The sequence below is a fragment of the Ochrobactrum sp. C6C9 genome (genome assembly GCF_022627935.1).
In the GTDB taxonomy this organism is placed as follows: Bacteria; Pseudomonadota; Alphaproteobacteria; order Rhizobiales; family Rhizobiaceae; genus Brucella; species Brucella teleogrylli.
In genome coordinates, this window is record NZ_JABXGB010000003.1 from 114,939 (window position 1) to 229,505 (window position 114,567).

Consider the following 114,567-nt stretch of genomic DNA (forward strand, 5'->3'; position numbering starts at 1 on the left):
TTTCTCTGGCAAGAATTGCCGCTGCCTGACGCCATCCGCGCTGCAAAGGCCGCCGGTTTCGATGCTGTGGAATGCCATTGGCCCTATAAATTCGAGCCTGGCGATGTCGCTGCCGCCTTGCGCGATTCCGAATTGACGATGCTTGGCCTCAATACAATTCGCGGCAATGTCGAGGCTGGCGAGAATGGTCTGGCAGCGCTTGCCGGACGGGAAGATGAGGCGCAGGCAGCGATTCGTCAGGCTGTGGATTATGCGGTCGCCATCGGTGCCCTGAATATCCATGTGATGGCCGGAAAAGCAGAAGGCGAAGCGGCGCATCGCACATTCATTGCAAATCTTACATATGCCTGCGAACTGGCCGCCACCCACGGCATAACGATCCTGATCGAGCCGCTCAATCATCGTGATGCGCCGGGATATTTTCTGAAGACATCAGAACAAGCCATTGCAATCATTCAAGAAGTGGCGGCAAGCAATCTGAAGCTGATGTTCGATTGCTACCATCTTCAAATCATGGAAGGCGATATCAGCAAACGGCTGGAAGCGTTGCAGCCGCATATCGGGCATGTCCAGATTGCGGCAGTGCCGGATAGAGCCGAGCCCGACCACGGCGAACTGGATTACCGGCATATTGTACAGTTGCTTGATGCTCTCGGCTATGAAAGGCCGCTCGGTGCCGAATATCGCCCGAAAACGACGACCGATGCCGGGCTGTCATGGCTGGTCGGGATGAAGGCTTCGCGATGAGGGCAACGGCTCGCACAATCTCTTTAGCTAATGTTTCGGAATTGCGGCAAAACGAGATTGACTCGCGGCCTTCGACCGGCCAACAATGGACAAGTGGTCCGTTCACCTTACCAGTTAAGGGTGAAACGGTCCCGGCAGGGAATTGACGGCATACGCAATAAGCGCGCCTGACTATCAGCTGCGCAGCATCGACCCACTATTGAAATTCGATAATGCATTCAGGCCGAAGCATATCCGCCCTCCGGGTTTCGAGGATCGTCAGGATCTTGCTTCAATAGAAAATTCAAATTGAAAACGCGCTCTGAGGCCGGGGCCGCAACACGGAGGATTGCTGGGATGAGTGAGGCAACGGGTGCGAAAAGTGGGGCCATTGCGCTTGTCACCGGCGGCGGTACAGGTGTGGGCCGCGCTATCGCCAAGGCCCTCGGAGCACAAGGTTATAACGTCGTGATTTCCGGTCGTCGCATCGATGTGCTGGAAAAGGCAGCATCCGAACTTGCTTCGCAAACGGGGGGAAGCTTTCACTCAATCGCAGCTGATGTGGGCGACCCGGTCGCCGTTCGCAAACTGTTTGATGCGATTGTTGAAAAGTTCGGACGGCTCGACCTTCTGGTCAACAATGCGGGCGTTCTCGTTCCGGGTGTGCCGCTTGAAGAGGTGACGTTCGAAGACTGGAGCGCGATTGTCGGCGCCAATCTCACAGGCGCTTTTCTGTGTACGCAGCAGGCTTTCCGCGTAATGAAGGCGCAAAGCCCGCGCGGCGGGCGCATCATCAATAATGGGTCCATTTCCGCCACCACGCCGCGCCCCAATTCAGCGCCTTATACGGCGACGAAACATGCCATTGCCGGGCTGACCAAATCGACCGCCCTCGACGGGCGCAATTTCGATATTGCCTGCGGCCAGATCGATATCGGCAATGCCGCCAGCGATATGACGCAGAAGATTTCGACCGGCGTCATTCAGGCGAATGGAACCATGGCGGCAGAGCCGACCATTGATCCTGCACATGTCGCCAATGCGGTTGTCTATATGGCAAGCTTGCCGCTCGACGCCAATGTGCTGACCATGACCGTCATGGCAACCAAGATGCCCTTTGTGGGCCGTGGTTAAATAAAAACGGGAATGCGCACCGAAAGAGGAATTCGGCGCGGAGAGCATGCAAAGCAAGGAGAATATTCGCGAAAGATCTGAGCGTCGGAAGTGAGGAGCCGACATTCACATCTTCTGAAAATACAGAATGCAGTCTGGGAGGAGATGCATGGCCACTGTTCAATTCGCCGAAGTGAAAAAGTCTTTCGGCAATTTCCCCGTCATCAAAGGCGTTAATATCGATATTGAAGATGGCGAGTTCGTCATTCTCGTCGGCCCTTCGGGCTGCGGAAAATCGACCCTGCTGCGCATGCTGGCTGGACTGGAGAATATTTCCGGCGGCGAAATTCGCATCGGCGGCAGGCCGGTCAACAACCTGCCGCCCAAGGAACGCGATATCGCCATGGTGTTCCAGAATTATGCGCTCTATCCGCATATGACGGTCGCCAAGAACATGGCGTTCTCGCTGATGCTGAATTCAGCGCCGCAGGCGGAAATCGACAAGCGTGTGAATTATGCCGCTGGCATTCTGGGCCTAACCAATCTGCTCGACCGCTATCCGCGCCAGCTTTCCGGTGGTCAGCGCCAGCGCGTGGCTATGGGACGCGCCATTGTTCGCGATCCGCAGGTTTTCCTGTTCGATGAGCCTTTGTCCAATCTCGACGCCAAGCTGCGCGTTGCGATGCGCGCCGAGATCAAGGAACTGCATCACCGCCTGAAAACGACGACCGTTTATGTGACGCACGACCAGATCGAAGCCATGACCATGGCCGACAAGATCGTCGTCATGCATGACGGCATTGTTGAGCAGGTGGGTTCGCCGCTGGAACTCTATGACAATCCCAACAATCTGTTTGTGGCGGGCTTTATCGGTTCTCCGGCTATGAACATGATCAAGGGCAAGCTTGATCCGCAAAACCCGCAGGTGTTCGTGGCTACCGATGGCACGAGGCTGCCCCTGTCGCGCAGCTATCCGCAGGCTGTGGGGCGAGACCTCGTTTACGGTCTGCGCCCGGAATATATCCGGCTTGACGGTGCGGGTCTGGCCGCGCCCGTGGTGGTGATCGAACCGACCGGCTATGAAACGCAGATGGTCGTGAATTTCGGCGGCACGGAAGTCACCTGTGTTTTCCGCGAACGCGTCGATGTGCGCCCCGGCGAGGCGATCAATATTTCTATCGACCCCGGCAATGTTCACCTCTTCGACGAAGAGAGCGGCATGCGCCTGATTGGATGAATTTATACAAGGCACGCTGAAGGAGGGGAGAGCCGGAGGCCGTGTCTTTTCTGGGAAAGTGCATTTCACCAGATAGCCGTTTTCGCCTGCAGGGACAGTGAACACGGCGTAACCAAGTCCCATTTTTGGAGGAGGAGCATAATGACTATCAGAAGAAGAACATTCCTGACAGGAACGGCAAGTCTTGTTGGCGCGGCGGGTTTGTCGGGCCTCGGCATCCGTCCGTCTTTTGCAGCCGAACCGGATTATAAGCCGGAAGCGGGCGCCAGCCTGCGCGTGTTGCGCTGGACGCCTTTTGTGAAGGGCGATGAGGAAAGCTGGCTCGCCAACACCAAGAAGTTTACCGAAGCCACCGGCGTGGAAGTGCGCATCGACAAGGAAAGCTGGGAAGATATTCGTCCAAAGGCTGCGGTTGCCGCCAATGTGGGCTCTGGCCCCGATATCGTGATGTGCTGGTTCGACGATGCCCACCAGTATCCTGACAAGTTGGTCGATCTGACGGAGCTTGGCACTTATCTCGACGGGAAATATGGCGGTTTCTATGACGGCCTCAAGGGTTATGCGACCCGCGAAGGCAAGTTCATCGCCATGCCGCTGACAGCAATCGGCAACGCGATTGTCTATCGCGACAGCCATATGAAAGCGGCTGGCTTCAGCGAATTCCCGCAGGACACCAAGGGCTTCCTTGAGCTTTGCAAGGCCATGAAAGCCAAGGGAACACCTGCTGGCTTCCCGCATGGCAAGGCTGTCGGTGACGGCAACAACTATGCGCATTGGCTGCTCTGGAGCCATGGTGCGCAGATGGTTGATGAAAGCGGCAAGGTGACGATCAACTCGCCGGAAACCATTGCCGCCATCAACTATGCCAAGGAGCTTTATGCGACCTTCATTCCGGGCACGGAAAGCTGGCTCGACATCAACAACAACCGTGCGTTCCTCGCCGGTCAGGTGTCGCTGACGGCCAATGGCGTTTCCATCTACTATGCGGCGAAGAATGATCCGAAACTTAGCGAATTCGCCGCTGACATGCGCAGCACGAACTTCCCCATTGGCCCGGTCGGCAAGAGCGTAGAACTGCACCAGACCAGCTCGCTTCTGCTGTTCAAGCATTCGAAATATCCGGAAGCAGCCAAGGCCTACATCAAATTCATGATGGAAGCCGATCAGATGAACGCCTGGCTTGAAGGTTCCAGCGCCTATTGCTGCCAGCCGCTCAAGGCTTTCGCGGATAATCCGGTGTGGAAGGCAAATCCGATCCATACGCCTTATGCCCGCGCTTCGGAAACGCTGCGTCCGAACGGCTATGCCGGTCCGCTCGGCTATGCTTCGGCAGCCGTCATGGCCGACTATGTTCTGGTCGACATGTTCGCCTCCGCCGTTACCGGTGCTTCCACGCCGGAAGAAGCTGTGGCGAGCGCCGAAAAACGCGCCAACCGCTATTATCGCGTCTAGTCGCTGGAGCGGAGGCGCGAAGCCTAACTTCGCGCCTCGTTTCTTTTTGGGTTCTGGAGATTTGTATCCATGACGATGACCAATTCACCCGGAGCCGGAGTATCCGGCGATCCCGGTGCGATAAAACGGCCTTTCATGTCTCGCCTTGCGAATAATCACAACATGCTGGGCTTTCTGTTCATGCTGCCCGCAGCGGTTTTTCTGGTCTGCTTCCTGACCTATCCGCTTGGTCTCGGCGTCTGGCTCGGCTTTACCGACACGAAGATTGGCCGCGATGGCATTTTCATCGGCTTGGAAAATTACGAGTTTCTGTGGGATGACAGTGTCTTCTGGCTGTCGGTGTTCAACACCGTACTCTACACAACCGTGGCGTCGGTGTTGAAATTCGGTCTCGGCCTCTGGCTCGCGCTGCTGTTGAACGAAAACCTGCCGTGCAAATCGTTCTTCCGCGCCATCGTGCTGTTGCCATGGGTGGTGCCGACCGTGCTTTCAGCACTGGCATTCTGGTGGATCTACGATTCCCAGTTCTCGATCATTTCGTGGTCGCTGATCAAAATGGGCCTCATCGATCAACCCATCAATTTCCTTGGCGATCCAACCAATGCGCGTCTTTCGGTGATTGCAGCCAATGTCTGGCGCGGCATTCCTTTCGTGGCGATTTCGCTTCTCGCTGGCTTGCAGACCATTCCCGCCTCATTGCAGGAAGCAGCATCGCTGGATGGTGCCTCAAGCTGGCAGCGGTTCCGGCATGTGACATTGCCGATGCTGACGCCGATCATCGCGGTGGTGATGACGTTCTCCGTGTTGTTCACCTTCACGGATTTCCAGTTGATCTACGTTCTGACCAAGGGCGGCCCGGTCAACGCAACCCACCTGATGGCGACCCTGTCTTTCCAGCGCGCCATTCCCGGCGGCCAATTGGGTGAGGGTGCTGCGATTGCGGTCGCGATGATCCCGTTCCTCCTTGCCGCCATCATGTTTTCTTTCTTTGGCTTGCAGCGTCGCAAATGGCAGCAGGGCGGAAGCGACTGACAATGGAGATGACCATGAATTCCAAGGCACCTTCCAATGAAGCCGCTTTGAAGGACGACAGCCAGGGCATGTCCTATCTCAATCGCCTGCCGCGGCGGGTGGTGACGATCTACATACCCATAGCGCTGTTCGTCTTCGTGCTGCTGTTTCCGTTTTACTGGATGGCGATCACCGCCGTAAAACCGAACTCGCAGCTGACGGATTATGACAATTTCAGCCCCTTCTGGGTGGTGGGGCCGACGCTTGACCATATCAAATATCTGCTGTTCGAGACCTCCTATCCGGGCTGGTTGTGGAACACGATGCTGGTGGCGACGGCTTCGACTTTCCTGTCGCTGATTGCTTCCGTGTTGGGCGCTTATGCGATTGAACGCATCCGCTTCACCGGCTCGCGCTCGGTTGGCCTGTTCATCTTTCTGGCCTATCTGGTGCCACCGTCGATCCTGTTCATTCCGCTGGCGTTCATCGTCTTCAAGCTCGGCATCTATGATTCACGTCTGGCGCTGATCTTCACCTATCCCACCTTCCTCATTCCTTTCTGTACATGGCTGCTGATGGGTTATTTTCGCTCAATACCCTTCGAGCTTGAGGAAAGTGCTCTGGTGGATGGCGCCAACCGGTGGCAGATTCTGCTCAAGATCATCCTGCCGCTGGCCGTGCCGGGGTTGATTTCGGCAGGCATCTTCGCCTTCACGCTTTCCTGGAACGAATTCATCTATGCGCTGACATTCATTCAGTCTTCCGAGAACAAGACTGTTCCCGTGGGCGTGCTGACCGAACTGGTGCGTGGCGATATTTTCGAATGGGGCGCGCTGATGGCGGGGGCGCTGTTCGGTTCGCTGCCGGTGGTGATCCTCTATTCGTTCTTCGTTGACTACTACGTGTCGTCGATGACCGGAGCGGTGAAGGAATAGGCGGATTTTCTGAATGCGCTGAACGCATTGTCAGAGCCAAGAGTTTCTATGGGCCCGCTGCACAATTGGGTTTGTGCAGCGGGTCTTATTTTTTTCAGTGAGGGAATTTTAGCACTTGCCGATGCAATCAGGCAACGTTTCACAATCTATGATTGACCTATGCGTCAAATCTGCTGCGAGCGCCCTTGACAGGCGAATGGTTCGAAATAATTCTCTTAATTAGAAAGAACTGATTTGCGCGTTGAGGGGCGTGTTTCTTTTCAACGGCGGATATCGTTACACCAGAATGACTTGCTGTATTCTGTAGCAATTCATTTTGGGTGATATTTGTTCTCGGGCTTTTCCGCTCTTTCGTACATGCACAGTCCTAGAGATGTTCGTTCTCGTTGGAGTTTCCGGATGGCCAGTTGGAAATATGACCGTACTCTCGCTAACCATATGAAATCCGTGACTGTGCAAGGCGTATTGAGCCGGGCTTTTCCATCGCTGGCGCTTGCGGGATTGATGGCACTCGCCGGAACAGCCTTTCCGGATATTGCCGAAGCAGCGTGCTTCAATGTCACGCGCGCAATAGCGATCACCGGTTCCAGCACGGCGGAAGGCCAGCCGGATGAGGGCGAAACCATTACCTGCGATGCGACTGCGCCCAACCCTTTCACTTATGGCGTTATCGCGACCACGGGACAAGACTACATCACTGTGACGATCGGTGCGGGCACGATCATCGATGCGCTGGGTTCCGGCGTTTTGCTCGACGATTACGCCAATGCCGTCAACAACGGAACCATCACGACGACCTCGCTGAACGGCTTCGGCATGTCGAAGCAGTATATGGGGGAACTGGCCAATAACGGTACGATTGAGACGTCCGGCCAGACGGCGCATGGTATGCGCTCGTTGGGCGGCTTCGGGTTTCTGACCAATACGGGCACAGTCAGCGTCAGCGGCCTGAATGCCTATGGCGTCCTGGCGGGCGTCAATGAAACCGTCGTCAACTCCGGCACGATTTCGGCCACCGGCGATGGCGGTAATGGCGTCTATATGCTAGGCGGCACAGTCCTAACGAACACCGAAACGGGCGTGATCACCAGCACTTTGGCCACCGGTGTTCTCGGCGCCGGCAGCCGCTATACCGTGAGCAACGCCGGTATCATTACCGGCGGCAATGGCACGGCGATCAGTCTGGCGGGTGGTGTCAACACCATCAACGTGACGGGCGGTACCATAACGGGCGACGTGCTGACGGGAGCCGGGGTCGACACGCTGAACTGGACCGGCGCCGGGACGATTGCCGGTGAAATTCATCTCAATGACGGCGATGACGTTGCCAATCTAACGAATCTGACCAAAACGACTGTGCAGCCGACCACGCTCCTTGATGGCGGTCTCGGCACGGACGCGCTCACGCTGACCAATGTGCAGACTGCACAGCCGGAGCGTTTCATCAATTGGGAAAGCATCTCCCTGCTGTCCGGCTCGCAGCTCACCATGGGCGGCGACCTGACATTGGGTGACTCGGCGACGGAAACCGGCACATTGACCATCGACAGCACCAGCTCGGTTGTCGCCAGCGGGGGAAGCTATGCCATCTCGCCGAGTGTGGCGGGGACGGCCGTCGGCGTGACCAATGCAGGCCTGATCGATCTGGACGCCGGTGGCACTTCAGTCGGCGACAGGCTCACCATCAACGGAAACTATATCGGTTCGGATGGCGAACTGCGCCTCAACACGACCTTGGGTAATGACAGTTCCGCAACCGATATGCTGGTTGTGACCGGCGACACCGCAGGCAGCACGCTGGTCGATGTCGTCAATGTCAACGGGACTGGCGCCGTGACGACCGAAGGCATCAGGATCATCAGCGTCGATGGCGCTTCGGATGGTTCGTTTACGCTTCTGGGCGATTACGAGTTCGAGGGCGACCCTGCGGTCGTCGGCGGGGCCTATGCTTATCGGCTTTACAAGGGCGGTGTTTCGACGCCGAACGATGGCGACTGGTATCTCCGCTCGACAGTGAGTGCGGTGGAACCAGAACCCGAACCGGGCAACCCGGAGCCGGAGCCAGAAGAGCCGGGCGAGGAATTGCCACTCTACCAGCCGGGCGTTCCTGTCTATGAAGCCTATCCGCAATTGCTGCTCGGCCTGAACGGTCTTCCAACCTTGCAGCAGCGCGTGGGCAACCGCTACTGGAGCCATGCCGGCAATATCATGGTTGCCGAGGGGGCAGACCCGGTCGGCTCGCCTTATGCGTCGCCGCAGGAGGCAGGTGTCCTGATCGAAAACAACGGGATCTGGGGGCGTGTCGAAGGCGTGCATACCAGCATGGCGCCGCGCTTCTCCACCTCCCGCACGGATTACGATTTCAATACGTTCCGCATGCAGGCAGGGCTTGATGGTCTTTTCGTCGAGAATGAAAACGGCAAGCTGATCGGCGGGCTGACCGTGCATTACGTGCACGGCAAGGCCAGGACGCGCTCGATCTATGGCGACGGTGAAATATCGACCGATGGTTACGGTTTCGGGGGCACGCTGACCTGGTATGGTGAGAACGGCTTCTATCTCGACGGTCAGGCGCAGGCAACGTGGTATGATAGCGATCTGGAGTCCACGCTCGCGGGTTTCGACCTGATCAGCGGTAATAACGGCTTCGGTTATGCCCTGTCGCTCGAAAGCGGCAAGCGCATCATGCTGAACGAGCAATGGTCGGTGACGCCGCAGGCGCAACTGGTTTATTCGAATGTCGATTTCGACAGCTTCAATGATGTCTTCGATGCTGAAGTCAGTCTCAACCGGGGTGACAGCCTGCAAGGCCGTCTCGGCTTGAGCCTCGACCGCCAGAATTCGTGGTACAATGACAGGGGGTTGATCGACCGGACCTATGTGTACGGTATTGCCAATCTTTACTACGAGTTTCTGGATGGGACGAAAGTTGACGTTTCGGGCGCCAGCTTTACCAGTCGCAATGATCGCTTCTGGGGCGGTATCGGTCTCGGTGGCAGCTATAACTGGAACAACGATAAATATTCGCTCTATGGCGAAGGTTCGATCAACACCAGTCTGGCCAATTTCGGCGACAGCTACGCCTATAAGGGAACGGTCGGCTTCCGCGTGAAATGGTAGGTCACGATATTGAAGGACTGCCGGTGATGTAATCGCCGGCAGTCCTGTTTTATGAGGTAATTGGTTTAGATTATTGATTTTAAATAATTATCGCGGCTCTGTGGCCTGCGCCGCAGTATTCCCTCAGTCGTATTTTCCATGATTTGCAAGCGCCGAATCCAACCAGGCCCGTGATGAAATTCGGCATTTTTGCAATTTCTTATTGCAAATAATTTGCAATTGCAGAATATAAGCAGTCAACAGGGCTATACCCAAAATTGCAGGCCGGTTCGAACTGCGGTGGACAGTCCAATTATCAGTTGCAAATAAGTCTTAATAGCAGAAGGATGCGAAATGCTGAACAAGGTGAGACGAACTTTCCTGAAGGCAGCGACCGGAGCAGCATTGGCGGCAATATTGACCGCGATGTTTGCAATAGCTCCGGCTGGCGCACAGGAGAAATTCAAGGCGGTCACGACCTTCACCGTCATTGCCGACATTGCGCGCAACGTGGCGGGCGATGCGGCAATCGTTGAATCGATCACCAAGCCGGGCGCGGAAATCCATAATTATCAGCCGACACCCGGTGACATAAAGCGGGCGCAAGGTGCGCAGCTTGTTCTATGGAACGGGCTTAACCTCGAACTCTGGTTCGAAAAGTTCTTTCGCCACCTGAAGGACGTGCCGAGCGTTGTGGTGTCTGACGGCGTCGCTCCGATGGGCATTACGGAGGGACCGTATAGCGGCAAGCCTAACCCTCATGCCTGGATGTCGCCAACCGCCGCGCTGATCTATGTCGATAATATCCGCGATGCTTTCGTCAAATATGATCCGGCGAATGCCGCCACCTACACGGCAAATGCAGACGCCTATAAGCAGAAGATCCGCGCTGCAATCGAGCCGATCAAGGCGAAACTCGCCGCTGTTCCCGAGGACAAGCGTTGGCTCGTTTCGAGCGAAGGGGCGTTTTCCTATCTCGCGCGCGATTTCGGTCTGAAAGAGCTTTATCTGTGGCCGATCAATGCGGACCAGCAAGGCACGCCGCAGCAGGTGCGCAAGGTCATCGATGCCGTGCGCAAGAACGGCATTACCGTTGTCTTTTCCGAAAGCACGATTTCGCCAGCGCCAGCCGAGCAGGTGGCCCGCGAAACCGGGGCCCGCTATGGCGGCGTGCTTTACGTGGATTCCCTGACCGACAAGGACGGCCCGGTGCCGACCTATATCGACCTCTTGCGCGTCACCTCCGACACAATCGTCAAGGGACTGGCTGATCCGTCCTGATCCCTACAAATCTGGTGCCCGCCATCGTGGCGGGCACGCATTCGATCCTGATGAAAGAGATATCCGATGAATGCTCAACCCGACTGGCAGAGCCATTTCGGTTCCGGTTCTGAAGATGGCGGCATTTCCGTCGATGGCGCTACCGTCACTTATCGCAACGGTCTGACTGCCTTGCGCGACGCGAGTTTTCGCATCCCGACCGGCACAATTGCCGCTCTTGTCGGCGTCAATGGGTCAGGCAAATCCACCTTGTTCAAGGCGATCATGGGGTTTGTGCGTCTTGCGCGCGGCTCGATCCGGGTGCTGGGCATGACGGTTGACGAAGCCTTGCGCAAGAACCTCGTCGCCTATGTGCCGCAATCGGAAGAGGTGGACTGGAATTTTCCGGTTCTGGTTGAGGACGTGGTGATGATGGGCCGCTATGGCCATATGGGCATGATGCGGAGACCAAAGGCTGCTGATCATGAAGCGGTGGCCAATGCGCTTGCCCGCGTCAATATGAGCGAGTTTCGCAAGCGGCAGATCGGCGAGCTTTCGGGCGGGCAGAAGAAGCGCGTTTTCCTTGCCCGTGCGCTGGCGCAGGACGGTCGCGTGATCCTGCTGGACGAGCCGTTTACGGGGGTCGACGTCAAGACGGAAGAGCAGATCATCTCGCTGTTGCGCGAGTTGCGCGATGAAGGCCGCGTGATGCTGGTCTCAACGCATAATTTGGGTTCCGTGCCGGAGTTCTGCGACCGCACCATCCTGATAAAAGGCACGGTGCTGGCCTATGGGATGACGGCTGAGACATTCACCCAAAAAAATCTGGAAAAGACCTTTGGTGGCGTTCTGCGGCATTTCGTATTGAACGGACCGCAAGGCGAGGCTTCCGCCTCGATAGGCGTTATCAGCGACGATGAACGCCCGCTGATCTTGCAGGGCGGCAAGACTGCCATTCGCAACAGTGGCGATGGAGAAGGAGGGCAGGAATGATGGAAACACTCCTGCAGCCATTCACCTATAGCTATATGCTGGATGCGATGTGGGTGTCGGCGCTGGTCGGCGGCGTCTGCGCTTTCCTGTCCTGTTATCTGATGCTGAAGGGCTGGTCGCTGATCGGCGATGCCCTGTCCCATTCCATCGTTCCCGGCGTCGCTGGAGCCTATATGCTGGGGCTGCCGTTTTCCATTGGCGCCTTCTTTTCCGGCGGGCTGGCGGCAGGCGCCATGCTGTTTTTGAACCAGCGAACCAAGTTGAAGGAAGACGCCATTATCGGCCTTATCTTCTCAGGCTTTTTCGGTCTCGGCTTGTTCATGGTGTCGATCTCGCCGACCTCGGTAAACATCCAGACCATCGTGCTCGGCAATATTCTGGCGATTACGCCTGGCGACAAGCTGCAGCTCGGGATTATCGGCTTCGTGTCGCTCGCCCTTCTGCTCGTCAAATGGAAAGACCTCATGGTCACATTCTTCGACGAGACCCACGCACGTTCAATTGGCCTTAATCCGACCGCGCTGAAGATCATGTTCTTCACGCTTCTCTCGGCATCGACGGTGGCGGCGCTCCAGACGGTAGGCGCGTTCCTCGTCATCTGCATGGTGGTGACACCGGGAGCCACGGCCTATCTGCTGACGGATCGGTTTCCGCGACTGCTGGTCATCGCCGTGATAATCGGCGCTGCCACCAGTTTCGTCGGCGCCTATGCGAGTTATTTTCTCGATGGCGCGACGGGTGGCATCATTGTCGTGTTGCAGACGGCGATTTTCCTGAGCGCATTTTTCTTCGCACCCAAGCATGGCATGATTGCCAGCCGACGCCGCGCCGCCAGAACACAGGCCATGGAGGCGTCGCAGTGAACATTATCGACACGCTTCTTTCGCCATTCGAATTTCCATTCATGGTCAATGCGCTGGTGATTTCCGCCACTGTCGCTGTTCCCATGGCGCTGTTATCCTGCTTTCTCGTTCTAAAAGGTTGGTCGCTGATGGGCGATGCAATCAGCCACGCAGTGTTTCCCGGCGTGGTGATCGCCTATGTCGTGGGCTTTCCCTATGCGGTCGGCGCTTTCGTTGCGGGCATGTTTTGCGCCATCGCGACCGGCTTTTTGAAGGATAACAGCCGCATAAAGCAGGATACAGTCATGGGCGTGGTGTTTTCCGGCATGTTCGGGCTGGGACTGGTGCTCTATGTCAAGGTCAGGCCGGATGTGCATCTCGACCATATTTTGTTCGGCGATATGCTGGGCGTTTCGTGGTTCGATATTGGACAGGCAGGGCTGATTGCGCTGTTCACCTCCGCGATCATCGGCGTAAAATGGAAAGACTTCCTTTTGCATGCCTTCGATCCCGCGCAGGCGAGGGCGGTGGGCCTTCGGGTCAATCTCCTGCATTACGGCCTGCTGAGCCTCATCTCGCTGACGATTGTGGGTGCGTTGCAGGCTGTCGGTATCATCCTTGCCATCGCGATGCTGATCGCGCCGGGGGCCATTGCATTTCTCCTGACGCGTAAGTTCAGCACCATGCTGGTTCTGGCTGCGGTCATCGCGGCGGCGGGTTCGTTCATCGGCGTTTATCTGTCGTTCTTCATCGACAGCGCTCCGGCACCCACAATTGTGCTTTTGCTTTCAATGACTTTCGCCGCAGCTTTCATCTATGCGACCCGCAAGGCGGCACGAAACGAGGCATCGGAGATCGCTTGATAACAAGGCTTCTTCGAATCTCCCAATTTCCTGCATAGTGGCGAGATGAAGAAAGAAGCAACGGCATTGGCGATCTATCTGAAGCGCGGATTATCCACTGTGGCCATGATGCTCGTGGCGGCGATGTCCTGTCCTGCTCAGGCACAGGAACCGGGCAAGCCCGGCATTTGCGAGGCGGATAGTTTCGAGAATACGAAATATATCATCTGCAAGCCGGAAAACGGTGTCGCCGGGCTGCGGCTGTTCTGGAAAGGGGCCGACGACAAGCCCTATCGGACATTCTCCAGCGCTGCCAAGGCCGTCAGCGACGATGGCCGCAGACTGGTTTTCGCGTTGAATGCCGGAATGTACGGGCAGGATTTTGCGCCGATAGGCCTTTATATTGAGAACGGACAGCAACTGCGCCCCGCCAACAGGCAGAAAGGCGAAAGTGCAGGTGGTCCTGTGCCAAATTTCTACAAGAGGCCGAATGGTGTTTTCTTCTGGGACGACAAGGCGGCGGGAATTCTTCCGACCGACACGTTTTTGAAACGCCGGCCAAAGGTCAGTTTTGCCACCCAGTCAGGCCCCATGCTGGTCATCCGCAACAAATTGCACCGGGCCTTTATTGCCGGCTCGACGGACCGCACACGCCGCAGCGGCGTCGGTGTTTGCGAAAATGGCGCTGTGCGCTTAGCCATCAGCGAAGACCCGGTGAATTTTCATGATTTCGCGCGCATGTTTCGCGACCATTTGAAATGCCCGAATGCGCTGTTTCTCGATGGTGGAAACGGGACAGGCATTTATGATCCCGCTATGGGCCGCAACGACATATCCTGGCATGGCGGTTTTGGCCCGATTGTCGGCTTGGTGGAATAGCGCTTGCCGCCGCATCAGCCGTTGTCGGGTGTCTCGATCAGTTCCATGGCAAGCGCCCGCGCCGTGTCGGAAATATCGGGATTGAAAACCAGCCAATAGCCGTTTTCGCTCGTTAGCGATCGGTCGCAGGCGTGGACGAGTTGCCCGCGTTGCACTGCGCCATCAATCAGCCCGGCCCAGCCAAGCGCGACGCCCTGATCGGCAATCGCCGCCTCAATCACCAGATTATAGGTATTGAAGACGAGGCCGTAATTGCCGTCATCGATCTCCTCGCCGATGGCATTCAGCCACGATTGCCAGGTGAACCAGCGATCGCCCTGCAAGGTGTCGAGATGCAGAAGCGAGGCAGCACCAAGCCCCTTACCGGAGGGAAAGCCGCCGGATTTTTCGAGAAAAGCGGGCGAGCAGACCGGCACCACCTTTTCGCCGATGAAGGGGACGGAGCCTTCGGGAAAATCATTGCGCGCGCCAAAAAGGATTGCGATGTCTGCCTCGCGATAGTCGAGCGGCTGCAGCATGGAGGATGCCGTGATCCGCACATCCACCTCGGGATGTTTCGGCCTGAATTGCGCCACCCGCGGCATCAGCCAGAAAGTGGCAAAGCCGTAATCGGTTGCGATCCGCAAACCGGGCGAGCGCTGCCTGCGCCTGATCTGCTGCACGGCGTCTTCTATCCCATCCAGACCGGCGCGCACCGCTTCATAAAGGATTCGCCCATCGGGCAAAATTTCAACGCCACGCGCCCGCCTTGCAAACAGCGCAACACCCAAACGGTCTTCCATGCGTTTTATTTGATAGCTGACGGCAGGTTGCGTCATGCCGAGTTCACGCGCCGCAAGGGTCAGATTTTCCAAACGTCCGACCGCTTCGAAAACGCCAAGGCTGCCAAGATCCCAGGATGGAGAAACCATAAAGAACCTTTATATCTCCAATAAAAAATGAATGGGTTTTTCCTTAGCGTAAATGGTGTTTTCCTGAAAGTCGAAATGCAAGCCATAACGGTTTTTGATTGTACGAGATGCGGAATGCATCCATCAAGGAGGGGTCACCGATGCGCTATTTGAAGACGACTGCGCTGGCGTTTGCGGCGTTCACCGGGCTGGCGGGAACGGCTTATGCTGCCGATCCGGCTGCATGCGAAACCATCCGCCTGTCCGATCCGGGCTGGACAGATATCACCTCGACCAATTCCATCGCGAGCGTGCTGCTGACGGGGCTTGGCTATAAGCCCGATGTGAAGACGATGTCTGTGCCGATTGGCTATGAGGCCCTGAAGACTGGCAATCTCGACGTCTTCCTCGGCAACTGGATGCCCGCTCAGCAGAAATTCCGCGACGATCTCGACAAGGCCAAAGCAGCCGAAGTGATCGTCAAGAATCTTGAAGGTGCGAAGTTCACGCTCGCAGTGCCGGATTATGTCGCAAGCGAAGGCATCAAGGATTTTGCCGATCTTGCCGCGCAGGGCGATAAATTCGGCAAGGAGATTTACGGTATTGAGCCCGGCGCTCCCGCCAACCAGAATATCCAGAAGATCATTGAAGACCCGAAATTCAAGCTCGACGGCTGGAAGATCGTGGAATCCAGCGAGCAGGCCATGCTGGCGCAGGTGGACCGCAAGAACAAGGACAAGGGCTGGGTGGTGTTTCTCGCCTGGGCGCCGCATCCGATGAACACCAAACTGAAGATTGTATATTTGTCGGGCGGCGATGATTATTTCGGTCCGAACTATGGTGGCGCCGAAGTCTACACGCTGGCCCGCACCGGCTGGTCGGCGAACTGCCCGAACGCTGCAACCTTTTTCAAGAACCTCACCTTCACCGTCGATATTGAAAACGAACTGATGGGCAAGATTCTGGACGATGGTGCGGAAGGCCCTGCGGCTGCGAAGGAATGGCTGAAAGCTAATCCTGAGCAGATCGACAAGTGGCTGGCAGGCGTAACGACGCTGAAGGGCGAACCCGGTGCTGCTGCCGTCAAGGCAAGCATCGGCCTCTGATCGTCAGACGCAAAAGACTATAAGGCGGGCATTTCGATGCCCGCCATTTCGCGTTTCACTTCTGCCAAATGGTTCTGCACAAATGAAAAAGCCGAATATTCTCATTCTCATGGTCGACCAGTTGAACGGAACGTTCTTTCCGGATGGCCCCGCCGATTTTCTGCATGTTCCGCATTTGCGCAAGCTTGCCAAACGCTCGACCCGTTTTGCCAATTGCTACACGGCGAGCCCGCTTTGCGCTCCGGCTCGTGCCTCGTTGATGTCGGGCCAATTGCCGTTCCGCACCGGCGTTTATGATAATGCAGCCGAATTCTCGTCCGAAATTCCAACCTATGCGCATCATTTGCGCAATGCCGGTTATCAGACAGCGCTTTCCGGCAAGATGCATTTTGTCGGCCCGGATCAGCTGCACGGCTTCGAGCAGCGCCTGACGACGGATATTTACCCCGCCGATTTTGGCTGGACGCCCGATTATCGCAAGCCCGGAGAGCGCATCGACTGGTGGTATCACAATCTGGGTTCCATCACCGGGGCCGGTTCTGCGGAAATCACCAACCAGCTCGAATATGATGACGAAGTTGCCTATCAGGCCGAAGCAAAGCTTTACGATCTGGCACGCGGTCATGATAAGCGTCCGTGGTGCCTGACGGTCAGCTTCACTCACCCGCACGATCCCTATGTTGCGCGCAAGCGCTTCTTCGACCTCTATGCGGATATACCGGAACTCGATCCGAAGATCGGACCTCTGCCGGAGGGCGAAATCGATCCCCATAGCGAGCGGCTGCTTCGTGCCTGCAAGGCTGAGGATTATGAGCTGACGCGCGAGCAGATCAGGGCGGCGCGACAGGCTTATTTCGCCAATATTTGCTACGTCGATGAGAAGATCGGCGGCCTCCTGGACGTGATCGAGCGCTGTAACATGGCGGATGATACGATCGTCATCTTCACCTCGGATCATGGCGATATGCTTGGTGAACGCGGCATGTGGTTCAAGATGAGCTTCTTCGAAGGTTCAGCACGGGTGCCGTTGATGATCGCCGCTCCGCAGATGCCTGCGGGCCTTATCAATACGCCTGCGTCAACGCTTGATGTGCTGCCCACCCTTGCCGATCTGGCCGGCATCGACCTCAATGGTATCATGCCGTGGACGGATGGCGTTTCACTGCTGGAAGTCGCTTCGGGTGCAAAGGAACGCGGCGCGGTGCCGTGTGAATATGCGGCTGAAGGTACGGTCGCGCCGATGGTTTCACTGCGTGACGGGCCATGGAAGCTCAATCTCTGTCATGTCGATCCACCGCAATTGTACAATCTCGATGACGACCCGGATGAACTGCAAAATCTGGCGGAGTGCCTGGAGCATCGCGCGATGCTCGAACAACTGATGGACAAGGCACTTGGGCGCTGGAACCTCGAACTCTACGATGCGAATGTTCGCGCAAGCCAGGCCCGCCGCCATGTGGTCTATCCGGCCCTGCGCAACGGCGCTTATTACCCGTGGGATTACCAGCCGCTGCAAAAGGCATCCGAACGCTATATGCGAAACCACATGGACCTGAACGTGCTGGAGGATAACCAGCGTTTTCCACGCGGCTAGCATCAGGTCGAAGCCGGGCATCTCGTCCGGCTTCTCCTGTTATCGCGTTTACAGATCGACCGGGCGGCCTGAGGCTTCTTCCTCAAGCGTGACAGCGACATCGGCATTTGCCGAAAGCCTGACCTTGTCGCTTTCGATATCGGCTACGAAGCCCAACTCGATATAGTGATGATGGTCGGCGTGTTGTCCGGAATTATCGGACTTCTTCAGCTTGATCCGGTTTCCTTCCAGCCGATCCACTGTTCCGACATGCACACCGTCTGCGCCTATCACTTCCATATTCTCGTGAATTCTGTGCTGCATAGCGATTTCCTCTGCTTTAGCTTCAGATGAATTCAGCAAATTGCCAATGGGATTGCTGTTCCTAAACTAGTGCACCTTTGCCGTTTGACCATGGCAGAGAGTAATGGACAACCGGTCGGTCATCAGAATGAGCATTAATCGTTCGGTAAACCTAGCTGTCTTTGTGCTCTGCCTGATCTCTGAGTATCTGCGCAGCTCTTGCTCTGTAGTTGTCTTTCACTTCGTCGGAGACCCCGCCGCTCACACTGGCACCGCTGACGATTTTGCCAACGGTTGAATCCCAGTCCAGATCAGGATCCGGGTTTTCGCGGTCAAATAATTGCTTCGCGAGTTCTTCAATCTCGAGCTGCTTTTCAAGTTCGCCACTCATGTCTCTCTCCTGCTGCAAAATGACGCTCAGGGTAGTCGCCCGCTGCCATCTTCGTGATGGCGAACCATATATTTGCGAATGAGCAGATCGAGCGCATCTCTGGCCTCCGTCTCAGTCAACCGCGCCTGAACGTGCCCCTCAATTGAAACAACTTCACCGCTGAACTTATCAAAAACGGACCAAGTGCCGTCGTGCTCCCGCCGAACATCAAATCCGTTTTCAATCATAGGGGCCTCCATTCGTTACATCTGCCGCCCGTCCTGTGCCTGTAGCTCTCTTTCTTGTTGAACACGCTCAAGGATCGTAAAGGCAGCTTGGGCGGCATCCTCTGTCAACGCGATTTGCAGCCGACCTTTGAATGTGATGGGGCGCTGGGTTGCCCCATCCACCACTGACCAGGTGCCGTTTCCGCATCTCAATGTTTTATAGGTGGTCGCCATTCTTCCCTCCGGATCCCTGCTGTTTTGAGCCACTGTCCGCTCCCGCATGTTCCACCACGCTTATACGCGGTTGGTGTTACAACACCGCTGGCGCCAAATTGTTTCTCTCGAACGGACATTATATGAACGCCCTCATGGAACCCTGCGCGGTGAAAATCTGAGGTAAAATGACGGGAAGACGGCCTTGTTGTTATTGCTCATCCCCGGTGTCGCCCTGTGGGGCGGTCGATTTTCCATTCGAGAAAAGAACGAGCGTAAGCAGCGCAAAGGCCATCACAATAACTGCAACGTCAAAGGCATTTACAGCGCACGCAATGCCAATGGCACCTGTCGCCCAAAGGCTGGCGGCGGTGGCGGTACCTTTCACCGACGAGCTTAAACGAAGGATGGCGCCTCCGCCGATAAAGCCCATTCCTGTGATGACGCCCTCAATAATGCGGGCGAGCGCTTCGGGATTGTCGGTCGTAATCCCTTCTGTTGCCTGGATAAAGCCGCAGCTGGCCACTGCCACGAGCGGAAATGTTCGAAGGCCAGCGCTTCGTTCTTCTCGTTCTCGATGCCAGCCTATCGGCAGCGCCAGAATGTATGCGGCTGCCAAGGCGATGACGTGTGGCCAAACGTTGAAATTGTCGGACTTTAGCGCCTCTTGAAGCGCGGTTTGAAGCTGATCCATGTTTCTCGTCGCTTTGAGGTGAAGGCCTCAGTAAACGAACGTGTTTCGATTACGTTCCGAAGCCATTCAAATGGCGCGGCGGCTGAAAGAGGCGACAAGAGCGCTTTCAGCTATGGAGTGAGCGTTTTTTGTAGAGAAGGCGACGCCGTTCTGGAAGAGCAGAATATTTGTTGATAATATTAGTGGAAGCTAATTTATTGAATAGCTGGTGCCGCTTAGGTGACTCGAACACCTGACCCCATCATTACGAATGATGTGCTCTACCGACTGAGCTAAAGCGGCCCGGGAACCTTCGTTCCAACTCCGTTAAGAGATTCCATTCGTTTCCGTCTGGACGGTGCGCTGATAACCAAAAGCAGAACGGAAAGCAAGGCCGAAATCGAAAAACGGTCAGATTGTTTCAAACCTTGTGAAAACAGGGCCTTCCATCGGAGAGGCCCTGTTCGAAACGCGCTGGCAATGTGCCTTATGCGCCAGCGCAGAGTTGACTGCGCGCTTCCTTATATTCCCGCTCCAGACGGTCGATCAGCGTGGCCGCCGGTGCAACCTCATGAATGGCGCCGATGCCCTGTCCGCAGCCCCAGATATCCTTCCACGCTTTCGCGCCTTCTTTGTGCGCCTGATCAAAATCCATCTTCGATGCATCGGCTTCCGGCAGATTGTCTGGGTCAAGGCCGGACTGGGTGATGGAGGGCTTCAGATAATTGCCTGCGATGCCGGTAAAATAGTTCGAATAGACGATATCGGCCGCCGTCGAATCGACAATCATCTGCTTGTAGGCATCAACCGCGCGGGCTTCCGTCGTCGCGATGAAGGGTGAGCCGATATAGGCGAGGTCTGCGCCCATGGCCTGCGCAGCCAGAATCGAACGGCCATTGGCGATGGCACCGGAAAGAAGCAGTGGGCCATCAAACCAGGCGCGGATTTCCTGCACCAATGCGAAAGGAGATAGGGGGCCAGCATGGCCGCCCGCACCGGCTGCGACAGCGATCAGGCCATCTGCACCCTTGCGGATGGCCGAATTGGCGTGGCGATTATTGATGACGTCGTGCAGCACAATGCCGCCGTAGGAATGGATCGCTGCGTTCACCTCGGGCACTGCGCCGAGTGAAGAAATGACAATCGGCACTTTGTATTTCACACAGAGGCCGAGATCATGTTCCAGCCGCTTGTTGGAACGGTGAACGATCTGGTTGACCGCGAATGGTGCTGCCGGACGGTCCGGATTGGCCTTGTCGTGAGCGGCGAGGCCTTCGGTGATCTCAGCCAGCCACTCATCCAACTGCGCTTCAGGGCGCGCGTTAAGGGCAGGGAACGAACCAACGACGCCAGCCTTGCATTGCGCCATCACAAGCGCCGGATGCGAAATGATGAATAGGGGCGCGCCGACAACAGGAATGCGCAATCTGTTCTTCAAACTATCCGGCAAGGCCATATTATTCTCCTCAAAAATTGACGTTTGCGTAAACGTAATATCTCTACCACGCCTGTACAGAACGGCAATACGAAAGATTAAATTAGATTCGGTTTTGGAACCAAGCGTAAGCATCTCTGGTGCCAGCACAAAACGCGCGGGCGAAGAATGGTCAGGCCTTCGGTTTAGCTTCGGCTTCTATGCTCGGATGATGATTCTGTCGCAACAGCCATGGTTTTGCGGTTCGATTTAGGCCGGTGGGTTACAAAGCTGAGATAAAACATGAAGATGGCTAGGCTAGGAATTTGCCGCGAAGTTTAGGAAACTGACCGATAAATCATGCTCTTGAACGGTCGCTGAATCACATGTCGGATGAGGTTTCTGCATCAGATTCAATCTGCTAGGGTGAGGCGACGGCACCAAAGGTTCGGGGAAAAGCACGGTGAAAGTCGATATTTGGCAACGAGGCGGGTCTTATCAGGTAGCCAAATCAGTTATTGAACGGCTAAATGCCTTGATTCAGACGTTAAATTCGCTGAGGCTTGGAAAAAGCCGCTTTCTGAAAGTCGGTTTGGAACTTTAGGAATAAGCACAGGCGGGAAACGCGAACACGGGGACGAGTGGCCTTTGGATAGTATAGAACGCGCTATCAGAAACGCATTTGCCAAAGCGGATGCTTATAACCCTGCGACCCGTCAGCGTATATACGAATCCGCATGGGGTGCCCATGAGCGCGCGCTCGCGGCCAACACTGCTTTGAGCGACGCCCAAAAAGAACAGCGCCGCCAGAAGCTGAAGGATGCCATTTCCAGCATCGAGCAGGAATTCTCCGCCCCGCGCCAGAATGAAGACAAGGCAGAGCCATCGCTGGATGCGCCGCATCGCGATGATCCTGTCCTGGGTGCTGCTGTGGGCAGTGCTCCGGCGCTCGATACCGGCGATATACGTTCCCGATCCACGAAGAAAAAGGGCGGAAGCGCCGATCTCGGCTATGAAGGCGGTGTCTCGCGCAAGGAAAAGCGCGGCAAGAAGAAGCGGCATTCGCCCTTCTACAGCTATGGCATTCCGGCGCTGGTGCTGTTTGTCGCCGTCATGATCGGCTATTCGCTTTATAGCAGCTTCATCGATTTGAGCCGTGGTCCATCCAGCAGTCCGCTGCACAGCGATGGAAGCGGCGCGCCGCTGAAGGATGGTGAAGAGCCGGGCGGGGCGAAGTGGATTACCATTTTCCAGCCGTCTGAAGCGACACGCATGTCGGTGCAAGGGCGCGCCACCGCAGAAATCCTGCGTGATGGCCCGAGCAGCTTTGCACGCGTGAAATCTTCCGGTGAAGGCGATACGGTTACCTTCGATGTTGGCGAAGGCATTCTGGACCAGCTCGCTGGCAAGACAGCCACATTCGATATCATCGCCAAGGCCGATGGCGGCAAGATAACCCAAATGTCTGTCAGTTGCGATTTCGCAGGCTTTGGCGATTGCGGGCGCAGACGGTATGACGTGGGTGAATCGCGCAACGATTTTCTGTTCGATCTGGATTTCGCAGGTGACAAGAAGGCAGGCCGCGCCGGTGTCATCACGATCAATTCCGATCTGACCGGAACCGGAAAGCCGGTCGATATCTACGAAATTCGCGTTTCGGCGAATGCACAGTAGTCATTGAAAAACAGAGAGTTGCTGGCTTTTCTTCTCCGGGTTTGGAGGAGATTTAGCTGAGCAGCTTTTCCAGCGTTTCAAGCCGATCCGCTTCGCGGGGCGGTTTATCCCAGCGCAGGCGCGAGAAGCGCGGAAAACGCATGGCGACACCGGATTTATGTCGTGTTGAGCGGTTCAATCCCTCAAAGGCCACTTCCACGACCAGACCGTGATCGGGTTCTGCGCGGACCGAACGCACCGGGCCGAAACGCTCGATGGTGTTTTCGCGAACAAATTTGTCCAGCAGTTTCAGTTCCTCATCGGTGAAGCCGAAATAGGCCTTGCCGACCGGCACCAGAACCGGCTCGTCTTCCGGTCCTGTCCAGACCGCGAAGGTGAAGTCGGAATAGTAGCTGGAGCGTTTGCCGTGGCCGCGCTGCGCGTAGACAACCACCGCATCGACAGTGAACGGATCGCGCTTCCATTTGAACCACGGTCCCTTGGGGCGACCGGGAAGATAGGCACTATCATGCCGTTTCAACATCACGCCCTCGATGACCGGGTGCGGAGGGTTGACGCGCAAGGCGGCCAGTTCGCCGAAATCGGCGAAGGACAGCACGGGCGACAGATCGAACCGGCGCGGGTCGAGTGTGCTGACGAAGGTTTGAAGGCGTTTGCGGCGCTCGGCAAAGGGCAGGGCGCGCAAATCCTCACCGGATTGCTGGTTGCCGTCTTGCAATAGATCATAAGCGCGGATGAAAGCCGGATAGTCGCGCAATTGTTTGGCGCTGACGGTCTTGCGGTTCAATCGCTGCTGCAGGTCGGAGAAAGTGGCGGTTTCAATGCCGGTTTCACCGTGATGCCCGACGAGAAGTTCGCCATCAATGGCGCCTTCAAAGTCCATTGCCTCCAGCACATCCGGAAATGCGCCGGAAATATCATCGCCGGTGCGTGAATAAAGCTTGCGCACCCCGTTTTCCGAGACGGCTTGCACACGAATCCCGTCCCATTTCCATTCCGCGCTGAATGCGGCTGGATCGAGCGAGGAAATCTCTGCTTCATCCAGTGCGGTGGCCAGCATGACAGGGCGAAAGGGCGCATCGGCAGTTGCGGCTGGTTTGGGAGCAAGGCCTTCCAGCCAGGCAAACAGCGCCGTATAGGGCGGTGACTGGCCATGCCAGAGTTCTTCGATCTCCGTCACGTCCACGCCGCCGAAATCGGCGAGCGCCTGTTTGGCAAGACGCGCTGAAACGCCGATGCGCAAGCCGCCGGTTACAAGTTTCAGCAGGGCATAACGCTCCGATATGCCGAGAAGATCAAGCCAGCCTGCAACCAGTATCGGGCCTTCACGGCGCGAGGCATGTTGCAGTTCGTGCACCACAACGCCGAGCGAAAGATTGGTGCCCGGCGAGGTCTCGCTGGGGCCGGGCCAGATCAGCGAAATGGTTTCGGCCAGATCGCCGACATAATCATAGGAATAAGCGAAAAGCGTCGGGTCCGTCCGTTCCGCGATCAGGGCGCGCAGCATGGCGGGTTTCACGCTTTGCAATTCCAGATCGCGCGTGATGGCGGCCAGCGCCAGCCCACGGTCGGGATCGGGTGTGGTGCGGAAATAATCGGCAAGCAGGCGTAGCTTGCCATTACGCTGCGGGGTGAGAACCAGACGGTCGAGAAGTTCGGCGAAAGCGCGCATCAATCGCCCTCATCTTCGTAGCCGATAAGATGCAGCGGCTTCGCCGGAATGTTCTGCAATTCGCACCACCGAACCAGAGCCTCCTCCCGCCCATGCGTGACCCAGACTTCGGCGGGCGCAATTTCCGATATCGTTTCCGTCAGCTCATCCCAGTCGCAATGGTCGGAGATGATCAGCGGCAGTTCGATGCCCTGTTGCTTGGCGCGCTGGCGGATGCGCATCCAGCCGGAGGCGAAGGCCGGAACGGGATCGGGAAAACGTCGCGCCCAGCGGTCGGAAAAGGCGGTCGGCGGGCCGACGATGATCTTACCCGCAAAATCAGGCAGCTTCTCGCCACGCTCCAGCGTTGCGGGTTCAAGGGGGCCGAGGTCGATACCGCGCATCTGGTAATAGTCGCACAATGTTTCCAAAGCGCCGTGAATATAGATCGGATCACTATAGCCCGCATTGCGAATGAGCTTGATCACGCGCTGCGCCTTGCCGAGCGAATAAGCGCCGACCAGATACGCGCGCTCGGGAAAGAGCGTGAGTGATTTCAAAAGCTTTGCGATTTCATGCGATGCATCCGGGTGACGGAAGACCGGCAGCGCGAATGTCGCTTCGGTGATGAAGACATCGCATTTGATCGGCTCGAATGGCGCGCAGGTCGGGTCGGCGGCGCGCTTATAGTCGCCCGATGCAACGATGCGGGTCCCATCTTTCTCGACGGCGATTTGCGCCGAACCGAGCACATGGCCAGCGCCGTGAAAACTGACGCGAACGCCGTTGATCGTCAGCGTTTCACCTAAAGCCACTGGCTGCACGGTTTCGGCAAAACCCTCGCCATAGCGAAGCCGCATGATGTCGAGTGTTTCCTGCGTGGCCAGAACATGGGTGTGTCCTGCGCGGGCATGATCGGAATGACCATGGGTGATCAGTGCGCGCTCCACCGGGCGTACCGGATCGATGTAAAAATCGCCGGGCGGGCAATAAAGACCTTTCGGAGAGGAACATAAGAGCTGATTGAAGCGCATAAGCCAAAGATAGGTCAGCACCTTTCCGCTGAAAAGAGAAGGGTGGCGTCATTGCTGACAAAATGAGAACAAAAGTGAACAAACATCTTGGCGTGATGCGGCGTGGCTATTAGATTGGGCGTGTGACACTGAATTTGAAACCCGCTGCCGCATCAGCCGCTTTTGCCCTGCCGGACCGTTTTGTTGAATGGTTCGGTTCCAAGGGCTGGTCTCCGCGCGCCCATCAGCTTGAATTGCTGGCGCGGGCAGAAGACGGGCAATCGACCTTGTTGATTGCGCCGACTGGCGCTGGCAAGACGCTGGCCGGGTTTTTACCCGCGCTGGTGGATCTTGAGCGGAAAGGCCGTAAAAAGCCGGGTATGGCGAAGCGCGGCGTTCATACGTTGTATATTTCGCCGCTGAAGGCGCTGGCGGTCGATATCCATCGCAACCTCACAGTGCCGGTCGAGGAAATGGGGCTTGATATCACCATCGAGACCCGCACCGGCGATACGCCTGCGCATAAGCGCCAGCGGCAGAAACTGGCACCGCCGGATATTCTGCTAACCACACCGGAACAGCTGGCCTTGCTGATCGCGTCCAAGGGGGCGGACCAGTTCTTCAAGGGATTGCGCTATGTGGTGCTGGACGAGTTGCATTCGCTGGTGATTTCCAAGCGCGGCCACTTGCTGGCGCTGGGGCTGGCGCGGCTGCGCCGTCTGCAACCGCAATTGCAGACCATCGGGCTGTCAGCGACCGTGGCCGAGCCGGACCAATTGCGCCAGTGGCTTGTGGAGCAGGACGGCACCGATCCCAAAGCCGGACTGGTGACGGTGGATGGTGGCGCGAAACCGGAAATATCCATCCTCGATTCCGAGGAACGGGTGCCGTGGGCCGGGCATTCCGCACGCTATGCCACTGCCGATGTCTATGAGGCGATCCGGGCGCATCGCACCACGCTGCTTTTCGTCAATACGCGCAGTCAGGCGGAAATGCTGTTTCAGGAGCTGTGGCGCATCAATGAAGATACGCTGCCGATTGCCTTGCATCACGGTTCGCTCGATGCCAGCCAGCGCCGCAAGGTCGAACAGGCCATGGCCGCCAATACGTTGCGGGCGGTTGTCGCCACTTCCACGCTTGATCTCGGTATTGATTGGGGCGATGTCGATCTGGTCATCCATGTCGGCGCGCCAAAGGGGGCGAGCCGTCTGGCACAGCGTATCGGTCGCGCCAATCACCGCATGGACGAGCCGAGCCGCGCCATTCTCGTGCCTGCCAATCGTTTTGAGGTGATGGAATGTCGCGCCGCACTCGACGCCAATTATCTCGGCGCGCAGGATACGCCGCCGCTGATCGACGGCGCGCTCGATGTGCTGGCGCAGCATGTGCTCGGCATGGCCTGCGCCGAACCGTTTAATGCCGATCAGCTTTTTGCCGAAGTGCGCAGTGCTGCACCCTACATGAACCTTTCCCGCCAAAGCTTTGATCGCATTCTGGATTTTGTCGCAACGGGCGGTTATGCGCTCAAAACCTATGAGCGCTTTGCCAAAATCCGCAAGACGGTGGATGGCAGGTGGCGGGTGTCCAATCCGCGGATCGCGCAGCAATATCGCCTGAACATCGGCACGATTGTCGAAGCGCCGGAGCTGAACGTGCGGCTCACACGTGGCGGCAAGAAAGCCAGCGCCTATGGCGGGCGTGTTCTGGGCCGGATCGAAGAATATTTTCTGGAAACGCTGACATCCGGCGACACTTTCCTGTTTGCGGGCAAGGTGTTACGCTTCGAAGGTATTCGCGAAAACGAATGCATCGCCACGAGTGCTGCCGGTCAGGATGCGAAAATACCGGTCTATGCGGGCGGGAAGTTCCCGCTTTCGACTTATCTTGCCTCTCAGGTGCGCGCCATGCTGGCTGATCGCACACGCTGGCAGTTTCTGCCCGAACAGGTGCGCGAGTGGCTGGAGGTGCAGGAATTCAAATCCGTGCTGCCGCGCACCGATGAATTGCTGATCGAAACTTTTCCGCGGGGTGGTCGGTTCTACATGGTGGCCTATCCGTTTGAGGGCAGGCTGGCCCATCAGACGCTCGGCATGTTGCTGACGCGCCGGCTGGAACGGATGGGCGCCCATCCGTTGGGCTTCGTCGCCACCGATTATTCACTGGGCCTGTGGGGGCTGAAGGACATGGGCGCGATGATCCGCTCCGGTTCGCTAAACCTCACCCGCCTGTTCGATGAGGACATGCTGGGCGACGATCTCGAAGCATGGCTTGACGAAAGCTATCTTTTGAAGCGGACTTTCCGCAATTGTGCCGTGATTTCCGGTTTGATCGAGCGCCGTCATCCGGGGTTGGAAAAGACCGGGCGGCAGGTGACTGTTTCTACCGATCTGATCTATGACGTGCTACGCGGCCATGAACCCGACCATATCCTCTTGCGGGCAACGCGGGCGGATGCCGCGACAGGGCTTCTCGATATCAAGCGCCTCGGCGACATGCTGGCGCGCGTGAAAGGTCATATCTTGCACAAGCCGCTTGAGCATATTTCGCCGCTGGCCCTGCCGGTGATGCTGGAAATCGGGCGCGAGCGTGTGGCAGGCGAGGGCGATGAAATGCTGCTTGAGGAAACAGCTGACGATCTCATCCGCGAGGCGATGGAATAAGAAATGAGAATGAGGGTTTCGGAATGAGAGCGGCTGTCTGGAGCAATGGCGAGGCCTATAGTCTCGCGCACACGCAAGTGCGCGGCATTGCCGCCGTTTGCGATCCTTCCGGCGCACTGTTTCTGCCCGATCTCGCCATGCTGGTCGTGTCTGATCTGCATCTGGAAAAAGGCTCATCCTTCGCCCGGCGTGGGCAACTGATCCCACCTTATGATACGGCGGCAACGCTCGATATGCTTGCTGTGGCAGTCGCCCGTTACCAGCCGAAGGTGATCATCAGCCTTGGCGACAGTTTTCATGATCCGAAAGCCAGCGAACGCCTGCCGTCGCTTTACGCCATCCGACTGAAATCGCTGATGGAAAATCGCGACTGGTTCTGGATCACCGGCAATCACGATCCCGAACGCCCGGTCGATCTACCGGGCGATTGTGTGGAGGAACTGGCGGTGGGACCGCTTGTGTTCCGGCACGAACCCTCGCGCATGCTTGGGCAGGGCGAGATTGCGGGCCATCTGCATCCGGCGGCGCGCATCGTGCGGCGTGGGCGCTCCGTGCGTCGTCCCTGTTTCGTCAGCGATGGCGAAAGGCTGATCATGCCCGCTTTCGGTGCATATACCGGCGCGCTCAACGTGCTGGACCGCGCCTTTCGCGGCCTTTTTGTCGATGAAACGTTACGCGCCTATATGCTGGGGCAAGGCAAGGTCTATCCGATTGCCCGCGGCGCGCTGCATGGCGGTTGAACCTTTGCATTTACGCATTATCCGACGCATCGAAGCGGGATTAGAAATCAGTCCAGTGAACTGATTTCCCCGCGTAGGCGCTTCGCACTTTTGCTGGAAATGCTCTAGTCTTTCCTGAACAGAATACGTCCGAACCAGCCGGTGAAGACCGCCAGAAAAACCGCGAACAGACCATAGAGCAGGCTATATTGGTGGGCGGCGTTATAAACGCTTTGCTCCAGACCGGCCTTGACGATTTCCAGACCGGCATTGGCTTCGCGCAGAAAGACGCCGTTGCGAAACAAAAGTGCACGCGCCTTGTGTCGTCCAACCGGCACATTGGCTGGCAGGTTGAGCGTCGCGCGAAACAAGGTGCGTGACACGAATTCCACGCCACCAATGCGCTGATTGTAGAGGCCCTGCCGGATTTTCATCTCGCGAAGCTCGGTTCCGAATTTCGGAATGTTGCCCGACAGGCTCGAAGGGTCTTCCGGGTTCAGATAGAAATTGCGCACGCCGACCGAAAGCTGACGGTAGACTTTTTCATCCGCAATATCCTGAAGATTGCGCGTCGAGGCGAGCGAATAGGATAGCGGAACGCCGAGAAAAGTCTCTGAATCGGCGTTGATCCAGACGCCCAGATAACGCTCCTTCTTGCGCACCACCAGGTTGCGTTCCGGCCCCTGCAAAACCACGATAATATCGTAACGCCCCTGCCGTTGGATCATCGGATCGGCATTGTCCAGCGCGCCGAAAATCGTCAGATCCGTGCCCCCGAAGTTGGAGGTGATGGCGATGGTTTCGGTCGAAAGGCCGATATCGATCGTTTCTTCCGCAGGCGTCTGCAACTGTGGGACTGTATTGCCGTCGCCACTGGCATTAATTTGCGCGAATGCGGCGCTCGCGAGAAGCGAAAGAGTGAGTGCTGAGACGAGGGCAGCGCTCCGCATCTCAAAAATCCGCTATCGTGATCGAGAACAGATTATCAGGCCGCACGAAGAGGCCAAAGGCAAGACGCAATGCAACGGCCAGCACAAGCAGGGCCAGCAAAAGGCGCAATTGTTCGCCGCGCAGTTTTTGGCCAGCGCGCGCACCATATTGCGCGCCGATCACGCCGCCAATCATCAGCAGGAAAGCCAGTACGATATCGATAGACTGGTTGGTGGTCGCCTGCATGACCGTGGTGAAAGCGGTCACGAATGTAATCTGGAAGAGCGAAGTGCCCACAACCACATTGGTCGGCACATGCAAAAGATAGATCAGCGCGGGCACCATGATGAAGCCGCCGCCGACGCCCATGATCGACGACAACAGACCGATAAAGAAGCCGATGCCGAGAACCGGGATGATGCTGACATAGATGGTCGAGGCGCGAAACCGCATTTTGAACGGCAGCCTGTGGATCCAAGTGTGCTGGCCGGGGCGGCGTATGGCGCCGCCTTTCTTGACCCGCCGCAAAGCGCGCAGGCTTTCCACCAGCATTAGCCCGCCAACACTGCCGAGGAAAAATACGTAGAGGATCGATACGATCAGATCGAGCTGGCCCAGTTCGCGCAGCCATGAGAAGACAAAAATACCGAGCAGCGAGCCGACGATACCGCCAGCAACGAGAAACAGGCCGAGCTTGATATCCAGCGTTCGCCGTTTGAAATGAACGAGCGCACCGGAAACAGACGAAGCGATAACCTGATTGGCGCCGGTCGCAACCGCAATGGCAGGCGGAATATTGTAGAAGATCAGCAGTGGCGTGATCAGAAATCCACCGCCCACACCGAACAGGCCGGAAAGAAAGCCGACCGCAGCGCCCATGCTGAGCAGAACCAGCATGTTGACCGATAATTCTGCAATGGGAAGATAAATACCCAATTCCGAACCCGGCTCTCACGGACGCATACGCTTCTCGGGCCCGCTGCGGTCGCGCAATCCCGCGAGGCCTGTTCACCTAACCGTCTTGCGCTGCCCGATCCGCGAAGTCAAACGCCGATTGGTATTACGGTTACCTTGCGCGGGACGTGTTACTTTCCTGCAATGGTTAGCCGCTTTTTCTATGTATTTTTCTGCAGCAGCAGCTGAACCAGCTTCTGATCGACATTGCCGGTTGGCTGCAGCCCGTTGGCCTTCTGGAACGAGGCAATGGCCGTGCGGGTCTTGCCGCCCATCACGCCGTCTGCCGTGCCGACATCATAGCCGTTCTTCTTGAGAATAAGCTGGATGTTGCGAACTGCCTTCTTCATATCCACCGAGCCGGTGGTGGTCGGCTTGGCTTCCGTCCAGGCATCCGGCACGTCAATGGAATTGGTGGCCTCGTTAAGCGGCTTTGCCTTCCATGACTGGACGGTGGCCTTCGCCTGTTCCAGCTGTTCCGGCTTCAGCGCTTCGGCGATCTGGTCGCGCTTCTGGGCGGCGTCCTTGTCACCGGAATTGGCGGCAAGCGCGAACCATTTGTAGCTTTCTTCCAGATTAACCGGGACACCGAGGCCCTTGGCGGCAAGAATGCCGAGATTGAACTGGCTGTCCTTCACGCCGAGGTCGGCAGCTTCGGTAAACCAGCGGGCGGCCGACGCATTGTCCGGAGCGCCGTTTGCGCCGGTTGCGAACAGAACGGCGAGGTTGTGCATCGCGCTTGCATTGCCCTGTTGCGCCGAAAGCTGATACCAGGTCTTGGCCTTGTCCAGATCGCGGGGCATGCCGAGGCCTTTTTCATTGAAATTGCCAAGGCGATACTGTGCCGGTGCAAAACCCTGACCGGCGGAAATGTCATACCATTGTGCGGCTTTGGTAAAGTCGGCGGTGACGCCGCGACCTTCCATGTAGCGATTGCCGATTTCGAACAAGGCGCGGGCATCGCCCTTGGCGGCGGCTTCGCGCAAGGCAGCCGGACCCGCTTCTTCCGGGATGGCCGGAAGAGCGACTTGAGCGGGTGCGGAAGGTGACGTGGTCTCTGCAGGCGCAGAGGCTTCGACCGGAGTGGTCGGCGCGCTGGCGATGACCGTTTCAATGGTGGACGATGGTTCCGATGCAGCGGGCGCTTCGGCCTTTTCCTGACGCGGCTCGATAATTTGTGGTGCCTCAGCTTGAACCGGAGCCTGCGGTGCTGCTGCTGGTGTCTCAGCGACGGGCGCTTCCGGCTGCGGAGCAACATCGACAGTCGCGTCGGTCGGTTCATCGCGGGTGAGGAAGGCGCTGCCGACTTGCAGACCCGCCATGGCGATCATGACGGCACCGATTGCCATCAGGATCGGCTTGCGCTGACGCTGCATGACATCGCCAACGGACTTTTTCTTCTTGCCTGCGCCCTTGACCGAACCCTTCTGGAGTTGTTCGGATTCGGCGGCTGCAAGCTGTGCGGCGCGGCGGGCGGCAGTGATAAAATCAACCTTGCCATTGGCTGCCAGAGCGGCGTCGGCTGCATCTTCGCGCTGGCGGCGTTCTTCGCGCACGCGCTTCATGATGGAGTTGAGGTCGGGCATATGATCGCCGCCGAACCGGGCATCCGGTTCGCTCTCGACGATGGGTTCGACAGTGGCCATTTCACTTTCGAAAGCCGGGGCGTCGTTTTTGTCGAAGCTTTCGGCCTTGAGATCGCCATCGGTATTCGCGCCGTTCTTGTCAGCGCGACGTCCGCGCATTGCCTTGGCAAGCCCCCCGAACAGCGACGACTTGCCGGAAGCTTCGCCAACGGGCGCAGCAACGACAGCGGTTTCGCCCTGAATGGTGGCAAAGGCAGCTTCGGCGGCAGCGGCTGCAGGCGAACGAGGCGTGTTCAGGCGCGGGGCACCGGTTTCCGGAGCGGAAAAGCGCGGTGCCGGGTCGCCCGCCAAAGCCATGGCCGGGCGCGCATCGTCTTCACGCTTGTCCGGATTGCGATTGGCAAGGCTTTCACTGCCCTGACCGCCCATATCCTGTTCAAGCCGGGACAGGCGATCCACGATCTTGACCAGCGTGTCGTGCACGGCTTCAAAGGTCTTGCTGTTGCGCTCGTCCGTATTGCGGGCCAGCATTTCCAGCGACTTCATATCGTCCGCGAGCTGACGGGCAATGGCTGTGTCGCCCTGGCTACCGTGCTGGAGAACACGCGCAACGGCGCTTTCCGCCGCTTCACGCGCCGCGTCGAGAACGGTCTCTCGGTTCGTTTCGAGCGAACGTTCGATGGAATCGAGGCGCGGCTTGATCTGGGCGAGTTCGGCAACCGGCTGGGCCAGATGGTGGGCGATATTGGCAATCTGATCTTCCAGATTGCGGATGGCTTCGCTGTCGGCCAGATTTGGCATTTCATAATGCGGCGCTTGCAGCAAGCCGAGCGAGATCTGCTGCGAAATGTCGTCAAGACGACCTTCGAGCGTATGGATCGCGTCGCTGTCGATGGAGCGGCCGCCATATTGCGCATCCAGCCGTTCGGTCAGTTCCGCGAAACGGCGGTCGATGGTGTCGAGAACCGCAGGGTCCGGCTCATGGCTGCGCCGTTCGGCGTTTTCCAGCTTCTGGCCAATGGCTTCGAGGCGGGCTTCAACGCTGCGATAATCGGACTGGCTCAGATTTTCCGTGACCTTGGCGACCTGATTGGCCAGAAGGCTGATCTGGTGTGCGAGCTGTTCGGCGATGCGATCGGGCAGAGCCTGTCCGCTGGACAGCACATCGATGCGCTGCGATAGCTCGCTCAGCTTCTGGAACAAGACATCTGAGTTCTGTCGGGAAGCCGAACCGTCGATCTGGTCTGCAAGCTCGGCAAGGCGCTTCTCGATGCGCTCCAGACGACGCGCATCTTCCTGATCGGGACGTTGCGCGCGGCTGGTCGCGATGATCGCACGGCTGATTTCGTCAAGCCGGGTGTCGATCTGGTTCAGCATATCCTGTTCGAAAGGCGCTGCGTTCTGCGGGTTCAGCGCGTCTTCGATGGAGTGGGTCAGCCTACCGATCCGCTCTTCAATGGCGCTGAAAGCATGGGACTGCGGCAGGGTGCCGATGGCTTCGCGCATCTGCTCAAGGCGCGAGCCAATGGCGTTGAGCGCCGGATTAACGGCGTCATGACGCTTTTCGAAAGCCTGCATCTGCGCGTCGAAGCGGTCCCAGCGATTGTCGATACGGCGCAGGGTTTCCTCGCGGGCAAGCGTATGGACGGTGCGGTTCAATTCATCGAACTGGCGGCGCAGCGCCTGCGCATTGGCCTCGCTGCTGCGCTCGGCAAGCAGGTGCACGCTTTCGCTGAGGCGATCGAAATCGTCACTCATGCGCTGCGAAAAACCTTCTTCGCTGGCAGCGCGCTGCATGCGCGACATTTCACGGCTGGCATCGCTGATCTCAGTGCTCGATGCAAAGCGCGCCTTCGCCTGTTCCTGGCTGTCCCGACGGCGGCGCAGATTGTCGGCGATTTCTGCGAGACCGGCTGCGGTCTCATCCGCATAGCGCGGGGCGGTAGGCTGGTGAGCGGCAAAGGAGGGGGCGTTCGGATGCGGTGCTGCGGGAGCGTCCTGTTCCAGCTCCATCAGGCGGCGCTCAAGACCGGCAAGCGTGCGGTCGAGCTCCTGCATGGCTGCGGATGCGGGGCGACGCTCGCGATGCGCGTTCAAATCATCAATCCTGGAACGCGAACCGGAAGCTAGCTCTGGATTTGCCATGAGAAATTCACTTTTCCAAATGATAAGGGTCGCCGGACGCAAATTCGGGAACGCAGAACCTTAGAAACTTGCTGCACCTACATTTGTACAAACGTAGTAAACAAGTCGTTAATATGCGGGTTTTCAGCTTGTTTTTGAACGAAAATTGTCCGGTCTGACGGCTCGCGCAGGTGTGGTAGGCACCAAATTGCGGGTTCGGAACTGGCCGGGTTCATCATGGCAGTACGAACAACCAGAATCGACGGGCAGGCCGGTCATTGTGTGGCCGAAGCTTTTACCTTGAGTCGTTTTCTCAATGAGGTTCCATCGCGCCTTGGTGCGGTGGACGGGCGTTTCCGGGGGCGGAAACAGGGATTAATATGAGTGAAAAGGCCATAGAGCCTGTAACGATAGCGGAGCTCCTGACCGGGAGCAGCTTGAAGGTCAGAGAAGATTACCAGCAACGCAGCCAATTGTTCCGGATTGGCGACCTGGCGCATGAGTTTGGTCTGTCGCTGCGCGCATTGCGTTTCTACGAGGATAAAGGATTGTTAAACCCGCGGCGGGCCGGGGTCACGCGGCTTTATGACCGTGAGGACCATACCCGTCTGCGTCTCATTCTGTTTGGTCGCCAGATCGGCTTTACGCTGGCGGAGACGAAACAGCTCATCGATCTCTGGAAAGAGGGCGCAAGCGATCTCGGTCAGGTCGATGATTTGCGCGCAACGCTTTCCGGAAAGCTTGCTGAACTTGAGAAGAAGAAGGGCGAAATCGACCGCTCGATTGAAGAGCTGAAAGCGCTTCTGAAAAGACTGGTGACGCCATCGGCGTGAGCGCTGAAGGACAGACCGCCTTTTCGCGGGGGCGAAAAGGCGGTCTTTGTCGTTTATGCGATGTCTTCGACCTGATCGAGATAGTCGCCATAGCCTTCGGCTTCCATCTCGGCCTTCGGCACAAAGCGCAGGGAGGCGGAGTTAATGCAATAACGCAGGCCGCCGCGATCAACCGGGCCGTCCGGGAAGACATGGCCAAGATGGCTGTCGCCATGGGCGGACCGTACTTCGGTGCGAACCATACCATGTGAGATGTCATTCAACTCGCTGACATTGGCCGGTTCAATCGGCTTGGTGAAGCTTGGCCAGCCGCAATGGGAATCGTATTTGTCGCTGGATGCAAAGAGCGGCTCGCCGGAAACGATATCGACGTAAATACCGGCTTCCTTATTATAGAGATATTCGCCGGTTCCCGGGCGCTCGGTGCCGCTTTCCTGCGTAACGCGATATTGCTCCGGGGACAGTTTGGCGATGGCCTCTGGATTCTTGCTGTAGCTCATGGGTAAAACTCCCTGTCATTCCACTTGAATCTAGGCCGTCTGTCGCAACAATTCCAGAGGACGGCACGGGAATTTGATGGGTTTCAACTGTCTTGCGTGACCAGTGCGGTTTCAGCTGTGCGCGTCACTTCCTGCAGTACGAAAAGCGCATTTTCCAGCGATTGACGGTCGATCTTTTCGAGAAGCTCGGCGCGGATATGATGCGTCACTTCCTGAAGTTCGCGAACCTGTTCCTGTCCTTCAGGCGTCAGCTCGATGCGCTTGGCGCGACGGTCGCCTTCCACCGGAACACGGCGGATAAGCTCCTGTTTTTCCAGCCCATCCAGCAGGCGGACAACCGATGGATGCTCGATTTCCAATGCATCGGCCAGTTCGCGCTGGTTCCAGTCGCGATCCTGCGCAAGCAACAGCATCACGCGGGCGCGTGATAGCGTCAGGCCAAGCGCCCGAACGCGAGAGTCAAATAGGTTGCGCATTTTTCGGGCCGCAGTGGATAGGCCCATCGTGAACGCGGCGTGCAGTTCCTGTTTCGGGTCATACATTACTTAGCAATCTAAAATATGGGTGTGCTATACATATAGCGATCTCCGATTTGATCGCAAGGGTTGCGGCTGGTTCATTGCAGCTTTCGGTAACCCTGAAATGACAACGTTTGCACAATTTTGCTTTACGTACCTCAAAACGAAAGTTAAGCTCGCAATTGTGAGGCTTTGGGAGGAGTTCACGTGCGATTTGATTATCAGGATCAATGGCGGGGAAGTTACGGCTGCAAGCGTAGCGCATCGAACGGTGCACGCTTATGACTTCGGCTGCAAATCCCGACAAAACTGCGCTTCTTGAAGCCCGATCCCTGTCGAAATCTTTCGGCCCTGTGCAGGTGCTGAAAAATATCAATCTGCAAATTTACGGTGGTGAGGTTCACGCGATCATCGGCGAGAACGGCGCCGGTAAATCGACGCTGATGAAGCTTCTTGCAGGCAATGAACGCCCGACAGCCGGTGAAATCCTTATTGACGGCAAGCCAATCGCCTTTGCAAATCCGGTTGAGGCCGAAGCACAGGGCATCGTCCTTGTGCATCAGGAAATATTGCTCGCACCCGATCTGACAGTTGCGCAAAATATTTATCTCGGTCGGGAGCTGTTAAACGGCATTACGGTCAACGACCGCTCCATGCGCGAGGGCGCACGCAAGGCGATACGGGACCTCGGTGCCGATATTAATCCCGATGCGGTGGTCGGCAGCCTGTCGATAGCGCAACGCCAGCTGGTGCAGATTGCGCGGGTTCTGCTGGTGCCGCACCGCGTGGTGATTTTCGACGAACCGACAGCTTCGCTGACGCCGGTTGAGACCGAAGCTCTGTTGAAGGTCATTCGCGATATCCGTGCCAAGGGCGTGGCGGTCCTCTACATTTCGCATCGCCTGCCGGAAGTGAAGGAAATCTCCGACCGGGTAACCGTGCTGCGGGACGGAACGCTTGTTGCTGCGCATATGGCGTCGCAGCTTCAGCCAGCCGACATGGCGCGTCTGATGGTCGGGCGCGATGTGGCGAAGCTTTATCCAGACCGCGCAACGCAGCATGGCGGTGAAGCTGTTCTGGAGGTCAGCGGCTTTTCCGTGCCCGGCTATGTGAAGGAAGCGAGTTTCCGCCTGAACAGAGGCGAGATACTGGGTTTCGCGGGACTGGTCGGCGCTGGCCGCACGGAACTGATGGAAGGCGTCGTGGGCCTGCGGCCCGGTAAGGGCGATGTGCGCCACAACGGCAAGCCCGCGCATTTCCGCGATGCCCATGACAGTCTGACGGCGGGCATCGCTTATCTGAGCGAAGATCGCAAAGGCAAGGGACTGTTGCTGACCAAGGATCTTGGCATCAATCTGACGCTCGCTTCACTCAAGAAATTCGTCAGCCGCTTCCAGATCGACCGCAACAAGGAGCGCGTGGCGCTGGATGATGCAATCCGCGATTTCGACATTCGCACGGGGAACAAGGACATTCTGGCCGGGCAATTGTCCGGGGGTAACCAGCAGAAACTGCTTCTGGCCAAGATGATGATGCTCGATCCATCTATTGTCATCATCGACGAGCCGACCCGCGGCATCGATGTCGGGACCAAGGAGCAGATTTATCAGTTTATCGCCAGTCTGGCCGACGAGGGGCGTTCGATCATTGTCGTGTCATCGGAAATGCCGGAGCTGATCGGTATTTGCGACCGTATCATCGTGATGCGCGAAGGACGCATCGCGGGCGAGGTTACGGGCGAGCGAATGACGGAACATGACATCGTCGTTCTGGCGACCGGTGTTAATGCAGAAGCGGCCTGAACGGCAATAAACAGAAAAAGACAATGAGTGGGAATTCAATGACACAGGTTGCGACTGATAAAAGCCGGGTACCGAAGACGTCCAACGACTGGGACCTGAGAGCCATCGCGCCATTCATCGCGCTTGCTCTTCTGCTGGTTCTTGGGGCAATCGCCAATCCCAACTTCATCAGCATTGACAATCTGCTGAATGTCGCAACGCGCAGCGCCTTCATTGCCATCATCGCGCTCGGCGCGACCTATGTGATCTCGTCGGGCGGTCTCGATCTTTCCGTCGGGGCAATGGTGGCCTTTGTCGCCAGTATCATGATCCTGTTCATGAACAGCGGCATCATCGCCGATCCGGTGATGATGCTGATTGCCGCCGTCATGCTGGCGGTCGTGGTGGGTGCGGCCTGCGGCCTCCTGAACGGACTGATCACGACGGTTGGAGGGATCGAGCCTTTCATCGCGACGCTCGGCACGATGGGCATCTATCGCGGTCTTACGACATGGCTGTCGCAGGGCGGCGCGATTACGCTCCGCAATCCAGACATACAGTCGCTTTATCGCCCGGCCTATTTTGGCACGGTTTTCGGCGTGCCTGTGCCGGTGATCGCCATCTTCGTCACGGCGGCAATTGCTGCCTTCGTCCTCTATCGAACGCGCTATGGGCGGCATGTGATTGCGGTTGGCTCCAGCGAGGATGTGGCGCGCTATTCCGGCATTTCTGTCAAGCGCGTGCGGACCATTGCCTATGTGGTGCAGGGGCTTTGTGTGGCCGTTGCCGTGCTGCTTTACGTGCCGCGCCTTGGCTCCACCTCGGCCACGACCGGTATTCTTTGGGAATTGCAGGCCATCACGGCGGTTGTGGTTGGCGGAACTGCGTTGCGCGGCGGTGTTGCCCGCGTCTGGGGCACCATCTGCGGCGCATTCATTTTGGAGATCGTCGGCAACATCATGCTGCTGTCGAACTTCATCAGCGAATATCTGATCGGGGCCATTCAGGGCGCGATCATCATCATCGCCATGCTGGTGCAGCGGTCACTGTCGCGACGATGACATGCAGGAATTGGCGGGATTGCAGGGGCGATCCCGGCAAAAAGGGGTATGTCTCCCGAAACCGGATACGGTGCTGGGAATAGGCATGCGTCCACTGAAAGAGACAAGCCCCGTTTTTTTGGGAGGAAAACATGCGAAGGAAATTTTTGGGCGTTGCTTTCGCCGCTTTGGCTGCAAGTGCCATGGCATTTACCGGTGTCGCCAGTGCACAGGACAAGAAAGTCACCATCGGCGTTTCAATTCCGGCTGCCGACCATGGCTGGACGGCAGGTGTCGTCTATCACGCCGAGCGCGTGGCCAAGCTTTTGATGCAGGAGCATCCGGGCCTGAACGTCATCGTTAAGACCTCGCCGGATGCGGCCAATCAGGCCAATGCGTTGCAGGATCTGGCGGTGCAGGGGCTTGACGCGCTGGTCGTGCTGCCATCCGATCCTGACCCGCTGGTCAACGCAATCAAGGAAATCAAGGACAAGGGCACATTCGTCGCGCTGGTCGACCGTGCGCCGAGCAACAATGACAATTCGATCCGCGATCTCTATGTCGCCGGTAACAATCCGGCGCTCGGTCAGGTTGCAGGCGAATATATCAAAAAGACCACGCCGGATGCGCAGGTCGTGGTTATTCGCGGCATGCCGATCCCGATCGACCAGCAGCGTCAGGACGGCTTTGACAAGGGCATTGAAGGCTCCAACGTCAAGGTTCTCGACCGCCAGTACGGCAACTGGAACCGCGACGATGCTTTCCGCGTCATGCAGGACTTCCTGACCAAATATCCGAAGATCGACGTGGTCTGGTGTCAGGATGACGACATGGCCGTTGGCGTTCTCGAAGCCATCAAGCAGGCCAACCGCAGTGATATCCAGTATATCGTTGCCGGTGCCGGTTCCAAGGACATGATCAAGAAGGTCATGGACGGCGACAAGCTTGTGCCGGTCGATGTGCTCTATCCGCCAGCGATGGTGGGCACGGCCATGCAGCTCACGGCTGGTCATTTCTATGACCAGACCCCGGTCAGCGGCAACTACATCCTCGATGCAACGCTCGTCACGAAAGACAATGCCGAGCAGTTCTACTTCCCGGATTCGCCATTCTAATCCGTTTGTATGCGCCCGCCGGTTTGGCGGGCGCATTTTCATTTTATTCTGGAGGAGTTTCGATGAAGACGATCAAGGGGCCGGGGATTTTCCTCGGGCAGTTTGCGGGCGATGCAGCGCCGTTCAACACATGGGACGGCATCACCAAATGGGCCGCCGAAAAAGGTTATGTCGGCGTTCAGGTGCCCACCTGGGCAAGCCAGCTGATCGATCTTAAAAAAGCCTCCGAATCCAAGGATTATTGCGACGAGTTCGCCGGGGTGGCGAAGGAAAACGGGGTGGTTGTCACCGAGCTTTCCACCCATCTGCAAGGCCAGCTTGTCGCTGTTCATCCGGCCTATGATGAAGCCTTTGACGGCTTTGCCGTGCCGGAAGTGCGTGGCAATCCCAAAGCCCGGCAGGCCTGGGCCGTCGAACAGGTGAAGATGGCGATCAAGGCGTCGCGCAATCTCGGTATTGGCGCGCATGCGACCTTTTCCGGCGCGCTCGCCTGGCCGTTTATCTATCCATGGCCGCAGCGGCCAGCCGGTCTGGTCGAAACGGCATTTGATGAACTCGCGCGCCGCTGGACGCCGATCCTCGACCATGCCGAGGAGCATGGCGTCGATATCTGCTACGAAATTCACCCTGGCGAAGACCTGCATGACGGTGTGACCTTCGAGATGTTTCTGGAGCGTGTGAAGAACCACCCGCGCGCCAACATGCTCTACGACCCGTCGCATTATGTGCTCCAATGTCTCGATTATCTCGACAATATCGACATCTACAAAGACCGGATCAGGATGTTCCACGTCAAGGATGCGGAGTTCAACCCGACCGGACGTCAGGGCGTTTATGGCGGCTATCAGGGCTGGGTCAATCGCGCCGGTCGTTTCCGCTCGCTCGGCGACGGGCAGGTTGATTTTGGTGCTGTCTTCTCCAAAATGGCCGCGAATAATTTTGACGGCTGGGCCGTGGTCGAATGGGAATGCGCCTTGAAGCACCCGGAAGACGGGGCGCGCGAAGGTGCGGAATTCGTAAAGGCGCATATTATTCGCGTCACCGACAAGGCGTTCGACGATTTTGCATCCGGCGGCACCGATGACGCTGCCAATCGCCGTATGCTGGGTCTTTGAGACGAAATGAGGAACTCATGACGATTGAAGCCAAAACCAAGGAAACAGCAACGCCGCGCATCCGGCTTGGGATGGTTGGCGGTGGAGCAGGGGCCTTCATTGGCGGCGTGCACCGCATGGCATCACGGCTCGACAACCGCTTCGAACTGGTTGCGGGCGCACTGTCGTCCTCGCCGGAAAAGGCGCAAGCGTCAGGACGTGAACTGGGACTGGCGTCGGACCGCATCTATTCGGATTTCCGCGAAATGGCGATCCGCGAAGCGCGGTTGAAAAACGGCATTGAAGCCGTTTCCATTGTGACGCCAAACCACGTTCACTATGAAGCCGCGAAAGAATTCCTGAAGCGCGGCATCCATGTCATTTGCGACAAGCCGCTGACCTCCACGCTGGCCGATGCCAAAAAGCTGAAGAAAGCGGCTGATGAGAGCGGCGCGCTGTTCGTGCTGACCCACAACTATACCGGTTACCCGATGGTGCGGCAGGCCCGCGCCATGGTGACGAGCGGTGAGTTGGGCGATCTGCGTGTTGTGCAGGTGGAATATGCGCAGGACTGGCTGACCGAAGCCGTCGAAGCCACGGGCGCGAAGGGCGCTGTCTGGCGCACCGATCCGGCGCAGTCCGGCCTTGGTGGTGCCACGGGTGATATCGGCACCCATGCCTTCAATCTTGCATCCTTCGTCACCGGGCTGACATTGGACAGTCTGGCTGCCGATCTCGACAGTTTTGTCGAGGGGCGTCGTCTTGATGACAATGCGCATGTGATGCTGCGCTTTGCGGGCGGCGCCAAGGGCATGCTCTGGTGCAGCCAGGTTGCGCCCGGCAACGAAAATGCGCTTCGCCTGCGTGTCTACGGCACCAAAGGCGGCATTGAATGGGCGCAGGAAGACCCGAACCGGCTGTGGTTTACCCCGTTCGGGGGCGAAAAACGGCTTATCACGCGCGGCGGTGCGGGTGCCGGACCTGAAGCTGCACGGGTAACGCGTGTGCCTGCTGGTCATCCAGAAGGCTATCTCGAAGCTTTTGCGACGATCTATACCGAAGCAGCCAATGCTATCGAGGCGCATCGTGAAGGCAAAAAGCCGGACGGTGCGGTGATTTATCCAACCGTTGACGATGGGTTGCTAGGTGTGAGCTTTATCGACGCTTGCGTCCGCTCGTCGAAGAGAAACGGCGCCTGGGTCAATCTCTGATCGGAAGCGAATAATTAAGTTGAGCGGCCACCTTGTGGCCGCTCTGCCGTTAAAAAACCATTTTAATTGCATGTTTCTAAGCAAACGCTTGCGAAGGCGTGTTGGTCATTCTGATCTGCCCGCTTTTAGGGCAGGTCTCGCACAGAGCCGCTTGAGACATACGCCATGCAGAAATTCCGTCCCACAATCGCCAGCGGCCCATTGTGCCTTCTGACGGTGCTCTACGTTTTCATCTTCACCAACGCTTCTTTCTGGCATGCACTCGGCGCTTATTACGCTGATGCGCCGTGGAAACTGGCGGGCATTGCGGCGGCACTCGTGCTACTCCATACCGCGCTGCTTCTGGTGTTTTCGGCGAAATACGTCATCAAGCCGATCCTGATCCTGTTTGTCCTGATCGCGGCTGGCGGCTCCTATTTTACCGATACATTCGGGACGATCATCGACAAATTCGTGGTTGAGGCCGCGCTGACGACCACGCAGGCTGAATCCGGCGCGTTGCTGACGCCAAGCTTCGTTTGGCACATGATGTTGTTCGGTGTTGTGCCGTCCTTGTTGATCGTATGGGTGCGGGTCAAGCATCGGCCCTTGCTCGGCAAGGTGGCCGTCAATACGGGGATAATCTTCGCCTGTCTCGCGGCGTCGATTGCCATATTGGGTGTGAATTACGCGGCCTATTCTTCAATGTTCCGCGAGCACAATGCTGACATTATGCAAAAGCTGATGCCGGGAACGCCGATCACCAGCACGGTGCAATATGTAGCGCATACGATCAAGAATCGCGACATTCCGATGGAGCCGCTCGGGCTTGATGCCAAACAGGCGATGACGAAGCTGCCGGCAGATAAGAAGCTGCTGACGGTTGTTGTCGTGGGTGAGACTGCACGCGCACAGAATTTCAGCCTCAACGGCTATTCGCGGGAAACCAATCCGGAATTGAAGCAGCGCAATGTTGTCGCCTTCACCGACACGACGAGTTGCGGGACGGAAACCTCGGTTTCGGTGCCCTGCATGTTCTCGCCTTTTACACGCGAGGAGTTTTCCAATACCAAGTTTCGTGGATCGGAAAATCTGATGGACGTGCTGCAACACGCAGGTGTCCAAGTGGCCTGGTATGAAAACAATACCGGCAGCAAGGGCGTTGCCGACCGGATCAAGACGATCGAACTGCAAGCCGTCAAGGACGCGCGTTACTGCGAGGGCGGCGAATGTATCGACCAGATTCTGGTCGATAGTCTGGGCAAGGAACTGAACGCGCTTTCGGGCAATGCCACCATCGTGCTGCATATGACGGGCAGCCATGGCCCAGCCTATTTTCGCCGTTACCCGGAAGAGTTTGCGAAGTTCAAGCCTGATTGCCGCTCCAACGATTTCGCCAAATGCTCGCATGACGAGATCGTCAATGCATACGACAATTCAATCCTTTATACGGATCACATCCTGTCTGAAGTCATTGATATGCTGAAAGCGCATGAAGATAAATTCGCTTCGTCGATGATCTACATGTCCGACCACGGCGAGTCTCTCGGCGAAGATGGTCTCTATCTTCATGCCGCGCCGTATTTCATTGCGCCATCGCAGCAGACCCATGTGCCGTTCATCACATGGTTTGCGCCGGACTATGCGGCTGATACGGGACTTGACGTCGATTGCCTGAAGAAGACAGTTGCCGAACCGTCCTCGCATGACAATCTGTTTCATACGGTGCTTGGCATGATGCAAATCAAAACAACGGTTTACGATCAAAAGCTCGACCGTTTTGCCGTGTGCCGCAAGCCGCACACGGTGGCGTTGAACTAAGTTGAAACCCCGCCGAATGGCGGGATTTGATAGCATCTAGAGCGGTTCCGGTTAAAACAGAATCGGGGAACCGCTCTATCTACTTGTTCTTAAGCATTATCCTACGTATCGAAGCGGGAACAGAAATCAGTCCAGTGGACTGATTTCCCTGCGTAGGCGCTTCGCACTTTTGCTGGAAATGCGCTAGGTCAGACGTAGCGATTGACCACGTTCTCCAGATATTCCTGACGGCCTGATTTCGGATGCGGATTGATATCCTGCGTTTCAACGGCAGTGGTGATCTGTTCAAGGGACATATCCCCCAGAAGCTTCTTGCCGAAGTCGCCGCCCCAGCCCGCATAGCGTTCCTCCAGCGGCTTTGAAAGCGCGCCATCCTCCAGCATGCGCGCCGCAGCCTTGAGGCCGCGCGCACAGCAGTCCATGCCGCCGATATGTCCGATCAGCAGATCCTGCGGGTCGAGCGACTGGCGGCGTAGCTTGGCGTCGAAATTCGTGCCGCCCGTTTTGAAACCGCCACCAAGAAGCACCTGATAATAAGCGAGCGCCATTTCCGGCACATTGTTGGGAAACTGGTCCGTGTCCCAGCCGGACTGGTAATCATTGCGGTTCATATCGATGGAACCGAGGATGCCGAGCGTGCGCGCCAGCGCCAGTTCATGCTCGAACGAGTGCCCGGCAAGAATGGCGTGGCCCTGTTCGATGTTCAGCTTCACTTCGTTTTCGAGGCCATAGCGTTTCAGGAAGCCATAAACCGTGGCCACATCGTAATCATATTGGTGCTTGGTCGGTTCCTGGGGCTTCGGTTCGATCAGGATCGTGCCTTTGAAGCCGATCTTGTGCTTGTACTCGACAACCAGATTGAGGAAACGTCCCATATGGTCGAGTTCGCGTGATAGATCGGTGTTGAGTAGCGTTTCATAGCCTTCACGACCGCCCCAAAGCACGTAATTCTGGCCGCCAAGCCGCATCGTGGCGTCAAGACAGGTTTTGACCGTGGCCGCCGCGAAGGCAAAAGCTTCCGGGTCGGGATTGGTTGCCGCGCCCGCCATATAGCGGCGATGAGAGAAGAGATTGGCGGTCCCCCAGAGCAGGTTTATGCCGGTTTCAGCCTGCTTTTTCTCAAAAATATCAACAATTTCGTTAAGGTTTTTGGTGTTTTCCGCGAAGTTCGCGCCTTCCGGACGCACATCGGCATCGTGAAAGCAGTAGTACGGTGCGCCGAGCAGCGAAAAGAACTCGAAGGCGACATCGGCCTTCAGCTTTGCCGCTTCCATATCGTTGGAATACCAAGGCCGCTCAAATGTACGCCCGCCAAACGGGTCGCCACCTTCCCAGGCGAATGTGTGCCAATAGGCAACCGCGAAACGCAGGTGATCTTCCATGCGTTTGCCAAGCACGATCTCGTCAGGATTGTAGTGTCGAAATGCCAGCGGATTATCGCTGTCTGCGCCTTCAAAACGAACTTTCTCGATGTCCCCGAAAAATCCGGTCGCCATTGTTATCCTCCCATTTGTTTTGATCTTCAGCCAGCCAACGAGTGCAGGGCCGGGTAGAGCGCGCGATAGCGCTGATAGGCTTCGTCATAAGCGGAGAGCAGCGCCTGTTCCGGCACGACAGTACGGGCGGTGCGCGGCGGCGTGCAGATCGAAAACGGATCGGCGCCGCTGGCTGCAATCAGCCCCAGACGTGCTGCGCCAAAAGCCGCGCCAAAGTCGCCTTCTTCCGGCAGCGAGATGGGCGTGTTCAGCGCCGTTGCGATCGATTTTAGCCAATAGGCCGAGCGGGAACCGCCGCCAACTGCGATGAGCGAATGAATTTCGGTGCCCGCCGATTGGAGCGCGACGAGACTGTCGCGAATGGCGAAGGCGACGCCTTCCAGAACGGCCTGTGTCATGGCGTTGCGGTCGGTCTCATGTTCGAGACCATTGAAGCTGCCGCGAATTTTGGCGTCATTATAAGGGGTGCGTTCGCCGGAGAGATAAGGCAGGAAAGTTACACTGCCGGGCGTCTGGACGGTGTCACCCAGTTCCTGATCAAGCGTGTGCGGGGTCGTGCCGACGACACGCGCGAACCAGTCAAGCGCGCTTGCCGCCGAAAGGATGACACCCATCTGGTGCCACGTGCCCGGCAGCGCGTGGCAAAAGGCATGGACAGCGCTTTCCGGCTTTGGCTGATAAGCGCCATTGGCGGCAAACAGGACGCCGGATGTGCCAAGCGACACGAACGCATGGCCGGGCTTTACAGTCCCCATGCCGCAGGCCGAAGCGGCGTTGTCTCCCGCACCGCCAGCGACCACAGGGCGACCGTCTATACCCCAGCGCGCGGCGAGTTCGGCACGCAGTTGGCCCGTGGCGTCGCTGCCTTCCGCAAGGCGCGGCATGTGGCTTTCGGTCAGTCCCGTCTTTGCAAGCAATTCGGACGACCAGTGACGCCCGCCCGTGTCGAGCCAGCTTGTCCCGGCGGAATCCGACATGTCTGATACGTGTTCGCCGGTTAGCCAGAGGCGCAGATAATCCTTGGGCAACAGTATCTTATGCGTCTTGGCGAAGGTTTCGGATTCATTGCGGGCGACCCAGACCAGTTTCGGTGCCGTAAAGCCCGGAAAGACGATATTGCCGGTAATAGTGCGGAAGGCCGGATCGGCATCAAGCTCTGCGGCTTCGCGATAGCTCCGCGTGTCGTTCCAGAGAATGCAGGGGCGCAGCACCTGATCCGTATCGTCCAGCAATGTCGCACCATGCATCTGGCCAGAAAGGCCGATGCCCTTGATGGCTGCGAATTCTTTCGGATGAGCTTGCCGCAGGGCGTCGATGGCAGTTTCAGTCGCGCTGATCCATTGGGCGGGGTTCTGCTCGCTCCAGCCTGCATGCGGGCGCGAAACGTCCAACTCGCCATGGGCGGAACCAACAAGTCGCTGATTGTCGTCGATCAGAAGCGCTTTGACGCCGGATGTTCCAAGATCGAGGCCGAGATACATGGTGGCTCCTGTCGGAATTTCACGATGGCCGATGGTTCAGCAGAACTGCGGCAAGTTATCTTTGAGAAAGATTTCGATGCGGATATGTTCCTGCCCCGCAATGATCGGCAGACGATCTGCGGACGCTTTCAGGATGCGAATGGCGCTGCGGATTTCATGCCCGGCATCCTGTGACAGAACGCCATGCACCAGCCCCTGTTCCAGCGCCTGCGAGGTGGCTTCGTCGCGTTCATGGGCAATCACCAGAGGGCGTTTTCCCTCATGGGTGGCGAGCGCGCGAAGCAGGCCGCCATTGCCAGCGCCGAGGCTGTAGATGCCTGCAATATCGCTGCGCTCGCGAAGGAGGGTGCGCACCAGATTTTCCACGCGCACATCTTCGTCGAGGCCTTCAAGGGCGGGGAGGATGGAGCGTTCCGGAAAATCGCTTCGCATGGCGGAGGTGAAGCCGTCGAAACGTTCGCGATGATCGCGCACTTTCAACGAGCCGGTGAGAATGGCGATGACACCGTCTGTCCCATTCGCGAACAGGCCGAGAAGACGGGCTGCCGTGCGTCCCGCTGCAACATTGTCCACGCCGACATAATGTTCACGGGCGGAATGGCCGAGGTCAGAAACCAGCGTCACGGCATGCACGCCGCTTGCGCGCAGCCGGTCACAGGCCGCGCGAACCGGATCGGTATCGAGCGCGACAAAAGCCACCCCATCCGGCTTGCCAAGGGCGCTGGCGTCAAGTGCTGCGACCAGCGCAAGCTCGTCAAACGCCGGAACCAGAACGAGATTGATCGAGACACGCTCGGTCAGCGCGTGTTCGCTCGCAACAGCGATCTCTTCGCGAAGGCTGAGCATGAAGGTGTTGTCATTGTCGGGCACAATGAAATCGAAATGATAGAGCCGGCTGCGGGCCAGATTGGCGGCCCCCACATCGCGGACATAGCCAAGCGTATTCATCGCCTCCGTCACCCGTTCACGGGTTTTGGACCGGACGCCGGGACGGTCGTTCAAAACGCGATCAACCGTGGCAAGGCTGACGCCTGCAGTGCGCGCTATATCATGAACGGTAGGTTTCATTCCTGCTCCTCCGCACAAACCATAGGAGCAAAAATGAGGTACGTAAATCAAAAAATTTTAATTTCGATTTTTGTTGAGATATCAACAGGGTCTGGCGGTAAATTCGCGTTGGGCGAAGCAGATATGACGTAACGTGATGACGCAGATGCCAAAGGAAAGGGCGGCTTCAGCCGCCCGATCCTGTTTCTTGGAATCAATCCCAATAGGGGCGTGGTCTGCGGCGTGGTGGCCCGTCGCGATATTCGTCGCGCCAATGATGACGGCGCCAGTCTCTTGGCGGCGGACCCCAGCCCCAGCGTGGTGGCGGCGGGCCCCATCCCCAACCGGGAGGCGGGGGTGGCGGACGGCGATATCGGGGAACACATACGCCGCGACGTGACATGCGCCAGCCGGGGCCGCACCAGTAATCCGCTTTCTGCACCAGTCCCGATTGCGCGGGCGCTTGCAGATTGCCGACCGGGTTGGCTTCGGCATTAAAGGCGAACACCGCCAGTGCCGCAGCTAAAGAAAGTACCGACACTCTCATGTCGTTTCTCCATCTCGTTTAACGGCACCAGTCTGGTCTCCCAATTGGGACTATTCGCGGCAGCTGAAATCAATTTGCCTGTACGGCGGATATAATCACGCTACCAGTGAGGCACGCCATTATTGCCCGCCCAACCGTTTCATCGTTTTCTTCAAGGTCGAAATGCTTTGATATCCCGCTTCGACACTGGCAATGGCAAGCGGTATGCCCTCCGCACGTTTACGCATGACATGCGATACCCGCAGGCGCTGCCGCCATTCGACAAAACTCATGCCGGTCTGGAGACGGAACTTGCGCGTCATGGTGCGGCGGCTCATGCCGACTTCATCCGCCCAGTCGTCAATCGTGAGATCGAGACCGGGATTATCCAGAAGGCTGCGACAAAGCTTGCGCAACGGTTTATCGGTCGGCAGCGAAACGACATAGGGCTGTTCTTTCGCCGAGCGAACTTCGTCCAGAATAAGCGCTGTCAGATGCTGGCCGCGCCCGCGCTCATCATAGAGCACCGGTTCTTCGGCCAGAGCCTGCACGCTGGCGTCCAACAGGGGGGAAACTTTCAAAACGCGCGTCGGCTCCCAATGATCGCGCAGGACCGATTCTTCAATAAAGACCGCATGCATTTCGACCGAGCCATAAATATCGACGCTGTGCGGCACATCGGGCGGGAGAAGCACGGCATAACCGCTCGGCAGCATGAAAGCGCCATCTTCGGTTTGCGCCGTCATATAGCCACTATTGCTATAGAGAAGCTCGCCGCGCCGGTGACTATGCCAGCCGGACGAGGCACTTTTCTCATAGTCGCGCCGCATCACCGCCAGAGGGCGTGCGATGTCCTGATAGTCGATGGCGTGTTTCGGTCGCGTGCGAATTTCCATTTTGGCCCAATTTGACTGAAATTGTCATATTTAAATGGAATTGCAAAATTTTGACCCGAATGCAACCAAGATTGGCCTGACTCACCAAACTGTCCCGAATATATTCGCTCGCGCAACGCATTGATATGTGTGAGTAAATTAGAATTATTCTGAATTCTGAACTTGCGCAACAATAAAAAATAATCGCTATAGCCGCTGCTTTGATGGGCTGCGGACAGTAGCCGTTTTGCAGGAACGGCAGGAGAACAGAGTTGAAGACCAGCAGGGACACCGTGCGCAATACAGATCGCATTCACAACAGCAGACGCGCCGGATCGCTACTCAAAACCGTGCTTCTCGCTAGCGTGGCGCTTGGCGCTGTGGCCGTTCCGGCATTGGCCCAGGACACGGGCGTCATTCAGCTCAACACAATCGAGGTGCAGACCTCCGGTGACAAAGGGCCACGCGTTCCCGTCGAGGGCTATATTGCTGAATATAGCCGCGCCGCCACCAAGAGCGACACGCCGATCCGCGAAACGCCGCAGTCGATTTCCGTTGTCACGCGCGACAATATGAATGATCGCGCCGTCTCGTCGGTTAGTGAAGCACTGCTTTACAGCGCCAATGTGAACGGTCAGCGTTATGGCGCGGATGTGCGCTCGGATTATTACACCATTCGTGGTTTCCCGGCTGATCTCTATCTTGATGGCATCCGTATTCCGCAGATAGCCAACCAGACCGGCGGTTATTCGGGCTTCGTGGTCGAACCCTATTCGCTCGAAAGCGTGGAAGTTCTGCGCGGTCCAAGTTCCGCGCTGTTTGGCCAGAGCAATGTCGGCGGTATCGTCAACATGGTCAGCAAGCAGCCGCAGGCCGAGGCATCCAATGAGGTCTATCTGCGTGGCGGCAGTTTCCAGCGCAAGGAATTCGGCTTCGATCTGACGGGGCCGATCAACAACGACCCTCGTTTCACCTATCGCCTGAACGGCATGATCCGCGATGCCGACACGTCCTACGATCTGGGCAAGAACAACCGTATTGCCATCAATCCGAGCTTCGCCTGGCGTCCGGATGCGGATACCAGCCTGATTGTTTCGGGCGGTTATCTCAAGGATGATCTGGGACAGGCGGGCGTGATCGTTCCGGCCTATGGCAGCGTGCTGCCGAACCCGACCGGCCAGAGTATTCCGCGTGATTTCACCGATGGCGATCCGCGCATCGCGACTTATAAGAAGGAAATCAGTTACGTTGGCTATCAGTTCGAGCATCGCTTCAACGACACGTTCACGCTGCGCCAGAACTTTCGCTATTCGCATCTGAAGACCGATTATCGCAACCTGTTTGCGGGCGTGCTGCCGACCAGTGGCTGGAATGGCAGAACGCTGCCGCGCACCAATTATCTGGCACAGCCCGAACTCGATTCAATTGCCTTCGACACGCAGCTTGAATCGCGCTTCGATACCGGCTCTCTGGAGCACACTTTGCTGGTCGGCGTTGATCAGCAATGGCAGCGCCTCGACAATTATACTGGCTCGGCGGCTGGTCCGTCGCAGGACCTGTTCAACCCGACCTTCAATCAGCCGCTGACGCCGGTGAAGGCGACGACGCGTCTTCTGCAAAACCAGTATCAGACCGGCATTTATGTGCAGGATCAGATCGAAGCAGGCAATCTGCGCGTGACGCTCGGCGGTCGCAAGGACTTCGTCCGGGTTGATTCCGAACAGACGACGCTCTCAACAGGCCGTAGCGTCGACTATGAGCAGGACCCTGAAAAGTTCACGGGCCGTGCGGGCGTAGCCTATGTCTTCGACAGTGGCTTTGTGCCTTATGCGCTCTATTCGACGTCCTTCCTGCCGACGCTGACGCTGGCGGATACGCCGCTCAAGCCGACCACGGGCACGTTGAAGGAAGTGGGCATTAAATACGCCCCGGAAGGCGCGAATTACAGCGTTACGCTTTCGGCCTTCGAAGCTGAACAGCAGAATGTCGTCAATCGTATTTCCGGCGTCTACTATCAGACGGACGAAGTGCGCGTACGCGGCGTCGAGTTGGAAGGCACGGCCCAATTGTGGGATCGCCTGAACCTGACGGCTGCCATGAGCTTCCAGGACCCGGAAGTCAGCGAAAGCCAGACGCTTGCCCAGATTGGCAAGCTGCCTTATACCGTGCCGAAGGATCAGCAGTCGTTGTTCGTCAGCTATAATGTGCCGCTGCCGGATAACCTCAAGGGCGATCTCGTTCTTGGCGGCGGTGTACGACGCATCGGCAAGACCGCTGGCGATACGCTGAACACCTTCTTCGTGCCATCCTATACGCTGGTGGATGCTTTCCTGCGCTATGATCTTGGCAACTATCGCCTTCAGGTGAATGCCTATAATCTCGGCGACAAGAAATATGTGGCGGGCTGCAATTCGACCAGCCAGTGCTATTACGGTCAGGGCCGCTCCATCGTGGCGACAACGAGTGTGAAATGGTAGTGAGTTTCTCACGACGTGAATTTTTTGTGGGGGCGGCTTTGGCCGCCCTTACGTCTTCTGTTCGGGCCGAGACGCCGCGTAAGGTTGTCACGCTCGAATGGGCGGAAACGGAAATTGCTTTGTCGCTCGGCATTCGCCCTCTGGGCGTTGCCGATCTGGCGGGCTATCGCCAGTGGGTCAATATCGAGAATGACGGGCTCACCGATGCGGCCGATGTGGGCGGACGGCAGCAGCCGAGCCTTGAAGCGCTGACACGGCTGAAACCGGACCTGATCCTTACATCGGCGTTGCGCCATAAGGCGATTGCCGAGCGCCTCAAGGCGATTGCACCGACGGTGCTGCTCGACGGCGCATCCGATAGCGCCGATCTCTTTCAGGATATGAAATCAAATCTCGCCGTTGCCGCAAGTGCGCTGCAACGCGAGGCGGAACGCAGGGCCGCGTGGCAATCTTTCGAAGATGGCCTGTCGGCAGCGCGGGCGAAACTATCCGGCCCATTGCCTGTCGTGATTGCGCAGCCTTTGCCCGGTGTGGCGCGATTGAGAATATTCACGACCAATTCTGCCGTGATGAAAACGATGGTGCAAGCTGGCTTCTCGGAAGCAGTCGACCGCGGCGTGCAGCCCTTTGGTTTTACGACATTCGGGTTGGAAGAGCTTGCCACGCTAGCGCCGGAGACACGGCTTTGCCTGTTGGATGACGCGACGCCGAAGGAACTGACGGAAAGCGCGATCTGGCCGGTCCTGCCTGCGGTCAGCGCCGGTCATATTTATCATCTCGGCGGCGATATTTGGCCTTTTGGCTCGACACGCTCCATGACGCGGCTGGTTGAGCGGACGTTAGCGGCGTTAACTGCCTGATATATGAGAAAAGCCCCGGTTCAACCGGGGCTTTGTTGTTTCAGGCAACGGCGCGGGCGCATTCGCCAAGAATACGCAGTACTTCGGCGCGTTCCTCGATTTGCGGCATATGTCCGCAACGCTGGAAGATATGCACGCCGACTTTTCCGGGCAGCCCATGGGCGTGGCTGACGGGAATGACCCGATCTTCCGCACCGAAGATCAGCCGCACAGGGATCGGCAATCCGGCTATGGTTGACCGCAGATCGAAGGTCTGCGTGCCATCGGTGAAGAACCGTTCCGCAATCGCGCTTTGCGCGGCGCGCAATTCGGTATCAGCGGCCTGAGCGACTGTGGCATTGATGAAAGGCCGCGTGAGCAGGCTTTCGTCGCTGACCAACAGTTTCAGCCAAGGGATGATGCTCGCTTCGCTTTTGGCGGCGATCAGGCCCTTGGTGAAGGCGCCGTTGATTTCAGGGCCGAGACCGGCGGACGAAATCAGCACCAGCGAGCGCACATCCACGATGCCGCGTGCGGCAACGGTCGCCGCAACGCCACCACCAAGGGAATGACCGCCAAGCAGGCAGGCGTTCACGCCAAAGGCGGCAAGTGTGGCTTCAACGGCCTCCGCGATCGCATCGATGCTGTCCGGCACTGTGCGCGTGGAAGCACCGTGTCCGGGAAGGTCAAGCGCCAGAACCGGATGGCCGAGTGTTGCCCCTGCGAACAGGCCGCGCCATGAATTGAGGTCGGCGGCGAAACCGTGGATTAGGACAACAGGCAGTTTTCCGGCTTCACCCTCACGCAGCCAGACTGCATTGAGCGGTGCAGCGGAACCGGCGGTAGGTCTTCGTGCGGGGGGTGCAACCGGTTGGCTTACAGCGCCAGCCGCAACCGCAGCTTGGGCAGAGCCAATCTTCGCCTCGACATCCTTTTTCTGGACGCGTCCCTTGGGGCCGGAACCTGCAATCGCCTCAAGATCGATGCCAGCCTCCCGGGCCAGCCGGCGTGCAAGCGGCGTTGCACGCACGGCTGTGTCCTGAGCGGTAGCAGCTTGGGAGGTAGAAACGACCGGTTCGACAGGTGGGGGGCCATCCTCCCGAACCGGTACTGGCGCGCTCTGCGAGGGAGCAGGCTGCGCATCGGCGGGGCGCTCAACGGATGGTGGTGCTTTGCGCTCTTCGCCTTCTTCGTAAATCCACGCGACAGCCTGTCCGACCGGCACAACAGTGCCTTCGGCAACACTCACATCTGCAAGAATGCCGCTGGCCGGTGCGTCCACTTCCATGGCCGCCTTGTCAGTTTCGATTTCGAACAGGAGCTGACCCTTCGTGACGGTATCGCCATCCTTGGCATACCAGCGCGAAATCTGGCCGGTCTCCATATCCATGTCGACTTTCGGCAGGATGACTTCCACTGCCATGGTCAGCGCACTCCCCTGGCAAGATCGCGGGCGCTTTTGAGAATGTCCGGCACCTGCGGCACGGTCGCGCGTTCAAGATCGGGATTGTAAGGGATCGGCGTCTCGGCGCCGCCAAGGCGGACAATCGGGGCGTCGAGATAATCGAAAGCATCGCTTTCGGCGACGATTGCAGAGATTTCCGCGCCGATGCCGAGTGTTTTCACAGCTTCATAGACGCAAAGCAGCTTCGAAGTTTTCTTGACGCTTCTGATGATCGTGTCGCGATCAATTGGGCGCACGGTGCGCAGATCGATGACTTCGACGTCGATGCCTTCCTTGGCCAGTTCTACCGCCGCATCCAGCGCCTTGTGCACCATGATTGCGGTCGCGACGATGGTGAGATCACGGCCTTCGCGCACCACATCGGCCTTGCCGATGGGAACGGTATAATAGCCTTCCGGCACCGGCCCCTTCATCTTGTAGAGCAGCTTGTGCTCAAAAATCATCACCGGGTCGGGGTCTTCGACAGCTGCAAGCAACATGCCCTTGGCGTCATGCGGGGTGGAAGGCTGCAGAACCTTCAGGCCGGGCACGTGGCCGAGCCAGGCTTCGAGGCTCTGGCTGTGCTGTGCGGCGGCGCCCGTGCCTGAACCGGCGGGAAAACGCATGACCAGCGGCACCGAAACCGCGCCACCCAGCATATAGCGGATTTTTGCGGCCTGATTGACGATCTGCTCCATGGCGAGCGCAGCAAAATCGGAAAACTGGAATTCGAAAATCGGGCGCATGCCGGTCAGCGCTGCACCTACGGCGACGCCCGCACCGCCCAGTTCAGAAATCGGCGTGTCCATGACGCGGTCTTCGCCGAAGCGATGCACGAGATCGCCGGTTACCTGAAACGCGCCGCCATAGACGCCGATGTCCTCGCCCATCAGGAAAACACGGTCGTCGCGCTCCATGGCAATCGCCATGGCTTCCTGAATGGCTTGCGAATAGCTCAACTCGCGGATGGTGGTGTCCATGATCAGATTTCGTCCGTATATACGTCGCGGGTCAGGTTGGTGAGGTCGGGAGAAGGGCTGTTGCGGGCATATTCAATCGCGTCAGCGATTTCCTTCTCGACATTGGCCCGAATGGCTTCGATCTCCTTGTCGTCGATCACGCCATAAGCCTTCAGATCGGCTTCGAAATGCGCGATTGGATCGCGATTATTGGCCCAATCCTCGATCTCTTCCTTGGTGCGATAGCGGTTGCGGTCGCTCTTCGAATGACCACGCAGACGGTACGTCTTGTTCTCGATCAGCGACGGGCCTTCCCCGCGCCGCGCACGCTCCACGGCCTCGTTGATGGCTTCGGCAACGTCGGAAAGGTTGTTGCCGTCCACGACCTTGCCCGGCATGGCATAGGCCGATGCGCGGTCCGCGACATTCACCACCGCCGTTGAACGCTTGGTTGAAGTAGACATGCCATAGCCATTGTTTTCGCAAACGAAAACGACCGGCAACTTCCAGACGGAAGCCATGTTGAGCGCTTCATGGAAAGCGCCTTCATTGTTGGCGCCATCGCCGAAGAACGACACGACCACCTTGTTGTTCTTCTGCTTTTTTGCGGAAAGGGCAGCGCCGACAGCAATCGGAATACCGCCACCGACAATGCCATTTGCGCCGAGATTGCCTTTGGATACATCAGCAATGTGCATGGAGCCGCCGCGGCCCTTGCAATAGCCGGTTTCCTTGCCGAAAAATTCCGCGAACATGCGTTTCACATCCGCGCCCTTGGCGATGCAATGACCGTGGCCGCGATGGGTCGAGGTGATCATGTCATCTTCGGTCAAAGGCAGGCATGAACCCATGGCGCTTGCTTCCTGTCCGATGGACAGGTGCATCGTGCCGTGAATAAAACCCCGCGTGTAACTTTCTTCCGCGCCTTCTTCGAAGCGGCGGATGAGATACATCTTGTGCAGCGCTTCCTTCAGCTGTTCGGGAGAATAGGTGCGGAAAGCGAAGGGCAGGTTGTGGCGATCTGCGACCTGCGCATCAATCTTTCTGGCCTGAACCATGGTGCGGCTCCTTATGCTCCGTAAACGAGCTTGTCCTGGCGAGCGCGCAGTTCGGCGATCTTCGATCCCGGCGCGACGGCAGCATTGTCATAGGTGATGAGTTCGCCCTTCCTGATCGGCTTTGTCACACTGCCACCCTGAAGAAGACCGCAGGGAATGGCGCGCGCGGTACGCGCTTCGCCAGACGTCATGATCCAGGCGCGGTAGCAATATTCGCCAATGGCATCGAGCTTTTCGCCCGGCTGCATATCCTTCTTGGCCACAGCGCAGACTTCGGCCACCGGCTTTGCCAGGGGCACCATGTCCGGCTTGCCGTAAAGCACGACACGGGCGCAGGTGAGGGGAACTTCGAGCGAGGTCAGGTGATAAGGGCGGTGGAAGGTGAAGTAAGGGCCTTTGCCCATTTTCAAATCTTCCATGCGTTCCGAAACACGCGGATGCGACATGTCGGCGACGACGAAGACACCCGGAGCCACGCCCTTGCCGATGGAGTAATCCACGACCCCGACCTTCGAAAGCACACCGCCATCCTTTTCAGGAATCAGCGTCTTGTTGAGCTGGTCGAGCGTTGCGGCAGGGCCGTGCATGCCCGGCTTGTCCGGCTCCAGACCCGTGGCATTGGCGATGGCTGCCATTTCCACCATGGTCTTGGAGCCATCGACGAACTCCACCAGCATACGCACATTCATGTTGCGGCGTTTGGCTTCTTCCAGATAATCGTCGGGAATGGCGTCGATATTGAGCGGGTTGTTCTTGCCCTTGCCAGCGGCAACGATGGGATGCCCCATGGCTGAAACGAACTCGATCAACTCCATGCAGGACGATGGTTCGTCGCCGGCACCCAGCGAATAGGTGACGCCCAGACGGTCGGCTTCTGCCTTGAGGTAAGCGCCGATGGTGACATCGGCTTCGACATTCATCATGACGAGATGCTTGCCATGTTCCATGGCGCGCAGGCCGATTTCCGCGCCGACAGCAGGAACGCCGGTGGCGTCGATGACCACATCGATCAAATCATTTTCGAGGATCAGACTGGCATTGTCCGTAACGGCGACCTTGCCGCCTTCCATGGCCGAGGTCAGGTCGGAAGCGTTTGAAACTTGCCTGCCGTGGCCTTCTTCCTGATAGGCGATATCAACCGCTTTCAAAGCGTTCGGAACACGCAGTTCGGAAATGGCGCCGATTTCGATGCCGGGCATATGCGCCACGCGGGTCACGATGTCGGTGCCCATTTCGCCGGAGCCGATCAGCCCGATACGGATCGGCCGTCCGCTGTCCGCACGCGCTTGCATATCACGTGCCAAGCCCGTCAACGCCACATTCGTCGCCATCTTTTCCTCCTGATGTTCCTCCAGACGCCTTCGCGCCTCTCTTCCTTTACCCGATAATGAACATTTGTTTCCAAGTCAATACGAGTGTACATTTATCACGCGCCACAGACCTGTTATTCCTTACCGTGCTTTATCGCTTGTGAACAAACATTGGTCTGCTATAAAAAACAAATGTTCTGCCCGGTGTTTCAAAATGCAACACAACAAAATCTTGTGGGGGCATGCGGCGCGGAACTTGATACAAGCGTTCGAACGGCCTGGCATTCGTTGGAGGATGGCCGGGGGGAGGAGAAAACTATGGACGCATTTCTAAGCGGCCTGAAATCGGCCATCGATACGTTGGGGGCGACGGTCCTGCTCCCTATCGTCATTTTCATTATAGCCGTGGTTCTTGGCGCAAAGGTGGGCAAAGCCTTCCGTGCTGCCGTGACCATCGGCGTCGCCTTCATCGGTATCAACCTCGTATTGGGGCTGATGTTCACCTCCATTGGCGAGGTGGCTCAGGCGATTGTTACCAATACGGGCATCAAGCGCGATATCGTCGATGTGGGCTGGCCTTCGGCTGCGGCCATCGCTTTCGGTTCGTCCGTGGGGCTTTGGGTCATTCCGGTCGGCATTCTGGTCAACATCGCGCTGCTTTTGATGCGCTGGACCCGCACGCTCAATGTCGATGTTTGGAACTTCTGGCACTTTGCCTTTGTCGGCTCGCTTGTCGTCGCCGCAACGGACAATCTCGCCTATGGCATTATCGTTGCAGCTCTTGTTGCGGCTCTGTCGCTGCTGTTCGCTGACTGGTCGGCACGCGCCGTACAGCAGTTCTATGGCGTTCCGGGCGTTTCCGTTCCACACCTGGCATCGGCGCAGATTCTGCCGATTGCCATCGTGCTCAACTGGATCATGGATCGCATTCCGGGCATCAACAAGATCCACATCAGCACCGAAACCATCGAACGCCGTTTCGGCGTCTTCGGCGAGCCGGTGGTTCTGGGCCTGATTATCGGTCTCGTGCTTGGTCTCATCGCTTTCTACAATTCAGGCGATTTCGGCCATGTGCTGGCCAAGGTGCTGGGCACCGGCATGACGCTTGCCGCCGTGATGCTGCTTCTGCCGCGCATGGTCAAAATCCTGATGGAAGGCCTGCTGCCGGTTTCTGATGCCGCACAGGAATTCGTGCGCAAGCGCACCGGCGATCGCGAATTGCTGGTCGGTCTCGATTCGGCAATCCTGATCGGCCATCCGGCTGCGATCTCGTCGTCGCTGATCCTCGTGCCGATTGCGATCATCCTGTCGGTGATACTGCCGGGCAACCGCGTCATCCTGTTTGCCGATCTTGCGGTTATTCCGTTCATCGTCGCCATGACTGCGCCGCTGTTGAAGGGCAACGTGTTCCGCATGGTTGTCGTCGGCACGGTGACGCTCGCCATCGGCTTCTATGTGGCCAATGCGCTGGCTCCGCTCTTCACGAGCGCTGCCGTGTCGTCTGGCTTCAAGTTGCCGGAAAACGCGTTGCAGATCACTTCGGTGGTCGACGGCTTCCTGTGGGTGCCTTATGTCATCATCGCCGCAATCCAGTGGTTAGGCGTTGTTGGAATCGCGGTTCTTGCAGTCGTCATCGCCGCAGCGTTCATTCTCTATCGTCGCAACACCGACGGTTGGGAACGCGCTGCCGGTGCGGAAGACGAACCAGCCGAGCAGAACAACTGGTAAGGCGCAAAAGCAATATTGGCCGCATACCGGAGAGGTATGCGGCTATCTGCAATGGAGGATGGAATGGCGAACGGCCTGACGGCTTTTCTCGACCCTGAAGCGATTGAGCTGCAGAGCGAGGCCAAAACCAATGAGGAAATTATCCGTATTCTGGCGGCGAAGCTGGAACGGCTCGGCTATGTAAAGCCAAGCTATGCGGATGCGGTCGTGAAGCGGGAACAGACCATGCCAACCGGTCTGCCGCTGGAGCGCGAAGAAAACGTTGCCGTTCCGCATACCGACCCCGAGCATGTCCTGAAAGCGGGCATCGCTTTTGCGACGCTGAAAACCCCCGTCATCTTCGCCAATATGGAAGATCCGGAAGAGGACGTTCCCGTCGGATTTGTCTTCCTGCTTGCCATCAATGACAAGGACAAACAGATCGAGACCTTGCAACAGGTGATGGCGACCATTCAAAATGAGGACGCGCTCGAGAATCTCAAGAAATCGCGCACATTGAGTGACGTGGAAGCTGCGCTCGGTTAATCGGAGGAAACAAAATGGCCAAAATGAAAACGATTCTCTTTGCCTGCGGCACCGGCGTCGCAACATCCACTGCCGTGAATGCTGCCGTCACCGAAGAGATGAAAAAGCGCGGGCTGACCTTCAACGCCCAGCAGGCCAAGGCGACCGAAGTGCCGTCTCTGGCTGACAATGTGGATTTCATCGTTTCCACGACGCCTATTTCCGCCGCAGTCGAGAAGCGGGTCATCAAGGGCCTCGCATTCCTGACCGGCATCGGCAAGGACAAGGTTCTGGACGAAATCGAAGCCGAATTGCGCAAGTAATTTCGGCCCATTTCAAAGGGCGCTTTCGTGCAGGATCACGAAAGCGCCCTAACTATTTGTATTCTCACTACTAAGCGGTTCAGTTCGGAACGGAATGTCCGATGCGCCGGAGCATTTCGGCGGCACTTTCCTCGTCGGTGATGAACACCGTTGGCCGCAGAAGTTTCATCGCGCCCAGAAGCGCTTCGATCTTTTCCTTGCCGCCGGATGTCAGGATGCGTTGCGGCGTGTTTTGCAAGCTTTCGATGCTGGCCGACATGACGCGCTCATGCACCGGATCATCGACGATACGGCCATCGGCATTGTAGAAATGGAACAGAACGTCGCCGACCGCACCATTGGCGCGCAGCGATTGTTTCTGCTCTTCATCGACGAGCCCCACGCGGTAGGACGTGCTGCTGGCGGTCTCGATGCCGCCAATGCTGAGCAACACCATGTCGAGATCTTCCGCCATGTTCAGCACCGTGTTCAGGCCACAGCGCTCAATCAGGGCTGTGCGAGTCTCCTTGCTGTCCACAAGGGCGGGCGCGGGGATAAGGTAGCCTTCGCCTTGCAGCATCTGCGCGAACTGCCAGGCAAATTCGGGCGGGTTGGAGCGTCGTGGCTGCACAATGCCGCCGAGAAGCGAAATGACCTTGAGATCGTTCACCGGACGCGAGCCGATATGCTGCAAGGTGCTGGACAAGGTGCGGCCCCAGCCGACGCCAATGCGCATGCCGTGCTGGATTTTTTCCGACAGATAAGCGCCTGTCGCCGCGCTGATCGGAGGAATCGGATCGGTCTCAGCAGAGGAGAGGGGCGCCACAATAGCCTGTTCCAGCCTGAACGCCTTTTCAAGCGCCGCTTCCAGCGCGGTCAAAGCCGAAAGCTTGCCTTCGATGGTGATCTTCACCTCGTTGCGGGCGCGGGCATCGGCAAGAAGACGCACAATGGTCACGCGGCCAACACCCAGCGCATCGGCAATATCGCTCTGGGTCATCTGCTCGACATAATACATCCACGCCGCACGGGTTCTGAGGCGGCTGGTGCGGTTTTCCGCTGCAACGCCTTCGGATCCCACCAGAAGGTCGTTGGTTTCAGCTGCGTTCCGTTTCCCCTTGGCGGTCTTTCTCAAATCGATTCCCCAAAATTCTTACAGTTTGCGTCTTTGTGATATGGACCCTATTGCTTTTCCGGGACGAGGAAAACAATACTTCTTTTGTATCGGTTAAGATACGATTGTTGGCCTCGCAGGGAGGGACGACCGGCATGCTGCGCACACTTTCCGATGAAATCGCCGTCAATCTGAAAGACCGTCTGCGTGACGTGCGCTATGTGATCAGGCGCGCCCGGCAAAGTTCGCGTGCGCCCGAAACCAGCCTGCCTGCGCCGGAAGCGCTTCTGGGCCATGCCGCAGGCGTGATGGATACGGCGCTGACCGCCGCCGAAGCGATCTCAATCTCGATTATTTCGTCTGAACCGGCCAAACATCATGGCGCGCCACAGATGCGCAGCCTATCCTTTTATTTCGGCACCGGCGCGGAAGGTGCGCGCGGTTTCCGCAGCGATATGTATTATTTCCTCAAGGGAACGATGCGGCGCTACGGACTTGAAAACGCACTTATCCACGAAGCGGCTTTTTCGGTCATCCACGGGCGTCTGTTGCGCAAGCATGCGGAACTTCTGCGCGATCCTCTAAAGGTTGCACAGGCGCTGGCCGCGCTTTATCTGGAAGCGCTGGCTGAAAAGCCCGTCCGCCTGATGCCGTCAGAAGCCTCGTGCGACCCGGAAAATCTGCGCAAGGCGGAAGTGGTCGGGCTTGCGGCAGCTTGCCTCGCTTGCGGGCTGGCGACCGTAAAACCTGCTGATCTCGCCGATATCGATCCGCTGGAAAGTGTATTCATGGTGCTGGAGGCACGCTATGAGCGGCTGGTGGATGCGGCAGAAACCCACGACGCGAAGAAGCTCGAAACCCTCTTCGCGACGCTGATTGCCCACCTACCTTAAGTCGCCGAACAGATCGGCGATGATTTTCTTGGCGCGGGGAATGGAAGCCGGGCTCATGCTGAGCTCGGTCAGTCCCATGCGGATAAATTCCGGTATCAAATCCGGCTTGCCTGCCGCTTCCCCGCACATGCCAACCATGATGCCCGCTGTCGTGGCTGCTTTCGCGGTCATTTCAATGGCCGCTATTACAGCTGGATGATGCACGTCGTTGAGCCTCGCGACCGTCGGGTTGAGACGGTCTGCCGCCATGACATATTGCGTTAGATCATTGGTGCCGATGGAGAAGAAGGCGGATTCCTTGGCCAGCTGATCGGCTGCGAAAACCGCTGCCGGTGTTTCGATCATAACACCCAGTTCAAACGTGCCGTAAGGCTTGCCTTCTGCTGCCAGCTCGCGCTCGCATTCGGCAATCAGGCTTTTTGTCGCCCGAATCTCCTCGATATCGGAAACCATCGGTAGCATGACCTTCAGATTGCCGTGCACGGCGGCGCGAAGCAGGGCGCGCAATTGCGGCTTAAACACCTCCGGGCGGTCAAGGCACATGCGGATGCCGCGCCAGCCGAGGAACGGGTTTTCCTCCTCGGGAAACTCGATGCCGGCGACGGGCTTGTCACCGCCGATATCGAGTGTGCGGACAATGACAGACTGGGGTGCGAAAGCGCGCAGAAGTGATGCATAGGTTTCCATTTGCATGTCTTCGGACGGCAAATGGATATGCTTCATGAACAGAAGCTCGGTGCGGAACAGGCCGACGCCCATCGCGCCTGCGGTCTGGGCAGCTTCGATTTCCTCCAAAGCGCCGAGATTGGCCGCAACCTCAATCACCACGCCATCGGCGCGATGCGGCGTGTAGTCACGATACTTGTCCAGCGCACGCTGTTCTTCCGTGGCCTTGGCAATGCGGCTTTCGATTTCGGCCAGAACGGAGGCATCCGGGTCATGATGGACAATGCCCGCACTGCCATCGACGGCAACCTGTCGCGCTGTCTTCAGTCTATGAACAGCGTCGCCAAGTCCAAGCACTGCCGGGATTCCGTGCGTGCGCGCGATGATCGCGACATGCGAGGTCGCGCCGCCATGGCCGCAAACCACGCCGCGAATGCGCTTCAGCGGTGCGCGGGCCAAGTCCCAAGCGCCGATGTCTTCGGCGATCAGAATGGCACCGTCCGGTAGTCCGTCGAGATTGAGGTCTTCCTGACCGAGCAAGGCGAGACAAATCTGGCGGCTGATTGCGTGCACATCGTCGGCGCGGGCATTGAGATAGGGATCGTCGAGGTTGGCGAATTGCTGCGCGACCGTCGAGGCAGCGCCGAGCGTGGCGGAGACCGCATCCATGCCGCCGCGAATAAGGGCGAGTGCTTCGTCCCGCAGGCTGTCGTCGGAGGCAATGTCCTTCAATGCAGCAACGATGCCGCGATCACTTTCGGCGAGATCGCCGCGCACGAGCGAATGTTCCATCCGCTCTTGAACAGTTGCAACAGCGGCCTCGTAACGGCTGATTTCCGGTGCGATTTCGTGAGGTGCCAGCTTGCCGGTGCCGGGCGTGATTTCGGCAGGGAAAAACGGAAACGCCTCGCCAAGCGAAAGACCTTCGCTGGCGGCAACGCCCTTGATCTGGCCTTCCGGCAACGCTGCAATCGCAACACTCGCGACCGGGACGGCGACGGGAGCAGCTTCCGCCACCGCAGCAACGGCTGCGCCGTCATTTTCCTCAAGCCCCGCCCGCGGGTTTTCGAGATAGCCGATCAGCGCTTCCAGTGCTTCAATCGCATCAGCCCCTTCGGCGCTGACGGTGACTTCGTCATTTTCCTTCACGCCAAGCAGCATGAGCTTAACGGAGCTTTTCGCGCTGACGCTTTTGCCGCTCTTTGCGATCTCGATATTGCACTCGAACCCCTTGGCGAGCTTGACGAAACGGGTGGCGGGGCGCGCATGCAGCCCTTCATGCACCCGGACGATGGTGGAGCGTTCCATTTGAGAGCCTTGGATTATGAATGCTTCTTGAGATCAGTCGCTGATGACGATCATATGTCCTTCGCGCAGCACGGCAACCAGAGCGGCGCCGTCAACTTCGCTGGCACAGATTTCGCCCGGACGGTCGGTCGAGTCGGCCCCGGTAAACGATATCACCACATGACCGATGTCACGCACTTTTTGCCAGGCGCTTGTTCCAACCGCCGTAATGTTTGCCGTAATGTCGCCAATGGTGATGAGCGCGCCAACCGGCGGCGCAGCTTCCTGCGGACCGTCTTCGACTACGTGCATCACCGAGACTTCCGCCAGTTCGGGCGGGGAGCCCTCTGCAAACAGGATCAGAACGCCGCCTTCGGCGAGATCAGCCACTTCGGGACCAATTGCGGTGATCCGTGTCTTGAGATGTATCGGCATGGCGGCAGTCCTTTTCAATTTCACTCAACCGACATCCTCCAAAAATTGGGGAGATGAGGATGCCGAAAATTAAGGGCAGAGATTGGGAGGAGCGGCCCGCCGCTTTGATGCGACGAGCCAGTTTGCGTCAAAGCACGGCGAGGCTGACGAGCCAGGCGATGAGCACCGAGACAGGGCCCATAATCTGGCGGCTGATCAGGATCGCAGGCACGCCGATTTCAATCGTCTTCGGTTTGGCTTCGCCGAGCGCCAGACCCACCGGCACGAAGTCGCAACCGACCTGCGTGTTGTAGGCGAAGAGCGCGGGCAGGGCCATTGCCGGAGCGATTGTGCCATTGGCAATCTGCGGGCCGATAATGGCCACACCCACTACCTGCGCGATGACTGCGCCCGGTCCAAGGATCGGAGAAAGAAACGGCAAGCCGCAGATAGCCGACAGCACAAGCAGGCCAATGATATTGTTGGCGAGTGGTCCCATCGGCTGGGCAAGAATATCGCCGATGCCGGTGTAAAGAATGAGACCGATCAGCATCGTCACGAAAGCCATGAATGGCAGAACGTTGCGGATGACCTGATCGATGGTGCGGCGACCGGCGTTGAAGAAAATGCCGACGACACGGCCCATGACGCGGCCGATCCGGCTGATCAGCCCGACGAGACCGCCATCATTCGACGTATCGATCGGCACTGCAGGCTTTTCATCGGCCTTGGCGGCGGCAGCTCCTAAGGAAGCTGCGGCTGCAGGAGCCTCGGAACCATCAGCAGGAACGACATTTTCTGGCTTTACGCCGGAGACATAAATGTCTTCGGTGATGAACTGCGCCAGGGGGCCTGACTGGCCGACTGGCGTCAGGTTGACGGTCGGGATGCGCTTGCGCGGATAGACGCCGCAACGGGCGGTGCCGCCGCAATCGACCACGACGACGGCCATTTCGCTTTCAATGGGGGGAGCGCGGAAACCGTCTACGGCTTCGCCCCCGGTCATTTCCGCGATCTGTCTGGCGAGCGGATGAATGCCGCCGCCGGTCACGGATACGATTTTGCTGCGCTGTTCGGTCGGCTGGATGACGAGCGGTCCGCCCCAGCCACCGGAGCCATGGGAAATTCTAACGGATTTGTAGGTTTTGGCCATGATGTCCTCCCGCGCGCCTTAAAGCTCGATGCCCTGACGGCGCGCCATGATGGCGGTGATGCGTTCGGTGAGCATGCCTTTGAGCAGGATCACGACGAGGCCGACGATGGCGTACCAGATGGCCACATTGATGTGATAGCCATTGGCGACAGCGCCTTTCTTTTCCAGTTCAAGCAGCGCCACGAGTACGCCACCCCACACGAAATATTCGCCGGGATTGATATGCGGGAAGAGGCCAAGTGGCGGATGCACATAGGACACTGCCGCGTCGTAAAAGGCAGGTTTGTGCTTTTCCTCAAGGAACGAACCGAAGGTATAGGCCATCGGATTGGTCAGGAAGAACACCGACAGCACCGGCAGAACCGTATAACGGGTTAGCGCGATGCGGCCCGCACCCTGTGCCAAACCGTGCACGCGCTTTTCGCCGACGAGTTCGGTGATTGCGTAGAAGGCGGTCATCAGAACCACCAGGGTCGGAATGATGCCGGTCACAAAACCGGAAAACACTTCGCCACCCTTTTGGAAGATGCCGATGAAGTGCTTGCCGATCGAGGCCAGCCAGCCCAGCTGTTCTTCTTGAGTGACGTTTTGCAGTCGTTCCTTGAACTGATCGACAGTCAGATTGTCCGTGCCGGTTGCCTGTGCAAGCTGCACAAGGTTATCGCTACCGTGTTCGACGGCTAGCTTGCCGTGAAACACCGCGTCCGTTGCTATGTTGGCGGCCATCTGGCTCGCCACATGCAAGGACTGTAAGGTCGTATCGGCGCCTTGCGCCAGCATTGCAGCTATAGACATTTCTCCTCCTCCACGCCCGTCCTCGTCGGGCGATACCCCTTGAACATTGCCACCCAGTTCACGGTTGGACACACGCTCAGGCGTGCGCCAGCTTCAGTCCTTCGAGAGACGTGCCGTCGGATTGTTCGCGGATGCGGTCGATCTGGTCCATCGCCTGCTTTGCGGCAGCATTGACAGGCGACTTTTCGAGCGCTTCCTGTTCACGCCGCAAGGCATTGAACGGCATGCCCTCATAGGCTTCCTGCCGCTTGAACTTTGCGAACACGGTTCGTCCGCTCATTTCGAGAAAGCGCCGGACCTTCAGGTCGCGGTCAACCACGATCATGACAATGACGCCTTTGCCGAAGCGCCCGCGCACATGGCCTGCACCCACGAATCCGTCAGAGTAGCGGGATGTGACGCCTTTCAGCACGTCGGAGTAATGGCGCATCTGAAACCAGACGCCCAGCGACTGCACTCCCCATAAAAGAGCCAAAGCCAGTAAAGCCCATTGCCAGATAGCCATTTTCTCCTCCTCCACCGGAGGCTTCGTGCGTCTTTGAGCGCCGCCAGTCTCCGCCTCTTCACAGAACATTTGTTTTCTTAAATGTCAATATGTATAATTATGAGGTGAAGATTGCGGGAAGGACAAGCTGACAACGGTAGCGGTTTCGCATATGGTCTGTCGGCATTGGAGGCGTGGAATATGGATTTGCTTTTGAAGAACCAGATGGCATCGATGCCGGACTTGCGGCGTCGCTTGCGGCAGTTGCGCTGGTTCAGGGCGACGTTTCGCAAACACGCCAGTCTTCTCCATGATGTCTATGGTGTCGATTATGAGATCGACGAGCAGAAACTGACGGAAGCTTTTCTGAACTGGGTAGAACTGGTCGAGCAGAACAAGCGTTATGCCAAGGTGGACCGCAAGGATTTCATCACCTTTGCCGCCGGGCTGGTTCTGCGTGAACTGATCCGCCTGTCGCCTGCCCGGGCGTTATCGATCCCGAAGGCGAACGAGGGCGAGAATACGCCGCAACACGACATTATCGCCTTCTGGCCGGAGGGGTTCCTCTATACCAATTACTGCATTTGCGCGATTGCCGCCGTGCAGGAGCAGGAATTCGGCGTGGCACAGGATATCGACGCCTGTGCGGACGATTTGCGAACCTGGTGGTCTTACCGGGAAAACGTGGCCGACATGCCGGGCTATGCGATAGCCTTCCTCGACAAGTTTCTGGGTGGCGAGCCGAACTGGGTCATGCCCGATCTCGCGTCGGCCCGCGTGGCGGTGCAGCGCGCGCTTGGCGCGCAAAATCCGTCAGGCGCGATAAAGGGTTAGCGCCTTTACCGGAAGTCGCCCGTCAGCTTGACGGGCGCGGCGGCAGACCGGCGCGTGCGCGCATTTTGTCGAGCAGGGCGGCTGCAATCGGCTCGTAGTTTTCGTCGAAGTGGTGGCCACCCGCCAGTTTCATGACGTCCATGCCCTTCAACTCGCTTGCCGTGCAGGCGGTGTCGTCTTCCTCCTCGCCATAGACGCAGACGACACGGTCGAGCGGAATGCTGGAAATCGCCGGAACGACATCCTTGTCGCCATCCATACCAAGCCAGCCTTCAATGGAGACCTGAAAGGTTGTCGTGGTTTCGACACCAAGCAGCCCGATCATTTTTGTGCGGTCCTGAATGGCTGGATCGAGATATTTCCACGCGAAGGGGAAAGTATCGGCCCCGAAGGAATAGCCAAGCACCGCAACAGGCAATTTCCCTGTCGGATCGGCCTTCCTGATCATTGCCGTGGTGTCTTTGGCGATTTCTTCCGGTGTGCGCTCCGACCAGAAATAGCGCAGAGAATCGACGCCGATGACATGTACGCCATGCGCTTGCAGCCATTCGCCGATGGATTTGTCGAGATCGCGCCAGCCGCCGTCACCGGAATAGAAGACCGCGACCATCTCCGCATTGCCGCCCTTGGCGGGAAGATTGACAATCGGCAGGGCTTCATTCTTGGCGTCCTGATCAGCCATGGCGACAATGTTATCAACCGCCATTTTCATGCGCGCCGGGAAATCCTTGGCGCTCTGGAGAATGGCGATATTTTGTTGCCGTGCTTCGACCGGGTTGTTGGTCTCCGTTCCGGGAGGGGCGACCACCAGAGCAGGTGCTGGTATCTGGGCGCCAAAAGCATAGGTAAATGCACCATCCGGTGTTTTCGTCGCAGCCGCCTTTTCTGTACAGGAGGGCAGGCGGGTTTTCGCCGGGGCAGGGTCGAGCGAGACAGCGCCCGCAATGGTCGCATCGGGCGAATCCGACGCCGCGGCATAGGCAATCGTCGCACCCTGGCCGATGCCGGTCAGCACCGGATGGAAATAGACATCGAGATCAAGCCCGCGCAGCGCTTCCTTGGCGATGGCCTCAAAATCGGAGTCGAGGTAGTTGCATTCGCCATCTTCCTTATCGAGCGAAGCCCGCCATGGGCCGAGTTCCACCGGCAGGACGATCATGTTTTTCGCAAGCAGCGCGTCCATATAGGCGCGCTCCTTCTCGCCGATGCCCGCCTCGTCGCTGAGAAGGATCGTAAGTCCGACCGGGTCACCGTTCGGCATATAGACCGGGATGCTCGACAGCCGTTCGGCGCTTGCATGAATGACCGGCTCTTCAGAGCCTGTAAGTTTGGTCCACATGCGGGCGATCTTGCCAGTATGCAGCGACGCGTAAACGCCCGCCGCTCCAAGCAGCACAAGCCCGACCACGGTAAAGAGGACGCGTTCTTTCTTCATTTACGGATGAACTCCAGTGGGCTGCCGTTGATCAGGGTTGTGGCGTCGAGAAGGGCGCGCGGTGTTTCCAGTCCGCCGGGGCAGACCATGTAATGCGGGGTCCAGACAGGATCGAATTTTTCCTTGAAGGCTTTCAATCCGTCGAAATGATAGAGGTCCGCACCGCGCTTGTAGATGAAGGAGCCGAGCCGGTTCCAGCGCGAGGCGAGCCTGCTGCCGCTCAGTCCGGCAAGCGGGGCCGCGCCGAGATTGAACCACTGGTAGCCTTCGTTTTTGCTATACATGAGCAGCTTGGCGAAAAGCGCATCCATCAGCAGCTTGTGCACATTGGGCATATAGCGCATCAGGTCCACGGTGATCTCGTATTTGTTTGCGCCGCGCCACAGATTGGCAAAGGCCACGATCTCGCCTTCGCTTTTCAGCACGGCGACATCGAAGCGCTGCATATAGTCGTCATCGAAATAGCCGAGCGAGAATCCCTTTTCGCTGCCGGATTTGAAATCGAGCCAGGCGTTGGAAATTTCACGCAGGCGCGGGAGGATCGGTGGAATGTCAGCCGCCCGAATAATTTCGAAGGTGAGGCCGTCCTTGTCGATCTTGCGGTCGGCATAGCGGAATGGCTGGCGACGCGGCCCTTCCAGTGAAAAGTCCGTCAGGTTCACGCGGGCCACTTCGCCTAGTTTCAGTGCGACAAGCCCCATGTCGAGAAACAGCGGCAGGCTTTGCGGGCCAACGCCGTAGAAAACCGTGCGCAGCGCTAATCTGTCCGCAAGCGCGTGAAACGACCATGCCGTTTCCTTGCCGGTTTCGGGGTTGCCGATCGGCTCGCCGAGCGCGATCAGGCTGCCACCGGATTGGGCATACATGATGAAGGCGCTGTTATCCGGTGCGAGCAGAAACTGCTTGTCCCCCAACATGGCCAGCGCCGCGTCCGTATGCGGACATTCCGCCACCAGAGTAGGCACTACTTCGGGGATCGAATAATCGACCTTTCGCCTGCGATGGCTGTTGCGGTTGATGATCGAATGCAGGCCGACAGCGGCGACCACTGCAAAAACCAGCACGGTCGCCCGCAGGAAGCGTGGCGCATTCCCGCTCCATGCGAAATCCCACCAAAGATCGCTCGAATATTCGACGTGCCGGTAAACGAAGAAGCCAAGCCATGTGGAAACAAGCACCGTGGTGCCGACTGTGGTGATCCAGTTCCAGCTCAGTTCGAAAGGTCCGGATATCGGGCGGCGATAGAAGGAATCGCGAAAATTCCAGAGCGTTGAAGCGAAGATGCAGAGAATGACGGCTTCTTCCCAGTCGAGGCCCTTGGCGAGTGAAAACACCGCTCCGCTGAGAAGCAGCGTCATCGCCGCAACCCAAGCCCGTTCCAGACGCTTGGAAAGGCCACGCGCAACGATGAGCAGCGCGACGCCCACGAGGCTTGCCGCCAGATGCGACATTTCCATCAGGAATTCAGGCACGATGTCGGACAAAAGCTCAACGCGATAGCGCAAATTGGGTGTCGCGCCCGAAATGAGCAGGATGATGCCGCCCAGAAAGATGATGCCAGCGGAAAGGCTTGGCACCAGAGGCTCGAAAAGGCGTTTGGCGAAGGCGGCCTGTTTGCCCAGCATCTGACGCCGCCGCATCGCTTCCCAGACGAGAATGCCAGCCGTTGCCACGACGAGCGGCATGACCGTGTAGATGATGCGATAGGCGAGAAGTGCTGCGATCGCGTCCGGTTTTCCGCCGAGGCCCAACCCGGCGATGATCGTTGCTTCGAAGGCGCCGAGGCCGCCGGGCGCGTGGCTGGCGATGCCGAGAACAATGGCGATCACATAGACGAGTGCGAAGACGGCGAAACTTGGCACTGCATCAGCGGGCATCAGGACGTAGAGTGTGGCCGCGGCAGCGCCGACATCGACCAATCCGGCGCAAATCTGGATCAGTGCGCCTTTGGAATTGGGAAGGCGCAGGCTGAACGAACCGATCCTGACGCTGCGCTCGCCATGCGACAGCCAGTAGATAAGCCAGCCGATGCCGCCGAGGATAACCACGCCCGCCACGATATCGATGCGCGAATCGATGGCGGATAGCCAAGGCACATCCTGGGGATCGATGAGGAGTGCAGCCCCGACCATGATGATCAGCGCAAACCAGATTGCGAACCACGATGTGCCGACGATCTTGCCGATATCGGCGAGGCTGACGCCTTCGGCGGCATAGATGCGATAGCGCAGCGCGCCGCCGGTCAAAAGCGAAAAGCCGAGCGCATTGGAAATCGCATAGCCCGCAGCGCCTGCAACCGCCGCGATACGGCGCGGAATCTGGTTTGGCGCGATGGTGTCTACGGCCACGACATCGTAAAGAGCGACAGCGGCATAGCTCAACACCGTAAAGAAGACGGCGAGCGCCAGCGTCGTCCAGGAAATGCTATGCAGTGCTGCAAGCGTTTCCGAACGCGACGTGTGCTGGAGCATTGTTTCCAGAACATAGATCGCCAGCAGCGCGATGGCGATGCCCGCAACCGGAAACAGAAAATGCTGATATCGCCTCAGCCAGCCTAAAGGCCCGGAAGACGCAGCGTTATGTTGAGAAGGCACTTCATCATCAATCAAGCTCATCGGAGCGTCGTCCAGTTGGAGCAATCAACAAATTATAGTAAAGGCGGGGAGTGATCCCGATTTTGGGCAAACTTGTGTTCTAATGTCCTATTGTATCAAAAATATTCAGAGTTGCACAAAACTTGGTCTATATAAGCCTGCGGTTCGCCCGGGCAGCAAGCAATTTCATGAACGAATGAGGTAATCGTGCTCGATGTTTCCTACATGACGGCGGCTGGTGCGGGAGCGCTGTCCTTTTTATCGCCCTGCGTTCTTCCGCTGGTGCCCCCTTATCTTTGCTATATGGCTGGCGTGAGCGTTGAAGATTTCCGCGCTGATAAAGCCGCCCGCGTTGCGGCTGAACCGTCCGCGCGTCGCTCGCTTGCCTTTGCCGCTATCTGCTTCGTCCTCGGCTTCACCACAGTTTTCGTGGCGCTGGGTGCTGGCGCATCGTCTATCGGTGCATTTTTGCGCGCATGGCAGCAGGAGATCGCCATTGTCGCCGGTGTGGTCATCATACTTATGGGCCTCAATTTTCTGGGCCTGCTGCGCTTGTCCTTCCTGTCGCGCGAGGCGCGCTTTCAGGCACGCAATGCGCCTGCTTCGCCGCTCGGCGCTTATGTCATGGGGCTGGCCTTCGCATTCGGCTGGACGCCCTGCATCGGCCCTGTGTTGGGGCCGATCCTGACACTGGCCGGTGGCAGCAGCACCGTCGGCGAGGGGGCGCTTCTGCTCGCAATCTATTCGCTGGGGCTTGGTATTCCTTTTCTGGTCGCTGCGCTTTTCTCCGGCGCCTTCATGCGCTTCCTGTCCCGCTTCCGTGTGCATCTCGGCAAGGTGGAAAAGGCAATGGGCGCACTGCTCGTCGTGGCCGGGGTCCTGTTCCTGACCGGCGGCATGCAATCCTTCTCGTTCTGGCTACTGGAGACTTTTCCAGCGTTGGGGCGTCTGGGCTAGGCAACAACCGTAAGCTTCCATATACGCTTTGATGTTAAAGCGGATGAACATCACGATTTTCTGGATAATGTCATGACAGACCGTACTTGCCTTTCCATCGTGCTTGCTGCCGGCGAAGGCACACGCATGAAATCAAGCCTGCCGAAAGTGCTGCATGCAGTCGCGGGCCTGCCGCTGGTCTGCCATGTGGTCAAGGCCGTGCAGGGGACAGGCAAAAGCGATGTCGCGCTGGTCGTCGGACGCGGAGCGGAAGACGTGCGCGGCGCGGTTGAGAAAATCGCGGGTCCAGTGTCCTCTTTCGAACAGACGGAACGCCTCGGTACGGCCCATGCCGTGCTTGCCGCGCGTGAGGCGATTGCAAATGGCTATGATGATCTGCTGATCGTCTTCGGTGATACGCCACTGATCGAAGCGCAGTCTCTGCAGGCCGCGCGTTCGCGTCTGGCCGATGGCGCCGATATCGTTGTAATCGGTTTCCGTCCGACCAGCCCGCACGGCTATGGCCGCCTGATCGAAGACGGTGACCGACTGGTCGCCATTGTCGAAGAAAAGGAAGCGACGGACGCCCAGAAGAAGATCGGCTTCTGTAATGGCGGCTTGATGGCCGTGCGCGGCAGTCATGCTCTTGCACTGCTGGATGCAGTCGGCAACGACAATGCCAAGGGCGAATATTATCTTACCGACATTGTGGCCATCGCGCATGACAAGGGCCTCAACGTAACCGCCATCGAAGTGCCGGTTGATAATGTCATCGGCATCAACAACCGTGCAGAACTCGCGGAAGCCGAGGCCATCTGGCAGAACCGCAAGCGCCGCGAGATGATGCTGGCCGGTGTGACGCTGATCGCGCCGGAAACGGTGTTCTTCAGCCATGACACGCTGGTTGAAGCTGACGTCATCATCGAGCCGAACGTATTCTTCGGTCCGGGCGTACATGTTGCAACGGGTGCGCTCATTCATTCCTTCTCGCATATGGAAGGCGCGAATGTCGGTCCGAGCGCGGAAATCGGGCCTTTTGCACGACTGCGTCCCGGTGCAAAGCTCGGCGAGAAAACCAAGGTCGGCAATTTCTGCGAAGTGAAGAACGCCGATGTGCGCAAGGGTGCCAAGATCAATCACCTGACCTATATCGGCGATGCGACCGTCGGCGCATCCAGCAATATCGGGGCAGGGACGATCACCTGCAATTACGACGGTTACAACAAGTATAAGACGATTATCGGCGAAAATGCCTTTATCGGCTCCAATTCCTCTTTGGTGGCGCCGGTGGAAATCGGCGACAACGCCTATGTCGCATCCGGCAGCACGATCACCGACAATGTGCCTGCCGACGCGCTGGCTTTCGGTCGTGCCCGACAGGAAACCAAAGAAGGCCGGGGCAAGATCCTGCGGGAGAAGTATGCCGCCATCAAAGCGGCTAAAACCTCATCGAAATAAATCGACTATCAGACGACCCCAGGGCGGATGGCTTGGCTTGCCGTTCCGCTTTAGAGTCTTTAAACCGGCTGGCAAAAGCAAGCGACCCAGATCTGGAGCAGATGCATGTGTGGAATTATCGGTATTATCGGCAAGGATGAAGTCGCGCCGCTTCTGGTCGATGCTCTGAAACGACTGGAATATCGCGGTTATGACTCCGCCGGTATCGCCACCTTGCAGGGCGGCAAGCTTGACCGCCGTCGTGCGGAAGGCAAGCTCGTCAATCTGGAAAAGCGCCTTGCCGGTGAGCCGCTTCCGGGCGTGATAGGCATCGGTCATACGCGATGGGCTACCCATGGCAAGCCGGTGGAGCGTAATGCGCATCCGCACATCACCGAGCGCCTTGCGGTGGTTCATAACGGCATTATCGAGAACTTTGCCGAACTGCGCACCATGCTGGAAGCCGAAGGCCGCAAGTTCCAGACCGAAACCGACACCGAAGCCGTTGCGCATCTGGTGACGCGTGAGCTGGAAAAGGGCAAGTCGCCGGTTGAGGCCGTGCGCGATTGCCTGCCGCAGCTTCATGGCGCATTCGCGCTCGCATTCCTGTTTGAAGGCGACGAAGAACTGCTCATCGGCGCCCGTCAGGGACCGCCGCTGGCTGTCGGCTATGGCGACGGCGAAATGTTCCTGGGCTCCGACGCGATTGCGCTGTCGCCCTTCACCGACACCATTGCCTATCTGGAAGATGGTGACTGGGCTGTGCTGACCCGCAAGGGCGTCACCATTTATGACGAGAACAACAATCAGGTCGAGCGCACGATCCAGAAGACGCAGACGGCCAATATGCTCATTTCCAAGGGCAATCATCGTCACTTCATGCAGAAGGAGATGTTTGAGCAGCCGGAAGTGATTTCGCATACGCTTGCCAATTATCTCGATTTCACCACCGGCAAGGTGCGTCAGGAAGCGATCGGCGTCGATTTCAGCAAGATTGATCGTCTGACGATTTCAGCCTGCGGCACGGCTTACTATGCCGCATCGGTGGGTAAATACTGGTTCGAACAGATTGCCCGTCTGCCGGTCGATAGCGATATCGCATCGGAATTCCGCTATCGCGAAATGCCGTTGTCGAAAGATTCGCTGGCGATGTTCGTTTCCCAGTCCGGCGAAACGGCGGATACGCTGGCATCGCTGCGTTATTGCAAGTCGCAAGGCTTGAAGATTGCCGCCGTCGTTAACGTCACAGGCTCGACCATCGCGCGTGAATCCGATGCCGTGTTCCCGACGCTTGCCGGTCCGGAAATTGGCGTTGCCTCCACCAAGGCCTTCACCTGCCAGCTTTCGGCCATGGCGTCGCTCGCCATCGCCGCCGCCAAGGCGCGCGGCGCGATTGACGATGCGCGCGAACAGGAACTGGTGCGCCAGCTTTCCGAAGCCCCGCGTTTCCTCAATCAAGTGCTGAAGCTGGAAGATCAAATCGCGGCAGTTTGTACCGATCTCGCCAAGGTCAATCACGTTCTTTATCTCGGTCGTGGCACGTCCTTTCCGCTTGCCATGGAAGGCGCGCTGAAGCTCAAGGAAATCTCGTATATCCACGCCGAAGGCTATGCCGCCGGCGAGTTGAAGCACGGCCCAATCGCGCTGATCGATGAAACCATGCCGGTCATCGTCATTGCACCGTCTGACCGTCTTTATGAAAAGACCGTTTCCAACATGCAGGAAGTGGCGGCCCGTGGCGGTCGCATCATCCTGATCACCGACAGACGAGGTGCGGAAAGCGCCAGCGTCGATACGATGGCAACGATCGTCCTGCCGGACGTGCCGGAATTCATCACGCCGCTCGTCTATGCGCTGCCGATCCAGATGCTGGCCTATCACACCGCTGTCCTGATGGGCACGGACGTCGATCAGCCGCGCAATCTGGCAAAATCGGTTACGGTTGAATAAAATTAGCTCGTTATAGAGTTATCTTAATGAAGTGATAGAAGACGTCGATCTATGCCTCGACGTCTCATAACGCCTCATCCTGAGGAAGTGCGAAGCACTGTCTCGAAGGACAAGGCGTTACTGCCCACCCTTCGACAAGCTCAGGGTGAGGGGAGCGGTAGTGCGTCCTTTATTCGTTCTGTTATCCGGCCCTAAGCAGCCTTATCGCTTCATCGCGTCCGAAGAGATAGAGCAGCACACGCAGTGCCTGCCCGCGTTCGGATTCCAGATCGGGATCGCTGGTCAGGATATAACGTGCATCCTTGCGGGCGATTTCCAGAAGATCGCCATGCGCCTCGATGGAAGCCAGACGAAAACCCGGCGTGCCAGACTGGCGGGTGCCGAGCAGCTCGCCTTCGCCGCGCAGTTTCAGGTCTTCCTCGGCAATGCGGAAACCGTCTTCCGTCTCGCGCATCACCTTCAGCCGCGCCTGTCCGATTTCACCCAGTGGTCCCTTGTAGAGCAGAAGGCAGGTCGATGGCTTGTCGCCACGCCCCACACGCCCGCGCAACTGATGCAATTGCGACAGGCCGAACCGTTCGGCGTGCTCAATGACGATGATGGTTGCGTCGGGCACGTCCACGCCGACTTCAATAACGGTGGTGGCAACCAGAAGCCGCGTCTCGCCTTGCTTGAAGGCGCGCATCGCTTCGTCTTTTTCGGCCCCATTCATACGGCCATGGATAAGGCCGATCCGGTCACCAAACACGGATTTGAGGCTTTCGAAACGCTCTTCCGCTGAGGTCAGTTCAACGACTTCGGATTCCTCCACCAACGGGCAGATCCAGTAGATTTTTTGCCCTTCCTGAACCGCTTTGCGGATGCGCTCCACCAGTTCACCCATACGTTCCATCGGCAGGATCGCGGTTGTGATGGGCTGTCGTCCGGCGGGTTTTTCGGTGAGCTTAGAAACGTCCATATCGCCGAATGCGGTCAGGACCAGCGTGCGCGGGATCGGTGTTGCTGTCATCACCAGCATATCGGGGGCGGTGCCCTTTGCCGTCAGCATCAGGCGCTGATGCACGCCAAAGCGGTGCTGCTCGTCGATGATGACCAGAACGAGGTCGTGATACTCGACCTTTTCCTGAAACAGCGCATGGGTGCCGATGACGATATCGATTTCGCCACTTTTCAAGCCTTCCAGCACGGCGTTGCGGTCTCGGCCTTTTTCGCGGCCCGTCAGCAGGGCAGCTTTCAGCCCGGCTTTTTCGGCAAGCGGCGCGATGGTTGCGAAATGCTGGCGGGCGAGCACTTCGGTTGGAGCCATCAGCGCCGATTGACCGCCGGATTCGGCGGCATGCGCCATGGAAAGCAGGCCCACCACGGTTTTGCCGGAACCGACATCGCCTTGCAGAAGCCGCAACATGCGCTCCGGCGACTTGAGGTCTGTGATGATCTCACGCACGGCCTGATCCTGCCCCTTGGTCAGGCGATAGGGCAGGTGCCGCATGATTTCGGTCACAATGCGTCCGGTGCCTTCCAGCGGTCGACCGGAAAGCCTGCGTGTCTTGGCACGGACGAGGGCCAGCGCCAATTGCCCGGCTAAAAACTCGTCATAAGCCAGCCTGCGCCGCGTGATGCCTTCAAGCGCAATGTCGGACGGGTCTTCCGGCTGGTGCAGGGTATTAAGCGCGTCCTGAAAGCTTGGAAAACGCTCGCGCGCCAGCAAGGGGCCGTCGATCCATTCCGGCAGTGGCGGAACACGCGTCAGCGCTTCCTTGACGGCACGTCCGAGGGTTTTGGGCGACAGGCCTGCTGTCAGCGGATAGACCGGCTCTACCATTGGCAGATTGGCGGCGTCTTCGAGGCTCGCAATGTAATCCGGGTGTACCATGGAAGCACGCCCGTTGAACCATTCCACCTTGCCGGACACGATGACGGTTTCGCCTTCGGGCAGCATTTTTTGCAGCCATGGCAGTTGCGCATGGAAGAAAGTCAGCGCAATTTCGCCGGTTTCGTCATGGGCAAAGACGCGATGCGGAACATTGCCCCTTCCAGGCGGTGCAGGCTGGTGCTGATCAACGACCACTTCCAACGTGACGATGGCGCCTTCCTGCGCCAGCGCAATGCCGGGGCGGTTGCGCCGGTCGATCACGCTGTTCGGCGGCAGAAACAGAAGCTGGCCGACTTTCGGTTCCGCACCGGGCACATCGGTGCCGAGAAGTTTGCCAAGTAAAACCGCTACCTTCGGGCCAATGCCGGAAAGCGAGCGGACGGAAGCGAAAAACGGATCGAGCATGGATGGGCGCATGGCTCAGACCATTAACTGCTTCGCGGTCAGGTGCAAGTGTGCGCCATCATCTTTTCGTGCTCTTTTTGTTCTTGTCTGATAAACAGGTTCCCTGTTCGGTCGCAGATGCTATATACCGGCAGCGATTTTGATAAATGGAGCAGTTCCGACATGACTGGCAGCACACTTGCGGCGGAAAATCTGGATGTACGGCGTCGCAAGCTTTTGTTTCGCGCCTGGCATCGCGGCATGCGTGAGATGGATTTGATTCTTGGCCAATATGCTGATGCGTATATTGTCAGTTTCACCGATGCCCAGCTGGATGAATTCGAGCAGATTCTGGAAGTGCTGGATCGTGATCTTCTCAAATGGGTGACGGGCGAAAGCCCTATCCCCGCAGAACATGATACGCCGCTGTTCCGCGATATTGTCGCCTTCCGTGACCGCATAGAGTTTTAAGAAATCCATGCCCGTTTTCAGCAAATTTGGTCTCAAGCCCAATACGGATACGCAAGCCGGACGCCACATCGTCATTGACGGTGTTGCCGATGGCTTCGAGGCGTTCTGCCTCGCGCGTCTGGTGGACGAGATCGGCGAACGCGGGCCAATTATGTATATCGTGCGCGACGGGCAGCGCATTGCCGATCTGGAGCAGGTGTTGGGCTTCGTCGCGCCGGATCTACCGGTGCTGCATCTGCCCGCCTGGGACTGCCTGCCTTATGACCGCGTATCGCCCGGTGCCGATGCATCGGCGCGCAGGCTGACCGCACTGGGTGCTCTGGCAGCGCTCAAGAAGACGCCGCATCCGGCAATTATTCTCACCACGGCCAATGCGGTACTGCAAAAACTGCCGCCGCAGGCGGCCATTGCCGAACAGGTGATTTCGGCGCGTCCCGGCAATCAGCTCGACATGAACGATCTGGCTTCGCGGCTGGAACGCAACGGTTTCGAGCGTGTGTCGACCGTGCGCGATATTGGCGAATTTGCCGTGCGTGGCGGCATCCTTGATCTTTACGCGCCGGGCGCGGAAGAACCTTTGCGGCTGGATTTTTTCGGCGATACGCTGGAAACGATCCGCGCTTTCGATCCCGCATCGCAGCGCACGACGGGAACGCGCAAGGAATTCGTGCTGCAGCCGATGAGCGAAATCACGCTCTCGCCCGATATGATCAGCCGGTTCCGCAAGAATTACGTGGCGATGTTTGGCGCGCCGCAACGTGACGATGCGCTTTATCAGGCAGTCAGCGAGGGACGTCGCTTTGCCGGTATGGAACACTGGCTGCCGCTGTTCTACGATCATCTGGAAACGGTTTTCGACCATGCGGGCGGCATGCCTGTAGTGTTCGACCATCTGGTGCATGAAGCGCTGACCGAGCGTCACACCATGGTGGTGGACCATTATGAAGCGCGGCTGCGTCAGGCTGAAGGCAATGAAGCAGGCAGCGACGCCGTACCCTATAAACCGGTCAAGCCGGAAACCCTCTATCTCACGCCGCAAGCGGTCGAAGATGCGGTGCAGGCGAGCGGACTTCGCATCGACCTTACGCCCTTCGGCACACCGGACGTATCGAACCGCACCATTGTACACGCCGACGCCCATAAGGGCCGCAACTTCGCCGAGGAACGGGCCGCCACCGACGTGAACCTGTTCGAGGCCGCGGTGAAGTACATTGCCGAACTGCGCGCCTCCGGCAAGAAAGTTCTGGTTGCCGCCTGGACGGAAGGTTCGCTTGACCGTCTGTTGCAGGTTCTCGATGAGCACGGGCTGGAAAAGATCGAGACGGTTGATCGGCTTTCAACCGTCAAGGCGCTGTCTCGCGATAAGGTGACGGCGGCAGTTCTTGCCGTGGAAAGCGGCTTTGATGCCGGTGACCTAGTCGTCGTTGCCGAACAGGATATTCTCGGCGACCGTCTTATCCGCCGTTCCAAGCGCCGCAAGCGTGATCAGGATTTCATCTCGGAAGTGGCGTCGCTGACGGCAGGCGATATTGTCGTCCATGTCGATCACGGCATCGGACGTTTCATCGGCCTCAAGACGATTACCGCAGCGGGCGCACCGCATGATTGTCTTGAACTTCACTATGCAGGCGATGACCGGCTGTTCCTGCCGGTCGAAAATATCGAGCTTCTCTCGCGCTACGGCTCGGAAGGCTCCGACGCGGTTCTCGACAAGCTTGGCGGCGGCGCATGGCAGATGCGCAAGGCCAAGCTCAAGAAGCGACTGCTTGAGATTGCGGGCCATCTGATCCAGATCGCCGCCGAACGCCAGATGCGCGGTGCGCCGGTGATGACGCCGCCCGATGGGCTTTATGCGGAATTCTCCGCTCGCTTCCCTTATGATGAGACCGAAGACCAGATGACGGCCATCGAAGCGGTGGCGGATGATCTGGCCGCAGGCAAGCCGATGGATCGCCTGATCTGCGGCGATGTCGGTTTCGGCAAGACGGAAGTGGCGTTGCGCGCCGCCTTTATCGCAGCGCTGAACGGAGTTCAGGTGGCTGTCGTGGTGCCGACCACGCTTTTGTCGCGCCAGCATTTCAAGACTTTCTCCAAGCGTTTCCACGGCCTGCCGATCACCGTTGCCCATGCCTCGCGGCTGGTTGGCACCAAGGAACTGGCCGCCACCAAGAAAGGTCTGGAAGAAGGCACGGTCGATATTGTCGTCGGCACGCATGCGCTGCTCGGCAACTCGATCAAGTTCAAGAATCTCGGCCTGCTCATCATCGATGAGGAGCAGCATTTTGGCGTCAAGCATAAGGAACGGCTCAAGGAGCTGAAATCCGATGTGCATGTGCTGACGCTTTCGGCAACGCCGATCCCGCGCACCTTGCAGCTTGCGCTGACCGGTGTGCGCGAACTCTCGCTCATCACCACACCGCCGGTGGATCGCATGGCGGTCCGCACCTTTGTTTCGCCATTCGATCCACTCGTTATTCGCGAAACGTTGCTGCGCGAGCGTTATCGCGGCGGTCAGAGTTTCTATGTCTGTCCGCGTATTTCCGACCTGGGCGATATCGAAGAATTCCTGAAAGAGCATGTGCCGGAACTAAAAGTCGCCGTGGCGCATGGCCAGATGGCGCCGGGCGTGCTCGACGATATCATGAACGCCTTTTATGACGGTCAGTACGACGTGCTTCTTTCGACGACCATCGTGGAATCCGGCCTCGATATCCCGACCGCGAACACGATGATCGTGCATCGCGCCGATATGTTTGGCCTGGCGCAGCTTTATCAGCTACGCGGGCGCGTGGGTCGTTCCAAGCATCGCGCCTTCGCGCTCTTCACGCTTCCGGCGGGCAAGATGCTGACGCAGATGGCGGAACGTCGCCTGAAAGTGTTGCAATCGCTGGATACGCTTGGCGCGGGCTTCCAGCTTGCCAGCCACGACATGGATATTCGCGGTGCCGGCAATCTCTTGGGCGAGGAACAGTCGGGCCATATCAAGGAAGTCGGTTTCGAGTTGTACCAGCAGATGCTGGAAGAGGCCGTCGCGACCCTCAAGGGTTCGGGCGAAGTGGAAGACAGCCAGTGGTCGCCGCAGATTGCCATCGGCACGGCGGTCATGATCCCCGAAAACTACGTGCCGGATCTGCAATTGCGCCTCGGCCTTTATCGCCGCCTTGCCGATCTGGAAGAGCCACAGGATATCGACGCCTTCGGTGCGGAACTTATCGACCGTTTCGGTCCGATGCCGGAAGAAGTGCAGCATCTGCTCAAGATCGTCTATATCAAGGCGCTCTGCCGTCGCGCTAATGTTGAAAAGCTGGATGCCGGTCCGAAGGGCGTCGTCATCCAGTTCCGTCATGCAACGTTTAACAATCCGGTCGGTCTGGTGAAGATGATCGGCGAGCAGGGCTCCATGGCAAAGATCAGGCCGGATCAGAGCATTGTGTTCATCCGCGACTGGCCGACGCCGGAAAAACGTCTCAACGGCTCGGCTGTCATCATGACGCAGCTGGCGAAAATCGCGGCGGGTTAACCCGCCGCCATAATTGGTCTACCGATCTTCCGAAATCCCCGGCTCAAAGCCTTCCGCCGTCTGGCGAATGGCATCGGCCAGAACATCGGCGTTTTGTGCGCCCATGACGGCATATTTCTGATCGATGATGAAGCAGGGCACGCCGCGCACGCCGATACGGTTGGCGGTGTCGATTTCCTCGCGGATCGTGGCCTTGTCGGCGTCGCTTTCCAGAAGACGGGCGACAACGGCTGCATCCATGCCGACGCTAGCTGCCGCATCGACCAGCACTTCATGGTCGCCAATATCCTGTCCCTGCTCAAAATAGAGCGAGAACAGAGTGCCGACGAGCTTGTTCTGCGTGTCGGGTGCGGCCTGTGCCGCCCAGTGGATCAAACGATGCGCATCGAGCGTGTTGGGCGCGCGAGTGATGGCTTCAAAATCGAAGACAATGCCGTTTTCTTCGCCAAGCTCCGTCAGTTGCTTATGAATGTCATCGATCTTAGAGCTGTTGCCGAATTTCTCGCGCATATAGGCCTGCCGGTCCTTGCCTTGCGGCGGCAGTGTCGGATCGAGCTGAAACGGACGCCAGCGAATTTCAGCTTCCACATCGGGTAGCATGGCGAGCGCATTTTCAAGCCGCTTGCGTCCGAGGAAACACCACGGACAGACGACATCCGATACAACATCGATGGTGATTTTCTTTTCGCTCATGCGGGATGCTCCGTGTGGTTGCGGGAGGCACGCCTCCCGCATCGATATGCATATTATAGGAAATGGATTTAGGGCGAATTACGACCTTATCAAACAGAACTCAAGGCTGAGCGCGCCACCATGTCGGTAGCTGAAAGCCATAGAGCGCTGTTTTTGCAGGATGTTCGATCCGGTCCCAGCGTGCCACCCACTGATAAGGGAGGTGATACAGAGGAATATAATAATCGCCCGATAGCAATATCCGGTCGAGCGCACGCACCGCACTGACGAAATCAGCACGCGTGCGCGCGGCGAGCAGCGCATCAATCATCGCATCGACGGCGGGATCGGCCACGCCTGGATAATTGAAGCTGCCTTGCGCATCACGCGACGCCGCGCCCCAGCGCATCCACTGCTCATTGCCGGGCGACAGCGAACTGGACAGAGCGCCGAGGATCATGTCGTAATCGAAGGTCTGGAGCCGTTGCTGATATTGTGCGTCATCAGCAGTGCGGATATCCACCGTAATGCCGAGCCGGGCCAGATTGCGCTTATAGGCAAGCCCGATCTTCTCTTCTTCCGCCGAGCGCGTCATGATTTCAAATTGCAGCGGCTTGCCGGTGGAATCGACGGCCAGCCCATTGTGGAACTGGAAACCGGCTTCCATCAGAAGATCATAGGCCTGTTTGGCGGGCGTCCGGTCATGGCCGGTGCCGTCGGTGACGGGCACATGCCATGTACCATTCATCACATCTTCACGCACCGCATCGGGATAGGGTGCCAGAAGTTCCCTTTCACGGGCATCGGCGGGTTTGCCGACGGAAGAAAGCTCGGAGCCTTCCCAAAAACTCTGGGTGCGCTTGTACTGGCCTGCAAACAAATTGCGGTTCGCCCATTCAAAGTCGAACAGCAATCCAAGCGCCTGCCGCACGCGACGGTCTGCGAAGATCGGACGACGCGTGTTGAACACGAAGCCCAGCATGTTCGCGGGCGTACCCTTTTCGAAGCTCTCCTTGATGACTTTGCCTTGCTGCACAGCCGGAAAATCATAGGATTTTTCCCACCGCGTCGGATTGCCCTCGATGAAAACATCGAGCAGTCCTTTTTTGAAGGATTCAAACAGGGAGGTTTCGTTGCGATAATATTCGATCGTCAGCGTGTCGAAATTGTCCGTGCCACGCTTGGACGGAATGTCCTTGGCCCAATAATCCGGGTTGCGCTTATAGATGATGCGCTGGCCGGGCTGCACGCCGGACACCAGATAGGGACCGCTGCCGAGCGGCGGCTTCAGTGTGGAATTACCGAAGGTCGCCGGATCGGTTGCGTGTTTCGGAAGAACCGGCATCACCGACGCGATCAGCATCGGAAACTCGCGGTCCGACTTGTCGTTGAAGTTGAAACGCACCGAGCGCTCGCCAGTCTTCTCGATCTTGTCGATCCGGCTCATTCGGTTGTTGAAAGGGGGACGGCCCTTTTCGGTGAGAATTTGATAGGTGAAGATAATATCATCCACCGTCACTGGCTGCCCGTCCGACCATTTGGCCTTCGGGTTCAGCGTGAATTCCACCCATTTCCGTTCGGGGTCTATGGCGACTTTTTCCGCAAGCAGCGGGTAGAGCGTGAAAGGTTCATCGCGTGAGCGCTGCATCAATGTCTCAAAGACGAGATTGCCGAACTCACCATCGCTGAACAGGCCGCGCGCAGTCGTGCGCATGCTTTTGAGCACGAACGGATTGAGGCTGTCGAACGTGCCGACAACACCGACGGTCAGTTTGCCGCCCTTGGGTGCATCAGGATTGGCATAGCGAAAATGCGTAAAGTCGGCAGGAAGCGCCACGTCTCCATGCATGGAGAGAGCATAATCGGGCGCAGCTGCTGTTTCGGCCTGCGCCATACGCGCACCGATTCCCGTCATCGAGACGACCATAGCCGCCGGAAGCCCTAATCTGAGCCCCCGCGTGATTGCCAGCAGGAATTTTCTGCGCAAATGAGCGATCGATCCGTTCAACTTCATTCGTCCATTGTAAGTAAGCGTGAGGCGCTTGTTTTTCAGGAAATACGAAATAGCATTGATTCGTTAGGCGAAATTATCATGATCCTATAATATATAGGTATTTTGGGCGTGTTCCGCGCGTTACAGTACAAATGAAAATGGTGATTTTACGGGATTCCGAGCCTTCCAGATGGAAACTGGTCTGGATTCGCGCCCGCAGTCGTTGTAACACCGCCCCGGAATAGGATTGAAGAGTCCTAAAGGTCACGCTGTTGCCGCATTTTCAAACCAGTGACGGTCTATCGCTGACTAACCAGAATACGGGAACTACAGATCAGAGCGTTGAAAGGAACCTGTTGATCATGTCCAGCACGAAGACAATCGCTGCCACATCGGCCATCGCTGGCGCGTTCGCCTTGCTTGCCTCCGCAACGATGCCTGCATCGGCGCAGCAGCCGCCGCAGGGTTGGTTCAAGGTCTGCTCGAAGCAGGAAGATAACGACATCTGCAACACGCAGAACATCATCACTGCCGATTCCGGCCAGTTGCTGACCGCCGTTAACCTCATCGAGATCAAGGGCAAGATCAATCGCAAGATTTTCCAGGTCACCGTGCCGATTGGCCGCCTGATTCCGGCTGGCGTTGGCATGCAGATCGACAACAACAAAGCGGTAAAGCTTGAATACGGCATCTGCTTCCCTGATCGCTGCATCGCAGAGGCACCGCTGAACGACGATCTGATCAAGGCTCTCCAGAAGGGCGGCAAGCTGACGCTGACCTCGGTCAATTATCAGAACAAGCCGAACCCGATCCCGGTTGCCCTGACCGGCTTCTCGCAGGCTCTCACCGGCCCGGCTCTGAAGCAGTCGGAACTGGAAGACCGCCAGAAGGAACTTCAGGACGCCGTCCAGAAGAAGCAGAAAGATTTCGAAGCCAAGATGAAGGCTGAACAGGAAAAAGCCAAGGGCGCTGCCAACTAATCGGCAAAACCATGGTCATAATAAAAGGGCGCTTTTCAGCGCCCTTTTTCTTTGAACTATCGCTTTTAAAGGTGAGGACAACTTAGTTCGCGTGCTGCGATTTCACCCGATAGGTGCCGTTGTCGAGTCGGTCGAAAATCTCGTCGATCTGCGGATGGCGCAAAGGCTCGTTGCTGACGTCGGGCAGCAGATTTTGCTCGGACACATAGGCCACATATTCGGATTCCGCATTTTCCGCGAAGAGATGATAGAAGGGTTGGTCACGCTGAGGACGTGCGTCCTCCGGTATGGACTCATACCATTCTTCCGTATTTGCGAATTCGGGGTCCACGTCGAAGATAACGCCTCTGAACGGGAACAGCCGGTGTTTCACCACCTGGCCGATTTGGAATTTCGCGTGTTTTATCTGTGTCATACCCATGAGATGTTATGTAGTTCACCGTCCGCCAAATTAAAGCGGGCGTGAAACATGAAGTTTTTGAGGGAAGCCTTTATTTGCTGGCGTTGTCGCGTCGACGGTCTGCCAGCTTGGGAAGTTTGGGGAGAAAATGCGTAAAGCCGCTGCCGGGGCGCAGGCCTTCCCGCATGAAGAATGACCGCAACGGCGCGAAGGATCGCAGCATTTCCAACCCGACGCCGCGCGCGATCTGCGCAGGTAGCATGGGCGACAGAAGCGAGCGGTTGAGCGCATCGACCGAGCCGGTTCGGGCCAGAATATCTGGACGGCGTGCGCGGTCATAAGCGCGGATCACACGATCAGAACCTGGATCGACAGAATCGCTTTCGATGGCCTTTACCAGCGTTTCCACGTCGCGTGTGCCGAGATTAAGCCCTTGTGCACCGATGGGTGGGAAAACATGGGCTGCTTCGCCAATCAGGATGGTTCGCTTGGCTGCAAATGCGTTTGGCACCAGCCCGGACAGAGGCCAGCCCTGCGGGCGCACGTCGATTTCGATCCGGCCGAGCATCGACTGCATCATCTCCTCGACCTGTGCGGCCAGAGCCTGATCGTCCAGCGTGAGCAAGGTTTCTGCGCGTTCCGGGTTCACCACCCACACAAGGCTCGAACGCTTGCCTTTCAGTGGAACCTGCGTGAACGGGCCGTGTTCGGTATGAAATTCTGTCGAGATGTTTTCGTGGCTGATGCTGTGGGCGAAGGACAAGACAACAGCGGTTTGTGGATAGTTCCAGCGGCGCGCGCGGATGCCTGCGGCTTCGCGTGCGCCGGAATTGCGCCCATCAGCGGCGACTAAAAGGCGGGCATGGAGCGTATCGCCACCCGCCAATGTCACCGTTACATGGTCGCCATTGGGGCGATATTCGATAGCCGACGCCGTGTTGCGCTCGATATTGGCGCTCTCGGCCACAGCTTCGGCAAGCTTCGCGTTGAGAACGGCATTGGGGATATTATAGCCAAATGCCTCTTCGCCGATTTCACCGGCGCGGAAGGTGACTGTCGGGCTGCGGACAAGGCGCTGCGTCGCATCGACAATGCGCATGGAGGCGAGCGGTGCGGCTTCCGGCTGGATGGACGACCAGACGCCGATCTGTTCGAGAAAACGGATGGCGGGCATCATCAGCGCCGTCGTGCGGCGGTCGCCCTTGTCCGTTTCGGGTCCCAGAAGGATGGTGCGATAGCCCTTCGCGCCAAGCGCAAGCGCGGCCATCATGCCAGCAGGGCCGCCACCGCTGATCACGATGTCAGTCATTGGCTTGTTCGCAACCAGATCGTTCATTCGCTTCATCCTTCGTCGGGACGTGTCGGCCAGAAGTGCAGCTATGAAGATGATTCTTCCGTGCCGTTCTCAAGCAGCACTTAGACCGAAATGCCGGCAAAGGCCATTCTTCCGTGGAATTAAGGCTGATTTGCCTCATGCCTTACTTGCTCTTTTGAGCTTATTCGGGGAAAGCTTCCACTAAGAACACGGCTTTTCTGGGATAGATCACGTCAGGATCCAACAGAACAGTTGGGGCGTCAGTTTGTTTGGTGTAAACGCCCACGATGAGCCTAAGGTAAGCCCAAGGTGAGCCAAGGCGAGATTTGAAATAAAATCGCTGTATCTTCTGCGGAAACTGCGCGGCGACAAAACGGAATGGCGAACAGCGTGAAAACCAAACTGACCGGAAAACTCAAAGCCAAGAAAGTCACCGCGCCGCAAGCCAAGGCGTTTTCTGTCCATTTGCTGACGGCATCGGGGTCGTTTCTGGCTTTTCTGTCCATCGTCGCGGCCAGCGACGGGCGATATACGGCGATGTGGTGGTGGCTTGGCCTCGCGCTGTTCGTAGATGGCATCGACGGGCCAATCGCGCGCAAGCTCGAAGTCAAATATGTGTTGCCCAACTGGTCGGGTGAACTGCTCGACAACATCATCGACTATGTCACCTACGTCCTGATCCCTGCTTTTGCCTTGTATCAGAGCGGCTTTATGGGGACGAACCTCTCCTTCATATCCGGCGCGATCATCGTCGTGTCGAGCGCGATCTATTATGCCGATACCGGCATGAAGACGAAGGAGAACTTCTTCAAGGGCTTCCCGGTGGTGTGGAACATGGTGGTCTTCACCCTGTTCATCGTCAGGCCGGGAGAATGGGTGGCGTTCGGCACCGTGGTTGCATCGGCGATCCTGTCCTTCCTGCCGATCAACTTCCTGCATCCGGTGCGCGTTGTGCGCCTGCGCCCGATCAATCTCACGGTGTTTCTGCTCTGGTGCGCCTTTGGTGCGATCGCGCTTTATTATACGCTGGATGCGCCGCTCTGGGTGCGCGTGGGCATTTCCGTGACCGGGCTCTATATCTATTTCATTGGCGCAGTGATGCAGTTCTTCCCCGGCCTTGGGCGCACCGCCGCCGTTATTGAGGCCGAGAAAGTTGCAGCTGCAAAAAAGAGCGGAGACGTATGATGATCAATGCCATTCGCGTTCATCAGACCGGCGGGCCTGAAGTTCTGAACTATGAGCAGATCGAAATCGGTGAGCCGGGGCCGGGTGAAGCGAAGGTTCGCCATGAAGCCGTCGGCCTCAATTTCATCGACGTTTATTTCCGCACGGGTCTCTACAAGGCAGCGCAAATGCCGTTCACGCCCGGCAATGAAGGTGCTGGCACGGTTATTGCCGTTGGTGCCGGTGTTGACAATGTGAAGGTGGGTGACCGCGTCGCTTATGTGGCAACGCCGGGTTCCTATGCCGACGAGCGCATTTTGCCTGCCGACCGTCTGGTGATCGTGCCGGAAAGCATTGATCTCAAAACTGCCGCTTCCATGATGCTGAAGGGCATGACGGCGCAATATCTGTTGCGGCGCACCTTCCGGGTTGAAGCCGGACAGACGATCCTTTTTCATGCGGCGGCTGGCGGTGTCGGCCTGATCGCAGGGCAGTGGGCCAAGCATCTTGGAGCAACGGTTATCGGCACAGCCGGATCGCCAGACAAGATCGCGCTTGCCAAGCAGCATGGCTATGACCATGTCATTAATTACCGCACGGAAAATTTCGCCGAAAGAGTGCGTGAACTGACCAATGGCGCAGGCGTGGACGTGGTTTACGACTCTGTCGGTCGCGATACCTATATGGGATCGCTGGACGTCCTGAAGCCGCTCGGCATGTTCGCCTGTTTCGGCCAGTCATCGGGTGTCATTCCGCCGTTTGATCTTGGGCTTCTGGCGCAGAAAGGGTCGCTCTTCGCAACCCGTCCGACATTGTTCAACTATGTCGCCAAGCGTTCCGACCTCGAAAAGACCGCAGCCGAGCTTTTCGACGTGGTGGGCAGCGGTGCGGTGAAGATAGAAATCAACCAGACCTATGCGCTCAAAGACGCCCGCAAGGCGCATGAGGAACTGGAAGCGCGCAAGACCACCGGAACCAGTATTTTACTCCCGTAATGTCGTCTGATTGACCTTGTTTTCGTGGCGCGGGTGAGGGGCGACCTATCGCCGATGTGCATATGTTAGGCAGAGCCTGCTTTTGCTCTTTTCAAGTGCAAAATTGCTGCTAAGGTCTTTCAAAAATACATTTGGGGAATAATGTCAGCCAATTTATCCGACCGGCCTCTTCTGGATGTCCGCCGGCTCACGAAACTATTTGGGCAGCTCAGAGCTTGCGATGGGGTTGATCTCACCATTGCCAAGGGCGAAATTCACGCGCTTCTGGGCGAGAACGGCGCTGGAAAATCCACTTTCGTTAAGATGCTGTTCGGTGCGCTGCAACCGCTTGAAGGCGAAATCGTCTGGAAGGGCCAGAGCGTCGTCATTGGCGAACCTGCCGCTGCAAGAACGCTCGGCATCGGCATGGTTTTTCAGCATTTTTCGCTTTTCGACTCGCTGACTGCCGCTGAAAATATCGCTCTCTCGCTGGATAGCGCTCTGTCGCTGTCCGATGTGGCAAAACGGGCCAGCGAAGTGGGCAAGACCTATGGCTTGCCGGTCGATCCGCAGGCCCATGTCGGCGACCTTTCGGTCGGCGAGCGCCAGCGCATCGAAATCGTGCGTTGTCTGTTGCAGGAACCGGACCTGATCATTCTGGACGAACCGACCTCGGTTCTGACGCCGCAGGAAGCCGACCGCCTGTTTGAAACACTGGAACGGCTGAAGGCTGAAGGCAAATCCATTCTCTATATCAGTCATCGTCTGGAAGAGGTGAAGCGGCTTTGCGACCGCGCAACGGTGTTGCGCCACGGTAAGGTGGTTGGGCATTGCGATCCACGCAAGGAAACGGCGGCGTCGCTCGCCCGCATGATGGTTGGCAACGACATCAAGGTGGTGGCGCGCAGCCCGATGGATGCTCCGGCGACGCGCGCCGAAGCGCTGTTTGAAATCAAGTCTTTGTCACAACCGCCACGGGGGCCGTTTTCCACAGCGCTTAAAGATATCTCGCTTTCGGTGGCCGCTGGCGAAGTCGTGGGGCTTGCGGGCGTTGCTGGCAATGGGCAGGGCGAATTCTTTGAAGCCATTTCCGGCGAGGTGCTGCAATCGGCTGCATCGACTGTACGTATTCGAGGCAAGGATGCAGGCAGGCTCGGCATCAGCGAACGGCGCATGATGGGGGCGGCCTTTGTGCCGGAAGAGCGGCTTGGCCACGGTGCGGTGCCGTCATTGTCACTGACCGACAATCTGTTTCTGTCGCGCTACAAGACCGATGCGAAAGCGTTCCTACGCGGCGGCGCGTTAAAGTTGATCGCCGAAAGCGCACTGCATTCCGCTGCGCGACGCATTATTGAGCGGATGGATGTGCGCAAAAGCGCAGAAAACCCGCCAGCTTCGGCACTGTCCGGCGGCAATCTGCAAAAGTTCATCATTGGTCGTGAACTTGATCGTTCGCCATCGGTCATGGTCATCAACCAGCCGACATGGGGCGTCGATGCGGGTGCTGCGGCTCATATCCGGCAGGCCCTTGTGGACCTTGCGCGATCGGGCTCTGCCGTTCTTGTCATTAGCCAGGATCTCGATGAACTCTTCGAAATCAGTGACCGGATAGCGGTCATGAATCACGGTCAGCTTTCCGAGCCTATGCCTGTTGCCGAATTGACTCTTGAAAAGATCGGCCTGCTGATGGGCGGCATTTCCGGTGAAGCAGAGATGGGTGCGGCCTGATGCGGATCGAACTCGTCAAACGCCCCCAGCCGTCGAAGCTTTTCAGCGCCTTGTCGCCCTTGCTGGCTCTGGCGCTGACCTTCATTTTCGGCGGTCTCGCCTTCGCATTGATGGGCAAAGACCCGCTCAATGCGCTTTATGTGTTCTTTGTCGAACCTTTGTTCGATATCTGGTCGTGGCATGAATTGCTGGTCAAGGCCGCGCCGCTGATCCTGATCGCGGTGGGTCTGTGCGTCTGCTTCCTGTCGAACAACTGGAATATCGGTGCTGAAGGGCAATTCATCATGGGGGCCGTCACCGGTTCTATTCTGCCGGTGATGTTTCCCGACTTTCAGTCGTGGCTCGTGCTGCCGCTGATGATGCTGATGGGCATGGCGGGCGGTGCTGCCTATGCGTCGGTTCCGGCCTTTCTCAAGGTCCGCTTCAATACGAACGAGATTCTCACCAGCCTGATGCTGGTCTATGTGGCGCAACTCTTCCTCGACTGGCTGGTGCGCGGACCGTGGCGTAACCCGGAAGGCTATAACTTCCCGGAAACGCGCCAGTTTAATGACAGCGCTATTCTGCCGGAAATATGGAGTGAATCGGGACGCGCCCATTGGGGCTTCATTCTGGCGCTGATTGCCGCGCTATTGGTCTGGTTCCTGCTCAAGCACACGCTGAAGGGCTTCGAGGTCAAGGTCATCGGCCAAAGCCCGAGGGCAGGGCGCTTCGCGGGCTTCAGTTCCGGCAAACTAGTGTTTTTCGTCTTTGCCGTTTCAGGCGCGCTGGCCGGCCTTGCCGGTATTGCGGAAACATCTGGCGCTATCGGGCAGCTTCGTCCGGTCATTTCACCCGGCTACGGATTCACCGCAATCATCGTCGCGTTTCTCGGGCGTCTGAACCCGCTCGGCGCTATCGCTGCAGGCCTTGTGTTGGCGCTGTCCTATCTCGGCGGCGAGGCGGCGCAGGTTGCCATCGGCATTTCAGAAAAATCGGCGCGCGTGTTTCAGGGCATGATCCTGTTCTTTGTGCTGGCCTGTGATACGCTCATTCTCTACCGCATTCGTTTTGTCAGCGCACACAAAACGGGAAAGGCCTGATCCGATGGAACTGACACAGGCCATTCTTCTCACTATCGCCACCGCCGCAACACCGCTGCTGATCGCAGCCATTGGAGAATTGGTGGTTGAACGTTCGGGCGTTCTCAATCTGGGCGTCGAAGGCATGATGCTGATGGGCGCTGTTTCCGGCTTCGCAGCAGCGCAGCTCACCGGCTCGGCATGGCTCGGCCTATTGGCGGGCATAGCCGTTGGAACCCTGTTCTCGGCCATTTTCGGCTTCCTGACGCTTACTCTGGTCACCAATCAGGTGGCAACTGGTCTTGCTCTCACCATTCTGGGTATCGGCGCTTCAGCACTCTTGGGCGAAAGCTTTGTTGGTGTTCCGGGTGTCCGGCTCGATGCTATCTATATTCCCTATTTCACGGATATTCCTCTGGTTGGGCGGTTCCTGTTCGGGCAAGACCCGATCTTTTACTTCTCGCTCATGCTGGTTGCAGCAGTGACGTGGTTCCTGTTTCGCACGCGCGCGGGGCTCACCTTGCGCGCCATTGGCGACAGCCACGGTTCCGCCCATGCGCTTGGCGTGCATGTGGTGCGCACACGCTATCTGGCGGTGCTGTTCGGCGGTGCCTGCGCAGGCCTTGCGGGCGCGCAACTCTCGCTCGTCTATGTGCCGCAATGGGTGGAAAACATGACCGCCGGTCGCGGCTGGATCGCTTTGGCGCTCGTCGTTTTTGCGTCGTGGCGACCATGGCGGGTGCTGATCGGGGCTTATCTTTTTGGCGCTGTGACCATCGGCCAGCTGCATGCGCAGGCGCTTGGTTTCGGCCTGCCGTCGCAATTGCTTTCGGCGTTGCCCTATATCGCGACCATCGTGGTGCTGGTCATCATCTCGCGCAACAAGCGCCTGACGATGATGAACACGCCTGCGTCGCTCGGTAAGCCGTTCGTTCCGGACAGATAGGGGTTAAACGCGAACCGGTTCCCACGACAGGACGGTTTCGTTTTTATAGGGTGCAAACAAGGAGTGCAGGGACCATGAAAAAGACGCTTATGGCCATCGCCACCGCTGCCAGCTTTATGCTCGGCGGCGCGGCGCATGCAGAAGACAAACTCAAAGTGGGCTTCATCTATATCGGACCTCCGGGCGACTTCGGCTGGACCTATCAGCATGATCAGGCGCGCAAGGAACTGGTCGAAGCGCTGGGCGACAAGATCGAGACCACCTTTCTTGAAAACGTGCCGGAAGGTGCTGACGCCGAGCGTTCCATCGAACGTCTGGCGCGCGCTGGCAATCAGCTGATTTTCACGACCTCGTTCGGCTATATGGACCCGACCGTCAAGGTCGCCAAGAAGTTCCCGAAGGTGAAGTTCGAGCATGCGACCGGCTATAAGACCGCCGACAACATGTCAGCCTATAATGCGCGCTTCTATGAAGGCCGTTATGTGCAGGGCGTGATCGCCGCCAAGATGTCGACCAAGGGCGTTGCCGGTTACATCGCCTCAGTGCCGGTTCCGGAAGTCGTGCAGGGCATCAATGCCTTTATGCTCGGCGCACAGTCGATCAATCCTGAATTCAAGGTCAAGGTAATCTGGGTCAATTCCTGGTTCGATCCGGGCAAGGAAGCTGATGCCGCCAAGGCTCTGATCGATCAGGGCGTGGACATCATCACCCAGCACACCGATTCCACCGCTGCCATTCAGGTGGCGCATGATCGCGGCATCAAGGCTTTTGGTCAGGCTTCGGACATGATCAAGTTCGCCCCCGACACGCAGCTTACGGCAGTCGTGGACGAATGGGGTCCATACTATATCGACCGCACCAAGGCTGTTCTCGACGGCAGCTGGAAGAGCCAGAATGTCTGGTGGGGCATGAAGGAAGGCCTCGTCAAGATGGCGCCTTACACCAACATGCCGGATGACGTGAAGAAACTGGCCGAGGAAACCGAAGCCAAGATCAAGTCTGGCGAACTGAAGCCTTTCACCGGCCCGATCAAGAAGCAGGACGGTTCGGAATGGCTGAAGGCTGGCGAACAGGCCGACGACAAGACCCTGCTTGGCCTGAATTTCTATGTCGCTGGCGTGGACGACAAGCTCCCGCAGTAAGCATAGTTCACAGGCAAAAAAAGAAGGGCGCCTCAAGCGCCCTTTTTCTTTTTTATAAGCTTTTTTACAGAGCTTTCTTAAAGCGACAGTTTAAGGCCTTCATGACTGTCGGTGAAACCAAGCGACTGATAAAAACGCAGCGCATCGGAACGGGATTTGTCCGTGGTGAGCTGCACCAGCCCGCAGCCCCGTTCGCGGCATTTCTCGATAGCCCATTCGATCATCTGACGACCAATGCCGCCGCCGCGAATATCGCTCGCTATGCGCACACTTTCGATCTGGCCGCGCCATTGGCCCAGGCGGGACAGGCCCGGAATGAAGCTCAGCTGCATGCAGCCAATGATCCGCCCGTCATGCTCGACCACGGCCAGAAACTGGTTCGGATCGGCGTCGATGGCTGCGAAGGCATTCAGATATTCGTCGCGCAATGGCAGACTGGCGTCTTCGCGCTTTGCGCCAAGCCCGTCATCGGCAAGCATGGCGACGATAGCCGCCACATCTGCCGATGTTGCTTTTCTGATGGCAATGGCAGCCGGAGCCACCATCAGACCGCGATGCCATGCAGATCGTAGGCGTCGCTCGCTTCGATCTTTACAGTCACAATGTCGCCGACGCGCAGCGGTCGGCGCGACTGGATATGCACGCTGCCGTCGATTTCGGGTGCGTCATAGCGGGTGCGGCCCTTGGCAACGGTGCCGTTTGCCTCGTCAATAATGACCGGCAGACGCTTGCCGACTTTCTTCTTGAGAAGATTGGTGGATATCTGCTGTTGCTTAGCCATGAAACGATGCCAGCGGGCTTCCTTGATTTCTTCCGGCACCTGCTCAAGACCAAGATCATTGGCCTTTGCACCCTTGACCGGCTCATATTTGAAGCAGCCCGCGCGTTCGATCTTGGCTTCGTCGAGCCAGTCGAGCAGCAGCTGGAAATCCTCTTCCGTTTCACCCGGATAGCCGACGATAAAGGTCGAGCGTACCGCCAGATCAGGGCAGGTTTCACGCCATGCCTGAATGCGGCGCGAGGTCTTTTCCTGATGGGCTGGGCGGCGCATGTTTTTCAGAACCGCAGGCGAAGCATGCTGGAACGGAATATCGAGGTAAGGCAGAATTTTGCCCTCCGCCATCAGCGGAATGACTTCGTCGACATGCGGGTAGGGGTAGACATAGTGCATGCGCACCCAGACGCCCATGTCGCCCAGTTCGCGCGAAAGGTCGAGGAATTTTGTGCGGACCGTACGGTCCTGCCACATGGCTTCCTGATACTTGATGTCGAGGCCGTAGGCGCTCGTATCCTGAGAGATAACAAGGATTTCCTTGACCCCGGCGCTCACCAGCTTCTCGGCCTCGCGCAGCACCTGATCGATCGGGCGCGAGACGAGATCGCCGCGCAGCGCCGGAATGATGCAGAAAGAACAGCGGTTCGAGCAGCCCTCGGAAATCTTCAGATAGGCATAATGGCGCGGCGTGAGCTTCACACCCTGCGGCGGCACCAGATCGACGAACGGATCATGCGCGGGCGGGGCAGCTTCGTGCACGGCACTCATGACGCTTTCATAGGCCTGTGGGCCGGTGATGGCGAGAACATTCGGGTGACGTTCGCGGATGACCTCCGGTTCGGCACCGAGGCAGCCGGTGACGATCACCTTGCCGTTTTCGTTGAGAGCGAGGCCGATGGCATCAAGCGACTCATCGCGGGCAGAATCGAGAAAGCCGCAGGTGTTGACGATCACCAGATCGGCGCCGTCATGCTTGCGGGAGATTTCATAGCCTTCCGAGCGGAGGCTGGTGATGATGCGTTCGGAATCAACCAGCGCCTTCGGGCAGCCAAGTGAAACGAAACTGACGCGCGGTGCGCTCATTGGGGGAAACCTTGCAAATTTCGGAAATTGCGCGCGCAATACCACGACCAAGGGGCCAAGGTAAAGCTTGGATGCCGGGTAGTGTTGCCGCAGCCAGGGCCGCAGCATCGAAAAGCGGCGGGTTGTTATAGGCAATAAAAAAACCGGGACTCGAGGTCCCGGTTTCATAACATCCTGTGAAACAGGCTTATTCGGCAGCGTCGGCGGGAGCAGCGTTCAGCAGGCCGTAGCGTTCTTCACCGATCTTGGACAGCAGGTCGAGCTGGGTTTCGAGGAAGTCGATATGACCTTCTTCATCCGCCAGAAGCTCGTCGAAAAGCTGCTTGGAAACGTAGTCGCCGAGTTCGTCGCAGATTTCGCGCGACTTCTTGTAGGAAGCACGAGCGTCATATTCACCGGCAAGATCGGCTTCCAGAACTTCCTTGACGTTCTGGCCGATGCGCAGCGGTGCGAGAGTCTGCAGGTTTGGGTGACCTTCGAGGAAGATGATGCGGTCGATGATCTTGTCAGCGTGATGCATCTCTTCGATGGATTCTTCACGCTCTTTCTTGGCAAGACGCGTGAAACCCCAGTCGTTCAGCAGGCGGTAGTGCAGCCAATACTGGTTGACGGCGCCGAGCTCGAGAAACAGAGCCTCGTTAAGCCGCTCGATGACCTTTGGTTCGCCTTTCATTCCATGAACTCCCGAATTTGTCGCGTAGAGAACGTACACGATCCATGAACTGGATAACGTTTTCGTCCATTTGGTTGTGACGAAGATGATACTCTTCAGTCACCCTTATGATCGTTTCTACGACGTTTGGGAAGCAGCCGCAGCAGCGGCCGCGCTTGGACATGGCATTATAGACGGTGCCGGGGACGATAAGCTGCCAGCAGTCCTGATCGAGAAGTTCGATCACAACTGCTTCGATATCTTTATCTGTGATGACGTTACAGCTGCAAACTAGCATGAGATGGATACTCCCATGCCGTTTTGGCAGTAAAAACCCGACGCGGAATGCGAAAAACGGAGGAAGTTTACCTGATTGCCCGGTACTTCTACTTCAAGATCGCTGCTGGAAACGCGCAGCGTTATTTTACTGGTGGCGCAAGGCCAAGATGAACCGGACAATGGTTCCTCCAATTGCAAGGGTTAAAGGCCCGAACATTAAAGGTCTATTTCGACGGTCTGTTAAACTCGCCAAACTAGGTCAGGTTATGGCTGGCGAGCGGGGTATCTGTCAAATTCTATGTTTTTGAAATGTTCTAAAAAACAATAACTTAGAATCATTCTAAATATGAGTTAACTACCCATGTTTAAACACTAATTGTCTGTTAAAATGCTCTATCGGGAAGGGCGTTGAAGCGATGCCGATAGAGGCTGTGCCATTTCGCCGCACCCATGTGGAAAAGGTGGGCGTGGCAATGGCTTGAAGCGTAATCCGATGGCTTTTTCGAATTTGACGTTTGAAACAGCTTATGTGTCAGCCGGGATTAAAACGCCAAATTCAATCCACTAGGCGCCTTCGACGGCACTGAAGCCTTCAAACTGCGGTGGTCCGAGATAGAGAGGCTTGTTGGTTCCGGCATTGCGATGCGCTTCGCGGAACTGTTCCGACTTGGTCCAGAAGACAAAGTCTTCGCGGCTGCGCCAGACCGTATGGGAAGCATAGAGCGTATAGCCTTCTTCCTCATTGGTTGCGCCGCGCAGCAGGTGGAACGTTTCAAAGCCCGGCAAATCGGAAAGCGTGGAATCGCGGTTTTTCCAGACGGCTTCGAAATCGGCTTCGCTGCCGACGCGCACCTTGAAGCGATTCATGGCTATGAACATGGCTCATCCTTTTCCATTAGGTTTGGACTGGCTTTAGATCGACTATATGGGTTTTCGGGCCGGCATGGCCAGAAAACTGAATTCGAATTTCAGGCGCGTGCGGGGTCAAGGCCGCACGCGCCGCGTCGCATCTCGGGATCAGAAGGCCACAGCCGCGGTCAGAAGGTGGGCCAGTCTTCACAGATGCGACGGTTAAAACGGGCGATCAGGCGCCCGCCATGGTCAGAACTGGAACTGTGTCGCTACGAGGAACGTACGACCCTGACCGGAGCCTGATGTGCTCAGGAATGGCGTATAGCTCTTGTCGAACAGGTTATTGACCTTCAAAGTCAGATCGACGTTCTCGGTGAACTTGTAATTGGCGAACACATCCACGAGGCCATAGCTGTCGGACTGGGTAACGCCGGTGTAACCGACGGTATCGCCGCCCGAAACATAGGAGTAGCGACCGCCAACCGTCAGCTTGCGCTCGAGGAAGCGTGCGCCGCCGCTGACGGAGAAGACATCATCCGGCATGTACTGACCTGCACCGAGACCTGGGGTCTGCGCCGGAAGTTCCGACTTCGAGTGGGTATATGTAATGCCGCCGAAGGCCATGCCTGCGTCATACATCGCTTCGAGTTCGAAGCCGCGCACCTGCGAAGTGCCGTCGACATTGACGAACTGGTACTTGCGATAGGTCGGGTTGAACGTGGACGTGATGTAGTCCTCGACATCCATGTCGTAATAATCGGCCTTCAGACGCAGCAAGTCTCCAGCAAGAAACAGATCGTCTTTCTTGAGGTTTACGCCGATTTCCCAACCCTTCTGGGTTTCAGGCGATAGGGTCGGATTCGGCAGGAAGCTGACGCTTGTCGAGCCGGGATGGTTGCCGCCCAACATGGTTTCCTGCAGCGTTGGCGAACGCATGCTCTGGGAATAGGTCACGTATGGCTGCAACCAGTCGGTCGCGTTGATCGCCAGCGTGATTTTCGGATCGAGGCGCTGCTTGGAAATATCGACGTCGTAGAGGCCGCCGTCACCGAAATTGGCAAGGCCGGTATCGGCGCTGCCAGAAGTGTTGAAGAAGTCGTAGCGCAGGCCGGCGATCAGGTCGACAATGCCGTAGCTGAAGGTGGTTTCGGAGAAGACTGCGCCGTTGCTGCTGCGTCCGTCGACTGGATTGACGCCGGAATTGTCGCCCGAAATGTTGTCGCGGAAATATTCGACGCCGTAGTTCCACTTGACGCCCACTTCGCCGACATTGAAGCGCGATGTGTTCGAAATATCGAAGCCATAGCCCTTGTCGGTGATGCCACGGCCTGTCGCGCTGCCCGGAAGGCCCGTGGACAGGCTGTTGTAATAGGTCATGTCGAGGCGATTGTAGTAAGCGTTGACATGCAGGTCGATCAGGTCGTTATCCGACGGATTGTAGGTGTAATTCGCCGTGAACGTCTTGTTCTTGACGTTCTGATCGTAGGAATTGGCACCAAAATCGTTGTTGTAAAAAACACCGCCAAGCGCCAGCTTGTGATCTTCGCCGAAGCCGAACTCGGTTTTGACGAGCCCGGAGGTCAGTTCCTGACCGGTATCCGGCTGTTCAACGCCATCGCCATTCTTGTAATTGTTGGAATCGCGGCGGCTGATGGCTGCGGCAACGCCCATCGAATTGACGCGCGCACCGGCGGCCAGCATTTCAGAGAAACCGACGCCGTTGCTGCCCCACGAGGCGCGTCCGAGAACACCATATTGCTGGCCCTGACGGACGATGTCATCCACGCCGAGCGTGCGGAAATTGACGCTGCCTGCGAGCCCGCCGCCGCCGGTGCCGGTCACTGCGCCGCGCGAAATGTCGATATCGGCGAGAAGGTTCGGATCGACATAGGTGAAGCCCTGCGCCTCATGGCCGGTGAAGCGGAAGTTCTGACGAACGCCATCGACCATCATGTTGACGCGTCCAGAACCTTCGAAGCCGCGAATATTGACGGCCACGCCCGGCTGGGAGCCGTTCATGCGGGTGAAGACGCCCGGCTTGTCGCGTAGCACATCGTCCAGCTTCACATCGCCGTTGCGGCGAAGCTCTTCGCTGGAAACAGTGCTGACGGCGGCGGGCGTGTTGTAGGTCGCATCACCCCTGGCGCCATCGCCCCGGATGGTGATCGTCTTTAGCCTGACGTCGTTTTCGCCTTCGGCTGCTTTTTGCTCCTGCGCCCATGACTGCGATGCCATCGCGACAAGAATGACTGCGAGCCCGCTGCTCGCCAGGAATGAACGCTTGTGTACCCCACCAGTCGCCCGCATTGCTGTATTTCCTCTGCGCAAATGTGCTCCCCCGCCGACCTGAGACACGGCAGGAAGCCCTGAGAATTCAATTGTTTAGAATGCTTCCAATATGGAGGCAGCTCTGCTGGCTGGCGAAGACGAATTCTTCGTGGCTTGCGCTGGAAGGGCGAGATTTAAACTTGACTCGATTAATCCAGTAATGCAGTGATTAGTAAACATGACTAGTGATGTCAACAAATCAATTTCGCGATGAACAGGCGGATATGGTTTTGTGAAAACGGGGCTTCCGAGCGGAGCTTTCAAGTCAACGTCAGGGCGATAAAATGAACAGGCGTATTCATATCGACATGCAAGTGCGTTTGCCCCGCGGGCACGCCGCCGACCGTTCTGCCAATCGCATGATCGACGGTCCGGCAGGCGACAATACTGGCGACCGAACGGGGCGTTCGGTTGAGCGCACCGCGCCGCCGATTCGCGCGACCCTGAAAGAAGCGCAGATCAAAATTTATGGCAGCCGCGAACTTTTCGACGGCTCCCGCGAGGTAGGGATAGAGCATGGCGGATCGCTCTATCGCCTCAAGATTACCCGCCAAGGCAAGCTCATTTTGAACAAGTAGGCACGACACACATGACGCAACATTCCAAGCCCTCCCCAGAGCAGATTCTTCAGGCACGGGCGGACAACCCGAAGGCGCGTGAACGCGATTTCGCGCAGAGCCTCGGTATTTCAGAAGCTGATTTCGTTGCTGCCCATTGTGGCCTCGGCGACGATGCCGCCATTTCGGCCCGCCGCATTCGCGTGGATGTCGAGACATTGCTTAAGCGCGCATCGACCCTTGGCGAAGTGATGGCGCTGACGCGCAACGAAAGTGTCGTGCACGAAAAGATCGGACCGTTCGAAAAGGCCGTTTGGGGCCCGCATGCGTCGATCGTGCTGGGCAAGCAGATTGATCTGCGTATTTTCCCGAAGCATTGGGTGCATGGTTTTGCGGTTCGCAAAAAGGACGGCGAGGAACTGCGCCGCAGCCTGCAATTCTTCGATGCCTCCGGTGAGGCCGTTCACAAGATTCACCTGCGCCCGGCATCCGATGTTGAAGCCTATGAGGCGCTTGTCACCGAACTTCTGCTTGATGATCAGTCGGGTTCTATCGAAACGACCGCGATTGCGCCGAAAGGTGCAAAGGCCAATGTCGCGCTTGTCGATACCGATGCCTTCCGCGAGCGCTGGAGCGCTTTGACCGATGTGCATCAGTTCATGGGGCTGCTGAAGGATTTTGGCGTTGACCGCCATCAGGCCATGCATCTTGCCGGACAGGATTTCGCTTGGCGTGTTGATCTTTCATCCGTGGAAGCGATGATGAACCACGCTGTGCAGCAACAGCTGCCGATCATGTGCTTTGTCGGCAATCGCGGCTGCATCCAGATCCATACCGGCCCGATCCATGAGATCAAGATGATGGGCCCATGGCTCAATGTGCTTGATCCGACCTTCCACATGCATCTGCGTCTCGATCACATTGCCGATGCCTGGGTCGTGCGCAAGCCGACCAAGGACGGTCATGTGACTTCGCTGGAAGCTTACGACGCCAATGGCGAACTGATCGTGCAGTTCTTCGGTGAGCGTCACGAGGGTGAGGCGGAATTGGCCGACTGGCGCATGATTGCTGAAAACCTGCCGCGTCTTCCCCGGTCGACCGCTGCATAGGACGCGCATCATGTCTGTCATTTCAGCACGTTTCATGCGCGTTGGGGCTGTCGCCGCTTTGGCTTGGTCATTGGCAACCGGCATTGCCGGTGCCGATACCGTCGAGCGTTTTGCCGATACGTCCCGCATTGTTTCCGTCGGCGGGCCGCTGACGGAGATCATCTATGCGCTTGGCGCGGAAAAGATGCTTGTCGCACGCGACCAGACCAGCACCTATCCAGCGGAATCGAAGGCTCTGCCAGATGTCGGCTACATGCGCCAGCTGGCGCCCGAAGGGGTGCTGTCGGTCAACCCGACCGGCATCTTGCTCATTCAGGGCAGCGGGCCGCAGGACACGCTGGAGGTCTTGAAGAAGGCCTCGGTGCCGATGGTCATCGTGCCGGAAGATTATACCGGCAAAAGCGTCATTGCGAAGATCGAAGCTGTCGGCAAGGCGCTTGGCCTCGAAGACAAAGCCAGGGCGCTGGCGGATAGCGTTGCGAGCGATCTTCAGGCTGCTGAAAAGGCCGCCGCTGCGCATGAGCAACGCAAGCGCGTGCTGTTCGTTTTGAACGGCGCTAGTGGGCGTCTGATGGCGTCTGGAACGGGTACGGCGGCTGACGGCATGATCAAGCTTGCAGGGGGTGTGAACGTCATCACTGGATATCCCGGTTACAAGCAGCTGACCGATGAAGCCATCGGCAAGGCCGCACCGGATATGGTTTTGATGATGAACAACGGTGGTGACGGTGTCGGTCCGGATGAACTTTTGAAGAACCCGGCCATTGCAAGCACACCTGCGGGCCGCAACAAAAATGTCGTCGCCATGGACGCGCTTTATCTGCTGGGCTTTGGCCCGCGCACCGGTGCTGCCATTCGTGAATTGTCGGCAAAACTCTATGGTGCGCCAGCAGCGCAATAATCGGATCACGCATCCGACATGAGGAATAAGCAAATGACCAGCCAAGGCCGTGTGGCAGGCGGAGAGCCCTTCACCATGCGTCATCGAGCCGGAGACAGTCGGAAGAACGCCGGCTCAAACAGCGCAAAGGTCGGGGATCGCACGCAACGCGCGCGCATGGTGCTGGTCGTGCTGGCGGTTGTCCTCTGCCTGACAGCTTTGTTCAGCCTCACGGCAGGGGCTTCGGATGCTTCGCTTCTCACGCTGCTGCGCGGGTTTGCTGGCGGCGAGGGCGCGGAAACCTTCCAGCGTGATCATCTGATTATTATGGAAATCCGCCTGCCGCGCATTATCCTCGGCATGTTGATCGGTGCGGGGCTTGCCGTGTCTGGTGCCGTCATGCAGGGCCTGTTCCGCAATCCGCTTGCCGATCCGGGTCTGGTGGGCGTGGCCTCGGGCGCCAGTCTTGGTGCGGTGTCGATGATCGTATTGGGCGGCACCGTTCTGGCGCCTGTTATCGCCGTTCTCGGCATCTACGCGCTGCCATTGGCTGCCTTCTTCGGCGGCCTTGCCACAACCTTGTTGCTCTACCGGGTTGCGACCCGACGCGGGCGCACCTCTGTTGCCACCATGCTTTTGGCGGGCATCGCGCTTGGCGCGCTGGCGGGGGCTGCGACCGGCGTTCTGGTCTACATGGCCGACGACCGGCAGTTGCGCGATCTGACCTTCTGGGGTCTTGGTTCGCTTGCGGGTGCGACCTGGAGCAAGATCGTCGCTGCCGGACCCATTATCGCCGTGGTGCTGATTGCAGCGCCAATGCTGGCGCGCGGTCTCAACGCTCTGGCATTGGGCGAAGCCGCCGCCGGACATCTCGGCATTCAGGTGCAGCGCATCAAGAATGTCGCCATCGTTACCGTGGCTGCGGCCACTGGCGCGACCGTGGCGGTAGCGGGCGGCATTGGCTTTATCGGTATCGTGGTGCCGCATATGCTGCGTCTCAGCATCGGCCCGGATCACCGCTATCTTCTGCCTGCGTCGGCTCTGCTGGGTGCCATACTGCTGTTGCTGGCCGATGCGGTCAGCCGCACCATCGTTGCACCGGCGGAATTGCCCATCGGCATCATCACCGCCATGTGCGGCGCGCCGTTCTTCCTCTGGATATTGCTGCGCCAGCGCGGCCTTCTTGATCTGTGAAACTGTCATGATTGAAACCAAGGCACTCAGTGTTCGTCTCTCGGGCAAGTCGATTATCGAGAACATCGATTTTACGGCGCGCGCTGGAGAGGTGACGGCAATCGTCGGTCCCAACGGATCGGGCAAGACGACGCTTTTGCGCGCTCTTTCCGGCGATGTGCCCTTTACAGGCGGTGCCTTTCTGGACGGGCGGTCATTTAAGGATATCAAGCCATGGGAAATGGCGGCGCGTCGCGCGGTGCTGCCGCAGGCGAGCGCCTTGTCCTTTCCGTTCACGGTACGCGAGATCGTCGGCCTTGGTTTGACAGGCGGCTATAGCGGCCTGTCGCGCGATCTGGAAACTGGCTTGCCCGACCTCGCCTTGCAGCGGGTGGACCTTGGCGGCTTCGGCGGCAGGCTCTATCAGGAACTTTCCGGCGGCGAGCAACAAAGGGTGCAACTCGCCCGCGTGCTTTGCCAGGTCTGGAGGCCCGTGGTCGATGGCTCCGCGCGTTATCTTTTTCTGGATGAGCCGATTTCGAGCCTCGATATCCGGCACCAGATCGTTGTGATGGAGATCGCGCGGGATTTTGCCGCTGAAGGCGGCGGCGTGATCGCCATTCTGCACGATCTCAATCTGACGGCCATGTTCGCCGACCGGATCGCGGTGATGTGTCAGGGCAGGCTCGACACAATCGGCTCCCCGCAGGAGGCGCTGACCGATGAACGGCTGGAACGGGTTTATGAATGCGCGCTGCGGGTAGGGGTGCCGCCTGCGCGTGGTGTGCCCTTCGTGCTGCCGCAATCGGCCTATCGCGCCGCCGCTGAGTAACCTCAACGCATTAAAAAAGGTCCGGTTTTCACCGGACCTTTTGCTTCTCACGCTGTCGCAGGATTAGCTCGCGACGCGCTGTTCTTCCATTTCATCGAGACCGAGCAGGGCGCGTACATTCGGGCGGGCTTTTACGAGGTCTGAAATGCTGTATTTCATCAAGACGCCGAAGAAGGCGTTCAGCGCTTCACGCAGCGCTGAGTTAAGGGCGCAGCTATCGACCAGTGGGCACTCGGTCGCATCGTTTTCAAAACATTCCGCCATGGCGAAATTTTCTTCGGTGACGCGCACGACATCGAACAGGCTGATATCGTTGGCCGCACGGCCAAGGCGCACGCCGCCATTGCGACCGCGCACGGTTTCTACCAGCCCGTTTTCCACGAGCGGCTGCAAAATCTTGAAAAGAAAAAGCTCCGAAACGCTGTAAGCGCGAGCAATTTCCGGAATGCGGCTCAGCTTGCCTTCATTCGCGGCACAGTACATGAGTATCCGAACGGCATAATTCGTCTGGCGAGTAAGGCGCATGACAGTTCCTTTCAGCACGTCCAGAGCATTTTCAAACCCGACCAAGTCAGGTCGGAAAATGCCCTCGCTCTTTGTATCCTGGTTCCAAAATCTGGACCGAAATTTCGGTTGAACTCCACAAAGCCGCGCCGAGAACACTCTCAGCTCATGGCATTTTCATGGAAACCGGATTTCCTTGATGGCCCAGTTTAGAATCATTCTTAATATATACGAGGTCTTTCACCACATTTAAAGTGGAAAAAACGAGTCGTATTTTTCTGATTGCGAGCCCTCCTGTGCCCGGCTTGCATTTCACTGGCAAACGTCGATCCACTCGGCGGTTACCAATGCGGCCATCCTGTCAGGCGCAATACGAACCGCGCTGTTGGTTGCCCCCGCTGCCGGAACCACTTCCTCGAATGCTTTCAGCGAGACATCGCAATAGACGGGAAGCGCGCTCGGCAAGCCGAAGGGGCACACGCCGCCGACTGGATGGCTGGTTTCGGCCAGTACGGTGTCGGCGTCCAGCATACGCGGCTTGGTGCCGAAGCGATCCTTGAACTTGCGATTGTCGATACGCGCATCGCCGCGTGTGACAACAAGAATTGTCTGGTCCTTGGTCGAGAAGGAAAGCGTCTTTGCGATCTGGCCAGGTTCCACGCCGTGCGCTTCTGCAGCCAGAGCTACGGTCGCGGTGCTGGTCGGCAATTCGATGACTTCGACTTCGGGCGCCTTGTCAGCAAAAAATGCCTTTACGGATTCCAGACTCATGGCTTCCCTTTATGATGATAATTAAACTCAAGTTTATGTCTCATTAACGATGAGAGCAACCCTAGAACTGTTATAATTTTGGTGGAATTGGTCAATTGAATAATAATTGCCGATAAACGACGAAATGCAGATCGGATGGACAGCATGATGTGGCGCAGATGCTATTTTTTCCCGCACGGACTTGTTTTGAACACATTGGCCACCTATATCGCTCCCATCGGCAAAGCTTAAGAGCGCTGGACGCGTCTGTTGCTCGCTATTGCCGCCATCGTTTAATGCTTTTGACCACGGATGTACTGGCACTGGTAGGAAAGCGATGGATCAGGAAGGTCGGTGCGTTTTCGCCCCGGCCTTTTTTGTTTTCCGGCGAAGTTGCGGTTCCCCTGAGAGATCGTACAGAACGGTCGCGATCAAGTTGACGCGGCGATAAAAGCTGCTAAGAAGTCACCCGTTGAGTGATTGGTTCGCAAATCGGTGATTTGCTGCTTTTCCCGCTGAGGGAAAAGAAGACATTACAATCACTTGGAGGGGTGGCCGAGCGGTTTAAGGCACCGGTCTTGAAAACCGGCGTGCAGGAGACTGTACCGTGGGTTCGAATCCCACCCCCTCCGCCAGAGCCAAATCCATTCTCCGCCATGTTGCGCTATTTCTCTTGCATTTCCGGGCGTTTTTCCTCACTTCACTATCCAGCGCGATCTACCGCCAGCTACGTCAAGCTTCACATTTTGTGTATATGATGTGTATAGCGGCCTTCGGGAATGTGTACATCGCGCAAAGTGCGATGTGTATACGGTCTGGGAGGGCTGATGCTTACAGATACGGCCATAAAAAAAGCGAGGGCAGGCGATAAAGGTTATCATCTGACCGATTCCCAAGGGCTATCCATTTTTGTGACGCCTGCTGGCTCAAAGGTCTGGCGTTTCCGATATCGGTTCGCCGGTAAACCCAAAGTGCTATCTTTCGACTCCTATCCCGAAGTTTCGCTCGCGGAAGCGAGGCAGCTCCGCGATGAGGCGCGGAAGCTCGTCAAGGCCGGGAAAGATCCGGCTGTAGAAAGACGGAAATTAAAAGCAGGCCTGCCAGATCCCGACGCAAACACATTTGAGAGGGTGGCGCGAGACTGGTTCGAGCTGCAGAAATCGTCTTGGGTCGAACGGCACGCGGATGACGTGATTACCAGCCTGGAGAGGGATGTTTTTCCTGACCTAGGTTCAACCGCGATAAACGACATCACTCCGCCTGACGTGCTTGAAGTGCTGAGAAAGATCGAAAAGCGCCCTGCAATCGAAACGGCACATAGAGTTCGGCAGCGCATGTCTGCTGTGTTTGTTTTTGCCATCGCTAGCGGCAAAGGATTGAATGATCCTGCTGCAATCGTTCAAAAAGCACTCACGCCAATCCAGAAAGGACGCCAGCCTGCCGTCGCGACATTGGCCGAGGCGCGAGAGATAATTGCAGCACTCGATCGTGAGCCTGCACATCCCGTTACTCGGCTCGCCATGCGGCTGCTGGCGCTGACCGTTGTTCGCCCCGGCACATTGATTACCACGCGGTGGGATGAGCTGGCAGACGTGGATCCAGAAAAACCAATATGGAGGATCCCGGCAGCGCGGATGAAGCTGCGCAAAGCGATGAAGGATGATGATCGCAACGATCACGAGGTTCCGCTATCGCGCCAAGCATTGGAAACGCTCAAGGCGGTGCATACTCTGACCGGAAAGGGTCCTTATGTTTTTCCGAATGCTCGGCATGCACACAAACCAATGAGTGAAAATGCGCTTGGATATCTTCTCAATCGGGCGGGATTTCCTCATAGGCATGTGCCGCATGGCTGGCGGTCAACATTTTCGACGGTAATGAATGAAGAGTTTCCAGCCGAAAGGTTCGTTATCGACGCCATGCTGGCACATAAGCCGAAGGACAAGGTCGAGGCCGCGTACAATCGAGCCCAACACATGGTTCGCCGCGCTGAGCTGGCGCAGATATGGGCCGATAAGTTGTTAGAAGGTGCGTTACCTGCCGCCGATCTTCTCGGCGGACGTAGGCGGTCATCTCCGACGATATTTGGGGAAATCGGGGAATAAGAAAAGAGCGGGGGAACCCGCTCTCTAATGCCTTGGCAGTTCTTCGATCCACTGCTGAATCTCGTCTGAACGCCACCTGACACAGGTGGGGCTGAGCTTAACCGCCTTTGGAAAGCTGCCTTCGTTAATTTTCTTGTATATGGTTGCCCGTTGGATTCCTGTGATCTTTATCACTTCCTGCAGAGGCATCAACCGAGTGGTCTCGCAGTCAAACATGGTTAGCCTCCTTTAACCGCTTATCCTTCGCCGCATTGTCGGCTTCGGCCTTCTCGGCGCGTTTCTTCCACTCGTTGATTTCGGAAACGCTTTCCATGGTGTTGAGGGTTTCAAACCGCTCAACAATGCGCTGGATCATGCTTGCCGGGTCTGGAGTATGCCGGTCAGGATCATGATCGGTGCAATAACGGTATTCGCCGTCACCGCCTGTTTTCAGGTCGATTTCCTGCACCGCTTCGGAATAGCCGTCACGCTTGCCAAGCTCATAGGCTTCATCGCTCTCCGCCCGTTCCGCCGCCAATAGCTCCTCAGCCTGCGAGCGGGTGTCAACCTTCGCGCATGTCAACGCTAGTATTGCCGCCGCCTTCGCCACCTCGTAAGTCGGGCCGTGCAAGCGACCTGAATTTTTGTAGTTGGACATACTTCGGGCAATGTTCTCGGCAGTCGCCTCGATATCAATTTCCAGTCCCGTATCTGTAGCGGCTGGCGCGGGGCGGGGCATCACTGGAGAAGTCATACCGCGCTCATCCCGGCTCAGATCAACATTACCGCGTACCCATGACTGGCGTTGCTCTTCCAGCATTTCTGCCTGTTGCTCTGGTGACAGGGCGTTGAAAGCAGCAACGGCTTTCTTCAAAAGATCTTCACTCGCCATGACGGTCGCCTCTCTTTGGTGGGGTGACCGCAATAATCTCATTCGCGGCTTGAATAACGCTGGCAACCGATGAAAATGTGCGAGTGGGCACAAGGTTATCGCCGTCAAAATCGCAGAAATGCCCCATCACAAAGTCTTCTAACGCCGACCATGCATCTTGTTCATCCCATTCGGGCTCATAATAGCCCACCATAGAGCCGACCATAACGGTGCCCTTGCGCGGGTGAGATGGTGGACTCATCACCATTGAGCGGCCTTGGCGCGTGGTGAAAAGGATCTCTGCACCTCTCTTGTGAAGCCAACTGTTTCGGCCTTCATAAGAGGGGTGGCAGCGTCTGCGTTCCCAATGTTTCCGCTCGCCAATGAAACCATGATGATAATTCTCATGCGGTTTGGCCTTAAACTGCTCGCGCGTGTCGCCAAGCAACAGCAGGAGAGGTGCGGCGCGTTTAGATAGCTTCTTCAACGTGCGCAGGTTCATCCCGGCACCTTTTGAGATTGTGCAGAGAGGCGGTCGAGCCGTTCGATTTCAGCGAGGATGAGAGCGCCTGCCTTGACCAGATTTCGGCGATAGCCGTCAGGCTTCCACCAAACGTCAGACCAAGGCCATTTCAAAGGGACTGTGGGGAGATGCGTTCGTTCCTTGTCAGAAATGTAGCATGACGCTGCACGGGCCATTTCACCACTGCTATGCTGATCGTCGTGCTCTGGCGTCCAGCCTTCTGCATCGATCTGACGGCAGCGCTCGACCAACACGTCGCGCGCTGCGTTTGTCTGGTCTTGGGCAACCGCCGCCATGGCGCGCCATAAACGGCAAACGAGATTGTCATGTGTCTCGCTTTCTTCCCAGACAAGATCGAGCGCGGCTTTGACCATTTCTGGGGTTGCTTCGAAAGGGAGTGCCATGGCGGGAGATACGGACAGCCGTGTCGCTAATCCGTTCTTTTCGCTTGTGGCATTGAACTTGGCGGCAATTGCCGCATCCAGATCAATTCCAGCGTCCATCGCGACAAGGTCTGTGCAGATGACGATATCAGCCAGTTCCTCGGCAAGATGCTCTTTCGTGTCGCGGGATCCTACGAGCCCTATGCGCTCACGTTCCAGCTTCTTGATGACGTTGCATGCCTCGCCGACTTCACCGGCAAGCTCGGTGGCGCGAAATGTCATCGAAACACGTTCGCTGCCGGTGTTCCATTCCTGATCGCGGGCGACATTGGCCGCGCGCAGTTCGGCCATGCTCATGCTGCTTCTCCAAATTTGATGATTTCGCCATTGTCGCCATGAGCTTCCAGAATGTGCGGAACGCGGCGCACCTCGGCCTCGGCTTCGGCACGGGTGTATTTTCCAGCACCCGATTTGGAGCTGGAGTAGCCGCTGTAGTTTGTGCGGTAATAGAGGTTGTTCTTCCGCGACCAGATCAGATAGATGGGCTGCCCATCGAACAGGATGCGATCAAGCGTCTCCGCGCGCCGATAGTTGCGATTGGCGATGGCCTTTCGCAATTCAGCTTCTAAGCGATCACGTCGGGTGCGACGCTGAACTTTTGAGCGCAGGTCGACTGGCTGTTTAGCATAGAGATCGAAAGAGGATTTGTTGCGTAGGGATCCGCCCGCGATCACCCACCACATACTGTTGATGTTGTAGTACGCTGTTCCACGCAAGTAGCGTCCGCAATCACCTCGAAACCAGACAGTCTGGCCGTGGTCGAGCAAGCGACCATCGGCGGTCTTGCGGTTGTAGTCGTCGCTCCATGTGGGGCGTCCGAGTTCTTTGACTGTATGCCAGCTTTCCGCGTAGTCCTTCTGGATTCTCTCCATGGGGGAAAGACAAGTCTTGTCCCGGTAGGAAACCGAAACTGGGGCCAGCTTTTCGAGCCATGCGATCAGGCGACGAAATTCCAGTCGCGTGCGCTGACGGTCGAGATACGGCATACGCTTCAACTTATCGAACTCGTAACGCGGGCCGTTTCTGTTCGTGCCGGGTGTCGCGGCCTCAGACCAAAATTCGAGTTCAATGCAGCGTCCGCAGATCTTGATTTCAGCACGCAACTGCCCTTTCGCGGCAATGCGATAGCTTTTTGAAATGCGCCGATGATGCTTGTAGACCTGCGGATCCGCCGTTACCCGCCATCCTCGTTTCTGAAAGCTTTTCAGGATCGGCTGAAAAACTTCCTGATTGAACGTCGAGTCCTGGGCGTTGTCCTGCCAGATACCAAAATGACTATCGTGGATGTTGATGCTGATCGGAGCACGGGTCATGGTTCGCCTCCCGGCATATCATTGTGTTCAATTCCGTCGAGCAATCGACCGGCGTTACGTTTGCCAATGCGCGAAACGGTGTCGTCCTCGATGTCGTCACACCATGTCGGGCGATAGGACTCACCCCAGTGATCGGTTTCCCAGTCTCGGTGATCGAACCGGCTTATTTCCGCGTCGTCGCCGAGTGCCCAGCCGTCAACTGCTCCGACCTGCGGTGCCCATTCGCCCCATTGTTTGAAAAAGAACGGCACCTCAGCAGCCGCGCACTGATCGCGCAGAGATCGTGCCCAGTCAGGATGCATCGGGCGGGCATCAACTCCGCTCTCACCGCCAGCGACAACCCAGTCGATTCTGCTTAACTGCCAAAGCGGTTCGCCGATCGTTTTGGGGTTCGCGAGCGCGTCCCTTATATCCACGGGGCCGAGCAGCGGCTCTGCACTGATCCAGTGAACAGCCGCCGGCGTTGTTAGCAGGTGCGGGATGCGTTCATTGGCGCGGACTTGATCTTCCACGGAAACGCCAAGCCAGACGTTAGGAAGTGGCAAGTGCGGCCAGATACCCGGTGATCGCAACGGGAAATCAAACTGTGCTTGTGCGGCTGCGAGGCGATGCTCTAACAATATGGTTGTCAGATAGGCTTGCATCCGTTCCGGACGCTTCGTCAGCACCTGAAATATGTGCTGTGGGCTGCAAGCCATCACCCCGAAAATCTGGTCGAGCCAAGCATCATCAACGCCTTCAGCGAAGAGATCGCCGTGCGCGCAAACGAAGATCCGGCGAGGGCGTTTCCAATGAAGGGGCTGAAACAGCCATTCTGAGTTGAAGCGCAGGTTACCGTTCCATACAGGACCGGCTTTCGTGTCGATTGTCAGGCCTGCTCGTGAGGGATGATGAGCCAGCCGCGTGCCGGCAAGTTTCATCGCGTAGCAGTTGGTGCATCCGGGTGAGACGACCTTGCATCCCGTTATCGGATTCCAGGTGGCATCGGTCCATTCAATTTTGGTGTTGTCGGCCATGTCAGTGCGCCTCGCCGACTTTCACGAAGCGCGCAGCGCCGTGCGTATGGCCTTCGAACCGAAACGCTACGTCATTACCCCACCAATAAACATCAACGCTGTAGCTGCCCGGTTCGAGCGGACTATTGATCCCGTCGCCGGTTTCGATCAACTCATTGAGCGAACTGCTAAGGGTCTGGGTATCGTTGTGGTAAAAACAATTAGCCTTACTGGGGTAGTCACCATCGATCCAAAATGACCGATCTTCTGCCAAGTGCAGGGTGTATGTTCCATACTGTTCGGTTGGTTGAAAGCGGACGATATCGCCAGCCGAAATTTTGAACAGAAGATGCTCTTGATCTTCGATGCCACCGTCGGGGCGAAGGTCGTCCTTACTCTCCTTCGGAATGACGATGTACGAGCCATCGTCGCATCGATGAATGAAGTCGGTCGGGTGCCGAAGCGGTGCTGGGACATATTCGTCCATCCAATCTGCGGGCAGCCATGTCAGCTCGTAGGATTTCTCGCTCATATCAGCCCCGCAATTTGCAGACCGAGCACAAACCCAGCTGCTGAACAGCATCCGAAAACCGCCAGCATGACGCGGAACGTCGTTTCTCGATCTTCGATCTTGTAGTTTGCAGGCAGCGAAAACCCCGCCTCGGTGTGGAATTGGACTTCATCACGCATGGCGGTCGATCCTTTTGATCGACTGGCGACGGGCGAGGGCAGCGGCCCGTTGACCAAGCTTCGCAACGATTTCGCGGGAAAAGCCATGGTTTTCAAGAGTTTCAGGCGTAACGTTCTCGCCTGCAAATGCCATCTCGCGCATCTTGTCGGCGAGGCGGCTCTCAACGTTGGTCATGCAGCTTTGCGGAAGTTTGGAAGTGGTTTTAGGCCGAAACTGGATCATAATTTCTCTCCATATTGCCGGGCTGAATGGTTCATCAGCGCGTGATGAGAGAAAACGTATAGTTAAACTAAACATTTTGCAATGGCGATGGAGTCAAAAAGTTTAGAATAACTGTACATGTATGCAGCCAGCGCGACCGTGAATGAGAATCATTGATTTATTCGCATTTAGGGGTGGCGTTTTTGCCCATCTCTTGTGAGCGAGAAATCACTGGCCACAACATCTAGCGGCGGCAAAATGACGTTAACTTTTCAGTGCCAAAGTTCTTGTTATGTTCTCATTTCTGAGTCATCCTGACGCACATAAAAAGCGTACAGGGAGTAATGAGTATGGGCATGCAAACCAATTATATCGTGCAGAGCTACATCAAGATTAAGGGCGGGGGCTTGCGGCCAGATACGCCTTTCATCGCAAAGGATGCAGCGCATGCGAAGCGAACGGCTGAACGTATGGCGGCGATCAGCCCCATGGTTATCGCCTTCACGAATACCGGCGATGCAGACACAGGCGATTTTGATCCGCCAAAGCTAATATACGCCCATGGAGACCAATTGCCTCCAGAAGTCGAAGAGATGGAGCGGGTCTAATGTTGGACGGGGGGATTGTTGAAGAAGGCAAACGCCTCGTTA

103 protein-coding genes and 2 tRNA genes (1 of these 105 cut by a window edge) are annotated in these 114,567 nt (G+C 57.5%); 51 read left to right on the forward strand and 54 right to left on the reverse strand.

All coding sequences use genetic code 11. The annotated features are described in order from the left end of the window. The 12 genes from HWD97_RS03190 to HWD97_RS03245 form a co-directional block, all read left to right on the forward strand. Positions 1-747, forward strand: partial view of a hydroxypyruvate isomerase family protein gene (locus HWD97_RS03190; RefSeq protein WP_371834695.1) — the 3' portion only. It extends 27 nt beyond the left edge of the window; 747 of the gene's 774 nt are visible here — the last part of the coding sequence; its start codon lies off the left edge, out of view; the stop codon is at positions 745-747. Positions 748-1,083: 336 nt separating this feature from the next. Then, on the forward strand, positions 1,084-1,860 hold the full coding sequence (locus HWD97_RS03195) for an SDR family oxidoreductase (RefSeq protein ID WP_371834696.1): 777 nt from the start codon (positions 1,084-1,086) through the stop codon (positions 1,858-1,860). A gap of 148 nt (positions 1,861-2,008) precedes the next feature. After that, a complete protein-coding gene (locus HWD97_RS03200; RefSeq protein ID WP_121538773.1) occupies positions 2,009-3,076 on the forward strand; it encodes an ABC transporter ATP-binding protein in 1,068 nt (355 codons plus the stop codon). Positions 3,077-3,217: 141 nt separating this feature from the next. Beyond that, complete coding sequence (locus HWD97_RS03205) at positions 3,218-4,528, forward strand: ABC transporter substrate-binding protein (protein ID WP_109367629.1); 1,311 nt, start codon at positions 3,218-3,220, stop codon at positions 4,526-4,528. A 69-nt stretch (positions 4,529-4,597) separates the two neighbouring features. After that, positions 4,598-5,560, forward strand: a complete 963-nt coding sequence (locus tag HWD97_RS03210) for a carbohydrate ABC transporter permease (RefSeq protein ID WP_371830832.1) — start codon at positions 4,598-4,600, stop codon at positions 5,558-5,560. 8 nt (positions 5,561-5,568) lie between these two features. Beyond that, positions 5,569-6,474 (forward strand): carbohydrate ABC transporter permease, encoded by a 906-nt coding sequence (locus tag HWD97_RS03215; RefSeq protein WP_171319087.1) that lies wholly within the window; start codon positions 5,569-5,571, stop codon positions 6,472-6,474. 399 nt (positions 6,475-6,873) lie between these two features. Next, positions 6,874-9,594: an autotransporter outer membrane beta-barrel domain-containing protein gene (locus HWD97_RS03220; RefSeq protein ID WP_244597139.1), complete on the forward strand. Its 2,721-nt coding sequence runs from the start codon at positions 6,874-6,876 to the stop codon at positions 9,592-9,594. A 333-nt stretch (positions 9,595-9,927) separates the two neighbouring features. Next, entirely contained in the window at positions 9,928-10,854 is a 927-nt protein-coding gene (locus HWD97_RS03225) for a metal ABC transporter substrate-binding protein (protein WP_109367628.1), read from the forward strand. Positions 10,855-10,920: 66 nt separating this feature from the next. Continuing rightward, on the forward strand, positions 10,921-11,826 hold the full coding sequence (locus HWD97_RS03230) for a manganese/iron ABC transporter ATP-binding protein (RefSeq protein WP_109367627.1): 906 nt from the start codon (positions 10,921-10,923) through the stop codon (positions 11,824-11,826). Next, a complete protein-coding gene (locus tag HWD97_RS03235; RefSeq protein WP_109367626.1) occupies positions 11,823-12,689 on the forward strand; it encodes a metal ABC transporter permease in 867 nt (288 codons plus the stop codon). The genes HWD97_RS03230 and HWD97_RS03235 overlap by 4 nt, the downstream gene beginning before the upstream one ends. Beyond that, a complete protein-coding gene (locus HWD97_RS03240) occupies positions 12,686-13,531 on the forward strand; it encodes a metal ABC transporter permease (RefSeq protein WP_109367625.1) in 846 nt (281 codons plus the stop codon). Before HWD97_RS03235 ends, HWD97_RS03240 begins: the two co-directional genes overlap by 4 nt. A 45-nt stretch (positions 13,532-13,576) precedes the next feature. Beyond that, the gene (locus HWD97_RS03245; RefSeq protein WP_181376048.1) at positions 13,577-14,389 is read left to right on the forward strand and encodes a phosphodiester glycosidase family protein; all 813 of its coding nucleotides are present in this window, start codon (positions 13,577-13,579) and stop codon (positions 14,387-14,389) included. Positions 14,390-14,403: 14 nt separating this feature from the next. Here the strand turns inward: HWD97_RS03245 and HWD97_RS03250 are convergent, their stop codons facing one another. Next, on the reverse strand, positions 14,404-15,300 hold the full coding sequence (locus HWD97_RS03250; protein WP_109367624.1) for a LysR substrate-binding domain-containing protein: 897 nt from the start codon (positions 15,298-15,300) through the stop codon (positions 14,404-14,406). Positions 15,301-15,440: 140 nt separating this feature from the next. On the opposite strand from HWD97_RS03250, the gene choX reads away from it, so the two are divergent. Then, a complete protein-coding gene (gene choX, locus HWD97_RS03255; RefSeq protein ID WP_109367623.1) occupies positions 15,441-16,385 on the forward strand; it encodes a choline ABC transporter substrate-binding protein in 945 nt (314 codons plus the stop codon). An 82-nt stretch (positions 16,386-16,467) separates the two neighbouring features. Next, the gene (gene betC / locus HWD97_RS03260) at positions 16,468-17,979 is read left to right on the forward strand and encodes a choline-sulfatase (protein ID WP_371834697.1); all 1,512 of its coding nucleotides are present in this window, start codon (positions 16,468-16,470) and stop codon (positions 17,977-17,979) included. Positions 17,980-18,027: 48 nt separating this feature from the next. On the opposite strand, the gene HWD97_RS03265 is transcribed toward betC, so the two are convergent. The 7 genes from HWD97_RS03265 to HWD97_RS03295 all read right to left on the reverse strand — a co-directional run bounded on the left by HWD97_RS03265 (position 18,028) and on the right by HWD97_RS03295 (position 21,200). Beyond that, complete coding sequence (locus tag HWD97_RS03265) at positions 18,028-18,282, reverse strand: DUF2171 domain-containing protein (RefSeq protein ID WP_109367621.1); 255 nt, start codon at positions 18,280-18,282, stop codon at positions 18,028-18,030. 151 nt (positions 18,283-18,433) lie between these two features. Next, positions 18,434-18,652, reverse strand: a complete 219-nt coding sequence (locus HWD97_RS03270) for a hypothetical protein (protein WP_121538779.1) — start codon at positions 18,650-18,652, stop codon at positions 18,434-18,436. 26 nt (positions 18,653-18,678) lie between these two features. Next, the gene (locus HWD97_RS03275) at positions 18,679-18,879 is read right to left on the reverse strand and encodes a hypothetical protein (protein ID WP_235858981.1); all 201 of its coding nucleotides are present in this window, start codon (positions 18,877-18,879) and stop codon (positions 18,679-18,681) included. 15 nt (positions 18,880-18,894) lie between these two features. Beyond that, positions 18,895-19,092, reverse strand: coding sequence for a hypothetical protein (locus tag HWD97_RS03280; RefSeq protein ID WP_109367618.1), 198 nt, complete (start codon positions 19,090-19,092; stop codon positions 18,895-18,897). Between the two features lie 190 nt (positions 19,093-19,282). Beyond that, positions 19,283-19,765 (reverse strand): MgtC/SapB family protein, encoded by a 483-nt coding sequence (locus tag HWD97_RS03285; protein ID WP_109367617.1) that lies wholly within the window; start codon positions 19,763-19,765, stop codon positions 19,283-19,285. Positions 19,766-19,971: 206 nt separating this feature from the next. Beyond that, positions 19,972-20,047, reverse strand: a tRNA-Thr gene (locus tag HWD97_RS03290). A 184-nt stretch (positions 20,048-20,231) separates the two neighbouring features. After that, complete coding sequence (locus HWD97_RS03295; RefSeq protein ID WP_109367575.1) at positions 20,232-21,200, reverse strand: nitronate monooxygenase family protein; 969 nt, start codon at positions 21,198-21,200, stop codon at positions 20,232-20,234. A gap of 606 nt (positions 21,201-21,806) precedes the next feature. On the opposite strand from HWD97_RS03295, the gene HWD97_RS03300 reads away from it, so the two are divergent. Beyond that, positions 21,807-22,832 (forward strand): hypothetical protein, encoded by a 1,026-nt coding sequence (locus HWD97_RS03300; protein ID WP_109367574.1) that lies wholly within the window; start codon positions 21,807-21,809, stop codon positions 22,830-22,832. A gap of 52 nt (positions 22,833-22,884) precedes the next feature. Here the strand turns inward: HWD97_RS03300 and HWD97_RS03305 are convergent, their stop codons facing one another. Beyond that, a complete protein-coding gene (locus HWD97_RS03305; protein ID WP_121538781.1) occupies positions 22,885-24,504 on the reverse strand; it encodes a cisplatin damage response ATP-dependent DNA ligase in 1,620 nt (539 codons plus the stop codon). Continuing rightward, entirely contained in the window at positions 24,504-25,517 is a 1,014-nt protein-coding gene (locus HWD97_RS03310) for a ligase-associated DNA damage response exonuclease (RefSeq protein ID WP_109368006.1), read from the reverse strand. Before HWD97_RS03310 ends, HWD97_RS03305 begins: the two co-directional genes overlap by 1 nt. A 122-nt stretch (positions 25,518-25,639) precedes the next feature. Between HWD97_RS03310 and HWD97_RS03315 the strand changes: the two genes are divergently transcribed. Then, entirely contained in the window at positions 25,640-28,156 is a 2,517-nt protein-coding gene (locus tag HWD97_RS03315) for a ligase-associated DNA damage response DEXH box helicase (RefSeq protein ID WP_109367572.1), read from the forward strand. 23 nt (positions 28,157-28,179) lie between these two features. Next, the gene (gene pdeM, locus HWD97_RS03320) at positions 28,180-28,896 is read left to right on the forward strand and encodes a ligase-associated DNA damage response endonuclease PdeM (protein WP_109367571.1); all 717 of its coding nucleotides are present in this window, start codon (positions 28,180-28,182) and stop codon (positions 28,894-28,896) included. 104 nt (positions 28,897-29,000) lie between these two features. On the opposite strand, the gene HWD97_RS03325 is transcribed toward pdeM, so the two are convergent. The 3 genes from HWD97_RS03325 to HWD97_RS03335 form a co-directional block, all read right to left on the reverse strand. Then, positions 29,001-29,825: a TIGR02186 family protein gene (locus tag HWD97_RS03325; protein ID WP_109367570.1), complete on the reverse strand. Its 825-nt coding sequence runs from the start codon at positions 29,823-29,825 to the stop codon at positions 29,001-29,003. 1 nt (position 29,826) lies between these two features. Beyond that, entirely contained in the window at positions 29,827-30,702 is an 876-nt protein-coding gene (locus tag HWD97_RS03330) for a sulfite exporter TauE/SafE family protein (protein ID WP_235858985.1), read from the reverse strand. A gap of 218 nt (positions 30,703-30,920) precedes the next feature. Then, positions 30,921-34,142: a peptidoglycan-binding protein gene (locus HWD97_RS03335; RefSeq protein WP_371830836.1), complete on the reverse strand. Its 3,222-nt coding sequence runs from the start codon at positions 34,140-34,142 to the stop codon at positions 30,921-30,923. Between the two features lie 707 nt (positions 34,143-34,849). Here HWD97_RS03335 and HWD97_RS03340 point away from each other — a divergent pair. Beyond that, positions 34,850-35,302 carry a MerR family transcriptional regulator gene (locus tag HWD97_RS03340; protein ID WP_109367567.1) on the forward strand — a complete coding sequence of 151 codons (453 nt, stop codon included), beginning with the start codon at positions 34,850-34,852 and terminating at the stop codon, positions 35,300-35,302. A 53-nt stretch (positions 35,303-35,355) separates the two neighbouring features. Here HWD97_RS03340 and msrB read toward each other — a convergent pair whose 3' ends face one another. Beyond that, positions 35,356-35,802, reverse strand: coding sequence for a peptide-methionine (R)-S-oxide reductase MsrB (gene msrB, locus HWD97_RS03345; RefSeq protein WP_109367566.1), 447 nt, complete (start codon positions 35,800-35,802; stop codon positions 35,356-35,358). 83 nt (positions 35,803-35,885) lie between these two features. Then, positions 35,886-36,344, reverse strand: a complete 459-nt coding sequence (locus HWD97_RS03350) for a MarR family winged helix-turn-helix transcriptional regulator (RefSeq protein WP_109367565.1) — start codon at positions 36,342-36,344, stop codon at positions 35,886-35,888. A 257-nt stretch (positions 36,345-36,601) separates the two neighbouring features. Between HWD97_RS03350 and HWD97_RS03355 the strand changes: the two genes are divergently transcribed. The 6 genes from HWD97_RS03355 to HWD97_RS03380 all read left to right on the forward strand — a co-directional run bounded on the left by HWD97_RS03355 (position 36,602) and on the right by HWD97_RS03380 (position 44,361). Then, complete coding sequence (locus tag HWD97_RS03355; protein WP_109367564.1) at positions 36,602-38,122, forward strand: sugar ABC transporter ATP-binding protein; 1,521 nt, start codon at positions 36,602-36,604, stop codon at positions 38,120-38,122. Between the two features lie 38 nt (positions 38,123-38,160). Next, positions 38,161-39,162, forward strand: a complete 1,002-nt coding sequence (locus HWD97_RS03360) for an ABC transporter permease (protein ID WP_109367563.1) — start codon at positions 38,161-38,163, stop codon at positions 39,160-39,162. Between the two features lie 131 nt (positions 39,163-39,293). Continuing rightward, positions 39,294-40,256 carry a substrate-binding domain-containing protein gene (locus HWD97_RS03365; protein WP_109367562.1) on the forward strand — a complete coding sequence of 321 codons (963 nt, stop codon included), beginning with the start codon at positions 39,294-39,296 and terminating at the stop codon, positions 40,254-40,256. Between the two features lie 62 nt (positions 40,257-40,318). After that, entirely contained in the window at positions 40,319-41,371 is a 1,053-nt protein-coding gene (locus tag HWD97_RS03370; protein WP_109367561.1) for a sugar phosphate isomerase/epimerase, read from the forward strand. A 17-nt stretch (positions 41,372-41,388) separates the two neighbouring features. Next, the gene (locus HWD97_RS03375; RefSeq protein WP_109367560.1) at positions 41,389-42,561 is read left to right on the forward strand and encodes a Gfo/Idh/MocA family protein; all 1,173 of its coding nucleotides are present in this window, start codon (positions 41,389-41,391) and stop codon (positions 42,559-42,561) included. Between the two features lie 165 nt (positions 42,562-42,726). After that, positions 42,727-44,361, forward strand: coding sequence for a phosphoethanolamine transferase (locus HWD97_RS03380; protein WP_109367559.1), 1,635 nt, complete (start codon positions 42,727-42,729; stop codon positions 44,359-44,361). A gap of 188 nt (positions 44,362-44,549) precedes the next feature. Here HWD97_RS03380 and xylA read toward each other — a convergent pair whose 3' ends face one another. From xylA to HWD97_RS03405, 5 genes are all read right to left on the reverse strand, one after another. Beyond that, positions 44,550-45,857, reverse strand: a complete 1,308-nt coding sequence (gene xylA, locus HWD97_RS03385; RefSeq protein WP_109367558.1) for a xylose isomerase — start codon at positions 45,855-45,857, stop codon at positions 44,550-44,552. A 26-nt stretch (positions 45,858-45,883) separates the two neighbouring features. Next, on the reverse strand, positions 45,884-47,338 hold the full coding sequence (gene xylB / locus HWD97_RS03390; protein ID WP_124915972.1) for a xylulokinase: 1,455 nt from the start codon (positions 47,336-47,338) through the stop codon (positions 45,884-45,886). A gap of 36 nt (positions 47,339-47,374) precedes the next feature. Continuing rightward, positions 47,375-48,406 carry a LacI family DNA-binding transcriptional regulator gene (locus HWD97_RS03395; RefSeq protein WP_109367556.1) on the reverse strand — a complete coding sequence of 344 codons (1,032 nt, stop codon included), beginning with the start codon at positions 48,404-48,406 and terminating at the stop codon, positions 47,375-47,377. A gap of 193 nt (positions 48,407-48,599) precedes the next feature. Continuing rightward, positions 48,600-48,932: a hypothetical protein gene (locus tag HWD97_RS03400; RefSeq protein WP_371834698.1), complete on the reverse strand. Its 333-nt coding sequence runs from the start codon at positions 48,930-48,932 to the stop codon at positions 48,600-48,602. 119 nt (positions 48,933-49,051) lie between these two features. Next, positions 49,052-49,807, reverse strand: a complete 756-nt coding sequence (locus HWD97_RS03405; protein ID WP_109367554.1) for a helix-turn-helix domain-containing protein — start codon at positions 49,805-49,807, stop codon at positions 49,052-49,054. Positions 49,808-50,058: 251 nt separating this feature from the next. Between HWD97_RS03405 and HWD97_RS03410 the strand changes: the two genes are divergently transcribed. Both HWD97_RS03410 and HWD97_RS03415 read left to right on the forward strand, forming a co-directional pair. After that, entirely contained in the window at positions 50,059-52,263 is a 2,205-nt protein-coding gene (locus HWD97_RS03410) for a TonB-dependent siderophore receptor (protein WP_371834699.1), read from the forward strand. Further along, positions 52,257-53,123 (forward strand): iron-siderophore ABC transporter substrate-binding protein, encoded by an 867-nt coding sequence (locus tag HWD97_RS03415; protein WP_121538787.1) that lies wholly within the window; start codon positions 52,257-52,259, stop codon positions 53,121-53,123. Before HWD97_RS03410 ends, HWD97_RS03415 begins: the two co-directional genes overlap by 7 nt. A gap of 40 nt (positions 53,124-53,163) precedes the next feature. Here the strand turns inward: HWD97_RS03415 and HWD97_RS03420 are convergent, their stop codons facing one another. The 4 genes from HWD97_RS03420 to HWD97_RS03435 are packed head-to-tail and all read right to left on the reverse strand — an operon-like array spanning position 53,164 to position 57,894. Then, on the reverse strand, positions 53,164-54,525 hold the full coding sequence (locus HWD97_RS03420; protein ID WP_109367551.1) for an acetoin dehydrogenase dihydrolipoyllysine-residue acetyltransferase subunit: 1,362 nt from the start codon (positions 54,523-54,525) through the stop codon (positions 53,164-53,166). A 2-nt stretch (positions 54,526-54,527) separates the two neighbouring features. Then, positions 54,528-55,526 carry an alpha-ketoacid dehydrogenase subunit beta gene (locus HWD97_RS03425; RefSeq protein WP_109367550.1) on the reverse strand — a complete coding sequence of 333 codons (999 nt, stop codon included), beginning with the start codon at positions 55,524-55,526 and terminating at the stop codon, positions 54,528-54,530. A gap of 2 nt (positions 55,527-55,528) precedes the next feature. Then, entirely contained in the window at positions 55,529-56,563 is a 1,035-nt protein-coding gene (locus HWD97_RS03430; RefSeq protein WP_109367549.1) for a thiamine pyrophosphate-dependent dehydrogenase E1 component subunit alpha, read from the reverse strand. 11 nt (positions 56,564-56,574) lie between these two features. Beyond that, the gene (locus HWD97_RS03435; protein WP_371834700.1) at positions 56,575-57,894 is read right to left on the reverse strand and encodes an NAD(P)H-dependent oxidoreductase; all 1,320 of its coding nucleotides are present in this window, start codon (positions 57,892-57,894) and stop codon (positions 56,575-56,577) included. 297 nt (positions 57,895-58,191) lie between these two features. Here HWD97_RS03435 and HWD97_RS03440 point away from each other — a divergent pair, with 297 nt between their 5' ends. From HWD97_RS03440 to HWD97_RS03450, 3 genes are all read left to right on the forward strand, one after another. Continuing rightward, positions 58,192-59,601, forward strand: coding sequence for a PTS galactitol transporter subunit IIC (locus tag HWD97_RS03440; RefSeq protein WP_109367547.1), 1,410 nt, complete (start codon positions 58,192-58,194; stop codon positions 59,599-59,601). A gap of 63 nt (positions 59,602-59,664) precedes the next feature. Continuing rightward, positions 59,665-60,126, forward strand: a complete 462-nt coding sequence (locus tag HWD97_RS03445; protein WP_121538791.1) for a PTS sugar transporter subunit IIA — start codon at positions 59,665-59,667, stop codon at positions 60,124-60,126. A 14-nt stretch (positions 60,127-60,140) separates the two neighbouring features. Further along, entirely contained in the window at positions 60,141-60,428 is a 288-nt protein-coding gene (locus HWD97_RS03450; protein WP_078340332.1) for a PTS sugar transporter subunit IIB, read from the forward strand. A gap of 79 nt (positions 60,429-60,507) precedes the next feature. On the opposite strand, the gene HWD97_RS03455 is transcribed toward HWD97_RS03450, so the two are convergent. Beyond that, positions 60,508-61,542: a sugar-binding transcriptional regulator gene (locus HWD97_RS03455; RefSeq protein WP_121538793.1), complete on the reverse strand. Its 1,035-nt coding sequence runs from the start codon at positions 61,540-61,542 to the stop codon at positions 60,508-60,510. A 134-nt stretch (positions 61,543-61,676) separates the two neighbouring features. Between HWD97_RS03455 and HWD97_RS03460 the strand changes: the two genes are divergently transcribed. Further along, positions 61,677-62,414, forward strand: coding sequence for a hypothetical protein (locus HWD97_RS03460; RefSeq protein WP_121538795.1), 738 nt, complete (start codon positions 61,677-61,679; stop codon positions 62,412-62,414). Here HWD97_RS03460 and ptsP read toward each other — a convergent pair. The 5 genes from ptsP to HWD97_RS03485 form a co-directional block, all read right to left on the reverse strand. Beyond that, positions 62,406-64,388, reverse strand: a complete 1,983-nt coding sequence (gene ptsP, locus HWD97_RS03465) for a phosphoenolpyruvate--protein phosphotransferase (RefSeq protein ID WP_121538797.1) — start codon at positions 64,386-64,388, stop codon at positions 62,406-62,408. The two genes, HWD97_RS03460 and ptsP, sit on opposite strands and share 9 nt — an antisense overlap. A gap of 33 nt (positions 64,389-64,421) precedes the next feature. Beyond that, entirely contained in the window at positions 64,422-64,802 is a 381-nt protein-coding gene (locus HWD97_RS03470) for a PTS glucitol/sorbitol transporter subunit IIA (RefSeq protein ID WP_121538799.1), read from the reverse strand. A gap of 127 nt (positions 64,803-64,929) precedes the next feature. Beyond that, a complete protein-coding gene (locus tag HWD97_RS03475) occupies positions 64,930-65,934 on the reverse strand; it encodes a PTS glucitol/sorbitol transporter subunit IIB (protein ID WP_109367541.1) in 1,005 nt (334 codons plus the stop codon). 18 nt (positions 65,935-65,952) lie between these two features. Then, positions 65,953-66,729 carry a PTS glucitol/sorbitol transporter subunit IIC gene (locus HWD97_RS03480; RefSeq protein ID WP_109367540.1) on the reverse strand — a complete coding sequence of 259 codons (777 nt, stop codon included), beginning with the start codon at positions 66,727-66,729 and terminating at the stop codon, positions 65,953-65,955. Positions 66,730-66,805: 76 nt separating this feature from the next. After that, positions 66,806-67,234, reverse strand: a complete 429-nt coding sequence (locus HWD97_RS03485) for a transcriptional regulator GutM (protein ID WP_109367539.1) — start codon at positions 67,232-67,234, stop codon at positions 66,806-66,808. A 180-nt stretch (positions 67,235-67,414) separates the two neighbouring features. Here HWD97_RS03485 and HWD97_RS03490 point away from each other — a divergent pair, with 180 nt between their 5' ends. Then, positions 67,415-68,047 carry a hypothetical protein gene (locus HWD97_RS03490; RefSeq protein ID WP_109367538.1) on the forward strand — a complete coding sequence of 211 codons (633 nt, stop codon included), beginning with the start codon at positions 67,415-67,417 and terminating at the stop codon, positions 68,045-68,047. 22 nt (positions 68,048-68,069) lie between these two features. On the opposite strand, the gene HWD97_RS03495 is transcribed toward HWD97_RS03490, so the two are convergent. Then, positions 68,070-69,482: an AcvB/VirJ family lysyl-phosphatidylglycerol hydrolase gene (locus HWD97_RS03495; protein ID WP_181376044.1), complete on the reverse strand. Its 1,413-nt coding sequence runs from the start codon at positions 69,480-69,482 to the stop codon at positions 68,070-68,072. After that, positions 69,479-72,097, reverse strand: a complete 2,619-nt coding sequence (gene mprF / locus HWD97_RS03500) for a bifunctional lysylphosphatidylglycerol flippase/synthetase MprF (RefSeq protein WP_167836101.1) — start codon at positions 72,095-72,097, stop codon at positions 69,479-69,481. Before mprF ends, HWD97_RS03495 begins: the two co-directional genes overlap by 4 nt. A 186-nt stretch (positions 72,098-72,283) precedes the next feature. On the opposite strand from mprF, the gene HWD97_RS03505 reads away from it, so the two are divergent. From HWD97_RS03505 to glmS, 3 genes are all read left to right on the forward strand, one after another. Then, positions 72,284-73,033: a cytochrome c biogenesis CcdA family protein gene (locus HWD97_RS03505; RefSeq protein WP_109367536.1), complete on the forward strand. Its 750-nt coding sequence runs from the start codon at positions 72,284-72,286 to the stop codon at positions 73,031-73,033. Positions 73,034-73,105: 72 nt separating this feature from the next. Continuing rightward, positions 73,106-74,470 carry a bifunctional UDP-N-acetylglucosamine diphosphorylase/glucosamine-1-phosphate N-acetyltransferase GlmU gene (glmU, locus tag HWD97_RS03510; RefSeq protein ID WP_109367535.1) on the forward strand — a complete coding sequence of 455 codons (1,365 nt, stop codon included), beginning with the start codon at positions 73,106-73,108 and terminating at the stop codon, positions 74,468-74,470. Positions 74,471-74,575: 105 nt separating this feature from the next. Further along, positions 74,576-76,399, forward strand: coding sequence for a glutamine--fructose-6-phosphate transaminase (isomerizing) (gene glmS, locus HWD97_RS03515; RefSeq protein WP_109367534.1), 1,824 nt, complete (start codon positions 74,576-74,578; stop codon positions 76,397-76,399). Between the two features lie 181 nt (positions 76,400-76,580). On the opposite strand, the gene recG is transcribed toward glmS, so the two are convergent. Continuing rightward, complete coding sequence (gene recG / locus HWD97_RS03520) at positions 76,581-78,689, reverse strand: ATP-dependent DNA helicase RecG (RefSeq protein ID WP_109367533.1); 2,109 nt, start codon at positions 78,687-78,689, stop codon at positions 76,581-76,583. A 150-nt stretch (positions 78,690-78,839) separates the two neighbouring features. Here recG and HWD97_RS03525 point away from each other — a divergent pair, with 150 nt between their 5' ends. Next, positions 78,840-79,127, forward strand: coding sequence for a succinate dehydrogenase assembly factor 2 (locus HWD97_RS03525; RefSeq protein ID WP_109367532.1), 288 nt, complete (start codon positions 78,840-78,842; stop codon positions 79,125-79,127). A 7-nt stretch (positions 79,128-79,134) separates the two neighbouring features. Then, the gene (gene mfd, locus HWD97_RS03530) at positions 79,135-82,647 is read left to right on the forward strand and encodes a transcription-repair coupling factor (protein ID WP_109367531.1); all 3,513 of its coding nucleotides are present in this window, start codon (positions 79,135-79,137) and stop codon (positions 82,645-82,647) included. Positions 82,648-82,665: 18 nt separating this feature from the next. On the opposite strand, the gene HWD97_RS03535 is transcribed toward mfd, so the two are convergent. Together HWD97_RS03535 and HWD97_RS03540 are read right to left on the reverse strand one after the other, a co-directional pair. Next, complete coding sequence (locus HWD97_RS03535) at positions 82,666-83,340, reverse strand: DsbA family oxidoreductase (protein ID WP_109367530.1); 675 nt, start codon at positions 83,338-83,340, stop codon at positions 82,666-82,668. Between the two features lie 100 nt (positions 83,341-83,440). Beyond that, positions 83,441-85,333, reverse strand: a complete 1,893-nt coding sequence (locus HWD97_RS03540; RefSeq protein WP_371831101.1) for an extracellular solute-binding protein — start codon at positions 85,331-85,333, stop codon at positions 83,441-83,443. Between the two features lie 341 nt (positions 85,334-85,674). Between HWD97_RS03540 and HWD97_RS03545 the strand changes: the two genes are divergently transcribed. Next, positions 85,675-86,292, forward strand: coding sequence for an invasion associated locus B family protein (locus HWD97_RS03545; protein ID WP_109367528.1), 618 nt, complete (start codon positions 85,675-85,677; stop codon positions 86,290-86,292). An 82-nt stretch (positions 86,293-86,374) separates the two neighbouring features. Here HWD97_RS03545 and hspQ read toward each other — a convergent pair whose 3' ends face one another. Both hspQ and HWD97_RS03555 read right to left on the reverse strand, forming a co-directional pair. Continuing rightward, positions 86,375-86,713, reverse strand: a complete 339-nt coding sequence (gene hspQ, locus HWD97_RS03550) for a heat shock protein HspQ (protein WP_109367527.1) — start codon at positions 86,711-86,713, stop codon at positions 86,375-86,377. A gap of 70 nt (positions 86,714-86,783) precedes the next feature. After that, positions 86,784-88,028, reverse strand: coding sequence for a UbiH/UbiF family hydroxylase (locus tag HWD97_RS03555; protein ID WP_109367526.1), 1,245 nt, complete (start codon positions 88,026-88,028; stop codon positions 86,784-86,786). 357 nt (positions 88,029-88,385) lie between these two features. Here HWD97_RS03555 and pcsA point away from each other — a divergent pair, with 357 nt between their 5' ends. The 6 genes from pcsA to HWD97_RS03585 all read left to right on the forward strand — a co-directional run bounded on the left by pcsA (position 88,386) and on the right by HWD97_RS03585 (position 95,022). Further along, on the forward strand, positions 88,386-89,192 hold the full coding sequence (gene pcsA / locus HWD97_RS03560; RefSeq protein WP_109367525.1) for a phosphatidylcholine synthase: 807 nt from the start codon (positions 88,386-88,388) through the stop codon (positions 89,190-89,192). Then, on the forward strand, positions 89,192-90,166 hold the full coding sequence (locus HWD97_RS03565) for a quinone oxidoreductase (RefSeq protein WP_109367524.1): 975 nt from the start codon (positions 89,192-89,194) through the stop codon (positions 90,164-90,166). Before pcsA ends, HWD97_RS03565 begins: the two co-directional genes overlap by 1 nt. Positions 90,167-90,307: 141 nt before the next feature. Then, the gene (locus tag HWD97_RS03570; RefSeq protein ID WP_109367523.1) at positions 90,308-91,873 is read left to right on the forward strand and encodes an ABC transporter ATP-binding protein; all 1,566 of its coding nucleotides are present in this window, start codon (positions 90,308-90,310) and stop codon (positions 91,871-91,873) included. Continuing rightward, on the forward strand, positions 91,873-92,955 hold the full coding sequence (locus HWD97_RS03575; RefSeq protein WP_109367522.1) for an ABC transporter permease: 1,083 nt from the start codon (positions 91,873-91,875) through the stop codon (positions 92,953-92,955). The genes HWD97_RS03570 and HWD97_RS03575 overlap by 1 nt, the downstream gene beginning before the upstream one ends. Positions 92,956-92,959: 4 nt before the next feature. Then, positions 92,960-93,880, forward strand: coding sequence for an ABC transporter permease (locus tag HWD97_RS03580; RefSeq protein WP_109367521.1), 921 nt, complete (start codon positions 92,960-92,962; stop codon positions 93,878-93,880). Positions 93,881-93,954: 74 nt separating this feature from the next. Next, positions 93,955-95,022, forward strand: coding sequence for a BMP family ABC transporter substrate-binding protein (locus tag HWD97_RS03585; protein ID WP_121539622.1), 1,068 nt, complete (start codon positions 93,955-93,957; stop codon positions 95,020-95,022). A 77-nt stretch (positions 95,023-95,099) separates the two neighbouring features. Here HWD97_RS03585 and HWD97_RS03590 read toward each other — a convergent pair whose 3' ends face one another. The 6 genes from HWD97_RS03590 to HWD97_RS03615 all read right to left on the reverse strand — a co-directional run bounded on the left by HWD97_RS03590 (position 95,100) and on the right by HWD97_RS03615 (position 100,970). Further along, positions 95,100-95,567, reverse strand: a complete 468-nt coding sequence (locus HWD97_RS03590; RefSeq protein WP_109367519.1) for a GNAT family N-acetyltransferase — start codon at positions 95,565-95,567, stop codon at positions 95,100-95,102. Continuing rightward, entirely contained in the window at positions 95,567-96,880 is a 1,314-nt protein-coding gene (rimO, locus tag HWD97_RS03595) for a 30S ribosomal protein S12 methylthiotransferase RimO (RefSeq protein ID WP_121538809.1), read from the reverse strand. Before rimO ends, HWD97_RS03590 begins: the two co-directional genes overlap by 1 nt. 187 nt (positions 96,881-97,067) lie before the next feature. After that, on the reverse strand, positions 97,068-97,553 hold the full coding sequence (gene bfr, locus HWD97_RS03600) for a bacterioferritin (RefSeq protein WP_109367517.1): 486 nt from the start codon (positions 97,551-97,553) through the stop codon (positions 97,068-97,070). After that, positions 97,519-97,830, reverse strand: a complete 312-nt coding sequence (locus HWD97_RS03605; protein WP_109367516.1) for a bacterioferritin-associated ferredoxin — start codon at positions 97,828-97,830, stop codon at positions 97,519-97,521. The genes bfr and HWD97_RS03605 overlap by 35 nt, the downstream gene beginning before the upstream one ends. 545 nt (positions 97,831-98,375) lie before the next feature. Further along, the gene (locus tag HWD97_RS03610; protein WP_109367515.1) at positions 98,376-98,690 is read right to left on the reverse strand and encodes an antibiotic biosynthesis monooxygenase; all 315 of its coding nucleotides are present in this window, start codon (positions 98,688-98,690) and stop codon (positions 98,376-98,378) included. Between the two features lie 222 nt (positions 98,691-98,912). Further along, complete coding sequence (locus HWD97_RS03615) at positions 98,913-100,970, reverse strand: TonB-dependent receptor domain-containing protein (protein WP_371834701.1); 2,058 nt, start codon at positions 100,968-100,970, stop codon at positions 98,913-98,915. A 380-nt stretch (positions 100,971-101,350) separates the two neighbouring features. Here HWD97_RS03615 and hemP point away from each other — a divergent pair, with 380 nt between their 5' ends. From hemP to HWD97_RS03640, 5 genes are all read left to right on the forward strand, one after another. Further along, positions 101,351-101,569 (forward strand): hemin uptake protein HemP, encoded by a 219-nt coding sequence (gene hemP / locus HWD97_RS03620; RefSeq protein WP_109368004.1) that lies wholly within the window; start codon positions 101,351-101,353, stop codon positions 101,567-101,569. Positions 101,570-101,580: 11 nt separating this feature from the next. Continuing rightward, complete coding sequence (locus HWD97_RS03625; protein WP_121538811.1) at positions 101,581-102,657, forward strand: hemin-degrading factor; 1,077 nt, start codon at positions 101,581-101,583, stop codon at positions 102,655-102,657. Between the two features lie 10 nt (positions 102,658-102,667). Further along, positions 102,668-103,558 carry a hemin ABC transporter substrate-binding protein gene (locus HWD97_RS03630; protein WP_109367512.1) on the forward strand — a complete coding sequence of 297 codons (891 nt, stop codon included), beginning with the start codon at positions 102,668-102,670 and terminating at the stop codon, positions 103,556-103,558. A gap of 75 nt (positions 103,559-103,633) precedes the next feature. Continuing rightward, positions 103,634-104,731, forward strand: a complete 1,098-nt coding sequence (locus HWD97_RS03635; protein ID WP_235858992.1) for an iron ABC transporter permease — start codon at positions 103,634-103,636, stop codon at positions 104,729-104,731. Positions 104,732-104,738: 7 nt separating this feature from the next. Next, complete coding sequence (locus tag HWD97_RS03640; RefSeq protein WP_109367510.1) at positions 104,739-105,542, forward strand: heme ABC transporter ATP-binding protein; 804 nt, start codon at positions 104,739-104,741, stop codon at positions 105,540-105,542. A 63-nt stretch (positions 105,543-105,605) separates the two neighbouring features. Here HWD97_RS03640 and rirA read toward each other — a convergent pair whose 3' ends face one another. Together rirA and HWD97_RS03650 are read right to left on the reverse strand one after the other, a co-directional pair. Beyond that, positions 105,606-106,067: an iron-responsive transcriptional regulator RirA gene (gene rirA / locus HWD97_RS03645; RefSeq protein WP_109367509.1), complete on the reverse strand. Its 462-nt coding sequence runs from the start codon at positions 106,065-106,067 to the stop codon at positions 105,606-105,608. Between the two features lie 291 nt (positions 106,068-106,358). Further along, positions 106,359-106,817 (reverse strand): YbaK/EbsC family protein, encoded by a 459-nt coding sequence (locus HWD97_RS03650; protein ID WP_121538813.1) that lies wholly within the window; start codon positions 106,815-106,817, stop codon positions 106,359-106,361. A gap of 524 nt (positions 106,818-107,341) precedes the next feature. Here HWD97_RS03650 and HWD97_RS03655 point away from each other — a divergent pair. Together HWD97_RS03655 and HWD97_RS03660 are read left to right on the forward strand one after the other, a co-directional pair. Further along, positions 107,342-107,431, forward strand: a tRNA-Ser gene (locus tag HWD97_RS03655). Between the two features lie 192 nt (positions 107,432-107,623). Next, the gene (locus tag HWD97_RS03660) at positions 107,624-108,901 is read left to right on the forward strand and encodes a tyrosine-type recombinase/integrase (RefSeq protein ID WP_371834702.1); all 1,278 of its coding nucleotides are present in this window, start codon (positions 107,624-107,626) and stop codon (positions 108,899-108,901) included. Positions 108,902-108,925: 24 nt separating this feature from the next. Here HWD97_RS03660 and HWD97_RS03665 read toward each other — a convergent pair whose 3' ends face one another. Genes HWD97_RS03665 through HWD97_RS03705 form a run of 9 tightly spaced genes read right to left on the reverse strand, consistent with a single transcriptional unit; the run spans position 108,926 to position 113,890 of the window. Next, entirely contained in the window at positions 108,926-109,117 is a 192-nt protein-coding gene (locus HWD97_RS03665; protein ID WP_025090253.1) for an AlpA family transcriptional regulator, read from the reverse strand. Beyond that, positions 109,110-109,772: a hypothetical protein gene (locus HWD97_RS03670; RefSeq protein ID WP_371834703.1), complete on the reverse strand. Its 663-nt coding sequence runs from the start codon at positions 109,770-109,772 to the stop codon at positions 109,110-109,112. Before HWD97_RS03670 ends, HWD97_RS03665 begins: the two co-directional genes overlap by 8 nt. Beyond that, complete coding sequence (locus HWD97_RS03675; protein ID WP_371834704.1) at positions 109,762-110,253, reverse strand: hypothetical protein; 492 nt, start codon at positions 110,251-110,253, stop codon at positions 109,762-109,764. Before HWD97_RS03675 ends, HWD97_RS03670 begins: the two co-directional genes overlap by 11 nt. Next, on the reverse strand, positions 110,250-111,014 hold the full coding sequence (locus tag HWD97_RS03680; protein WP_371834705.1) for a MazG-like family protein: 765 nt from the start codon (positions 111,012-111,014) through the stop codon (positions 110,250-110,252). Before HWD97_RS03680 ends, HWD97_RS03675 begins: the two co-directional genes overlap by 4 nt. Beyond that, complete coding sequence (locus HWD97_RS03685) at positions 111,011-112,030, reverse strand: hypothetical protein (protein WP_371834706.1); 1,020 nt, start codon at positions 112,028-112,030, stop codon at positions 111,011-111,013. The genes HWD97_RS03680 and HWD97_RS03685 overlap by 4 nt, the downstream gene beginning before the upstream one ends. Continuing rightward, a complete protein-coding gene (locus HWD97_RS03690) occupies positions 112,027-113,046 on the reverse strand; it encodes a DUF5131 family protein (RefSeq protein ID WP_371834707.1) in 1,020 nt (339 codons plus the stop codon). The genes HWD97_RS03685 and HWD97_RS03690 overlap by 4 nt, the downstream gene beginning before the upstream one ends. A 1-nt stretch (position 113,047) precedes the next feature. Then, positions 113,048-113,557: a hypothetical protein gene (locus HWD97_RS03695; RefSeq protein ID WP_371834708.1), complete on the reverse strand. Its 510-nt coding sequence runs from the start codon at positions 113,555-113,557 to the stop codon at positions 113,048-113,050. Continuing rightward, positions 113,554-113,715 (reverse strand): hypothetical protein, encoded by a 162-nt coding sequence (locus HWD97_RS03700; RefSeq protein WP_371834709.1) that lies wholly within the window; start codon positions 113,713-113,715, stop codon positions 113,554-113,556. Before HWD97_RS03700 ends, HWD97_RS03695 begins: the two co-directional genes overlap by 4 nt. Further along, positions 113,708-113,890, reverse strand: a complete 183-nt coding sequence (locus tag HWD97_RS03705; protein ID WP_371834710.1) for a hypothetical protein — start codon at positions 113,888-113,890, stop codon at positions 113,708-113,710. Before HWD97_RS03705 ends, HWD97_RS03700 begins: the two co-directional genes overlap by 8 nt. A gap of 383 nt (positions 113,891-114,273) precedes the next feature. Here HWD97_RS03705 and HWD97_RS03710 point away from each other — a divergent pair, with 383 nt between their 5' ends. Continuing rightward, the gene (locus HWD97_RS03710; RefSeq protein ID WP_371834711.1) at positions 114,274-114,525 is read left to right on the forward strand and encodes a hypothetical protein; all 252 of its coding nucleotides are present in this window, start codon (positions 114,274-114,276) and stop codon (positions 114,523-114,525) included. Positions 114,526-114,567: the final 42 nt, after the last annotated feature.

Bases quoted from the DNA above. Each gene is read 5' to 3' on its own strand.
- HWD97_RS03195 (WP_371834696.1), top strand. From the start codon at position 1,084: ATGAGTGAGGCAACGGGTGCGAAAAGTGGGGCCATTGCGCTTGTCACC.
- HWD97_RS03200 (WP_121538773.1), top strand. From the start codon at position 2,009: ATGGCCACTGTTCAATTCGCCGAAGTGAAAAAGTCTTTCGGCAATTTC.
- HWD97_RS03205 (WP_109367629.1), top strand. From the start codon at position 3,218: ATGACTATCAGAAGAAGAACATTCCTGACAGGAACGGCAAGTCTTGTT.
- HWD97_RS03210 (WP_371830832.1), top strand. From the start codon at position 4,598: ATGACGATGACCAATTCACCCGGAGCCGGAGTATCCGGCGATCCCGGT.
- HWD97_RS03215 (WP_171319087.1), top strand. From the start codon at position 5,569: ATGACCATGAATTCCAAGGCACCTTCCAATGAAGCCGCTTTGAAGGAC.
- HWD97_RS03220 (WP_244597139.1), top strand. From the start codon at position 6,874: ATGGCCAGTTGGAAATATGACCGTACTCTCGCTAACCATATGAAATCC.
- HWD97_RS03225 (WP_109367628.1), top strand. From the start codon at position 9,928: ATGCTGAACAAGGTGAGACGAACTTTCCTGAAGGCAGCGACCGGAGCA.
- HWD97_RS03230 (WP_109367627.1), top strand. From the start codon at position 10,921: ATGAATGCTCAACCCGACTGGCAGAGCCATTTCGGTTCCGGTTCTGAA.
- HWD97_RS03235 (WP_109367626.1), top strand. From the start codon at position 11,823: ATGATGGAAACACTCCTGCAGCCATTCACCTATAGCTATATGCTGGAT.
- HWD97_RS03245 (WP_181376048.1), top strand. From the start codon at position 13,577: ATGAAGAAAGAAGCAACGGCATTGGCGATCTATCTGAAGCGCGGATTA.
- HWD97_RS03250 (WP_109367624.1), bottom strand. From the start codon at position 15,300: ATGGTTTCTCCATCCTGGGATCTTGGCAGCCTTGGCGTTTTCGAAGCG.
- choX (WP_109367623.1), top strand. From the start codon at position 15,441: ATGCGCTATTTGAAGACGACTGCGCTGGCGTTTGCGGCGTTCACCGGG.
- betC (WP_371834697.1), top strand. From the start codon at position 16,468: ATGAAAAAGCCGAATATTCTCATTCTCATGGTCGACCAGTTGAACGGA.
- HWD97_RS03265 (WP_109367621.1), bottom strand. From the start codon at position 18,282: ATGCAGCACAGAATTCACGAGAATATGGAAGTGATAGGCGCAGACGGT.
- HWD97_RS03270 (WP_121538779.1), bottom strand. From the start codon at position 18,652: ATGAGTGGCGAACTTGAAAAGCAGCTCGAGATTGAAGAACTCGCGAAG.
- HWD97_RS03275 (WP_235858981.1), bottom strand. From the start codon at position 18,879: ATGATTGAAAACGGATTTGATGTTCGGCGGGAGCACGACGGCACTTGG.
- HWD97_RS03280 (WP_109367618.1), bottom strand. From the start codon at position 19,092: ATGGCGACCACCTATAAAACATTGAGATGCGGAAACGGCACCTGGTCA.
- HWD97_RS03285 (WP_109367617.1), bottom strand. From the start codon at position 19,765: ATGGATCAGCTTCAAACCGCGCTTCAAGAGGCGCTAAAGTCCGACAAT.
- HWD97_RS03295 (WP_109367575.1), bottom strand. From the start codon at position 21,200: ATGGCCTTGCCGGATAGTTTGAAGAACAGATTGCGCATTCCTGTTGTC.
- HWD97_RS03305 (WP_121538781.1), bottom strand. From the start codon at position 24,504: ATGCGCGCTTTCGCCGAACTTCTCGACCGTCTGGTTCTCACCCCGCAG.
- HWD97_RS03310 (WP_109368006.1), bottom strand. From the start codon at position 25,517: ATGCGCTTCAATCAGCTCTTATGTTCCTCTCCGAAAGGTCTTTATTGC.
- pdeM (WP_109367571.1), top strand. From the start codon at position 28,180: ATGAGAGCGGCTGTCTGGAGCAATGGCGAGGCCTATAGTCTCGCGCAC.
- HWD97_RS03325 (WP_109367570.1), bottom strand. From the start codon at position 29,825: ATGCGGAGCGCTGCCCTCGTCTCAGCACTCACTCTTTCGCTTCTCGCG.
- HWD97_RS03330 (WP_235858985.1), bottom strand. From the start codon at position 30,702: ATGCTGGTTCTGCTCAGCATGGGCGCTGCGGTCGGCTTTCTTTCCGGC.
- HWD97_RS03335 (WP_371830836.1), bottom strand. From the start codon at position 34,142: ATGCAGCGCGCTGCCAGCGAAGAAGGTTTTTCGCAGCGCATGAGTGAC.
- HWD97_RS03340 (WP_109367567.1), top strand. From the start codon at position 34,850: ATGAGTGAAAAGGCCATAGAGCCTGTAACGATAGCGGAGCTCCTGACC.
- msrB (WP_109367566.1), bottom strand. From the start codon at position 35,802: ATGAGCTACAGCAAGAATCCAGAGGCCATCGCCAAACTGTCCCCGGAG.
- HWD97_RS03350 (WP_109367565.1), bottom strand. From the start codon at position 36,344: ATGTATGACCCGAAACAGGAACTGCACGCCGCGTTCACGATGGGCCTA.
- HWD97_RS03355 (WP_109367564.1), top strand. From the start codon at position 36,602: ATGACTTCGGCTGCAAATCCCGACAAAACTGCGCTTCTTGAAGCCCGA.
- HWD97_RS03360 (WP_109367563.1), top strand. From the start codon at position 38,161: ATGACACAGGTTGCGACTGATAAAAGCCGGGTACCGAAGACGTCCAAC.
- HWD97_RS03365 (WP_109367562.1), top strand. From the start codon at position 39,294: ATGCGAAGGAAATTTTTGGGCGTTGCTTTCGCCGCTTTGGCTGCAAGT.
- HWD97_RS03370 (WP_109367561.1), top strand. From the start codon at position 40,319: ATGAAGACGATCAAGGGGCCGGGGATTTTCCTCGGGCAGTTTGCGGGC.
- HWD97_RS03375 (WP_109367560.1), top strand. From the start codon at position 41,389: ATGACGATTGAAGCCAAAACCAAGGAAACAGCAACGCCGCGCATCCGG.
- HWD97_RS03380 (WP_109367559.1), top strand. From the start codon at position 42,727: ATGCAGAAATTCCGTCCCACAATCGCCAGCGGCCCATTGTGCCTTCTG.
- xylA (WP_109367558.1), bottom strand. From the start codon at position 45,857: ATGGCGACCGGATTTTTCGGGGACATCGAGAAAGTTCGTTTTGAAGGC.
- xylB (WP_124915972.1), bottom strand. From the start codon at position 47,338: ATGTATCTCGGCCTCGATCTTGGAACATCCGGCGTCAAAGCGCTTCTG.
- HWD97_RS03395 (WP_109367556.1), bottom strand. From the start codon at position 48,406: ATGAAACCTACCGTTCATGATATAGCGCGCACTGCAGGCGTCAGCCTT.
- HWD97_RS03400 (WP_371834698.1), bottom strand. From the start codon at position 48,932: ATGAGAGTGTCGGTACTTTCTTTAGCTGCGGCACTGGCGGTGTTCGCC.
- HWD97_RS03405 (WP_109367554.1), bottom strand. From the start codon at position 49,807: ATGGAAATTCGCACGCGACCGAAACACGCCATCGACTATCAGGACATC.
- HWD97_RS03415 (WP_121538787.1), top strand. From the start codon at position 52,257: ATGGTAGTGAGTTTCTCACGACGTGAATTTTTTGTGGGGGCGGCTTTG.
- HWD97_RS03420 (WP_109367551.1), bottom strand. From the start codon at position 54,525: ATGGCAGTGGAAGTCATCCTGCCGAAAGTCGACATGGATATGGAGACC.
- HWD97_RS03425 (WP_109367550.1), bottom strand. From the start codon at position 55,526: ATGGACACCACCATCCGCGAGTTGAGCTATTCGCAAGCCATTCAGGAA.
- HWD97_RS03430 (WP_109367549.1), bottom strand. From the start codon at position 56,563: ATGGTTCAGGCCAGAAAGATTGATGCGCAGGTCGCAGATCGCCACAAC.
- HWD97_RS03435 (WP_371834700.1), bottom strand. From the start codon at position 57,894: ATGGCGACGAATGTGGCGTTGACGGGCTTGGCACGTGATATGCAAGCG.
- HWD97_RS03440 (WP_109367547.1), top strand. From the start codon at position 58,192: ATGGACGCATTTCTAAGCGGCCTGAAATCGGCCATCGATACGTTGGGG.
- HWD97_RS03445 (WP_121538791.1), top strand. From the start codon at position 59,665: ATGGCGAACGGCCTGACGGCTTTTCTCGACCCTGAAGCGATTGAGCTG.
- HWD97_RS03450 (WP_078340332.1), top strand. From the start codon at position 60,141: ATGGCCAAAATGAAAACGATTCTCTTTGCCTGCGGCACCGGCGTCGCA.
- HWD97_RS03460 (WP_121538795.1), top strand. From the start codon at position 61,677: ATGCTGCGCACACTTTCCGATGAAATCGCCGTCAATCTGAAAGACCGT.
- ptsP (WP_121538797.1), bottom strand. From the start codon at position 64,388: ATGGAACGCTCCACCATCGTCCGGGTGCATGAAGGGCTGCATGCGCGC.
- HWD97_RS03470 (WP_121538799.1), bottom strand. From the start codon at position 64,802: ATGCCGATACATCTCAAGACACGGATCACCGCAATTGGTCCCGAAGTG.
- HWD97_RS03475 (WP_109367541.1), bottom strand. From the start codon at position 65,934: ATGGCCAAAACCTACAAATCCGTTAGAATTTCCCATGGCTCCGGTGGC.
- HWD97_RS03480 (WP_109367540.1), bottom strand. From the start codon at position 66,729: ATGTCTATAGCTGCAATGCTGGCGCAAGGCGCCGATACGACCTTACAG.
- HWD97_RS03485 (WP_109367539.1), bottom strand. From the start codon at position 67,234: ATGGCTATCTGGCAATGGGCTTTACTGGCTTTGGCTCTTTTATGGGGA.
- HWD97_RS03490 (WP_109367538.1), top strand. From the start codon at position 67,415: ATGGATTTGCTTTTGAAGAACCAGATGGCATCGATGCCGGACTTGCGG.
- HWD97_RS03495 (WP_181376044.1), bottom strand. From the start codon at position 69,482: ATGAAGAAAGAACGCGTCCTCTTTACCGTGGTCGGGCTTGTGCTGCTT.
- mprF (WP_167836101.1), bottom strand. From the start codon at position 72,097: ATGAGCTTGATTGATGATGAAGTGCCTTCTCAACATAACGCTGCGTCT.
- glmU (WP_109367535.1), top strand. From the start codon at position 73,106: ATGACAGACCGTACTTGCCTTTCCATCGTGCTTGCTGCCGGCGAAGGC.
- glmS (WP_109367534.1), top strand. From the start codon at position 74,576: ATGTGTGGAATTATCGGTATTATCGGCAAGGATGAAGTCGCGCCGCTT.
- recG (WP_109367533.1), bottom strand. From the start codon at position 78,689: ATGCGCCCATCCATGCTCGATCCGTTTTTCGCTTCCGTCCGCTCGCTT.
- HWD97_RS03525 (WP_109367532.1), top strand. From the start codon at position 78,840: ATGACTGGCAGCACACTTGCGGCGGAAAATCTGGATGTACGGCGTCGC.
- mfd (WP_109367531.1), top strand. From the start codon at position 79,135: ATGCCCGTTTTCAGCAAATTTGGTCTCAAGCCCAATACGGATACGCAA.
- HWD97_RS03535 (WP_109367530.1), bottom strand. From the start codon at position 83,340: ATGAGCGAAAAGAAAATCACCATCGATGTTGTATCGGATGTCGTCTGT.
- HWD97_RS03540 (WP_371831101.1), bottom strand. From the start codon at position 85,333: ATGAAGTTGAACGGATCGATCGCTCATTTGCGCAGAAAATTCCTGCTG.
- HWD97_RS03545 (WP_109367528.1), top strand. From the start codon at position 85,675: ATGTCCAGCACGAAGACAATCGCTGCCACATCGGCCATCGCTGGCGCG.
- hspQ (WP_109367527.1), bottom strand. From the start codon at position 86,713: ATGGGTATGACACAGATAAAACACGCGAAATTCCAAATCGGCCAGGTG.
- HWD97_RS03555 (WP_109367526.1), bottom strand. From the start codon at position 88,028: ATGAACGATCTGGTTGCGAACAAGCCAATGACTGACATCGTGATCAGC.
- pcsA (WP_109367525.1), top strand. From the start codon at position 88,386: ATGGCGAACAGCGTGAAAACCAAACTGACCGGAAAACTCAAAGCCAAG.
- HWD97_RS03565 (WP_109367524.1), top strand. From the start codon at position 89,192: ATGATCAATGCCATTCGCGTTCATCAGACCGGCGGGCCTGAAGTTCTG.
- HWD97_RS03570 (WP_109367523.1), top strand. From the start codon at position 90,308: ATGTCAGCCAATTTATCCGACCGGCCTCTTCTGGATGTCCGCCGGCTC.
- HWD97_RS03575 (WP_109367522.1), top strand. From the start codon at position 91,873: ATGCGGATCGAACTCGTCAAACGCCCCCAGCCGTCGAAGCTTTTCAGC.
- HWD97_RS03580 (WP_109367521.1), top strand. From the start codon at position 92,960: ATGGAACTGACACAGGCCATTCTTCTCACTATCGCCACCGCCGCAACA.
- HWD97_RS03585 (WP_121539622.1), top strand. From the start codon at position 93,955: ATGAAAAAGACGCTTATGGCCATCGCCACCGCTGCCAGCTTTATGCTC.
- HWD97_RS03590 (WP_109367519.1), bottom strand. From the start codon at position 95,567: ATGGTGGCTCCGGCTGCCATTGCCATCAGAAAAGCAACATCGGCAGAT.
- rimO (WP_121538809.1), bottom strand. From the start codon at position 96,880: ATGAGCGCACCGCGCGTCAGTTTCGTTTCACTTGGCTGCCCGAAGGCG.
- bfr (WP_109367517.1), bottom strand. From the start codon at position 97,553: ATGAAAGGCGAACCAAAGGTCATCGAGCGGCTTAACGAGGCTCTGTTT.
- HWD97_RS03605 (WP_109367516.1), bottom strand. From the start codon at position 97,830: ATGCTAGTTTGCAGCTGTAACGTCATCACAGATAAAGATATCGAAGCA.
- HWD97_RS03610 (WP_109367515.1), bottom strand. From the start codon at position 98,690: ATGTTCATAGCCATGAATCGCTTCAAGGTGCGCGTCGGCAGCGAAGCC.
- HWD97_RS03615 (WP_371834701.1), bottom strand. From the start codon at position 100,970: ATGCGGGCGACTGGTGGGGTACACAAGCGTTCATTCCTGGCGAGCAGC.
- hemP (WP_109368004.1), top strand. From the start codon at position 101,351: ATGATCGACGGTCCGGCAGGCGACAATACTGGCGACCGAACGGGGCGT.
- HWD97_RS03625 (WP_121538811.1), top strand. From the start codon at position 101,581: ATGACGCAACATTCCAAGCCCTCCCCAGAGCAGATTCTTCAGGCACGG.
- HWD97_RS03630 (WP_109367512.1), top strand. From the start codon at position 102,668: ATGTCTGTCATTTCAGCACGTTTCATGCGCGTTGGGGCTGTCGCCGCT.
- HWD97_RS03635 (WP_235858992.1), top strand. From the start codon at position 103,634: ATGCGTCATCGAGCCGGAGACAGTCGGAAGAACGCCGGCTCAAACAGC.
- HWD97_RS03640 (WP_109367510.1), top strand. From the start codon at position 104,739: ATGATTGAAACCAAGGCACTCAGTGTTCGTCTCTCGGGCAAGTCGATT.
- rirA (WP_109367509.1), bottom strand. From the start codon at position 106,067: ATGCGCCTTACTCGCCAGACGAATTATGCCGTTCGGATACTCATGTAC.
- HWD97_RS03650 (WP_121538813.1), bottom strand. From the start codon at position 106,817: ATGAGTCTGGAATCCGTAAAGGCATTTTTTGCTGACAAGGCGCCCGAA.
- HWD97_RS03660 (WP_371834702.1), top strand. From the start codon at position 107,624: ATGCTTACAGATACGGCCATAAAAAAAGCGAGGGCAGGCGATAAAGGT.
- HWD97_RS03665 (WP_025090253.1), bottom strand. From the start codon at position 109,117: ATGTTTGACTGCGAGACCACTCGGTTGATGCCTCTGCAGGAAGTGATA.
- HWD97_RS03670 (WP_371834703.1), bottom strand. From the start codon at position 109,772: ATGGCGAGTGAAGATCTTTTGAAGAAAGCCGTTGCTGCTTTCAACGCC.
- HWD97_RS03675 (WP_371834704.1), bottom strand. From the start codon at position 110,253: ATGAACCTGCGCACGTTGAAGAAGCTATCTAAACGCGCCGCACCTCTC.
- HWD97_RS03680 (WP_371834705.1), bottom strand. From the start codon at position 111,014: ATGAGCATGGCCGAACTGCGCGCGGCCAATGTCGCCCGCGATCAGGAA.
- HWD97_RS03685 (WP_371834706.1), bottom strand. From the start codon at position 112,030: ATGACCCGTGCTCCGATCAGCATCAACATCCACGATAGTCATTTTGGT.
- HWD97_RS03690 (WP_371834707.1), bottom strand. From the start codon at position 113,046: ATGGCCGACAACACCAAAATTGAATGGACCGATGCCACCTGGAATCCG.
- HWD97_RS03695 (WP_371834708.1), bottom strand. From the start codon at position 113,557: ATGAGCGAGAAATCCTACGAGCTGACATGGCTGCCCGCAGATTGGATG.
- HWD97_RS03700 (WP_371834709.1), bottom strand. From the start codon at position 113,715: ATGCGTGATGAAGTCCAATTCCACACCGAGGCGGGGTTTTCGCTGCCT.
- HWD97_RS03705 (WP_371834710.1), bottom strand. From the start codon at position 113,890: ATGACCAACGTTGAGAGCCGCCTCGCCGACAAGATGCGCGAGATGGCA.
- HWD97_RS03710 (WP_371834711.1), top strand. From the start codon at position 114,274: ATGCAAACCAATTATATCGTGCAGAGCTACATCAAGATTAAGGGCGGG.